This window comes from Serratia sp. (in: enterobacteria) (assembly GCF_051654945.1).
Taxonomy (GTDB): domain Bacteria; phylum Pseudomonadota; class Gammaproteobacteria; order Enterobacterales; family Enterobacteriaceae; genus Chania.
In genome coordinates, this window is sequence record NZ_JBOFZA010000076.1 from 1 (window position 1) to 115,343 (window position 115,343).

Below are 115,343 nucleotides of genomic sequence, written 5' to 3' on the forward strand. Positions count from 1 at the left end.
ATCGAAAATGCCTTCCTGCACCTAAAGCGCTGGCGGGGTATTGCAACGCGCTACGCAAAGAATACGGCCTCGTTTCTCGCCGCCGTCCAGATCAGATGCATCGCTCTTTGGGCTGCCATCTTATGACGACACCATCTAACCCTCTCCCAAAGGGAGAGGGGATCGATTGTGCCACAAATTAACCCCCAGCACCTCACCACAACTCCGCACTGGCTCCCTCGCCCTTTGGGTGAGGGCTGGGTGAGGGCTGGGTGAGGGGCTCCAGCAGTGCCCGAGAGATTTGACAAAAGTTGTTATTTATCATTTATTGGTTGCCGCTGGTATTGACAGAAACGTCGGTGAACCAGCCACACCCGCCGTTAAATCAGATATAAAAACTGATTAATATCGAGAAAGTAATTTTTTATTTCAGCAGGAAGGGAATATGCCGCTGCATTTACGCCATTTAGTATTGATACCGCTATTAACGTTGGTGGCTTGCCATCAACCCACCAGCCCAACGCACTCTCTCGTCGTCACGGCTAAAAGCTCACCGGAAGTGGTTAACAACGCCCGGCTGGAAATTTCGCACAGCGCGCTGGAATACAACACGCACAAAATTCAACAGTTGTTGGGCAATAAGGCCACGCTTTGCGCCATCCTGAAAGGGGATGCTTACGGGCACGATCTTTCGCTGGTCGCTCCGGTGATGATCGAAAATAGCGTGCCGTGTATTGGCGTGGCCAGTAACCAAGAGCTGCAAACCGTGCGCGAACTCGGCTTTAAAGGACGCCTGATGCGCGTGAGAAACGCCACCGAGGCGGAGATGCGCCAGGCTACCGACTATGACACCGAAGAGCTGATCGGTAATCTGGAAATGGCCCAGCGTTTGGATGCCATTGCCGCCCAGCAGGGCAAAACCCTGCGCTTCCACTTGGCGCTGAACTCTGGCGGCATGTCACGCAACGGGCTGGAAGTCAGCGATCGCGCCGGATTGTTAGAGGCCAAGGCGATCTCTGCATTGCCTCATCTGAAAATGGTCGGCATCATGTCCCACTATCCTGAGGAAGATGTAGCTGCGGTGCGTAAAGATCTGGCTCGCTTCAAGGTGCAATCCCAACAGGTGCTGGATATCACCGGGATCAAACGCAGCGACGTGACCTTACACGTTGCCAATACCTTCGCCACCCTCACCGTGCCGGAGTCCTGGCTGGATATGGTGCGCGTTGGCGGAGTGTTCTATGGCGATACCATTGCCAGTAACGACTATAAACGTGTGATGACCTTCAAGTCTTCTATTGCGGCACTCAACCATTATCCGAAAGGCAACACCGTCGGCTACGATCGTACTTACACGCTGAAACGTGACTCGGTGTTGGCCAATATCCCGGTGGGTTATGCAGACGGCTATCGCCGGGTATTCAGCAACGCGGGTCACGTGCTGATCCAGGGGCAGCGGGTGCCGGTGGTGGGTAAAACCTCGATGAATACCGTGATGGTGGATGTGACCGGGCTGAAAAACGTCAATCCTGGCGATGAAGTGGTGTTCTTTGGCAAGCAAGGCAACGCGGAAATCACCGCCACCGAAGTCGAAGACATTAGCGGTGCGCTGTTTACCGAGATGTCGATCCTCTGGGGGGCAACTAATAAGCGCGTATTGGTCGACTAGATAAAAAATTGGCAGTGGCTAACACCACTGCCAATCCCAAGGCTGATTATTGGTAGGTAAAACTCATCTGAACCACGCTGCGAAACGTACCTGGGCCAGTATTGCCGGTGCTGATCACCCGCCCAGCCAGCGCATAGGTTGCTTTGTGTAGCGCGTCGACGGCCACCGTCATTGAGCTACCGTCCCCTTGTACCAGACTTTTATTGGCTGCCTGCGCCATCTGCACCGCCGCGTTGATGGCGCTACCGGCATTGGCAAACAGTGTCGCATCCGTACTCACGCGCGTGCCGCTGAAGGTCACCTTCGCCGAGGTGGTACTCACCGGGCAATTGACCAGCTTGACCTCAAATGGCATCCAAGGGGATGCATTACCCGCAGTAGTCAGATCGGTGGCTCGCAACTGGCCGAAATCCACATCCTGACTTACCGAGCCGGTGTCTACCGTACAAGGGGTAGCGACTACAGTGCCGGTAAGATTCAGGTCCGTAGCCTGAACCGCGCTACTTGCCATTCCCACAGCAATGACAAACCACATCCGTTTCATCAGTTCGCTCATTCAGGCTCCTCTCCTCCTTACGAAAACAACAGGCTTAGTTATAGGTAAAGTTGGCTTGTACCAAGGCAACGATAGTGCCCGGAATCACATTACCGGTTGCAGTCACGGCGCGGGCACTCAACGGGAAGGTCACGGTTCCGCCTGCCTGCACTGGTCGGGTTACCGAGACGTTGTTACTCAAAATCGTACCGAGATCGCTAATGGAAAGCTCCACCGCCAGTGGCGTTGCTGCACCGGTATTCTTGTACATGGTGGTTTGTGGTGCCGCAGCCGCCGTGCCGGTAAAGGTTACCGTGACGTTGCTGGTCCCCAGCGGGCAGGCGGTGAGAGAAAGGTTAAACGGCGTTGGCGTAGTACCAGCGCCGGCCGTGGCCAAGGTGGTGGCCTGAATATTCGTCCCGAGGTCAACGTTAAGGTTGCTATTATTATTGTTCACCACACAAGGTGAGGCGACAACTTTACCGGTTATATTGATATTCACCGGATCTGCCATGGCAGCGTTGTAGCTAGAGGCCATTACCAGTAATGCTAATGTAGAATATTTAACCAACACCTTCATGATAATCCCTTTTCATTTATTTTCAGTTGCTGTCACTATGTTGCTCCCATTGAGCAACACTTATCATTTTGATAAAGTTTGTCTAATCTCTCATTGGTAAGTTAGATTCAACGTCGCAATAGCATTTGCAGAACCAGCCGTTACCGTAGCTTTTGTCTGATAATATCTCGCCGTGAACGGGAATGTTTCCTGCCCACCTGACGACGTTTTCAATACCATATTATTGTTCAACTGCATTGCAGTACCGTTATAAAGAATCTGAATACCTACACCTTTCGCGACACCAGCGCCACCTGCGTTAGTTAACTGTAAAACCCCCGAAGCACTGCTATCCGTATTTTGAGTGCCATTCAATTGAACATTAATACGGGCCCCCGCATTACATTGTAACGCCACGTTAAAGCTAGCGGGCTTAGCTATACTCCCTACTGATGTAAGACTACTGGCCATCACGTCATCCAAGGGAACTAGAATACTCGACGAATTGATGGTGCAAGCCGTAATTAGCAGATTCACGTTAGCACTTCCATTCCACATTATCGGTAAGTTCCATGACCCACTCTGACCGTTTAAAGCATATGCGACAGTGACTTGTGGTATATACGTAATAGGACCAGATGTTACCGCGGTAGCCAGTTTTACAAACTCTACAGAAGAACCAAACGACATGGCAGGTCGATTATTTGCAAGAATATGACACGTGTAGTTTCTCACCGAATTCACAATATGATCGTCAAACTGCACTGGACAAAATGAAGAACTGCCAGAGTTAATAGCAAAGTTATATCTAACACCCACACCTGGATTATTGGTTGGATACACATCGGTGTATCCTGGAACCGGAGAAGATGCGACACTCAACGTCAAATAAGCATCCCTATCCGCAGCACTATCACCCACACATGAAAACTGATAAGCACCTGTTACACCAAACTTACTACTCCCCCAACTGCCAATTGGTTGATCTCGTTGATAAGTTAAATTGCCTGAAGGGGACCAGTTGCCACCTGAAGAACTCGTGCAAGAAGCAGCCATAGACTGCTGCCCCCAAGATACTGCAATGAGAAGCAACATAAATTCCAAGTATCGAAAGAATTTGCTATTTAACATTTCATTATTACCTACATTGCCCGTTTAGAGTTTGAATACCTGTCTCTGTTTTCTGATTGACCAGGGAATAACTCACCTGACACTGTTGTGTAGCCCCGTTACCCCATTTGGCAATTAACTTGCCGCTGTCTGCCAGGCCAGTTAGATAAACTTGCCCACCATCACCGACGATAAAGCCCTGGGTAGTTTTCTGCGCAGGATCGGTCACGATAGCCCCGAATGGCAGCGGTGCTCCGTTTTGATCTAACAGGGTCATCATCGCCCGTTGACCCACGTTAGCTTCAAAGTTGGCCCGCACTACGGCGCCTCGAGTCGGCACCACATTCTGCGTTGTCAGTGCCAGTTCCACATTGTCCGGCAAGGTTTCGGTATTCAACTGCACCTGATTTTTCCGGTACGGTGAGGTGTAGGGCACAATCGCATAACCACGCCAGTCGGTTTTCACCCCGGTCTGATTACTTACACCCACACCAGAGGCTCCCGGGGCCTGAACCAATGCGATGGTTTCTCCCATCGGCTGGCCGAAGGTGACACCGTTGGCGTGCGCCACAATACCGCCCTGCAAGCCGTAATTCAGACGCTGGCTGTTGCTGTCATAGGCATAGCCAGCGCTCACTTCCCCGTAAGTACCGCGATAATCGGCATTCAGGTTGCCGCTATTGCCCACGCCTTGGCTGCCATACCCCTCCTGGGCACTCCAGCTCAGATTGTTATCCGTCAAGGCAGTGCCATTGAGGCCAACGTTGTTGGTCGTCCCACCTTTCTGGCTGCTGTTGACGTTGTAGGAAGCATAGGTATTGCCCAACCAGCGGCTCAGCGGCACGCTGACGTTAAAGGCAAACACCTGGTCACGGTCATAAATTCGACCGCTGGTGACACCGTTATTACTGCTCGCCGTCGCGTTCTCGTTATAGCTGTAGTTAAAGCCGTAGCTGATACCGTTCCAGCTGTTGTTGTAACCCGCGCCAATCGAACGCATGGTGCGATCGCTGTTCCAGTAATCCTCACTGATCCAGCTCACAGACAAGGCTCCCGCCCCCTCCCACAGGTTCTGACTCATCGTCAATTCGGTGCGGTTACGCTTGCGTTCATTAAGCGGCTGGCTATTTTGTTCCCGATAGGTATCCAGCACTTCTTGCAGGCTGTAATAACCGTCGGTTGAATAGCGGTAACCGGCAATGGCAAAGTTGGTCCCGGTCTGAATAATGTTCTTGCTGTAGCGGATGCGCCATGACTGACCGCTGTCTTTTGGCCGCTCCTGCATGGTGGACCATGCCTGAGTGACATCCGTTGAGATAGCACCAAAGTCACCGAGGTTTTTACCCAGCCCCAATGCCAGTGACTGATACTTGCTGGCAAACTGCCCACCGCCATAAGCCGTCAAACCACGTGGCAAACCGTAGATCGCCGTGCCCTGGCTGAACGAGGTTTTATCCACGCTACCGTCATAAGAACGATATTGCCCGCTGGTCACCGAGTACTTCAAGCGGCCTTCACGCTGCAACACTGGCAAGGAGGCGAAGGGCACCACCAACAGCTGTTCGCTGCCGTCCGCTTCCTTGATCGTGACAAACAAGTCACCGCTGCCCCCGGTCGGGAACATGTCGTTAATTTCGAATGCGCCTGGAGCCACATAGCTCTGATAAATCACATAGCCGTTCTGGCGAATAATCACCTGAGCATTAGTGCGCGCAATGCCTCGCACTACCGGCGCATAGCCTTTCAGGCTGTCCGGTATCATGTCATCGTCCGAGGCCAGCTGTGCACCACGGAACGGCACGCTATCGAACACGTCGCTCGGAGAGCTGCTATCGCCAAGTACCAACTGGCTTTTCAGCGCAATAATGCTGCGGGCCGCATAGGAGTAAACCGTGTCCCACTTATCCTGACCATTACTGTCACGGTTCCAGGTGGTGTAGTTGCGCAGCCGCCACGGCCCGATGTTGATACCTGGACGCAGGTTGGCATATTGGCTATTGCTGTCGTTACTGTCACCGTTACGGGCATAGCTGTTGGCACCGCTCAGGTTATAGTTGAGCAATAGCGCCGGAATACCCTCATCCCACTGGCTTTCGGGAACGTAGCCGCGCGCCTTCTGAGAGATGGCCGCCTGTGGAATACTCAGTAATAGCTGCTGCGCGCTGAAACGGAACTCGGCGCTGGCCTGCGGAATGCCACTCAGGTCGGCGCACTGCGCCTTGGCATCTCCCAATCCCGGGAACAGATCGGTCTTCACGCCCATCGCATTTAGCTGAGCCACGCTCAAACAGGGTTGCAAACTCTCCTTGCCATCCGCACCTTTAAGCATGCGAAACTCAACGTCACTGGTCCCCTGCTGCTCATTGTTGGTGTAAATATCAACCCGGTAGGTGCCCGGTGCCTGGTTGGCCCCATCTTCAAATACCGTCAGATCGGTACTACCCTGATGTGGGTTGTCGATTTCAAGCATCAACGGGTTAAAGTAGTCGCGAGCCTGCACCCCAAAAGAAGTGCCGCCCAACAAGGCCAACTGTGCGGCAATCAAATAGGCCAGCTTGCTGATACGCGAAGGCCGGGCATGTTTGCCCTGACTCGTGTGGTTATTCATCCATTTTACTCCGTTACCTACAGGGTGAGGTGACTACCCTGTGTCCTGTGCCCCACCGCCTGTGGGGAAACCTGCTGACTGCTGCTGACTTAGAACGAGCCCACGTGCTCATTACCCACGCCGCCATAATCACTGATGATTTTCCAGCTCACACTGCCGCTGCTCACACCGGCTGGCAGGGCAAAGCTCGCAGAACTCATCGGGGCGACGTAGGTGACTTCTTTCACTTCCTTGCCCGCGACTTTGATTTCCTGGAAATTCATGTAGAACGGTGTCGGGTTACTCACCTGCAGGCTATTGCCGCTACGATGCCAGGTGAGTTTTTCAGCCGACTCTTCGGGTACCCCTTTCAAGCCCTGCGGGCGATAAATCAGCTTGATGCGTGTCTTCACCGCAATCTGCAACGTGTTCTGATTGGACTCTTTCGATACCGACGGGATCGACTTGATGTTCATCCAGTACAGCGATTCTTTGTCTGACGGCAGGTTGCCGCCCGCACGCACCACGCGCAGTACGTTTTCCTGCCCACCGTCCAGACGGAACAGTGGCGGAGTGACCATAAAGGGGGCTTTCTCAGCGCCGCCACCGGTAGTCTCTACCCAGCTCTGAATGAGGTATGGCACTTTGTCCGGGTTGCTGACGCTCAGTGAAGACTCCTTCTTGCCGCCGTCATAAATCAGCCGCGTACCGCCAATCACCACACCGGCCTGAGCCACACCGGCAGTCACCAGCAATGCTGCCAGCAGCGTGGTAGGAATAAATTTCATATCAAGATCCATAAACAAAGGGGAAAAAGCCGGCAATTTATCGCCGGCCCGGATTAACCAAGTCATGCCCTATGGGCAGTGCGGAACTTAGTTGTAGTTAACGGTGAAGCTGGCCATTGAGTTAGCCGGGCCTGCCGTTACGGTGGCTGCGGTAGCAATATAACGAGCAACGAAATCCAGGTTGTTGGTTACGCTGCCTGACTGCAGAGGGTACGCCATAGATGCGGTGTACAATGGCAGTACGCTGTTTGAAGCATCAGCCAGTTGGATACCGACGCCAGTTGCCACGCCAGACTCTTGAGTCAGGGCCAACAGGGTGGTGTCGCCGTTCACTGAGGTACCGTCAAACTTCACGCTAGCGGTGCTAACGGTGGCTGGGCAGTTGGTCAGTTGCAGGGTGAATTTGGTGGCAGCAGCTGTAGAACCCGTACCGGTAAATGCAGTTTTGGCCACTTTGCCCAGCACCACGTCCAACGGGTTGCTTGGGCTATTAACGACCTGGCATGCAGCATCAATAATTTCACCGGTGAAATTCACCTGGCCATCAGCAGCAAACGCAGAAATAGCAAATGCAGAGGAAGCCAGTACAGCAACAGCGATCAGATTCTTTTTCATAACAATTTCCTTGAGTGTATTTAACTTGGCACCGGACAATACAAAGCCGCAGTTATCTTTATTAGAGATAACGGAATTTATAATGTCTGAATTTCCATGCCAATTTGGGTTTTTAGCTAATAATAGAAAATACCTAACCAAGAAAAATTTCTTTCTCAGCAAGGCTGCAACATTCAGGCTAATGGTGCAAAGCAGTTATTAATGACCTCACCCCGTTATCGCCTAAGAACATTCTCGGATAAATTTAAAATCTCCTCAAGGTGTTTTTGAGTGTAATTTTACACTCATAACAACCATTAAAATAAACACCACAGCACTTATCTCAGTAACTTTTATTTTATAAAAATCAGCACATTATCATTAACACTGTCAGAAGATAAAAATAGTTATCATTTAATGGGGAAAGCGACAACAGGGCGAGTAAGACTGACATAGATAGACCTGTGCGACGCTCGGATCGACACAGGTTTTGAAAGAAGAAATAGTTAACTCGGTTTTAATACTTAAGAGGTAAGTGGCAAACTTCCTTCAGAATACCATTTTCAAGTTTCACAACCCCCCCTTGCTTAAGCTGTGACAGGATTTTCATAATGCTGCTGCGCGACAAGCGCGTTTTTTGCTGAATATATTGTACGGCAGAAATGTTGTCTCTGAACTCTGTGGGTTCATCCATCAACTCCAACAGTTGAAAGCGCAGGATCTCATAGGCAGTCGGCGAATTGAGGTAGCTACTTAACATAAAAAACCGGTTGGTGACCCGGTAGATATGCCTGGATAACAGCTCCCACAGATTGAGACGAGCGATAATTTGCCTGATCTCATGAGTCGTGACGGTGGCTATCTCTGCTCTGGTGTGCGTTTGTAAAAATAACGCACGGTTAGCCGTTAAAACGCCACCTATCCCGATGATGCTAGGCACATACATGGTGTTAATCAAAATTTCATCAGGCCCATGATGAAGTTTACAAATGCCGCTGCGTATCAGATAACAGTACGGTCCTCCTTCTTTAAACAGGTAAAGGCGGTTTCCGGGCAGGACATCATCAAAAGTGGCATAGGGGCTCAGTTGTTCAAACAGTTCGACCGTTGCAGCAAAGTCATCGGTAGCATGGTGATCTTGTATGCTCATAAAACCTGTCAGCGTAGAATGTTAAGTATTGTGTTCTGCTTTTAATCTAGCATATCAACACCTGCTACGCGCAACCCACATCACATTGTCAAGTAACAACCTTGGCACGTTAAACCCAGCTGCCGAGATTTAAACATTCTTTGAATATATTGGGGATAATGAGCTGATTTTTTAACAAGTTGAGCAAAGACAGCAAGTCTTGATCGGTACCAAGATTAAACTTCTTCATAATAAGATATTTATGTGAACTCACCGTCTTGGTGCTGATCTTCAGCTTTCTGGCGATGGCGTGGGTTTCCTCCCCCAGATAAAAACGCGTAGCAACGCTGACCTGTTGTAACGTTAACGTTTGGTGATTACAAACCAGGCAGTTTTGTTTCGCGGGATTTTGCTGTTCTAGCAGGCAACGCTGTCGACCACGAAAAACCTGTTCAGCTATTGTAGCCCGAGAGTCCGACCGATTGATAAATACCGTATTGGAGAGACATAGGGGCAGCCCACCATTGGTAGAGATTGGACTACCATCATATACCCCAATCACCAGACAGCCCTGTTGACGCATTTTCATCAACGGTTGACAGAGAAAACGCTCACCGGCAGAGAAACTCTTGACGATGATGTTAGCTTGCATAACTGAGTGACTATCCATTACGCTAAAATGGAGCTTTTCACTCCCCCCGAATAACTCCGTCAGAAACCACTCCATACCGGCACGGTACAGAGTATAGCCATCATCAAAAACAACGTTCAATTTAAATATCCTTTAATGAACTCATCCAGTCAACTTAACTCAATATAGTTAAGTTTAAAAAAAACAATATTATAAAATAACGAGATTATTCTGATGTGGAATAGTTGGCTTCTTCAAGTTTTTTCTGGGTGTAATTTTACACCCTCAAACATCTTTTAAAATTAATTAAAATTAGCATAATTCTTCCTCTGAAAACTGTCTGCACTTTGCGGTGTAGGCGTGCGTGTACCACGGAAGGGGATTAAGGTGAATCACGAAATAAAACCTTGTATTACATATGATTGTGATATGACAAAGAAAAAGCCCTTGGCCGAAATCGAACTGCTCCTGCAGCATCTCACGCCACATGCCAACAGAGTCGAAACAAAAAATAGACAATCACTAAACTACATTGCCGGTGGGCAGCATCACTGCTTTTTGCTGCACAAAGGTAGCGTGACGCTGTATCGTAACGTTGATGGCATGGTATTAAATTCTGAGTCCGCACCGTACATTTTTGGCATCAGCACGCAGCTTTTAGAGTCTGACTATCTCTACATCCGTACCCAAGAGTCTTCAGAAATCAGCGTGTTGTCGATTGAAGAAGCCAACAAAATTATTGCCAGAGAAGATCTGTGGCAAAGTTTATCGACCCTGCTCATTTATACCGCAACCAGGGTGTATGACCACTGCACCAAGATTTCCTCACTCTCTTCCTATGAGATTATTTGCTATCAGCTGTATGAGTTAATGAATGAAACGGCAGAAGTCAGAAACAGCGTCAGTATCGTTTCCTATATCAAGAATAGGACCTTTCTCTCACGCAGTAGCATCATGAAAATCCTGGCACAGCTAAAGACCGGGAATTATATCGTGACGGAAAAAGGTTTATTGAAGGCGATAAATAACATTCCAGCAAGATATTGATCCTGCCAACTAAAAATATTGGATAACGATTAGGCATCACCGCAGAAAGAAACCTGAACGACAGTGCTCAATGGCTGAGGTTGGCGACAGAGACAATATCAGTAATGTTAGCAATGGCTTTAAAAATCGGTGCTTCATCGCTGAGATCGGTGACAATCAAATCAATTTTTTCCAATTCAGCGGCTTTGTGCAAATGCGTTAAGCCAAACTTGCTGTGGTCGGCCACGATAATCACCTGCTTGGCCTGCTGAATGACGGCTTTTTTAGTATAAGCATCGGCCTCATTGGGCAAGGTAATACCCAAATCCAGGTCGATACCTTCAGTACCGACGAAGGCAATATCAAACTGAAAATCTTTAACATATTCTATGGCTTGCGGCCCAAGAAAACCTTGGGAGAGTTCGCGATATCTACCCGGAATGGTGTGTAACGCGATGCCACTAAATTTTGATAGTGCATTTAAAGCCAGCAGCGAATTGGTATAAAAGGTGCAATTTTCCGTGCGGAAGATCTCTTTTGCCACCGCGAGCGTGGTGGTTCCGGTCTCAATAAACACTGAGCTACCGGGCTTGACCAACTGTTTACAATGAGTGGCAATGCGTTTTTTCCCATCGGTATTGGCTTCTTCTTTCAAAGCCATAGGGTACTCAGAAGTGCTCATTTCACAAGACATTGCCCCACCATAGGTCAACTGCACAGCTCCATTATCCGCCAAGGCTTTCAAGTCACGGGTAATGGTCATGGTGGAAACATTCAGCTTCTGGGCTAGATCCTTAGTCAGCACTTCGCCATTAACTCGAATATATTCAAGAATATATATTTGTCTTTTGGTTTGCTTCATCTAGCCGCCTCTAGTCAATATTATCCTGAGATGTTACTCACTAAACGTTGATATGACAACAGGTTACCCTGGTGCACCGAATTATTGGTGTTGATAAGAGAGCCAATTCTCATAATTTTGTGACACCTATCACACAATGTAACTTTCTCAACAATTTTTGTGATCCAGCTGCCATCCAAGACCAAAACTACAACACAGAATAACATTTTTATATTATTTTGTTGTTTAGTGATGTTTTGTGTTTTCAGGTAAACGCGATGGTTCAACAGCATTGGCCTGACAAACCCACTCATCAGCTTAAAAAACTACCGATCTGTTAGTTCGGCAGGGAGCAGTAAGATGAAAACAACAGGGTGCAGACAACCGCCCGCATAACTACATAGTCATCTCAGGTCTAAAAATTAATGCTGACTAGCTAATTTCATATAAAAATCAGAACTTTAATCATCAGGAAGGGTATTTTATGGGTAAATATTCAGAAATGTCCAGGCTGGCCGTAGAGTTTCTAGGTGGCGTTGAAAATATTATGCACGTAACGCATTGTGCCACCAGGCTACGCATCGATGTTGCCAAAAAGAGTAGCGTTAATGTCGAGGCATTGAAGCAATTACCAGACTGCGCCGGAATTGTTAACAAACAGAATCAAATCCAGATCATTATCGGTCCAAATGTTAACGATGCTTTTAATGATTTTATTGATGTTTCAAAATGGAAACCAAGTGGGAATGTCGAACATGCTATAGCCGAAGATAGCGATGAGCCGCATAATGCCAACTACTATCTGAACAAATTTGGTAACTTCGTCTCCCCTATTTTTATGCCAGTCGTACCGGCAATGATTGTTGGCGGCATGATCCTTGCTATACGTAACCTGTTGATGAACTACTTCGGTATGGACATTAATAGTGGCACTGCGAATATTTTGCTGGCCATTTTTCAGGCCGGTTTCACGTTTCTACCTATTTACATTGGTTACACCCTGGCATCCCAACTAAAAATGCAACCCATCATGGGAGCATTTCTGGGTGCCGTCTTGCTGACTGAGAGGATTAATGATGTTGCCGGCTTGAACTTCATCGGCATCAACATCCCACAGATATCTTATGGATCAACGATCCTGCCAGTGATCCTGGGTGTCTTCTTTATGTATTATGTCGATAAACTCCTGAAGAAAATCATTCCGGAATCGTTGATTTACTTTGTTAAACCACTGCTTACCATGGCTATCGTGGTGCCGGTTCAGCTCATTGTTTTAGGCCCGCTGGGTATGCATATGAGCGGTGCAATCGGCAACTTCTGCATTTGGCTAGGTGATACCGTTGGTTTCCTTTCTCAACCGATCCTCGCAGCCGTTTATCCTTATATGGTTATGCTAGGAATTGATAAGGCCATTTCACCAATTTCTATTCAGTTGATTTCTACCCTGGGTTATAACCCGGTAACGGGTACTATGGGCTTTATTTCCAACCTGTGTATTGGTGCGTCAGCACTGGCGGTAGCTACCAGTATCAAAGATAACAAAGCACAAAAAGGGATGATCGCTTCCTTTGGCATCACAGCTTTATGTGGTGTAACTGAACCCGCATTTTACGGCAGCCTGATTTCACGACCTAAGGTGTTGATTGGCACTGCGATTGGAGCGATGAGCGGCGGGCTCGTGGCCGGGCTGATGGGGTTGAGATCTTTCGTGGAAGGCGGTTGCCCCGGCCTGCTGACATTCCTGTTCTTCGTGGATAAAAGTGGCAGCCTGCATTATGTCATTATTGCCGCCATTGTTGCAGCAGTATCAATTGTGGTCTCATTTTTATCCGTACGACTTATTTTATCGATGGATGCAAAAAAATCCAAGCCAGTCGTGGCCAGTGCATATTGATGCCGGTTGTCCTCGCTATTTGATAACAACCTTCAGCGAATAATTTGCCAATTTCAGTCAACAAGGATTTCAAAATGAAAGTATTAGTAGGGCAATTCGTCACAGAATCCAATGCTAACATCCCGATTAAAAACAAGATCACGGACTTTGTTTTAGCCTTTGGTGAGGATTGCATCAAAAAAATGCATATTGCGGATGTCTTCAGCGCAGCAGGGATACAACTGATCCCGGCTATTTATGCTGATGCAGGCCCTTCAGGCGTGATAACCAAGGATGCTTTCAGCTATATCGAGTCCTGTTTTTTACGCACGGTTCAGGACCATGTTGATGAGATTGATGGGATTTTCCTGATGCTGCATGGCGCCAGTGAGGTTGAAGGCATCGGCTCTGGCGACCATCGCATCTTGCAAGGGATAAGGAACATCGTCGGCCCCTATATTCCAATTGCCGTAGCCTGCGATCCTCATGGCAATTTATGCCAGGAATATGTCCGTTCGACCTCCTTGATCCGTAGCTTCAGAGAGTCGCCACATACGGATAACCTGGACACGATTAAAAAAGTAGCCGGTATGCTCTGTGAACTACTCAAGAAACGCCAAAATATCCACTCGGTATACCGCAAGTTACCGTTGATTTTAGGTGGCGAACAAAGCGTTTCTGCCGATGAGCCGGTAAACAGTATTAACCGCTATTTGAACCAACTGGAGCAGGATCCGCGTATTTTGAGTGCCAGTTGGCATGTGGGATATATTCGTCATGATACCCCAGTGGCAGGCTGCGGGATTGTGGTCGTTCCCGCAACGGAACAAGATCAGTGCTATGCCGAAGAGGTGGCCGACCAATTAGCCGACTACGTTTGGCATAAACGCCATGAGTTTCACTATACCGGGCTGACTGCCAAACCTGAGCAAGCCCTGGAAATGGCACTTCAATGCGATGATAAACCAGTATTTATCACCGACTCGGGCGACAATACCACCTCAGGCGCTACCGGCTGGAATACCTATATCTTGCGGCAGGTGTTGGCTGTAAATCACCTGCAGAAAAGCGTGCTATTCGCCAACATTTGCGATCCACGCACTTATCGCCAACTGGAACAGCTTGCTATCGGCACTGAAGTTAACATCAGTTTAGGTATGAATCATGACGAGATGTCAAAAAGTGTTGAACTCACGGTTATTTTGCGGGCTAAAGGCGAGTTGCGGGGCTATATGTTACACCCACACGATGCATGCTATGGGCATAGCATCACCGTATCGGTGAAAGGCACTGCCATTGATATTTCAATCGCCAACACTCGACAAACCATGGCAGAACATCACCAGTTTGTTGGCGCAGGCTTAAATTGGGACGATTACGACATCATCGTGGTAAAACAAGGTTATATCTTCCCTGAGTTGAAGGAGAAGGGGAAACTCTCTGTTATGTCCCTGACGATGGGAGCAACGCCACAGGATACACGTTCAATTCCGTTTAAACGTATCATGCGTCCCATGTACCCAATCGATGACATTTAAAATGATACCACTCTATTCAGATAAGAATGTGCATAGCAACAGAGGTAAAAATGAATAACCATAAGATTATTTTAAAGAAAATCAGTCAGCCTGAGAAAGATTGTTCTGGGGTCCCCATCGGACTCACCAATGACACCATTGAGGAAAGAAAAAATAAGGTTCTGTGCCTCATGCAACAGCGTGGGCTTGAGCAACTGGTGATTTATGGTGATGTAGAACACTGTGGGAACTTTGAATACCTGGTTGGCTTCTTTACCCGTTTCGAAGAGGCATTATTAGTCATTAACGCCGATGGTGAAATGACATTGGTTTTGGGTAATGAAAACCTCAATAAGGCAGCGAAAGCCAGGATAAAAGCCAATGCGGTCCATCTGCCCCATTTTTCACTACCGAATCAACCAAATCGTACAGACAAGTCAATCAGCGAGTTACTGGTTGAGGCTGGGATACGAAAAAATGCCAGAACTGGCTTGGTGGGTTGGAAAATGTTTACCCGCGGCGGTGAAGTTAACAAGAAAATTTATGACCTCCCCAGCTACATTGTCGATGAAGTTCGCACCCTGGTTGGCTCGGAAGATTGTTTATCCAATGAAACGGACCTGTTTATCGGCGAAAATGGTAGCCGCACGGTCAATAATGCCAATGAAATCGCGCATTATGAATATGGCGCAGCGTTAGCCTCCGACTGCATTCTGGATGCCATGAATAAACTGGCCGTCGGCGTTGACGAGCAACAGCTAGGGGATTGTCTGGTTCGCGCTGGGCAGCATACCAATATCGTGACGATAGCAACCAGCGGTCCACGCTTTATTAACGGTAATTTATTCCCGACCGACAATACCGTTAAATATGGTGACACCCTATCTCTGACCGTAGGATATCGTGGCGGGGCCTCCAGCCGCGCGGGCTACGTTGTGCATGGCAACGATCTCTCATCAAAAGAGGCGGCGAACTATCTTGATGAGGTCGCTATCCCTTATTTCTCAGCCTATACACACTGGCTAGAGGCGATCGCCATTGGTATGCCAGGGGGGCAACTGTTTGAAGATATAGACCGCGTATTACCACGTAGTCAGTACCACTGGTCCTTGTGCCCTGGGCACCTGACTGCAGAAGAAGAATGGATGTCTTCACCCATTTATGAAGGCTCGCAAGAAAAGCTGTTAAGCGGCATGATCCTGCAAATTGATATCATTCCGTCAGTCCCAGGTTTTGGCGGTGTATCTGCCGAAAGCACCGTACTGCTGGCCGATGAACAGCTGAAGTCAGATATACAGATACAATACCCGGAACTCTGGCAGCGGATGCAACGGCGCAGAAGATACCTTATCGAAACGTTGGGAATAGCGCTATCGGCGGATATCCTGCCGATGTGTAGCAGCGTAGCCTATCTGCGACCTTACTTGTTGGATAAAGAGTATGCCCTGGCCTGCCATGATGGCGTGTAGGGGCGGACATGTTCTACCAAAGGGGTGCCACATTGCGCCCCTTTTGGTCACACGATTACTCGTCGAAGAACCAGTACCCCTGGTTAACCAAACCGGTTAACTCAGCAACAAACGCCGGATTTTGCAGCGCCTCACCCAGTTCTGCCTTACCGATAATGGTGTAACGGCACAGGGCATCGGCAGCCTTGGGGGCAACCGTATCCAGGCGTTCGCTGTTGATAAAGAAACTGCCGCCAACCTCCAGCACTCTTAACCCACTCAGGCGAGTCAGCACTGCACCGTCCAGCAGAGCTTCGATAACCTCATCCGGTTCGTAAGGCGGTTGGGCTGGAGCAATATCCAACTCATGGCGCGGCGTGGTGATGAAACGGCCAAACCACTGTTTAAAATCTTCCGGCTGATTAATCATGTCGGCCATCATGGTACGCAGGCGATCGAGTTCGTACTCTTCAACCCGGCCCGGGTGTTCCCGGCAGGTCAAATCGGGATCGCTGTAATGCTCACCCCCGAGATCGTTTTCCAGCGCATAGTCCGCAAAGCTGCTGATTAAATCCCGGCCGTTAGGGCCACGGAAGCCAACGGAGTAGTTAAGCGCGGTTTGGTGGGTAAAGCCGTCGTGCGGGAAGCCCGGCGGAATATACAAGATATCGCCCGGCTCCAGGTCTTCATCGATGATTGGCGTGAAAGGCTCCACGTGCAGCAGCGCCGGATGCGGGCAAAACTGCTTCAGCGGCAGTTTGTCACCCACGCGCCAGCGGCGGCTGCCCATCCCCTGGATGATAAACACATCGTACTGATCGATATGCGGCCCCACACCACCACCGGGTACCGAGAACGAGATCATCAGATCGTCTAAACGCCAGTCCGGCAGCACGCGGAACGGGCGTACCAGTTCGGCTGACGGGGCATGCCAGTGGTTAACCGCCTGGGCCAGCAACGACCAGCCGGTTTCCCCCAGGTTATCAAAATGCTCGAACGGCCCGTGGCTGGCCTGCCATTGGCCATTGGTTTGGCTGACCAGGCGGCTGTCTACCTCAACCTCCATCGCCAGACCGGCCAATTCGTCCGGCGTAATGGGATCGACGAAGTTCGGGAAGGCATTCTTTAATACAACAGGTTGTTTCTGCCAATATTTTTCTAAAAACTCGGGCCAGTTCAGATTCAGTTGATAAGCCATGGGTCCACACCAGTGAGAAGACAAACGGGCCTGATTATAAAGAAGCTGGCCCCCGTGCCGCTTTGTCATTGGTCAATGACTGGGCGTTCAATTGGGCAAAAATGACGCCCCTCACCCCAATCCTCTCCCGATTTACAGTCCGAGATCTCAAAAGCACTGGTGTGGGGAGAGGGAGCTAGTTCAGAGCCGCGGTTAGATGCAGGAGTTAATATGTAGCACATACAGCTCCCTCTCCCTGTGGGAGAGGGTTGGGGTGAGGGGAAACTTGGTAACTTCAAACACAAAAAGCAGGTTGCAGTGGGTTATTCCCCACCGCAACCTGCCTGGTGATTCAGTGCTTGATCGGATATCGATTAATGCACTTGCTTATCATCCACATAAATATGGTGCGCGGAGCGTGCACGTGGGTGGATAAAGAAATGCCCTTCAGGTGCAGAGTCAACGCTAACCGGTACCAGCTTGAGGTTGGTCGCCTTCAAGCGTTTATCATGCAGCGCATAGATAATGAACGGGATAGCCAATACCACCACGAAGCACACGACCAGCATAGTCACATACATATGGTTGGCTTCTAACCCTGCCAGACCAGAAGGTGGGAAGAACGACACCACAAAGGCAACCACAGAGGTGAGCAAACCAATCGAAGCCACGGCCAGTTTAACCATCTTGCCACCCGGAATATTGAACACGCGCTCGTTTTCCGGCTGTTTGCGTACCAGTTGGATATAGCCCAGGAACAGCAGGAAATAGCTGCACAGGTAGATCACCACGGTCAACGCCAGTGCAATCAGGAAGGACATGTTATTGCCGCCCCCGGTGTTGGTCAGGACAATCAACGCGATGGAAGTGATCACCAACTGAGAAATCACCAGTGCGACCGGCACGCCATTCTTGTTCATTTTGGCAAAGCGAGCAGGCAAAATCCCTTGCTGTGCGGTAACCAGCATGCCGCGAGAAGGCCCAACAATCCAGGCAGCGATTTCTGCCAGCACGCCCAACAGCAGCAGTGCAGCAATGACGCGAACAGCCCATTCAAACTGTGGCCCGAAGTGCGAGATCAATACGCTGAAGGTTTGCATCACCCCCGCAGACAGATTGATTTCACCACGAGGGATCACCGCTGCGATAGAAAGCCCACCGACGGAACTCAAACAAATAGCCGCCACCATCAGCAACAGCATGGCAAGCGGGTAGTCCCGGCCTGGGTTTTTCATTTCGTTGACATGAGTCGCCGAGGCTTCGACACCCATATAGCTCAGGATAAACGCTACAAACACCACCAGCGTGCCCATCTGGGTAAAGTCTGGGAAGAAGGTAGAGGCGTTCATTTCAATCGCCAACGGCGCACCGGAATGCAGATAGCTGAAGGCCAGGATCACCAGGATAGCGGCTGGCAACAGGATACCGGCAAAGAAACCTATCTTGGCAATGCGCGCGGTATTTTTGGTGCCACCGAACTGAGTGAATGCCAGCCCCCACAAGATAACCAATGCCGCGACGGTTTTAATCACCGGGTCTTGATTCAGTTCAGGCCACTTGAGGATATAAGACAGCGCCCCCAGCACAAAATACAGCATCGGGATAAAACCGATGGCAATTTGCAGATAGCCAAACGAGATGGCGGCAAAGCCCCATTTCTCGCCCAGGGTTTTAGATACCCAGGTAAAGACTCCGCCTTCCTGCCAACCTTTTACCGTCGCCATTTCTGCGGCACACAGGCCGACGGGAATAAACCACAGGAACCCGCCTAACAGCAGAAAGAAGATCAGAGAAAAACCCGAGGTTGCAAAGGTCGGGTATTCATAAACCGCCATCACCATTGATGCGGTAATAGCAAAAAAGCCTAGCAACGTTAATTGCTTTGGAGCGGCGCTTTTTTCGGTGCTCGCCATAACGATTCTCCTGCCGGAAGAGGTTGCTCTTCTTCAGCGAATATTGGTGGGGAAAAAAGCGGGGCTGGCATCAACGCCGCCCCGATAAGAAACCAGAGTGATTACCCGTGGTTGAATCCGCTGCCTTGCTGCGCAGAGACTGGGTTAACGACCGGATGATTCTCGAATTCAATCAGCGCACGTTTGATATCTTCGATCAGCAGGCAGCCAAGGTCGTAGCTCACGCCGTGGCGCACCAGGATGCGTTGGATCACCAGATCTTCACGGTGTGTCGGCATCGAATAGGCTGGCACCTGCCAACCACGAGCACGCAGTTTTTCCGCCAGATCGTAAAGGGTGTAGCCACCGATCGCCGCGCCGTCTTTCAGTTTCCACGCCAGCGCCGGAATGCCTTTATCGCTGTCACCATCAAACAGAATGTCAAACGGCCCCAGCTTGCCAATCTCTGCTGCCAAATGCTGAGCCGTGGCGTAGCAAGCGTTGTGGATTTTGGCGTAGCCTTCGCGGCCAAGGCGCAGGAAGTTATAATATTGCGCCACGATCTGGCCACCAGGGCGCGAGAAGTTCAGCGCGAAAGTCGGCATGTTGCCGCCAAGGTAGTTGACGTTGAAGATCAGCTCTTCTGGCAAATCCGCCGCTTCACGCCAGACAACCCAGCCTGCCCCCAACGGTGCCAGACCAAATTTATGCCCTGACGAGTTAATGGATTTCACCCGTGGCAGACGGAAATCCCACTCCAGTTCTGGCGAGCAGAAGGGAGCCAGGAAAGCACCGCTGGCACCATCGATATGCATCGGGATATCCAGGCCGGTTTCCTGTTGCAGACGATCCAGCGCATCACTTACCTCTTTCACCGGCTCGTACTGGCAGGTGAACGTCACGCCCAACGTGGGTACGACACCAATGGTATTTTCATCAACGCGCTTGAGCACTTCCTCCGCATTCATGATCAAACGATCGCCCTCTAGCGGGATTTCACGCAGTTCTACGTCGAAGTAGCGAGCAAACTTGTGCCAGCAGATCTGCACCGGGCCACAAATCAGGTTCGGCTTGTCGCTAGGCAGCCCCTGCTCAGCACGCTTTTTGCGCCACTGCCATTTCAGCGCCAGCCCGCCCAGCATGGCGGCTTCAGAGGAGCCGATGGTTGAACAGCCAAGGGTGGTTTCCGGCGTTGGTGAATTCCACAGGTCGGCCAACATTCTGACGCAACGGGCTTCAATTTCGGCGGTTTGCGGATATTCATCTTTATCGATCATGTTCTTGTCGATAGATAAATCCATCAGTTCGCGGATTTCATCATCCACCCAGGTCTGACAGAACGTAGCCAGGTTCTGACGTGAATTACCGTCCAGCATCAGCTCATCGCGGATGGCATTAAAGACGTTACGCGGATTGCGCTCGGCCATTGGGAAAGTGGATGTCGGTAATGCACCCGCCAAATCTACTGACCCGTAAATATCATCATTTTCATTATAAACTGGAGCGGTAGTGACCTTATTCATAATAATAACCCTTTAAGATAGTTCTATTAATCAAGAAATATATTTGCGATATCAGGCAGCATAAATAACGTTATTATTTATCCGTCATATTCCCGCAAAACTTGATAAGGATATTAGAACAGGCCTCATAACGAAGATATAAGAGCTATTGGTAAATACTGTAGGCGCAGGACTACACCTGTAGGATGAGATAAACAGGCGTAGCATGGTTTTGGAGATGACTAGGGGTGGGAAAATGCCTCAATGGCCGCATTCAGCCCCAGAAGCAGCTGTTCCAGGTCGCGCATGCCCTGTTCAATGATGGCCTCATGCTGCTGTTTCGCCAGCGCATTTTCCAGCGCTTCACTAAGCTGATGTAATGACGTTGCCCCCAGCAATTGAGCCGTTCCATTGATGCGATGTAAATGGCGTTGCAGAGTTGGCCAGTCCTGTAATTGGTGTGCCTGCCTGGCCACCAGCAGATCTTTGTCATTTTCCTGCCGGGCTTGCTCGAGCATCTGGCGCATCAGGGCGTTATCCCCCAGGCTAAGCGCCTGTAGCGTGGCCATATCGACAAACTCGCTGAGGGAGACGGCCGGCGAAGGTGCAGCAACACCTTGCAGCGCCGCTTCCAGCTGCGGTAAATCTACCGGTTTAAACAGGCAAAGGTTCATTCCCATCGCCAGGCAGCGTTCTTTCTCTTCAGCCTGGGCGTTAGCGGTTAGCCCCCAGATAATGATCTCCTGGTTGAATTCACGTACCCGGCAAGTCAGCGTCATGCCGTCCATATTCGGCATATTGAGATCGGTGATCAGCAAATCATACGGATTGGCCTCGATCATGGCCAGGGCCTCCACCCCATCAATAGCCTCATCGACCCGATAACCCAGCGTATCCAACTGACGACGGAGCAGTAAGCGGTTGGTGGGGTGATCGTCCGCAATCACAATCCTCAGCGCTTTTGAGCCACTGACGGGCGCTTTGGGCGTGAATGAAACGGCGGTAACCTTATCCAGATCCGCAACTGCGGTGATGAGCGTTACCGTCATGGTCGTTCCCCTGCCCGGCTGGCTTGCCATCTCTATGCTACCGGCCATACGTTCCACCAACTCACGGCAAATCGTCAGACCCAATCCCGATCCGGTCTGTTGTTTACCGCCTTCGGTCTGGCTAAAGGGCTTAAACAGGTGTTGTTGCTCCTGTGGGCCAATCCCTGCCCCGCTATCTTTCACGCTCAGCGTCAGGCGAGTTTGATCGGTGCCCTGCGAGTGCGTTTGCGCGATCACCTCAACCCCGCCCTCAACGGTAAATTTGATGGCGTTACTGAGCAGATTGGCAAGTATCTGCTTCACCGCCTGCGGATCGAGCCACAGCGCCTGCGTTGTTCCGAGGTGGTAGTCTACCGACAGCCGCAGATTTTTCAGCGTGGCCACCCCCTCAAAACTGCTGACCGTCGTGGCTAACAGCGAAGCCAGATCAACCCATTCTGGTGTCAGCTCAAAGTTGCCAGACTCAATTTTCTCCATATCCAGCACATCGCCAATCAGGCCAAGCAATGACTGCGCGGTGGCATAGGCAAGTTGGATCGACTCTTTCTCCTCTGCCGGGCTTTGGCTATGGGTGGTAAGCAATTCCAGGAACCCCATAATGGCACTCACCGGCGTACGAATTTCATGGCTCATGCTGGCCAGGAAGGTGCTTTTGGCCCGATTGGCATCAATGGCCTTGTCTTTCTCCACCTGCAACGCCTGCATCAATTGTCTGGATTCGGTAATGTCCTGCCAGCCGCAAATCAGCGTGGCTGTTGTGTTAGCTGGCAGTTGGCACAGCGTTAACCAGTGCAAAATCAGGCGTTCTTCCGTGCCATTATTCAGCACCAATTGATGAGGGATAACCTGGTTGGCTTGCAGCCCTTGCTGGATTACGGGCTGCACCGCAGCGAAAATGTCTGCCAGCGGATGGCGACGGTCAAACAACGAGTAATGCATCGCGGCATAAAGCTCGGGACTGAAGAAGTCACCAAAAGCGCTGTTGTAGCTTTCGACCTCTCCTTGCAAAGAGATAACGTACACCGGCACCGGGATCGAGTTGAATAAGGTCTGGCGGAAACCAAGCTGATACTCAAGCGCCGCCTGTGCCTTTTTGCTTTTACGGATGGCCCGCAGCAGATAAGCCCCCCATAGCAAGCTGCTGACCACCAGCAACGTTGCCAAAATGATCACCAGATAAAAAGGCCGGTTATAGAGATTCCAGGTGTCAATTTTCACTTCAGGGGTTTTTACCCACTTGCCAGCCAAATTCAACAGCTCTTTGGGAGGAATATCGTCCAGCGCCTTATTCATAATGCTTTGTAATTCTGGCGAACTGCGTGGCACGGCAAAAGAGATCTGGGCAGTGCGTTCATCAGGAATACGCGTGTAGGTCATCCGATCGGGATAATAGTGATCGATGATATAGCGCGCGGCGAGCTGCGTAGACACCACTGCGTCGATTTCCCCCTGATCCAGCATGCTCAGCGCCGCACTGGTGTTCTCTACCTCGATCCATTTCACGCCCGGATATTTGATTTTCAGCTTTTCCAATAACGTATGGTAGGCCGGAATAGCGACTTTCATGCCCGGCTGCAGCTCTATGCCCTGCTTGGCAGCAACGCGGGTAACCATCACAAAAGGGGTGGCTAAATACGGATGGGTAAAGGCAATTTGCTCTTCCCGATCGGGGCTGTAGGTAGCCGAGGGCAGGATATCCCAATCGCCCTTACGCATAATGCCGACCATCTGTTCATTGGAATTGGCGATCACTGGCTCAAAGGTCAAGCCGGTTTGTAGCTGGATCAGGTTAAGGATATCGCCAACCAGCCCACGCATTTCCTGATTTTCATCCACCATGCTGAATGGGGCGTAATAGGGATTAACCAACACACGCAATTTAGGATGCTTTTGCAGCCAACGAGTTTCCTGTGTGGTAAAAGTCAGCCTTTTGGATAAAAAGGCCAGATTGCCCATATCAATCCACGATTGGACAATCTGGCTGTGTAAAGGCTCGGTCAACGATCTGATAAAGCTATCTACGATGTTGACTAACTGTCGCTGGTTAGCGAGCGCAATAAATACGTTACCGCTCTGCGGCTCTCGCCAGAATTTCACCATATCCAGCGTCTGATAGTAATCGCGGGCGATAATAAAACTGGTGGTGAGGTTATTGCCGAAAAAATAGTCGCTCTGTTGGGCGGCAACCGAGGCCAACGCCTGATTTTCATGGGCAAAAGAAACGATGCTGGCGTTGGGAAATGACTGTTTGATAAATGATTCAGACGGAAAACCTTGCGTGATAGCCACCTTGATATTGCCGCTAATATCGTGAAACGGCTTCATCACTTCGGCCTGCCGCGTCACCAGGGTTGGATACCCTCGCACCAGCGGCAAGCTGGTAATAAAGGGAGCCTCTAGCTGGCTTACCCCGGATTGGGCGCTGAGAACGAGATCGACGCTGCCCGCTTGTAATGCAGCCAATGCCTGCGATTCATCGACATAAAGTTTGACGATCACATTGGTATTCAGAGCCTTTCCCAGCAGCGCAAGATAATCCGCATTCATTCCGCGATAACGACCAGTGGCGCTATTTATACTTAACGGTGGGGATTCAAGGCCATAAACGGCGACGGTAAGAGTGTGCTTTTGCGCCAGCCATGCCAGATCGCCGTAGCTGAGAGCGATAGTTGAGGGCGTGACTATGTGATTACTCGTCAGCACCAACGTTATCGGCTCGTTGCTCACCGCCCGTGCAGGCAGCATCATCCATAGCAAAACCAGCCAAAACACCACCACTCGCCTTAACATGCGCTCACCCAATTTTATTACGGTTGGCAAAGGCAAACAGGTCTGCCAACGAGCTACAACCGAGCTTCTCCATTAAACGGCTTTTATAGGTACTGACCGTTTTATTGCTGATAAACATCGCCGCCGCGATCTGCATATTATCCGCACCGCCAAGGATGGCGCGCATCACCTTGATCTCCTGGCTGGAGAGCGAAGCCAACATTTCCTGTTCCGAAGAAAGGCTGCCGACGAAACCGTTCAGTGAGAAAGGAAAATAGCTGTAGCCATTTTGGGCGGCATGCACCGCAGCAATGATATTGGTCATGCCCTCTTTTTTACTGATAAAGGCATTGGCCCCGGCATCTGCACTGCGCTTGCCGTAGAACAGATCGTTTTTGGCTGAGACTACGATAATAATTTGGCTGAACTGCTGCTTTCTGAGCTTTTCAACCACCTCAATGCCGCTCATGATGGGAATATCCACGTCGACAATCACTACGTCCGGCTGCTGCTGCGCTACCTGTAACAGCGCTTCGGCCCCGTCCCCCGCCTCGCCAATAACCTCAATCCCTTCACTTTCCAGCAGGTTCCTGATCGCCATACGGGCCAGAGGATGATCGTCAACAATTACAGCACTCAAAAATTTGGCTTCACCCATGGTTGTTTCCTGGTCATATAAAAAATACGGACAGTGTTGGGCAGCGATGTTGCTTCGCTCGCTCTCTATCTTAAGGATATCAAGCTATCTACGAGCTTATAGCATAACCGTGTTTATTGTTCTAATTCACAGAACTTCCTTCCCCCTTACTCTCCAAAGTGTGGGGCTTTCCCTGCAGTTGTCAGATAGGGACGTCAGTTTCCGGCGCGCCACTGGCAGACCTGGTTTAGCAAGGGACTACACGTGTAGGAGGCGGCCTGCAACAACTTCCGATGTCTCTGCTGTGTTACGGCCAGGCCCTGCATTATCATTATTACGAACTTTCAGCATTGCTGCTCGCCGATCCGGACGTTTCAAGCTGAAAATGATGACCAAGCCATTCTATTAATCAATTACGCTCTGCGCTTATTGCCACTGGCAGCGTGATGGCTTGCTATTGCTCCTAAACAGACCAGCAAGGGTTTTGCCAATGCCACAATTACCCCCCTCAGACAGTAACCAGGTGAAAACACCCTTAGAAAAAAGAAAGCATTGGCTGATCGTTTTTCTAGTGGTGATTGTTATTACAGCCATGGCCAGTGCCGCCTGGTGGTATTTCAATTCGCGCAATGTGCAAAGCACCGACGATGCCTATGTCATGGGCAATCAGGTCGCGATTTCTTCGCAGGTGAATGGCAGCGTGGTCAGCGTGAATTACACCAATACCGATTTAGTCCACCAAGGGGATGTGTTGGTCAATTTAGATGATACCGATGCCAACCTCAGCTTTAAAAAAGCCAAAAATAATCTGGCGGAAACGGTGAGAAAAACCAAGCAGATCTATATCGCCGACGAACAATATAGCGCCAATATTGCCCAGGCTAAAATCGCGTACCAACAGGCACAGGCCGATTTTAAACGTCGCACCCAGCTGATGGGCGCGGGGGCTTTTTCAAAAGAAGATCTGCAACATGCGCGCAATGCCGTTAGCAGCAGCAAGGCAGCGCTGGACGTCGCCATTCAGGAATATCGCGGTAATCGTGTTCTGATCCAGAACTCCACGCTTGAACAGCAGCCGGCAATCCTGTTGGCAGTAGAACAACTGCGTGAAGCCTGGCTGGCGCTACAACGTACCAAAATTCGCAGCCCGGTGACCGGCTATGTCGCGCAGCGCAATGTGCAGGTCGGTGAAACGCTGAGTGCAGGCCAGGCCTTATTATCTATCGTCCCCGCCGATCAGCTGTGGATTGACGCCAACTTCAAGGAAACCCAGCTCAGTGGTGTCCGCATTGGGCAGAAGGTGAGCGTGGTGAGCGATCTGTATGGCAGTGATGTGGTCTTCGACGGCGTGATTGAAGGGATCAATATGGGCACCGGCGGCGCGTTTTCAGTACTACCCGCGCAGAATGCCACCGGCAACTGGATCAAAGTGGTACAACGCCTTCCGGTGCGTATCACCCTGGATGCCGAGCAAGTCAAAGCGTACCCGCTGCGGATTGGCTTATCCACCACGGTGACCCTGCGCGAAAACAACACCAACGGGCCTGCGCTGTCTACCACCCAACGCCAGACTCCGGCTTACCAAAGCCAGGCGCTGGTGCTCGATACCGCGATTATCGACGGGGAAATCCTCAGCATCATCAAAGCCAATGCGATGTGATCTATGAGCAACAACCGCGCACTGCTGCCGCTCAAAGGCTGGTCATTGATCCTGGTGACGCTCTCGCTATCGATGGCGACCTTTATGCAGATGTTGGACTCCACCATTTCCAATGTCGCGATCCCAACCATTTCCGGCTTCCTGGGTGCCTCGACGGACGAAGGAACCTGGGTGATCACCTCGTTTGGCGTCGCCAATGCGATCGCCATCCCGATGACCGGGCGTCTGGCACAACGCTTCGGCGAGTGCCGGCTGTTTTTAGCTTCGGTGGCATTGTTTGCCCTGGCGTCGCTGTGCTGCGGGCTCTCCACCAATCTCGATATGCTGATCTTTTTCCGCGTCATTCAAGGATTGGTTGCAGGCCCGCTGATCCCGCTCTCGCAAAGTCTGTTGCTGCGTAACTACCCGCCGGAGAAGCGTAATATCGCGTTGGCGCTCTGGTCAATGACGGTGATTATCGCCCCGATATTTGGCCCGATTATTGGCGGCTATATTTGCGATAACTATGACTGGGGCTGGATATTTTTAATCAACGTGCCGTTCGGCATCGTGGTGGTTGCCATTACCGCGTGGAAGCTGAAAGGAAGAGAAACGCCTACCGAGCCGGTGAAAATCAATCTGTTTGCATTAAGCCTGCTGGTGCTCGGTGTAGGTTGCCTGCAAATCATGTTGGATAAGGGCAAAGACCTCGACTGGTTTAACTCCACCACCGTGATTGTGCTGGCCGTGATTGCCGTGGTGGCGCTGATTTTGCTGATTATCTGGGAAGCCACCGACGATAATCCGATCATCGATCTGAGCCTGTTCCGTTCGCGTAACTTCAGCATCGGCATCCTGTGCATCAGTTGCGCGTATCTGATTTATGCCGGAGCGATTGTGTTGATGCCGCAGCTGCTACAGATTGTCTTTGGCTACACCTCGGTGTGGGCGGGTCTGGCCTATGCCCCCATCGGGCTGATGCCACTGCTGATCGCCCCATTGATTGGCCGCTACGGCGATCGTGTCGATATGCGGGTGCTGGTGACCTTCAGCTTTATCGTGTATGCCGGTTGCTACTACTGGCGAGCGATGACGTTTAACCCGGCGATTGGCTTTAGTGCCGTGGTGCTGCCGCAGTTGATGCAAGGCTTCGCCGTGGCCTGCTTCTTCCTGCCGCTGACCACCATTTCGTTGTCAGGACTGGCACCAGAAAAATTTGCCGCAGCCACCAGCTTAAGCAACTTTTTCCGTACGTTATCTGGCTCGATCGGCACGTCACTCACCATGACTTTGTGGAGCCACCGGGAGTCGTTTCACCATGCGCAGTTGACGCAGTCGGTGACGCAATTCAACCCGGCCGCGATCAAGCTGGATCGGGAGTTGCAACATCTGGGGTTCGATCAACAACAAGCAGCGACCTATATCAACGATCAGATTACCCAGCAGAGCCTGCTGATGTCGGCCAATGATATTTTCTATCTCTCAGCGGGGGTGTTCCTGATGCTGACCCTGCTGGTATGGTTCGCCAAGCCGCCGTTTAATACGGCCAAGGCGGGTTGATTAACGGAGGAAATAGGGAGGCGCTGACACCGCCTCCTGATTTACTTAATCCGCTTACCGAGCTCATCCACGATCTTTTCGCCATCCTCTTTTGCCAATGCCCCCATTTGCGGATTGGGCAAGATATCCAGTACCACCTCAGACGGGCGACATAGACGAGTCCCCAGCGGCGTCACCACGATTGGGCGATTAATCAGGATCGGATGCTGCAACATAAAATCGATCAGCTGCGGGTCACTGAACCGCTCCTCTGCTAGCCCCAACTGCTCGTAAGGTTCCACATTTTTGCGCAGTAAGGCCCGGACGCTTATCCCCATATCGGCGATAAGCTTCATCAGTTCGTCGCGGCTTGGCGGTGTCTCAAGGTAATAGACGATCGTTGGCTCGGTGCCGCTGTTGCGGATGAATTCCAGCGTATTACGCGAGGTGCCGCAGGCCGGGTTATGGTAAATGGTGATCATGGGTGTTCCCCGCTACATAGTGATTGATAGGCGTAACGCCAAAGCCGTCAGTGTGACCAACAGCACTGGCAGAGTCATAATGATCCCGGTGCGGAAGTAGTAGCCCCAGGTAATACTCATGTTCTTTTGCGCTAACACATGCAACCAGAGCAAGGTCGCCAGGCTGCCAATTGGCGTGATTTTTGGCCCCAGATCGCAGCCAATGATATTGGCGTAAATCATGGCTTCCTTAACCACTCCCGACGCGGTACTGCCCTCTATGGACAGCGCACCAATCAGCACCGTGGGCATATTGTTCATTATGGATGACAGGAACGCAGTCAGGAAGCCGGTACCGAGCGTGGCAGACCACAAACCGTTATCTGCCAGCAGGTTCAGCACGCCGGAGAGGTATTCCGTCAGCCCAGCGTTGCGCAGGCCATAGACCACCAGATACATCCCCAGCGAGAAAATCACGATCTGCCAAGGTGCGCCGCGCAGCACCTTCCCGGTGTCAATAGCATGACCCCTTTTGGCCACCGTAAACAGGATCACCGCCCCTACCGCAGCAATAGCGCTAACCGGAATGCCGAGCGGCTCCAGCACAAAGAAACCAACCAACAGCAGGATTAATACCACCCAGCCAGTTTTGAACGTGGCCGGATCCTTAATGGCTTTCACCGGCTGTTTCAGTCGTGCAAGATCATAGGTTGGCGGAATATCTTTGCGAAAGAACAGATGCAGCATGACCAGCGTGGCGACGATCGCAGCAATATCGACTGGGACCATCACCGAGGCGTATTGCGTAAACCCCAAATTAAAGAAGTCTGCCGAGACAATATTAACCAGATTGGACACAATCAGCGGCAAGCTGGCGGTATCGGCAATAAACCCGGCAGCCATAACAAACGCCAGCGTAGTGCCTTTGCTGAACCCCAGCGCCAGCAGCATGGCGATCACGATAGGGGTCAGGATCAGCGCCGCGCCATCGTTGGCGAACAAGGCTGCCACAGCCGCGCCGAGTAATACGATATAGGTGAACAGCAGGCGTCCTCGTCCGTTACCCCAGCGGGAGACATGCAGTGCCGCCCATTCGAAAAAACCGGATTCATCGAGCAACAAACTGATGATAATCACGGCAATGAAGGTCGCCGTGGCATTCCAGACAATATGCCAAACCACCGGGATATCGGCGATCTGCACCACTCCGGTGATCAAGGCCAGCCCCGCGCCGAGTACGGCGCTCCACCCAATCCCCAATCCTTTGGGCTGCCAGATCACCAGCACAATGGTCAGAATAAATATCGCCCCAGCCAACAGCATAATTGTGTCCCTCAAATTTATATATGAATTTTCATATGTGTTAAGCGAAAAAATTTAGCTACACAGCGTCTTACCTTCGCGGGTACTGCTCGCCGCTGCCAGCTTCCGCGCCATTAACTGGACTTCATCCTGCTGGCTCAACCAGGCTTGTTCGACAACCAGGGCTGCCCATGCAGGGATATGGGGAGAAAGACGATAATGCACCCACTTCCCCTGCTTACGATCCAGTAGTAATCCACACTCTCTAAGCATCGCCAGATGGCGCGAAATCTTCGGTTGCGACTCATCCAGCCCGGTACAGAGATCGCAAACGCAAAGCTCTCCCAACGCTTTGAGCAACAACACGATACCCAGGCGGGTTTCGTCCGACAGGATTTTGAACAGTTGCAAGGAAGTCAGGGTCATCGCTTTCTCCACTCTCGGTAGTGGCTGAAATGATACCCTTAAGCGTTTTCAAGTCAACAACACATTCGAATTTTCGTATATGTTTTCACGCAGCGAAAACACATCATGTGGCAATATATTCACACCCCGGCAACAAATAATATTGCACTAAATAATGTGAGCCTGTTCAAGACGGAAAATGCCCAATAATGCTATTTATTCTGCATGGTTTTCTCTCACGTGGATCTGCGTAATCATGAACCATTTAGAACTGCAGGCGCTACGTCAGCTTTTTTTTATGACGGTCGAAGAAAGTTCGGCTTATATTTCCCATGACAACAATCCGGTTACATGGCTGCAATGGGAACGAGGCGAAGGGGAAATCCCATCGGAAGTTATTGAAACATTCATGCAAATGATTATAAAAAGAAAAACACACATCAATGCGATCATCGACAAGATCAATAGCCGTATTGGCAATAATACCATGCGTTTTTTTCCGGATTATGCCTCCTTCCTGGCGGTCTATCGCGAAGGGGACTATCTGCAATGGAAAATTTATCAATCTGTCGCCGCTCAGTTGTATGCTTATGATCTGGAACGGCTATGTTAAACATTATTAATCAGACTTAATGATTAGACCGATCCGTTTCATCCACAACGCGATCATGCTTTCTATAAGGGGCGCTTATTAACAGCCCTGCCGGTAATGTTACCTAACCCCATCCCCAACAACAGGTTAATACCTGTGAAAATTTCGGCTCCGCAGACCTCGCGGCGCGAATTGTTTATTACTGAACGCACTTTTGAGCAATAAAATATGGAAAACAAGTATGTACCCACGGCCCTGGGGCTGTATCTGAATTATCTGGTGCACGGTATGGGGGTGATATTAATCAGCTTGAATATGCCTTATCTGGCACAACAGTGGCACACCGATGCCGCTGGCATCTCGATCGTCATCTCGTCTTTAGGGATTGGCCGGCTGAGTGTTTTATTAGTCACCGGCATGTTATCCGACCGTTTTGGTCGCAGGCCCTTTATTTTCCTGGGGATAATTTGCTATCTGGGTTTCTTTTTCGGCATTCTTATTAGCCACACCATTATTGTCGCTTATGTATTTGGTTTTTTAGCCGGCGTCGCCAACAGTTTTCTCGACGCAGGCACCTATCCTACGCTGATGGAAGCGTTCCCCAAGTCACCAGGCACCGCCAATATCTTGATCAAAGCTTTTGTCTCTGGCGGCCAGTTTATGCTGCCTATGGTCATCAGCCTGCTGGTCTGGGCTGAGCTTTGGTTTGGCTGGTCGTTCCTGATCGCCGCTGGCATGATGCTGCTCAACGGTTTGTTCCTGCTGCGCTGTCCTTTCCCCGCTCATCCAGGGCGACGCGTGGCCGAACAGCCCGATCCTCAGGCGGGTATCAACCACAGTTGTTCCATTGTAGATCTGGTCAGCTATACGCTCTATGGCTATATCGCCATGGCCACCTTCTATCTGATCAGCCAGTGGTTGGCGCAGTATGGCCAGTTTGTGGCAGGTATGAGCTATACCCTGTCGATCAAGCTACTGAGCATCTACACCCTCGGTTCCTTGATGTGCGTATTCATCACCGCCGGGCTGGTAAAGAAAAGGTTTAGATCAAGCACTTTTCTGATGCTGTATACCTTCATCTCCTTTATTGCCTTACTCACCGTTTGTCTGTACCCCAATATGTACGTCGTGATGGTTTTTGCTTTCATCATCGGTTTCTCTGCCGCTGGGGGAGTCATGCAGCTTGGGCTGACGCTGATGGCTACCCGCCTTCCCCACGCGAAAGGCAAAGCCACCGGCATTTATTACAGCGCCGGCAGCCTGGCAACGTTCACCATTCCTTTGATTACCGCCAAAATTTCCGAAACCAGTATCGCCAACATAATGTGGTTCGATACCGGTATCGCAGCCTGTGGCTTCCTGTTGGCGCTGTTTATTGGCTATCGTAGTCATAAGGAGGCCAACAGTTCCCTTAAGATCGCCCAGATGGTGAGTTAATTTCGCTGTTGTATGCCCCCCTCTTGCTATATCTCCCTCTCCCCAACCCTCTCCCCAAGGAGAGGGAGCCGATCTGATGCCGTGGTCAGGTACGGTTTTTATTATTAATCATTGGCTCGATCGGTCCCTTCTACTTTTAGGAGAGAGGCATTATTTCAAAACAGAAATCTGGTTTTATTTCTCCCTCTGACAGCAGATACAACATTATTATGACCGCGTGCAATATGAGACAGAATTCCGCTAACCGCTGATACCTCAACAAAGTAAATAGCTTGTTAATAGCACTTGGCATTCATCACACCCAGTCGGCAAACCCCGGACAGCAGCCATCTGTGCATAATTTACCAGACAAAACAGCGACACAATTCAGCAACACCCACCAGCATTTTTCTCTGCAATAAAGTTTAAAACTAAAACGGCATATTACGTACTTATCCCTCCGAGCGTTATTTATACTCACTACACGTTTCAGGCTGCTTTAAATAACTTATTAACAAGAAAGGCCATCGAAAAAACATCCCCGGGATCCAGATAACGTAAAAAATTAGCGATAAGCGGAGAACAGCATGAGCCAGAGCAAGGCCTTCAAAGCGCCATTTTTGTTGGCGGTCATCAGTATCTATTTAAGTTATTTTCTCCACGGTGCCAGCGTCATCACGCTGGCTCAAAACATGACGCCACTGGCCGAGAAGTTCGGCACCGACAATGCGGGCATTGCCTATCTGATATCCGGTATTGGCCTGGGTCGGCTGGTCAGCATTCTGTTCTTTGGCGTGATATCGGATAAGTTTGGCCGTCGCGCCGCCATTTTGATCGGCGTCGCCCTGTATATTCTGTTCTTCTTTGGCATCCCGGCCAGCCCTAATCTGATCGTCGCTTTTGGCCTGGCAGTCTGCGTGGGCGTTGCCAACGCGGCGCTCGATACCGGCGGCTATCCGGCCCTGATGGAGTGCTACCCCAAAACCTCCGGCTCGGCGGTGATCTTGGTGAAAGCCATGGTCTCTTTCGGCCAGATGTTCTATCCAATGTTGGTCAGCTATTTGCTGGTCAGCCATATCTGGTACGGCTACGCGATGGTCATCCCGGGGATCCTGTTCGTCCTGATCACGCTATTGCTGCTTAGAAGCAAGTTTCCCAGCCAGTTGGTCGATGCTGCCGTGGCCAAAGACTTGCCACAAATGAACAGTAAACCGCTGGCCTGGCTGGAAGGCGTCTCCTCCGTCATCTTCGGCGTGGCCGCATTCTCTACCTTCTATGTGATCGTGGTCTGGATGCCGAAATACGCGATGGCATTTGCCGGTATGGCGGAGGCCGATGCGCTTAAGACCATCTCCTGGTACAGCTTTGGCTCACTGATGTGCGTATTTATCTTCGCCCTGCTGTTAAAAAGCACCGTGCGTCCGGTCTGGGCCAACGTGTTTAACGCCGGTGTCTCGGTGATCGCGGCAACCATTATTTATCTGTATCCCTCACCGTTGGTCTGCAACCTGGGTGCCTTTGCGATTGGTTTCTCTGCTGCCGGCGGGATATTGCAGCTTGGCGTCTCGGTAATGTCGGAGTTCTTCCCGAAAAGCAAAGCCAAGGTCACCAGCGTTTATATGATGATGGGAGGGTTAGCCAACTTCTTGATCCCATTGATTACCGGTTATCTCTCCACCGTCGGATTGCAATACATCATCCTGCTGGATATTGCCTTTGCCCTGCTGGCCTTTATCACCGCCATCATCGTCTTCATTCGCTATTACCGAGTATTCAAAGTCCCGCAAAGTGACCTGCGTTTGGGCGAGCGCTTTTTCCAATAACCCACGCGGGCTTGCGCCCCACACGATCATGGTTAGACAAGGAGTTTAGAATGGATGTTACTGCAAAATATGAGCTTATCGGGTTGATGGCCTATCCGATCAGACACAGTCTATCGCCAGAGATGCAAAATAAAGCGTTGGAAAAAGTCGGGCTGCCTTTTACCTATATGGCTTTCGAAGTCGACAACACCACCTTCGCCAGCGCGATTGAAGGGCTTAAAGCGTTAAAAATGCGCGGCACCGGCGTCTCAATGCCTAACAAACAGTTTGCCTGCCAATATGTTGATGAATTGACGCCGGCCGCCAAACTGGTCGGGGCCATCAACACCATTGTCAACGACGACGGCTATCTGCGCGGCTATAACACCGACGGTACCGGGCATATTCGTGCCATCAAGGAAACCGGTTTTGATATCAAGGGCAAAACCATGGTGCTGGTCGGCGCAGGTGGCGCTTCTACCGCTATCGGCGCGCAGGCGGCCGTTGAAGGCATCAAAGAGATCAAGCTGTTTAATCGTAAGGACGAGTTCTTTGATGAAGCCATCGCCTTTGCCAAACGCGTCAACGACAACACCTCATGCAAGGTGACCGTGACCGATCTGGCAGACCAGGAGGCCTTTGCCAGCGCCATCGCCAGCGCAGATATCCTGACCAACGGCACCAAAGTGGGGATGAAGCCGCTGGAGAATGAGAGCATCGTCAGCGACATTGCCCTGCTGCGCCCTGAGCTGCTGGTGACGGAGTGCGTCTATAACCCGCATATGACCAAATTGCTGCAAATGGCCCAACAGGCAGGTTGCCAAACGGTGGATGGTTACGGCATGTTGTTATGGCAGGGTGCCGAACAGTTCAAACTGTGGACTGGCAAAGATTTCCCACTGGAATACGTGAAGCAGGTGATGGGATTCGCGGCGTAATATTCCCGTAGAGCGTGGTGATAGATTTGAATCACCACCTTAATGATTCAGGTAACAGGTAAAAATGAAAACCATAACCGTAAAAAACATTGTGTTCGGCGAAGGCGCGCCAAAAATCATTGTTTCGCTGATGGCTAAAGATATCCCTGGCGTCATCGCCGAAGCGCAGGATTATCGTCACGCCGATTTCGATATTCTGGAATGGCGCGTCGATCATTTTGCAGATGTCGCCACGCTCAGCAACGTGATAGCCGCCGCGCGCCAGATCAAAGCGATCATTGCCGACAAACCGCTGCTGTTTACCTTCCGCAGTGCCCAGGAAGGGGGTGAGCAAGCGCTTCCCCCACAGGCCTATATCGCGCTCAATCTGGCGTTGGTGGACAGTGGCCTGGTCGATATGATCGATCTGGAACTGTATACCGGTGACGATCTGGTCAGGGATGCCGTGGCTCACGCCCACGCCAACAACGTCAAAGTCATCATGTCGAATCATGATTTCCACCAGACGCCGCCGCAGGCGGAAATCGTCAAGCGCCTGTGCAAAATGCAGGAACTGGGCGCCGATATTCCGAAAATCGCCCTGATGCCGCAAAGCAACGGCGACGTATTAACGCTGCTGGCCGCGACGTTGGAAATGCACGAGCAACATGCCCACGGCCCGATCATCACCATGTCGATGGCCAAAACCGGTATTATTTCCCGGTTAGCGGGCGAAACTTTTGGCTCGGCGGCCACCTTTGGCGCGGTCAAGAAAGCCTCCGCGCCCGGGCAAATCTCTGTCACAGATTTACGTGCCATATTAAACATACTGCATTAATTGCGTAGCGTACTGAAATAACTTTCGGCGGGAATAATATTATTCCCGCTTAAATAACAAAGAATACCCCTCACCCTAACCCTCTCCCACAGGGAGAGGGGATTGAACGTGCTATACATGAACTCCTGCACCTCTCCCACAGGGAGAGAGGATTGAACGTGCTATATATGAGCTCCTGCACCTAATTTCTGTGCTGGACTAGCTCCCTCTCCCTGTGGGAGAGGGATGGGGTGACGGGAAATACACATTAATAAATTAAATATCTTGGTCATCAACTGGAGTTATTATGGATCTGGTAAAACCGAAAAGAATCAATGGCAGAGTGCCGGTATTATCGGCACAAGAGGCCGTGAATTATATTCCTGACGAAGCCACCTTGTGCGTATTAGGTGCCGGCGGCGGTATTCTGGAGGCCACCACCTTAATTACCGCGCTGGCAGAAAAATATCAAACCACGCAAACCCCGCGCGATCTGTCATTAATCAGCCCGACAGGATTAGGCGACCGGGCCGATCGCGGCATCAGCCCGCTGGCACAGGTTGGGCTGGTGAAGTGGGCACTGTGCGGGCATTGGGGGCAATCTCCACGCATCTCCGATCTGGCCGAGCAGAATCTGATTGCCGCCTACAACTATCCTCAGGGCGTGTTAACCCAAACCCTGCGGGCCGCTGCGGCACATCAGCCGGGGATTTTAACCGATATCGGTATTGGTACCTTCGTCGACCCGCGTCAGCAAGGCGGCAAGCTCAATGAGGTGACCAAAGAAGATCTGATCAAGCTGGTCGAGATCGATAACCAGGAATACCTCTACTACAAGGCTATTGCGCCCAACGTTGCCTTTATTCGCGCCACCACCTGCGACAGCGAAGGCTATGCCTCATTCGAAGATGAGGTGATGTATCTGGATGCGCTGGTGATTGCTCAGGCGGTGCATAACAACGGCGGCATCGTGATGATGCAGGTGCAAAAGATGGTCAAGAAGGCCACGCTGCACCCTAAAGCGGTACGCATCCCTGGCTACCTGGTGGATATTGTCGTGGTCGATCCGCAGCAAACACAGCTGTACGGCGGTGCCCCGGTAAACCGCTTTATCTCCGGCGATTTCGTGCTTGATGACAGCACCCAAATCGCCCTGCCCCTCAACCAACGCAAACTGGTGGCACGCCGTGCGCTCTTTGAGATGCGCAAAGGGGCGGTGGGTAACGTCGGGGTGGGCATTGCCGACGGTATCGGCCTGGTAGCCCGTGAAGAAGGCTGTGCCGATGATTTCGTGCTGACGGTCGAGACCGGCCCCATCGGCGGCATTACCTCACAGGGCGTAGCCTTCGGCGCGAACGTCAACACCCGTGCCGTACTGGATATGACCTCTCAGTTCGATTTCTACCACGGCGGTGGCCTGGATGTCTGCTACCTGAGCTTTGCCGAGGTGGATCAACAGGGCAACGTCGGCGTGCATAAATTCAACGGCAAAATCATGGGCACCGGTGGTTTTATCGATATCAGCGCCACGTCGAAAAAGATCGTTTTCTGCGGCACCCTCACCGCCGGCAGCTTAAAGACCGCGATCAACGACGGCAAGCTGAATATTGTGCAGGAAGGCCGCGTCAAAAAATTCATCAAGCAATTACCCGAAATCACCTTTAGCGGCAAAATCGCGCTCGAGCGAGGATTGGACGTGCGTTATATCACCGAGCGCGCGGTCTTTACGCTCAAAGAAGATGGCCTGCATCTGATTGAAATTGCCCCCGGTGTCGATCTGGAAAAAGACATTTTGGCAAAAATGGATTTCGCCCCGGTTATTTCCCCGCAGCTAAAACTGATGGACGAAAGATTGTTTATCGACGGTGTAATGGGTTTCACTTTACCTGAATCAGTATATTAAAAGGAGTAAGGCTATGGATTTTTCTTTAACCGAAGAGCAGGAGCTGTTGCTGGCCAGTATTCGGGAACTGATCGGCAATAACTTTTCGGAGGAGTATTTCCGCACCTGCGATCAGACCTCAACCTATCCTCGCGAGTTTATGCGCGCACTGGCCGATAGCGGTATTTCCCTGTTGGGTGTGCCAGAAGAATTCGGCGGCATTCCGGCTGACTATGTCACCCAGATGCTGGCGTTGATGGAAGTCTCCAAATGCGGTGCACCGGCGTTCCTGATCACCAACGGCCAGTGTATTCACAGCATGCGCCGTTTCGGTTCTGCCGAACAGTTGCGCAAGACGGCTGAAAGCACGCTGGAGACCGGCGATCCGGCGTATGCGCTGGCCCTGACCGAACCGGGCGCAGGCTCGGACAACAGCGCCGCCACCACCACCTACACCCGTAAAAATGGCAAAGTGTATCTGAACGGGCAAAAAACCTTCATCACCGGTGCCAAAGAATACCCGTATATGCTGGTACTGGCGCGCGATCCCGAGCCGAAAGATCCGAAAAAGGCCTTCACCCTGTGGTGGATGGAATCCAACAAGCCGGGCATCAAGGTCAATCCGCTGCACAAGATCGGCTGGCATATGCTCAGCACCTGCGAAGTTTACCTCGATAACGTTGAGGTGGATGAGAGCGATATGGTCGGCGAAGAAGGCATGGGTTTCCTCAACGTGATGTACAACTTTGAGATGGAACGCCTGATCAATGCCGCACGCAGCGCCGGTTTCGCCGAGTGCGCATTTGAGGACGCCGCCCGTTACGCCAACCAGCGTATCGCCTTTGGCAAACCGATCGGCCATAACCAGATGATCCAGGAAAAGCTGGCACTGATGGCGATCAAAGTCGACAACATGCGCAATATGGTGATGAAAGTGGCTTGGCAAGCGGATCAGAAACAGTCACTACGTACCAGCGCCGCCCTGTGTAAGCTCCACTGCGCCCGTACGGCCATGGAAGTCATCGATGACGCCATTCAGATTATGGGTGGGCTGGGCTATACGGATGAGGCGCGGGTTTCCCGCTTCTGGCGCGACGTACGCTGCGAAAGGATTGGCGGCGGCACCGATGAAATCATGATTTACATTGCTGGCCGCCAGATCCTGAAAGACTACCAGAGCAAATAAGGCCATAAAGCGCCAGGATACGGCCTGCATCCTGGCGCAAGGCAAAGCCGATTTACCCCAGTAAATACTCTTGTTCCGCCAAGCTGTTGTTGAATTGCTTACGATAATCACTTGGGGAGCAACCCACATGGCGCATAAATAACTTGGCAAAATGATCGACGTTTTCGTACCCTACCCGCCAGGCAATCTCATTAAGGCTGTTATCGGTATTAGTCAGTGTAAATTTGGCCTCGGTAATGCGGCGCTGAATAACGTAGTTAATCGGCGAGATATGATATTCCCTGGCAAACTCATGACAGATATAACTGACGCTGGCGCGGAACTTTTTTGCTAATTGTTCAAGCGTGATCTTTTCATGATAGTTATTATTCAAATAGACCAACACATCTTTCACCAGCACGTCTTTTTTAATGTACCCCAGCTCCGAACGATAAGCGTTTTTAAAGTTCTCATAAAAAAGCGCAGTTAAGGTATAACCATAGGCATCATAAATTGATGAGGTCAGCTCATTTTTCTGCTGGGGTAATCTCACGCCCAACTCATGGAAAATGGTTTTTATCACCTCGACACCTTGCCCGACGGAAACCACCGGACAGGAGTGAGGCTGCAAAACCTGATTCTCTTCCCAGCCCGGAAACTTGAAGCCATGGATGGCACAGGTATAGGTAGTGGCCGGGGAGGCGCTGTCCGAAGCCACCGCGTGCAGGCGGCCGGGCTCAATAACCACGATATCACCGGCATGTGCCACATAGTAAGAGGAGTCGATGACCAGTCTGGCGACACCCTTTTTAACGTAAATCAGCTCACTTTCATTATGATGCACATGGTGCCCAGACTCCCAGTTAGGATCGTCACTGATGACAAACCGCGAGAGTTTTGGCGTCATTCCCTGCTCAAAAAGGGCGTCTTTTTTATTATCGAAACAGCGCTGAAACATGGCAACCTCCACACAAAACAGTTGGCTTTGGCAAAATGATCAGTGGCTAAAATAGAGCGACAGAAAACAATATACAATATGCCCTCAGGGGACTAAAACAAGATAGTTTGCCCAGCATGCAAGATGGCACGAAAATAAAGTCACTACGCTCGCGCCGTCGGCTTACCCTCGCTCACTGGCAGACCTTTTTCCCGCAAAACAATCCATCCGTTATTAGCGGTTTTTTTGCAAGATTGTTGGCAACGAAAACAGATTATCCAGTCGTAAATCCTCCTGCGCACTCGCAATATATTGTCATGCTTTTTTGTTCTTTCCGCTGACATAACGCTCTCTGCCGCCAGCGAGCGACCAACAGGAGATGCCATGAAAATAATAACCTGCTTTAAGCTGGTCCCCGAAGAGCAAGATATTGTGGTTACCGCACAACGTACGCTCAACTTCGATCACGCCGAAGCCAAAATCAGCCAGTTCGATTTGAATGCGATTGAGGCGGCGACCCAGTTGGCAACCGAGAACGATCAGATTACCGCGCTCAGCGTGGGCGGCTCGCTGCTGCAAAACTCCAAGGTGCGTAAAGACGTGCTGTCACGCGGCCCTCACGAACTTTATCTGGTTCAGGATGCGCAGTTGGAAAACGCGCTGCCGATGGATACCGCGCACGCGCTGGCCGCCGCCGCAGATAAGATCGGCTTTGACCTGATGCTGTTTGGCGAAGGTTCCGGGGATTTATACGCTCAGCAGGTGGGCCTGCTGGTCGGGGAGATCCTGCAACTCCCTACCGTGAACGCCGTCAGCAATATTCAATTTGCCGGTGACCATGTGCTGGTTGAGCGCACGCTTGAAGAAGAAGTTGAGGTCCTTGAACTGCCACTTCCTGCGGTTATCTGCGTAACCTCAGACATTAACGTTCCCCGTATACCATCGATGAAAGCGATCCTCGGCGCCGGGAAAAAACCGGTCAATCAATGGCAGGCCAATGATATTGCCTGGAGCCAGACGCCGCCGTTAGCCGAACTCATTGAGATCACCGTACCGCCGCAGAAACAACGCCAACGCATCATTCTGGAAAACGACTCGCCGGAAGCCATTAGCGAATTGGCAGACCATCTGAAAAAAGCGCTGAACTAACCCACGACTGGAGAAAATCATCATGAGTAAACTGACAAACGTATGGGTGTTCAGCGATAACGTTGAGCGCTACGGCGAACTGATGACCGGTGCACGCCAGTGGGGCGAACACGTCTACGCTATCGTGCAGGACAACGAACAGGTTGCCAGGCTCAAGTCTCTGGGCGCAGACGGCATCTACGTGCTGGAGAAAACCGCCGCCCTGCAACGTATCGAGAACTATGCCGAAACCCTGGCCGCCATCCTGAAAGAGGTGAACGGTGAACAAACTCCGGCCTTGGTGCTAATGGCAGCGACCAAGCGCGCTAAAGCACTGACCGCGCGCCTTGGCGTGCTGCTGAACGCAGCGGTGGTGAACGATGTGACTGCCGTACACGTCGATGGGGCTGACTTTATCGCCGAACACCGCATGTACGGCGGGCTGGCCTTCGGTAAAGAGAAAATCAATACCGCCACCGCCATCATCACCCTGGCTCCCGGCGTGATGGAGCCTGCCGCCGCCGACCCGGCGCATGACTGCCTGGTGACTCAGCTCAGCTACGTTGCTCCGCGCCAGGAAATTCTCTGCAAAGAGCGCCGTACCAAAGCGTTGAGTAGCGTCGACCTCAGCAAGGCCAAACGCGTGGTCGGTGTGGGACGCGGGCTGGCGGCGCAGGACGATCTGAAAATGGTTCATGATCTGGCTGCCTTACTCGGAGCGGAAGTTGGCTGTTCTCGTCCTATCGCCGAGGGCGAAAACTGGATGGAACGTGAGCGCTATATCGGTGTATCCGGCGTGCAGCTGAAATCCGATCTTTACCTGATGTTGGGCATTTCCGGGCAGATCCAGCATATGGTCGGCGGCAACGGCGCCAAGATCATTATCGCGGTGAATAAGGACAAGAATGCCCCGATCTTCAACTATGCCGATTACGGCCTGGTGGGCGACATTTATAAAGTGGTCCCAGCCCTGATCGACCAGTTAGGACGTTAACCCTTTGATTCACCGCACGCATCTCGCTGCATATCGGCGGCGAGATAGGGAGCATAAAGCATGTCGGATGATAAATTTGATGCCATCGTGGTCGGCGCTGGCGTTGCAGGCGCCGTAGCCAGCTACGTGATGGCGCAGGCCGGGTTGGATGTACTGGTCATCGAACGTGGCAACAGCGCGGGCAGTAAGAATATGACCGGGGGGCGTCTGTATGCCCATAGCCTGGAAAGCATCATGCCCGGGTTCGCGCAGGAAGCGCCGGTAGAGCGCAAAGTCACCCGCGAGAAGATCTCATTTATGACGGAGAAAAGCGCCGTCACGCTCGATTTTCATAGCGAGAAACCGGACGTTGCCGCCCAGGCGTCTTATACCGTGCTGCGCAATCGCTTCGATCCCTGGTTGATGGAGAAAGCCGAACAGGCCGGAGCGCAGTTGATCTCGGGTGTTCGGGTTGATGGACTGATACGTGAAGGTAATCAGGTCACTGGCGTGCAGGCGGGCGAGGATATCCTGAAGGCCGATGTGGTGATCCTGGCCGACGGCGTGAACTCCATGCTTGGCCGCTCGATTAACCTGGTGCCACCGTCATCGCCACATCACTATGCCGTCGGCGTCAAAGAGCTGATCGGCTTGTCCCCTGCGGTGATCGAAGACCGTTTTAATCTTTCGGGCAATGACGGTGCCGCCTGGCTGTTCGCCGGTTCCCCGTCTAACGGCCTGATGGGGGGCGGATTTCTCTACACCAATCGGGACTCTATCTCCCTCGGGCTGGTATGCGGCCTGGGGGAAATTGGCCATGCGGGGAAAAGCGTGCCCCAGATGCTTGAAGACTTTAAGCAACACCCTTCCATTCGCCCGCTGATCCAGGGCGGCAAGCTGCTGGAATACGGCGCACATCTGGTTCCTGAGGGCGGCAAGGCGATGGTGCCAACGCTGGCCGACGGCGGCGTGATGATCGTCGGCGATGCGGCAGGATTTTGCCTGAACCTGGGCTTTACCATCCGCGGCATGGATCTCGCCATTGCATCTGCCCAGGCCGCCGCCAAAACGGCCATCGCGGCCAGGCAGCGGCAGAACTTTTCCGCCAGCAGTCTGGGGGAATATAAGCACGCGCTGGAGCAGAACTGCGTGATGCATGAGCTGCACCACTTCCGCAAAATCCCGGCGCTGATGGAAAACCCACGCCTGTTTACACAATATCCGCGCATGGTCGCGGACATCATGGCTGATATGTTCATCATCGATGGCCGCCCCACTCAGCCGATGCGCAAGTCCCTGATGAAAAGGGTGAAACAGATTGGCTTGATGAATTTAGTGAAAGACGGCATCAAAGGGGCGACAGCGCTATGAGCAGCGAAAATCCGGTCAACGTAGACGTCAAGCTGGGCATCAACAAGTTTCATGTTAATGAGGGCCATCCGCACATCATTCTGGTGGATAACCCCGATATGGGGGAGTTCCGCAAGCTGGTGCTGGCCTGCCCTGCCGGGCTGTATAAACAAGACAGCGCGGGCAATATCCATTTCGATTCCGCCGGCTGTCTGGAGTGTGGCACCTGCCGCGTGCTGTGCGGCGATACCATTCTGGAGCAGTGGGAATATCCTCTGGGGACGTTTGGCGTCGAGTTCCGCTACGGGTGATCGCCCCTCACCCCAGCCCTCTCCCACAGGGAGAGGGAGCTGGTACGGTGATAGAGGCAGTTACTGCGATCTACCTGCAGTCCTCCGTAAAACGACTCGGTAGCCCAGGTCGATTTCGGCAACCCATAGCAAACTCGATCGGTCCCCTCTCCCTTTGGGAGAGGGTTAGGGTGAGGGGCAATTTTCACCGGACCAGAACATTTCAACATCCCCCAGAAATAATGAATAGAGATAAACCAATGAGTGTCACGATAAAACTCGATCCTGAACGCCGGGCCAAATACCGCCAGCAAGGCTTCTGGGGCGATGCCTCCCTGGCCGATTACTGGCATCAAACCAGGCAGGCCATGCCGGAAAAGATTGCCGTGATCGACAATCGGGGAACCTCCTACACCTATGCTGCCCTCGATCACGCGGCAAGTTGCCTGGCTGCGTGGTTAATTTCCCGTGGTATACAACCGGGCGACCGCGTCGCCTTTCAGCTCCCCGGCTGGTGCGAATTTACCGTGATCTACCTGGCCTGCCTGAAAGCCGGTGCCGTTTCCGTTCCGCTGCTCCCCTCTTGGCGAGAGTCAGAGCTGGTCTGGGTGCTGAACAAATGCCAGGCCAAGGTGCTGTTCGCACCGACCTCATTCAGGAATAGCCGCCCGATCGACCTTATTTTACCGCTGCGCGATCAACTGCCGGGTCTGCTGGAGGTCATTGCCGTCGATAAACTGTCGCCCGCCACCAATACGTTGGCCCTTAGCCAGTTGCTGCGCGACACTCCACCGCTAACCACTCCGGTCAGCACGCAGGGCGATGAACTGGCCGCCGTGCTGTTCACCTCCGGTACCGAGGGCAAACCCAAAGGCGTGATGCTGACGCACAACAATATCCTGGCCAGCGAGCGTGCCTACTGCGCACGGCTCAATCTGACCTGGCTCGATACCTTCCTGATGCCTGCTCCCTTGGGGCATGCCACCGGTTTTTTGCACGGCGTGACGGCCCCCTTTCTGATTGGCGCACGCAGCGTACTGCTGGATATATTTAATCCACTTGATTGCCTTGCCCTGCTGCAACAAGAGCGCTGTACTTGCGTGCTCGGAGCAACCCCCTTTGTCTATGATCTGTTATGCACCCTGCAACAGCAGCCGCACGACATTTCATCGCTGCGCTTCTTCCTGTGCGGTGGCACCACCATCCCGAAAAAAATTGCCCGGGATTGCCTGCAAATGGGCATCAAACTGCTCAGCGTTTATGGCTCGACGGAAAGCTCGCCCCACGCGGTGGTCAACCTGGACGATCCCCTTTCCCGCGTGCTCAACAGCGACGGTTTTGCCGCACCTGGGGTAGAGATCAAAGTGGTGGATGAAAATCGTGACCAACTCCCCAACGGCGAAGAAGGCGAAGAAGCCTCGCGTGGCCCCAACGTATTTATGGGCTATCTGGATGAACCCGAGCTGAGCGCCCGTGCGCTGGATGAGGATGGCTGGTATTACAGCGGCGATCTGTGCCGGATGGATGCTGATGGCTATATCAAAATTACCGGGCGCAAAAAGGATATTATCGTGCGCGGTGGCGAGAATATCAGCAGCCGCGAAGTGGAAGATATTCTGATGCAACACCCGCGCATCCATGATGCCGCAATTGTCGCCATGCCGGATGAGCGATTAGGGGAAAGATCCTGCGCCTACGTGGTGCTTAAGGCCGCATACGGCTCACTCACCCTAAAGGAGATCATTGCTTTCTTTGGCCGCAAACGGGTCGCCAAATACAAATACCCCGAACACCTGGTGGTGGTGGACAGCCTGCCGCGTAATGCCTCGGGCAAGATACAAAAATTCCTGTTACGCCAGGATATCATCCAGCGTCTCGGTGAAGAGGTGCTGTCTCATTGATTATCCAGATGGGCGCAGCAGGCTGCGCCTCAACGGCTTGACCGATCTTACTTTTTAGCGGGTTCGGCATGTATTTCTAGCAAATCGGTATAGGTCACCACCACGCTCTGATTCACCTTCAGATCTTTCAGGCGAGCCTGGATCGCAGGATCTTCAACGGCAATGACTTTCTGACGCCCCGCAGGCCCTTCAAAGGTCACCTGGTGCTTGTTAAGATCAATATGCGTGATCTTCAAGGTCACATTGACCTGATGTATCGCGTTGACGTTGGGATTAGGGTTGTTCTTGGTCGCGTTGCTTTCTTCTTTATAGCTGGTGATCGTCGGGGCCGCCTTACTCAGATCGGTATCAAGCTTAACAATACGTGAGCGAACCACCGTGGCCTGGATCGTATCCCCCGCCTTTAGGTTGGTTAAATCCTTTTCCTGATCGGTCAGTTTAAAACTGACGTTATGCCCTTCTGCACCAGCCAAAACCACGACGCGGTTTTGTTGGTCGACCGAGACCACTTTCGCGGCGAACTGATCCGTTTGCACCTCACCAGCCAAAGGAACAATGTCTGCGTAAGCTGAAGTGATGCTGATGGCAAGAAGGGAAAATGCAGTGGAGGCTTTAATCAACGAACGGATAACTTTCATTATACAACGATCCTTAATGATAAAGAGTCGGTCGGATAGAAATGCATATTTCAGGTAGCCATGGATAACTAGCCAACGTCATGATGCATTTAACCCACATGGCATTGAATCACCACGCTAACCATACCACAGTTGTCATATTCAAAACCTTTTCCACGGGCTGAAACGAGCCAAAAGGCACGTCATGCCCATTAGTCACAAAGCCGGTAACGGCAAATAAAATTGATAGGTTCCGACAGGAAGAATGAAAGGCTCTGGCAACAGGGCTCGAACCTGTGTCCAGTCGGTCCGAGAGCCGACTGCTCTACCACTGAGCTATACCAGAGTTAGGGCTATTATCTACAGCCTGCCAGCACGGTCAAGCAGGCTGACTGCCTTTACCGGAAAAATAGCCTGCCTTGCGGAGTATCAGGGCGATCTCGGGCCGCGCCACCACCACGCCATGAACCAGCTCCGGCGTTGGGACAAACGGCACCGCCTGCCGATTGTGACGTGGGCTGATCCAGCCCTTTTTATAAGGATCGACAGCAAACTGCGCACAGATCCGCTGCACATCGGCTTTGGTACAGCTTGCTGCGCCCGAAAACACCTCCCACGGAAACGGCAGATGCGCCCACACCTGCGTGTCCGGCTCCGGGCCACCGCCCGCCTGATAGTGCCAGGCAGCAACGTCCCCAGCCATCAGGCGTAGCACTTTGCCCAGGCACATCTGTTCAACCATCTGCTCCATACCCAGCACTTCGGCTAGCGCAAGCCACCCTTGTCTGGCACTGTTCCAGGCTCCGGCCAAGGCATTCCAGGTGGAGGAGTCATCACCACGTTTTACAACCATAGTGCGGCGATTGAACGTATTACGTTCCCAGATCAGCTTCAGTAAACCGGCCAACTCATTGAGCTGCGCCAGATAGTGCGTAAACAGGCTCAGCTTTTGCCGATCGTCGAGATGCTGGACGATCTCACGGTCCGGCATGATATGGGCAATGGCATACCACCCCGCCGATGTTGGCTGCTGCTGTACCCGAGCCAGCAGCATCTCGGCAATCTGGTCAAAGGCTCGATCCTGCGCCTGGTTGGTAAATACGCTGCGGCGGTTCATACGAGCGGAAAGCCAGGCAATAAAACAGGCAACATCTGGCGTGGAGGAAAAATCCTCATAGCGGATCAGAGTCGTCAGCCCGGATTTTGCCACCCGGGATGCCTGATACTTTTGCGTTTCCAACTGGTACGTCGCGAGTTTGCTCTCAAAGCGCTGCAAAAAGCGGAACAGCTTGTTATAGCGCCTTTTGGAGATCTCCATTCCCGCCTGCTGCCGCTCTGCGCGGCTCAAACGATCGGCGATAAAATGATTACTGCCCGGTATTTTCTGGATCTCCGCTGACAGTTGCTCAATCAACTGCCTGACCTGCTCAATATCGCTGCAATCAACGGCGTCCAGCGCTGGCGCACAGACAAACAGCTCCCGCGCTTTCGCCACCTGTTTTTGTGGGGCTATGGGTTGCTGGAAATCCTGCATCATCGAGGTCATCTGAACCAGCCCCGACTTCAGCGAACGAGCCGACGCCTGGCGCAATGGGGCTGCTTCAGCCACAGTCAGGGAATCTCCCAACTGCGTGAGGATCAATTCAGCCACATCTTCCGGGCGCAACCGGGTTTGCAGGGAGGAGAACAGCCGGGCAAGGTTATCCATCAGGGCTAATCCATTAAAAGGTTAAAGTCTTATAAGGTCGGCTGACGCGGGTATCAGCCAGTGCATCAAGCAAATGACATACCGTTGACTATATTGATAGAGGTCAATTGATCAACCAGTTTAATGGTGAAACGCTCCCCTCTGCCAAGTTAAACTCATCGCAATGGCCCTGCGCTATTCCTACCTGCGTTCACCGTGGAGCAAGAAATTGTTTAAATGCCTGATAAACCGGCTAACGCTGGTCGCTGTTCTCGCCCTGCCCGCCATGGCCCATGCGGCCCCTGACGTACAGGTGGGATTTTCGCCGGAAGGCTCGGCACGGGAACTGGTGCTGAAGGTCATTGGCAGCGCACATAAATCCATCCAGATGATTGGCTATTCCTTCCAGGCGCCAGATATCACTCAGGCGCTGGTAGCGGCACATCAGCGGGGGGTGGATGTGCGCGTAGTGGTCGATAAACGCCGCAATCAGGGCAAGGTCAGCCAGGCGGCGATTAACTATGCGGCGACTCACGGCGTACAGATGCGTATTGACGGGCATTATCATATCCAGCACGACAAAACGATTATCGTCGATGGCCAGACGGTAGAAACCGGCTCGTTTAACTATGCTCCCTCGGCAGAGACGCAAAACAGTGAAAACGTGGTAGTTCTACGCCATATGCCCGACGTTGCCAGGCAGTTCATCATGCACTGGCAAAGCCGCTGGGATTTGGGCATTCCTTACCCAGTGACGCTTTAGGCCACAAAACAGCCTGATTGATGAATTCCACTCATAGTGCCTATCCTGTCACGCGTGATTATCCCAGCGCCCAATCCTGCTACCGTCAGATATTCTGATCGAAGAAGCTATCAAGCCCGGCCATTGCCTGATCGACATAGCGAGGAACCCAGTAGGTTTCGATATGAGTGGCCCCATCGATAAGGATAAGCCGCTTGTTGTTCGTACCGGTGGCTTTCTTGAAGGCACTCTCTGTCATGTAAAGCGAGTCCGCCTTGCTGCCAGCCATCATCAGCAGCGGTTGATTGATGAGATCCATATTGCTTTGCGCATCAAAGCTCATCAAATCGAGCAGGCTGCTCAGGGTATAGCGGAAAGTGGAATTTGGGTGTGCATGGCTTTTGCCATAATACTCAAAGCCCTGGCGATACAGAGCAAAGGGCAGCTTGGCTATCTGCTCATCGGTCAGCTTGGCATCACCCGTATAGGTGATTTCACCCGTAGCGGCCTCTTTAGCGCGAGCCTCTGAGGCTTGTTTCAGGCGATCCTGGATCGTTGATAACTGGGAGTCCTGGTAGCCGTTACGGCGTACCAACCCAGAGTCAAACATGCTCAATGTCGCCAACGCTTTGAAACGCTTGTCCGTTTGAGCCGCTTTGAGTGAATAGCCGCCACCACCGCAGATGCCAAGCAGTCCGAGACGTTCGGCATCTACGCCAGGATACTGGCTGAGATAGTCGGCCATGCCGTGAATATCCTCAATGCGGTTGGCGGGTTTGTCCACGTTGCGAGGCATACCACCGCTCGCACCCTGATATGCCGCATCCGCGGTGATGGTGATGTATCCCTGTTCTGCCAGACGCTGGGCATACAGCCCGGCAACCTGCTCTTTAACCCCGCCGTTAGGATGCGCTACGACCACCGCAGGGTATTTTTTGGCAGGGTCGTAGTTAGCGGGCGTGTAAACATTGGCCGCGATCTGAATGCCGTGAAGATCGTATTTCACCGGATGAATATTGACCTTGCCCTGAACGTTCTCGGTAATGGCTCCTTCATACGTCAGGGTAAACGGGTTCTGTCGGTAATCGGCGGCATTAGCGCCAGCAGCAACACCAGCCATCGCCGTCAACAGCATGGCATTTAACAATGTGAATTTCATTTTCATCTCCCAATGGGTAAAGACGCACGGAATGGATTGCAGGCCCAGTTTAAGGAGATGTCGCTGACGCAATCATGACAGTTGGATAACAATGTTGTCATTTAACTGGCCAGGGTAACTGACAGAAATGTCAGGGAAATGTCAGCGAAACGAAGGCAATGCAGGGTTAATATCACTCGGCCCCCGGCAGAAAAAGGACACAATGAATGCGACTGTTATTAGTGGAAGATGAAGAGAAAACCTCGTCTTACCTTAGCCGAGCGCTTGGGGAATCAGGCTTTACCGTAGATATCTCCGCCAATGGTGCAGAAGGCCTGCATTACGCGCTGGAGTATGACTATGACGCCATCATCCTCGATGTCATGCTACCGGGGATGGACGGTTATCGGGTATTGGAAGGGCTGCGAGCCAGTAAACAAACGCCCGTGCTGATGCTGTCTGCCCGAGGTACGGTAGATGAGCGTGTCAAAGGACTGCGCCTGGGGGCTGACGATTACCTGCCCAAACCCTTCTCCCTCATTGAGCTGGTTGCCCGCATCCAGGCTTTGGTTCGCCGGCGAACGACCGATGGCGCGGATATTACGCAGTTGCAAATCCACGATCTGCATCTGGATCTGCTGGCTCGCCGGGTATTCCGTGGTGGGCTCCGGCTGGAGCTGACTGCCAAAGAGTTTTCCCTGCTAAGCCTACTGGCACGCCATCAAGGTGAAATTCTGTCGAAGATGATGATTGCCGAACAGGTCTGGGATATGAATTTCGACAGCGATGCCAACGTCGTCGAAGTCGCGGTCAAGCGCCTGCGCGCCAAGATCGATACTCCCTTCGAGGTCACATTGCTGCATACCGTACGTGGTATGGGCTATGTCCTCGAGGTCAGGCCATAGGGAAAAAACACATGTTCAAGCGCTCTATCTCCGGGCATCTGGCATTGATGTTTGCCTTGTGCGCCGTGCTGATGGTTTCCGCCATCGGCTTGCTGATGAGGAGTTCGCTACATGACTCTTTGCAAAAACAGATGCACAACGAGCTGCTGTTTCGCGAGTCACTCATGAGCCCCTGGATCAGTGCACGCAACTCTTCCGAGGGTTGGTCTACCCTCGCACGCAAGTTTACCGATCTGGCCAGTTCCGAAGGCGAGCGCGTTCGTTATTGGATCGTCAGTGACGATCCCCGCTTTAGCGTGGGAGGATCACCGCCAATGGGCGTCAACTGGTCCTCTCTTCGCGAAGGCTTCAATAAAATGCCGGGGGCGTCCGAAGGTGCCTGCTCCCTGTTCCTGCTGGTGAAAACCATTCCTGCCAATGGTGAAAGACCGGTATTGCGTTCTGTGGTTGCCATCGATTCGACGCCTTACATGGGCACCCTGGACGCATTTACCCACACGTTGCTGATCATCACTGCGTTGGGTGTGCTAATTGTTGCCTTGCTGGGCTATGCCATCTCAAGGATCGGTCTACGGCCGGTCGGCGCATTGAGCAGGCAGGCACAACATCTCGCTCCTGGAGATCATGCTCAGCGGCTGGATACAGGGTCATTGCCCAAAGAGCTGCAACAACTGGCCTCCTCGTTTAACGGCGTACTGGAACGTCAGGAAATCGCCTGGCGACAATTGGAGAGTTTCAACGCCGATGTGGCTCACGAGTTACGCACGCCGCTGACGAATCTGATTGGTCAGACACAGCTGGGGCTATCCCGCAGACGATCGCGCGAGGAGCTTGAAGAGCTGCTCGGTTCCAATCTGGAAGAACTCGAACGGATGACGTCCATCGTCAACGATATGCTGTTCCTGTCGCATGCTCATGCAGGGGTTCATGCTTCCCAACTCACGCAGGTCTCTTTGCATGAAGAAACGCTTAAAACGGCAGAATATGTTGAACCCTCATTCGCCGAAAAGCAGCTTTCATTGCAGGTGGCAGGCGACGTTATCGCTCTGATAGACCGGCGGCTGTTCCATCGCTCACTGGCCAACCTGCTTGAAAACAGTGCCAGACATTCACTGCCCCAAAGCACCATTACGGTCCACTTGAGCGAAAAGGATAACCTGGCCCGGGTTGCCGTTTCCAACCCCGGTGAGCCCATTGCGCCCGCACATTTACACCGTTTGTTCGAACGCTTTTATCGGGTGGATCCTTCGCGTACTAACAGCGATACCCACCACGGCCTGGGATTGTCGATCGTACGCGCAGTGGCAATCATGCATCAGGGGGACGTGTTCGCACATAGCGAGGGCGGCATCAATACCTTTGGGCTTACTTTTGCTTTGCCCGCCCCCCCTGGGTTCCGATGCTGTAACGTCGTTACCTATCGCATCTGACAACATTGTCAGGTGCGCGTCAGCCTGACGACATAGGGCTCTGGTTAGAATCAATGCGACAAAAAACGCATTTTTTAATCAAAAAGGACAGGTTCGCATGATGAGAAAAATCAGTTATCTCGGGTTATTACTGCCTCTGGTTAGCTACTCCGCTGTTGCACAACAATCCAGCGCTACAGTGCATATCGCCCCCGCCGGAAGCCAGAACGCGGTTTCTGGACCGGCGGAAAACTTTACCGGACGCGTTCGGGTTGATCCCTTATTCCGTGCCGATAAGGACATCAGCGTTTCCGCAGCTTATGTCACCTTTGAACCGGGAGCCCGTTCAGCCTGGCATACACACCCGGCAGGCCAGCGGCTTATCGTGACCTCCGGCCTGGGTTTGACCCAGCAGGAAGGCCAACCGGTACAAACTATTCGCCCAGGCGATGTGGTGTCATGCCCACCGGGCGTTAAACATTGGCATGGCGCAGCCCCCGGTAGTGCCATGACACATCTGGCGGTCACCGGGATCGTTGCCGGTAACAGCGTTCAGTGGATGGAGAAGGTGACGGAGGAACAATATCATGCACATTAAAACACTCACGGCAGCGGCTTTACTGATCTTGAGCGGTAGTTTCACCGCCAACGCTACATCTGTAACCTCAGGAGCTTCAGAAATGAGTCATCAATCCACTGTTTCCGATTCGTTGTCTGCACGCCAGCAGGCTATCCCCTTGATAGCCTCGTTTATGGCAAGCAGTAACATGGCAAAACTGAATACTGCGCTTAATCAGGGGCTGGATGCCGGCCTGACGGTGAACGAAACCAAGGAGATCCTGGTTCAGCTGTATGCCTACACCGGTTTCCCCCGCAGCCTCAACGCGTTGAATGAATTCATGAAGGTGGTTGAGGCACGTAAACAACGCGGCATCAACGATATTCAGGGTAAAGAGCCCGTCAGCCCGGTTCCCGTAGGGGAGGAACTCCGCCGTATAGGTACGGCTAACCAGACCAAAATCTCTGGTGCACCGGTTCAGGGCCCGCTTTTTGAGTTCGCCCCGGTGATTAACCAGTTCCTGCAAACTCATCTGTTTGGCGACATTTTTGCCCGCGACAATCTTGACTGGCAAAGCCGTGAACTGGCAACGGTCGGCGCATTGGCAGCCACTCCCGGCGTTGAAGCTCAACTACTCTCTCATATGCGGGCCAGCCTGCGCGTTGGGCTAAGTGCCGGGCAACTGCGCCAGCTCGTGCAGGTCTTGCGTGAGCATGGCGAAATTGATGCAGCAACGCGTGCAGAACATGCGCTGCAACAGGCGACACAGTAAAACTACCGACAAGGAGACAGCTTTGAAAAGATCGTTAAAAACTTTGGTGCTATGCGCACTGGCGAGCGGACTTATTGCTCAATCGGTACAGGCTGGGCCACTGGTTATTCAGGATCAAGGCAGCTTTGCGGCCGGTGGTGCCGTTGCTACAGCCCCTGGCACCTTTGATGCCAAACAACCGTTGGATCCTGCCGGCCAGACTTACCACGGCGATCACGCCCGTGTGTTCTATCAAATCCCGCAAAATCCGCATAAATATCCGCTAATCATGCTCCATGGTGCCGGGCAATCTGCTGCTACCTGGCAAACCACCCCGGATGGGCGTGAAGGGTTCCAGAACCTCTTCTTGCGTCGGGGCTTCTCGACCTATCTGGTCGATCAACCACGCAGGGGTAACGCGGGCCGTAGTATGGAGGAAGGCACCGTAACACCGAAACCGGATGAACAGCTGTGGTTCAATCAGTTCCGCCTGGGCGTGTGGCCGGACTATTTCAAGGAGGTACAGTTTTCACATGATAAGGCAGCACTGAACCAGTATTTCCGTCAGATGACGCCGAACACCGGGCCTTTTGATGTTGACGTCATTTCTGACGCCATGTCGGCGGTAGTGGATAAATCCGGCCCGGCCATTCTGTTCACCCATTCGCAGGGCGGCGGGCCAGGCTGGCATACGGCGATGAAAAACAGCAAGGTGAAAGCCATCGTGGCCTTTGAACCGGGCAGCGGCTTCGTGTTCCCCGAAAATCAACTGCCCAAACCGATGCCAAGCGCATTCGATACGCTGAAAGGTGAATCTGTTGCCATGGAACAATTCATGGCGCTGACCAAAATTCCGATCCTGATTATTTATGGCGATAACATTCCCGATCACCCCGTCGCCATGCCCGCACAGGACAGTTGGCGTGTCCGGCTGGCAATGGCCCGCCAGTGGCGTGACGTGGTCAATAAACACGGTGGTGATGTTACGGTGATCCATCTACCTGAGATAGGCATTAAAGGTAATACGCACTTCCCCTTCTCCGATCTGAACAACGTCCAGATTGCCGATCAGGTCAGTCTATTTCTGAAAACAAAAAACCTGCAGTAACGTAAAAGCTGGGTCCATGCGCAAATTAATGAACCCAGCTAATCAACCCTAGCTAATTACACCCTCTAATAGAATAAATCACTCTGCGTTATGCTTTTCATACACCACGTTTGAAGGATAGCGTTATGCAAACAGTAAAACTGAACAACGGTATTGCCATGCCCCTGTTGGGCTTTGGCGTCTTCCAGATGACGGATGCCGCAGAGTGTGAACGCGCCGTTATCGATGCCATTGAAACAGGCTACCGCCTGATTGATACCGCCGCTTCCTACCAGAATGAAACGCAGGTGGGAAATGCACTTAGGCAAAGCGGCATAGCGCGAGATGAACTGTTTATCACCACCAAATTATGGTTGCAGGACACCAGCTATGAAGGGGCGAAAGCGCAGTTTGAACGCTCTCTGAATCGTTTGCAGTTGGATTATGTCGATCTTTATCTGATCCACCAGCCCTACGGCGACGTCCACGGCGCATGGCGTGCGATGGAAGAATTACAACAGGCGGGGAAAATCCGCTCGATTGGCGTGAGCAACTTCCATCCGGACAGACTGGCCGACCTCATGGCATTCAACAAGATCGACCCTGCGGTCAATCAGGTGGAAGTTAACCCGTTCAATCAGCAGCTGCATGCGGTGCCGTGGATGCAGAGCCGTGGCATTCAGCCAGAGGCTTGGGCACCTTTTGCGGAAGGCAAAAATGGCCTGTTCCAACACCCGGTGTTAACCGCCATTGGCGACAAATACGGTAAAAGCGTGGGTCAGGTAGTCCTGCGGTGGATCTTCCAACGCGGCATTGTCTCGCTGGCAAAATCGGTGCGTAAAGCGCGTATGGAAGAAAACATTAACATTCTGGATTTCGAACTCAGTCAGAACGAAATGTTGCAAATTATTGCCCTCGATACCGCAACCAGCGCCTTTTTCTCGCATCGTGACCCAGCCATGGTCGAATGGCTGACCGGCCGCAAACTCGACGTTTAACGACATAAAAATAAGGAATACCCCAATGCAAAAACGTAATCTTGGTAATTCCGGGCTTGAGGTTTCGGCGCTGGGCTTGGGCTGTATGGGCCTCAGCTTCGGCTACGGCCCGGCAACGGATACTCGCCAAGCCGTCGAACTGATCCGCGCCGCCGTTGAGCGTGGTGTGACATTCTTCGATACCGCCGAAGTGTATGGCCCGTATCTGAATGAAGAAGTGGTCGGCGCAGCGTTAAAGCCCTTTCGCGATCGGGTGGTGATCGCCACAAAGTTTGGCTTCACCTTTGGTGCTGATAACAAACAGCAGATTTTAAACAGCCGCCCGGAGCATATCCGTACTGCGGTGGAAGGCTCACTGCGCAGGCTTAAAACCGACGTGATCGATCTGCTGTATCAACACCGCGTCGATCCCGATGTCCCGATTGAGGACGTTGCGGGCGCCGTGAAAGACCTGATTGCTGAAGGCAAGGTCAAACACTTCGGCCTGTCAGAGGCAGGCACGCAAACTATTCGCCGTGCCCATGCGGTCCAGCCGGTTGCTGCCCTGCAAAGCGAATACTCGATGCGGTGGCGTGAGCCTGAGCAGGAAATCCTGCCGGTGCTGGAAGAGTTAGGTATTGGGTTCGTGCCATTCAGTCCATTAGGCAAAGGCTTTTTGACCGGGGCGATCAAGGCCGATACGACGTTCGGTGAGGATGATTTCCGCAGCAAGGTGCCACGTTTTGCCGCAGAGGCGCTGGAAGCGAATGAACGGTTGATCGCCCTGCTGGCTATCCTTGCCGCTGAAAAAGGCGTGACGACGGCTCAAATTGCTCTGACCTGGCTGCTAGCACAAAAACCGTGGATTGTGCCTATCCCTGGAACTACCAAACTGCATCGTCTGGAAGAGAATCTTGGGGCTGCAGAACTCATTCTTGCACAGAGTGATTTGCATAAAATTACTCAGGCGCTGGAAACGGTAAAAATCGCGGGTGAACGTTATCCGGCCGCCTTACAGGCTCGCGTGGGTCGTTAAGGTTTAATCTGGCTTGTGGGCTTCGCAAGCCAGTTATTGTGCATAACGCAACGCGTCAATCAACAGTGCAAAAGCCGGAGGGTGCTGTTTTCTGCTTGGGTAGTAAAGGTAATAACCTGGAAATGAGGGGCACCAATCTGCCAGCACCTGAATAAGCTCACCAGACTTTACCAAGTCCTGGGCCATATCCTCCGGCACACAGGCAAGGCCAAATCCTGACAACACCGCGTCCATTCTTTCCGGCAACAGATTCAACGTCAGTTGCCCCTCGACCCTGACGCGCAGCGGTTTACCCTGTTTCTCAAACTCCCAATGATACAAACCGCCAGCAGTGGGTAAACGCATATTAATACACTGATGATTTTGCAATTCATGTGGCGTCTGCGGAATGCTGTTGGTGGCAAAATACGCTGGCGCGCCCACGACCACCATTCGCATTTCAGGCCCGATCTTCACGGCAACCATGTCCTTATCGACGCTTTCGCCAAGACGCACTCCGGCATCGAAACGTCCCTGCACAATGTCGACAAAACCGTTATCCACCACCAGTTCAACATTGATCTCCGGGTATTGCCGTAGAAACGGCTTTAGCTTTGGCCAGAGCAGGCTGCGCACCGCATGTTCCCCTGCCGAGAGCCGGATATTACCTGAGGCGGAACCGTTTAGTTGAAGGAGGGCTTCCAGCTCCTGTTCAAGATCGGCAATACGGGGTTCCAGACAGGCAATGATCCTTTCACCTGCCTCGGTGGGCGCGACGCTGCGGGTCGTTCTGGTTAGCAGACGGAGATTTAACCGTTCCTCCAATGCCTTTATCGCGTGGCTGAGTGCGGACTGCGACACACCCAGCTTACCCGCTGCTTTGGTAAAACTTCGCTCCCTCGCCACGACAAGAAACACCTGTAGCTCATTGAAGTTTTCTTTCAGCATGCGTATTCCCTTGGTTAACGTTACCCTTGCCAGTATGGGCATAACTTATCAAGCAGGCTCATAGACACTACCATTTTAGGCCCGCTACCGACAAAGGTTGATGATAATTCGCCAACAAAAATGTTCCCGTGCCGTCAGATTTTTTGGATGGTGCTATATTTTATGAACGGCCCCCACTCTTGCGAGAAAGCATATGAAAAGACATCTTTTTTCTGTTGCCGCAGGTGTTATATCTATCAACATGTCATTTCCGGCGTGTATTTCAAAAGTAGATGATAAATATTCTTGATTCATTGCCCATAGCAGTCAATGACAACTTACTCATACACGCCTAACAGACACGGTGGCGCAACCAGCAATGCGGTTACCTCATCCGTCAGGTTGGTTTGCTTAGTCGAGGTCACCATGTTTCTTAATTACTTTGCGTTGGGCGTGCTCATTGTTGTCTTCCTGGTCATTTTCTACGGGATCATCATTATTCATGATATTCCTTACCTGATTGCCAAATCACGCAATCATCCGCATGCGGACGCGATCCATGTCGCGGGATGGGTCAGCTTGTTTACTCTGCATGTGTTGTGGCCATTTTTATGGATATGGGCCACGCTGTACCGGCCAGAGCGAGGTTGGGGAATGCAAGGCCAGTCAGATTCATTTGCCCGCTTAGAGCAAAGGATAAGCGAACTGGAACAAAGCATCAGCGAAACCAAAACACCTTCCGCGGAGTAACCCCATGGACTTGCTCATTATTCTTACCTATGTTGCGCTGGCCTATGGCACATTCAAAATATTTAAAATCCCGGTAAACAAATGGACGGTTCCCACCGCAGCCCTAGGCGGGGTCTTTTTAGTGGGTGCCCTGATTTTATTAATGAATTATAACCACCCCTATACCTTTCAAGCACAAAAGGCCGTGATTTCTATTCCCATTACGCCGCAGGTTACTGGCATCGTTAGTGAGGTCACTGATAAACAGAATACTTTTATAAAAAAAGGCGACGTACTGTTTAAAATAGAACCCACCCGCTATCAGGCTCGTGTCGATAGGTTACAGGCAGATTTAATGACGGCAATCCACAGCATCCAGGTGCTTCAGGGGCAATTAGATGAAGCCGTCGCCCATACATCAGGGGTGATTGCCGAACGCGATCGTTTATATAAGGACTACCAGCGCTATATTAAAGGGAGCCAGGCCAAGGTCAATCCGTTCTCCGAGAGTGATATTGATAACGCCAGGCAAAACTTTCTGGCACAGGATGCGCTGGTGAAAAGTTCACTGGCTGAACAGTCACAGATAAAAAGCCAGTTAAACAGCGTAGTCAACGGAGAACAGTCGCAGATAGTCAGCCTGCGTGCCCAATTAACGGAGGCCAAATACAATCTCGAACAGACCGTGGTGCGAGCTCCCAGTAATGGCTATGTCACCCAGGTGCTTATCCGCCCAGGAACTTATGCTGCGGCGCTGCCACTGCGCCCGGTGATGGTATTTATCCCACAACAAAAACGGCAGCTCGTCGCACAATTCAGACAAAATTCGCTATTACGTCTGCAATCGGGCGATCAGGCCGAGATCGTCTTCAACGCGCTTCCTGGCCAGGTATTCCAGGGGAAACTGACCAGTATCCTTCCCGTCGTTCCCAGCGGAGCGTACCAGGCGCAGGGAACCCTGCAATCATTGAGCATGATACCGGGTTCCGATGGCGTGCTAGCGGTGATTGAATTAGAGCCGAATGCAGAGGTTGATGCCTTGCCTGATGGGATATTTGCCCAGGTGGCGGTGTATTCCGACCACTTTACCCATGTGGCTGTGATGCGTAAGGTGCTGTTACGCATGACCAGCTGGATGCACTATCTCTACCTGGATCATTGATCGTAAAGAAGTTGCGCATCAACCGAGGGGCGTGCTGCGCTGCGCCCCTGGACGGCAAGCCGGCAGGAGTGCCAACCTCTCTAACTAGATCACACTTTTCAGGCTGGTCTATTCCCTTGCAAATACTGTGTGTTACTATTGACTCGTAAAACCCTTTCAACTCATACCGAGGCTTTGATGCTGGAGAATGTAATCATCCGATAATCAGCTTCCCGACCTTTTCAGGCCGGACTGATTATCAATGCGCCGAAATCGAATGCGGACACCGCTGTGTGTTTGCACGTTTTGCATATGATGATTAACAGGTTTTTCAGCATGAATTTATCCCGTCAGGAACAACGTACCTTACACGTTCTCGCCAAAGGTGGACGTATTGCGCACGTCCGCGACTCATCCGGCCGCGTCACCTCCGTTGAATGCTATAGCCGTGAAGGGCTGTTGCTCAGCGACTGCACGCTCGCCGTGTTCAAAAAACTCAAAACCAAAAAACTGATCAAGTCCGTCAAGGGCCAACCGTACCGCATTAACACTAGCGGACTGAACAACGTTCGCGCCCAGTTGGACAACCGCTAAGGACACCGTCATGGATATCAACACGATTATTTCTGGCCCGTATCCCCTAAAACTATTGCCAGATGAAAGCAAAATCCCCTGGGATGATGCGGGCTTCAGCCAGCGAATGCTGGAGAATCATCTGTCGCAGGAGCACGACTGGGCCAGCCGCAAACTGCCGGTCATTGAACAACAGGTGACATGGATCACCAGCCAGCTCCATGCAGGTGCACGCATTCTCGATCTCGGCTGCGGTCCCGGCTTTTACACTCACATGCTTGCAGAGCGCGGCTTTCACTGTACTGGCGTAGATTTCTCTCCGGCATCAATCACCTATGCTCGTCAGCAAGCACAGACGGCAGGACTGGATATTGAGTATCTGCAACAGGACGTACGGGCGTACTCCCCGGCTCAGCAGTTTGATTTCATTATGATGACCTTTGGTGAGTTGAACGTCTTCAGCGCGCTGGATGCGCATGCCTTACTCAGCCACTGCGCACAGTGGTTGGTTTCTGGAGGAAAACTGCTCACAGAAGTACATACCTTCGATGAAATCAAACGTCAGGGTATGGCAGCACCTGCCTGGCAACGCTGCCCGCAGGGGCTGTTTCTCGCCAGACCCCACTTGCTATTGACGGAACATGGCTGGGATGAAGAGGCCCAAACCAGCTCAACGTTGTTCTGGGCCATCGATGAAAGTGGGAACGCCACTCGTTTTGGTAACCAAATGACGGCCTGGCACGATGAGGAATATCTCAGCCTTTTCAGTGATTGCGGTTTCACCTCGCTCCCCCGCCCGGCTAGTACCGCATGGCCAGTCAGCCAGACGTTCGATGGAAAACTGTTTGCCCTGTTGGCGGAAAAGCAATGATAGCGGCCTCTGAGGGAATCCCCCTTAAAACACAAATCAATGAAAGGAATTCTACATTGGATATCCCACGTATTTTTACTATTTGCGAAAGTGCTCACCGCATCCATAACCCTTTCACGCCAGAGAAGTTCGCGACTCTCGGCGCGGCGTTACGTATGGAACCTGGCAGGCGAGTGCTCGACCTCGGCAGCGGCTCGGGTGAGATGCTCTGCACCTGGGCCCGCGATTACGCCATTACCGGTACCGGCATCGACATGAGCCCGTTATTTACCCAACAGGCCAAACTGCGGGCTGACGAGCTTGGCGTCGCCGAACGCATCGAGTTTATTCATAACGATGCCTCCGGTTACGTAACTGAAGAAAAATGCGACGTAGCGGCCTGCGTCGGGGCCACCTGGATTGGAGGAGGCGTCGCTGGCACGATGGAACTGTTGAGCAAGAGCCTCAATTCAGGCGGGATCCTGCTTATCGGTGAGCCTTACTGGCGTCTGTTGCCACCAACGGAAAAGATCGCCATAGAGTGCGGAGCCACTGCCCTTTCCGACTTCCTCACCCTTCCTGAACTTGTCTCCTCATTCGGTACGCTCGGTTACGACGTGGTGGAAATGGTGCTGGCAGATCAGGAGGGCTGGGACAGATACGTAGCCGCTATGTGGCTGACTATGCGCCGGTGGCTAGAGTCCAACCCCGATGATGATATGGCAGAGGAAGTCCGGACGCAGTTAACGACAGCGCCTAAACGCCATGTGGCCTATACACGTGAGTACCTTGGCTGGGGAGTGTTTGCGTTGATGGCACGGTGATATGAGTCTGTCGGTATAGCCTGACAGGCTATACCGACACTTAACAATGAAGTTAAGGAAAGACATTCCAAAAAAACTTGGGGCTCAACTGCCTTTGTAGGTTGAATAGCCATATTGGCTCAACAGTAAAGGAATATGCAGTTTCTCGTTGGTCCGGCTCACCGTAAACAATACCGGAATTTCCGGGAAGAAAGACCCCAACTTTTGGGTGTTGAAATAATCGCCGGTTTTAAAGGTCACTTTATAAACGCCAGGCTGCATATCCTGCTCCTGCGGAAACAAGGATTTGATGCGGCCATCATCGTCGGTTTTACCGCTTGCCAACGTTGCCCAGCCGTCGCCCTGCTGTTTTTCCAGGATAACGGCAACCTGTGGCGAGGGAAGACCTGTTTGTTGATTTAATATATGAACGCTGAGCGTCCCCACGGGAGCACTGAATGCTGCCGGAACCACCGCAAGGGAAGATAAGAGGATGAGACCTGTGATTTTGTTCATTTTTCTGCCTATTGGTTAATGAAAAACAACAAAAATGTAGCATTGATTCTCCGAAAAAATGTTCAACTTTTCGTTATATTTGGCTTAACCCCAGCGTGATAAGGGGCCTAAAGCTAAAGATTTTTTGATGAATCCCCCTTAATCCCTGTTTGCTGCACGACAGCCAGAAACAACAAGGGCGCAGTATTTGCACACTGCGCCCTTGGGTAGCATTAACCAGACCTGGCTCTTAGCTACGAACCAAATCGTCGCCGTAGCCAATCCATTTATAAGTCGTCAGCGCGTCTAACCCCATTGGGCCGCGAGCATGCAGCTTCTGGGTGCTGACGGCCACTTCGGCCCCCAAACCAAACTGACCACCGTCAGTAAAGCGGGTGCTGGCATTGACGTACACCGCAGAGGAATCCACCGCGCGGACAAAATACTCGGCGTTGCTCAGCGAGCGCGTCAGAATAGCGTCGGAATGGCTGGTGCCGTGCGTGCGAATATGGTCGATAGCCTGATTGATATCATCCACCAGCGTCACGTTCAGATCTAACGATAACCATTCGTCATCGTAATCTTCTGCGGCAACCGCAACCACCTTCGCTGGCCCTTCCTGCAACAACGGCATGGCGTTATCGCTGGCGTGCAACGTTACACCAACGGCGGCCATACGCGCGCTCAGCGCCGGCAGGAAGCTGTTGGCAATAGTGCGGTTAACCAACAGGGTTTCAACCGAGTTGCAGGCACTTGGCCGCTGGATCTTGGCGTTCTCGATAACGGTCAGCGCCTTGTCGTAATCCACGCTGTCGTCGACATAGATATGGCACACGCCGATACCGCCGGTGATCACCGGAATGGTCGACTGCTCGCGGCACAGCTTATGCAGTCCGGCACCGCCCCGTGGGATCAGCATGTCGACATAGCGATCCATACGCAGTAGTTCATTGACCAACTCACGATCCGGGCTTTCGATCGCCTGCACCGCCGCCGCAGGCAGACCGCATTGTTCCAACGCCTGCTGGATCACTTTCACCGTCGCCTGATTGGTGTGGTGCGTCTCTTTACCACCGCGCAAGATCACCGCATTACCGGTTTTCAGGCACAGGCTGGCAACGTCGATGGTGACGTTGGGCCGCGCTTCATAAATCACGCCGATTACCCCGAGTGGCACCCGGCGACGCTCCAGCTTCAGGCCGCTATCCAGCAGGTTGCCGTCCAGCACGTGGCCAACCGGATCGTTCAGGCGGCAAACCTGACGCACATCGTTGGCGATCGCTGCCAAACGTGCAGGAGTTAGCAACAACCGATCCAACAGGGCCTCACTCATCCCGCTGGCACGCGCCTGCGCCATATCCTGCTCGTTCGCCTGTAGGATCTCTTCGCTGCGAGCTTCCAGCATATCGGCCATCACCGCCAACACCTGGTTCTTTTTCGCCGTGCTCAGTACCGCCAACTGCCAGGAAGCCTGCTTGGCGGCCTTCCCCATCTGCTCGAGCATGTTTACTCCTTAACTTACGATCATATCGTCGCGATGCACGGCCACCGGGCCATATTCATAGCCCAGGATCTCGCTGATTTGCTGCGAGTGGTGCCCGGCAATCATGCGCATGGCATCGCTGTTATAGCGGCTGACGCCATGAGCCAAATCGCGCCCTGCCAGATTGCGGATGCGGATCACCTCACCGCGTGAGAAATCGCCTTTGACATCGCGGACCCCCTTCGGCAACAGCGAGCTGCCACGGGCCATCATGGCTTCTACCGCGCCATCGTCAATGGTGATCTCACCCGCAGGCGGCGCACCAAAGATCCAGCGTTTACGGTTCTCCAACGGGGTTTCCAGCGCATGGAAGCGAGTGCCCACCGGGTTGCCTTCAATCACGTCGGCTACCACGCCCGGCTTGCTACCCGCAGCGATGATCACATCAATACCTGCGCGGCAGGCCACGTCGGCCGCCTGTAGCTTGGTGCCCATCCCACCGGTACCCAAACCGGAAACGCTGTCGCCCGCAATGGCACGCAGCGCATCGTCGACGCCATGCACTTCGCGGATCAATTCGGCTTCCGGGTTATTGCGCGGGTCGGCGGTATATAAGCCCTGCTGATCGGTCAGCAGCAGCAGCTTATCGGCCCCGGCCAGAATGGCGGCCAGTGCCGACAGGTTATCGTTGTCACCGACTTTGATTTCTGCCGTGGCAACAGCGTCGTTCTCATTAATTACCGGAACAATACGGTTATCCAGCAGCGCGGTCATGGTGTCACGCGCGTTAAGGAAGCGCTCTCGGTCTTCCAGATCGGCACGCGTCAGCAGCATCTGCCCGATATGAATGCCATATATCGAGAACAGCTGTTCCCACAGCTGGATCAACCGGCTCTGCCCCACCGCCGCCAGCAACTGCTTGGAAGCGATAGTTGCGGGCAGTTCAGGGTAGCCCAGGTGTTCACGCCCGGCAGCAATCGCCCCGGAGGTCACAATAACGATGCGGTGGCCCGCAGCATGTTGCTGGGCGCATTGGCGCACCAGTTCGACAATATGGGCACGGTTCAGACGCAGCGAACCGCCGGTCAACACGCTGGTGCCCAATTTCACAACCAATGTCTGGCTGCCGTTCATAATATTTCTGCCGTTGGAGTTAAAAGGAATGCATGACGTTGTAACAGGAGAGACGCGTTATGCCAACAGGCACAACGCGATTTCGGCGTAAATATGCGGGGGAAATGATCTAGGCGGAGAGTTTTATCGGTTGCTCAATGAAATCATCGGCGGGTTCCAGCGTCAGCTCCATGGTGGTCAGCAGTTCGCCCAGGCGGCGATGGAAGACGCGCAGCGTGGTTTCCAGCTTCTCTTTCACTTCAGCATCTTTAATCTTTTCCTCGTTCCAATGTCCTTCCTTGTCAAACAGACCAAAGTGGTAGCTGTAGGTGAAACGGGATTTATCGGCCTGCAGTTCAATCCACCAGCCCCAGAACTCGCGTTTTTCCGGCGCTGGCTTAACGTTGACGCAGACTGCCAGGCAGTCAAAGAAAAAGCGGTCATTCTCACATTGCCCTTCGCGCAGGTAAGGTCCCAGGCTGGCAAAACGTTTCATTAGTCGGCTTTTAGGGTGGCCACTCGGTAGCGTCATTTCTCAACCTCCACAATGTAGTCCCCCCTTTTTAACAAACTGTTAAAAATTAGCAACCAGTTAGCGCATTTTATCTCTTAGCCAATCACAAATTTGCAGTAAGGATTGATGGAAGCTCTGATAAACCGGCGTGCGTGGGATGGCTATCAGCTTGCCGTTGAGTGAAGAAGACGCAATCAGCTGCGACTCTTCTTTTGGGCTGAGCGGATCGCCATCCCAATAGGCAGCCAGCATCGGCGTTGGGCAACGGCGGCCCAATAGCCCCTGGGTTTTCAGTGAATAGCGGTTCAACTCGGTTTTCAGCACGCTGTCCGACGCGTTGGACATCCCCATACGGCTGGCCAGCACGTCCATATACATATCCGGCACGTGGTCCTGACATTTCACCTCACACAGCAGGCTATGTACCACTGGCCCAACGCAGGCCACCGCGCGTAAACGCTGCGATTCCAGATAGGCCAGACGCACCGCCACATTGGCACCAAAGCGGAAGCCGAAGGCGCTGACGCGCGTATGGTCAACCCAAGGCACGGAAGGCAGTTGCGCCAACACCTGCTGATGCAGGAAGCTGGAGTCTTGCGTCAGCTTCCACTTATAAGATGAACCGATAGACGGCATATCGATGGTCAACATCGCAATGCCGTGCGGAGCCAGATAATCACGGAACAGGCGGTGATAGTCGGTCTGTAAAGTGTCCAGACTGCCACACATCAGCACCGTCGGGAACGGTGCCTGGCCGTTATCTGGCATATGCAGGAAGCCGGTGATGGAACTGCCGCCCTCAATGGCAAACTCCAGCTCTTTAAGCTGATACGGCAGTAGCAATGCGGCCTCTTCGTAGGCGCGATTGGACAGTACCTCGGCCTGCTCTGCCAGCTCATCCCCTTTCAGATGCGGATAACCGGCAATGCTGTAGAGATTGGCGGCATTCAGCCAATACTGCCCGCCGACCAGCGGATCTTTCTGCTCCAATGCCCGCTGCTGCCATTGCATCCCCTGGCGCACCCACTCGTAGATCCAGTTGCCGTTACGGTAACCGACCACGGTATCCAGCAGGTGATCGTCGCTATGTTCCGCGTTGGAAGCCGCAATGCGCGCCAGCACTTCGCTGATCTCCAGCGGATCGGTGCCGCGCCAGGTCCACAGCAGATGATTGAGCATGCGATACCAGTTGCCGTCGGTGTCCCCTTCCAACGCGGAGTGCAGATCGGCACCGACCGCATGATGGGCGCGCGTGACTAGCGTCGAGGTCTCGACATGTTTAAATGAGGGTTTGAACAGTACTTCAGAAAGGTTGGCCTGTGCCATGGTAACAACAGCCTCCAGAGACTTACATCAAGGCTTGAATAGCCGGGATATCTAGGGCCATTGTACCTAACTCTGGGGATAGAAGGCGGGGAATTTACCGAATTTGACGAAACCGCTGCATAAACAACAACGCCCGGTGATGCCGGGCGTTTGAGGCTGGTGCTTAGCGGCCGCCGATCGGTGGCACGAAGGTCACGGCCATATCCCAAGGCTGTTCGATCCAGGTGTCCTGCGGGATATCAACCACGTAATCGTCAACCAGCGGGCGGCCAGCAGGCTTGGCGAAAATGGTCACGAAATGGGCTTTCGGGTACATGTCACGGATCGCTTTCGCGGTGCCGCCGGTATCCACTAAATCGTCAACCACGATAAAGCCTTCGCCATCTCCCTCGGCGCGCTTGAGCACCTTCATTTCGCGCTGGTTGTCATGGTCATAGCTGGAGATGCAGACGGTATCCACATAACGGATGCTCAGCTCACGTGCCAGCAGCGAAGCAGGCACCAGGCCGCCACGGCTTACGGCAATAATGCCTTTCCATTGATCGGCAGGCAGCAGGCGGTGAGCCAGTTTGCGCGCTTGCATTTGCAACATATCCCAGGTAACAACGTATTTTTCGCTCATAGAATGGTGTCCCAGCCAGCAATAGATGTGGCTTACTCAGTAGTTCAGGGGGAAAAAAGGTTGCGCGAGATTATAGAGACTGCGCGCGATGAATACCAGTTGAACCGAGGGAATGATGCGTTTTTCCTCTGATTTTCTATGTGGTGACTGAGATCGCGATTATCCGCAAGCGCCCGTAAGACGGGGAACCCAAGCCGATATACTGCGTCATACGAGACGCGCACCGGCCGGAATAAAATGATATTCTCTGGCTTACGTGCCTGAAGCACAGATAGCTACTCACCCTAACCGCACAGCATTCACTCCCTGCTGAAAATGCTGTCACAGGAGACTTATAGTGTCTGAATTGTCTCAACTTTCGCCACAGCCGCTGTGGGATATTTTCGCCAAGATCTGCTCGATCCCGCATCCTTCTTACCATGAAGAAGCGCTGGCGCAGCACATCCTCGACTGGGCGAAAGAAAAGAACCTGCATGCCGAGCGCGACCAGGTCGGCAATATTTTGCTGCGTAAGCCTGCCACCAAGGGCATGGAAAACCGTAAGCCGGTAGCGCTGCAAGCGCATCTGGATATGGTTCCGCAAAAAAACAACGATACGGTGCACGACTTCACCAAAGATCCGATCCAGCCTTATATCGACGGCGAGTGGATCAAGGCACGCGGTACCACGTTGGGTGCCGATAACGGTATCGGTATGGCGTCTGCGCTGGCGGTGCTGGCCGATGACAGCGTAGAGCACGGCCCGCTGGAAGTGCTGCTGACCATGACGGAAGAAGCCGGTATGGACGGTGCCTTCGGCCTACAGCCAAACTGGCTGCAAGCCGACATCCTGATCAACACCGACTCCGAAGAGGAAGGCGAAATCTACATGGGCTGCGCCGGGGGGATTGATTTCATCACCACCCTGCCGCTGCAACGTGAAGCTCTGCCAGCCGGTTATCAAACGCTGAAGCTGACCCTGAAAGGGTTGAAAGGCGGCCACTCTGGTGCCGATATCCATCATGGCCTGGGCAATGCCAACAAACTGCTGGCACGTTTCCTGTTCGCCCACACGCCAGAGCTGAACCTGCGCCTGCTGGAGCTGAACGGCGGTACGCTGCGTAATGCCATTCCGCGTGAAGCCTCTGCTGTAGTTGCTGTACCTGCTGCGCAGGTTGATGCGCTGAAAGCCCTGAGCCAGCAATTCCTGGCTACGCTGCAAAACGAGCTGTCTGCCAAAGAGAAGAACATTACCGTTCTGCTTGAGCCAGCCACCAGCGCTTTGCAGGCGCTCACCGCAGACTGCCAGAGCCGCTTTGTTGCGCTGCTCAACGGCACGCCAAACGGTGTGATCCGCATGAGCGACGAAGTGAAAGGCGTGGTAGAGACTTCGCTTAACGTTGGCGTGGTCACCACCAGCGAGCATGAAGCCGAGATCATCTGCCTTATCCGCTCCCTGATCGACAGCGGTAAAGACTATGTGGTGGAAATGCTGACCGCAGTAGGCCAACTGGCCAACGCCAAAGTGGCACCGAAAGGTGGCTACCCGGGCTGGCAGCCAGATGCTCACTCACCGGTGATGCAACTGGTACGTGAAACTTACCAGAAGCTGTTCAACAAGACGCCGAACATCATGGTGATCCACGCCGGGTTGGAGTGCGGTTTGTTCAAGAAACCTTACCCAAATATGGATATGGTGTCGATTGGGCCGACCATCACCGGACCACACTCGCCGGATGAACAGGTGCATATCGCCAGCGTGGGCCAATACTGGACGCTGTTGACCGCACTGCTGAAAGCTATCCCTGAGCGTGGATAATATTGACGGGCGCAGCATGATACTGCGCCCCTACAAGTAGCTTACTTTGTAGCGGCAGGCGTTGCGATATCGGTGTCTGTCGCCTGTTTAGTTGTTAAAATGACGCCAACTTCACTCAAACTTCACAAAGAACTGATAGCTTAATTGGATAACATTATGAAGTGGTATTTTTACGTTTGATTATTAAGGGGTGATTATGAAGTGGATAAAAATTTCCGTCATACTTTACATCTTATCAAACATCCCTTCGGCAGTTGCAGTAGATGGGATCCAAATTTGTAATTATGATAAATCAGATGAATTAATTAGTGTAATCCATGAGGATTTTTATAATCTTAGAATGCCTCGATGGAAACAGGATGCTGAAGTTTTAGGAACCGAAAAACCACAATTAATTTTTGATAAAAAAAATATTTCCGGCTCTGACGTGATCCTTGTGCCATTTATTGCTAAAGGCATAAAGTATAAAAAGGAATATTTTGCGCTCTATCGATGCCGTGATGGAAGCATAGAATATTCATCCGGAGATTTCACCCCTTTAAAATAAAGGGGGGGGAACAGATGTTACTATCTCTTACCATTATATTTTGCAGGAAGTTCACCAGGGATCCTAATTATATATGGTTTCCCGTTGATAGCCCGTAAAATCGTTGTTGCACTTTCACCTAATGAGCCTCGATGCGAACTAGGGTTTGCATCAAAGGTGTCATTATAAGCTCTGACAACCCCATTGTAATTCCAGGTGCCATTTTTCTGAATGGATAGAGTACCCTCGGTCTTCAACGTAATATTGCCAAGGTAGGCTGCTGGAATAATGCCATCCTTGGAGGTATCCCTCGTGAAGTTGGATGAGATTTTAAACACCCCGACTTGTCCACTGTTGATAACGCTCATTACTGGTGGGATATCGGTAACTTTCAGCTTAAGACCAATGTTTTCAATCTTAATCATTCTCTCCTCTCCATTGCCAAGAACATAATAAGCAAGGGCGGCAATAGGGGAAACGACTCCTCCTGTAAATTCCTTTACAGCGTCACGTTTATAATCAAATTGGCCAGGTGCTTGGCCAAATGGGAAGGGATAATGTGTTGAATCATAATAATTCCGCCATATACCATTGCTTAACTTTCCTGTCCACACCACTTGTTTTTCGGCATAAGCAGCATAGTTAAGAAGGGATCCAATTTTATTTGCGTCTTTATTAGCCAATGCGTTAATTAGGCTGATAAAAGCGGTATTAGTCCATTGCTCACTTTGAAAATATGGCTTCACCGCCATAGTTACCATTTGCTCATTTGATGGAATATTTGGTGAAGTTACGACTACGCCTAAACCAGCCATATTACCAGATGTTAAAGGTCTAGCTGTTACAACCATTAAATCAGACATATTTATACTCTCCGTATACGACCATCGAAAATTAATTTATCTTTCAAACCAACATTACATATAGCGATAGCTGTATGCATGAACAGTAGTTTAGTTTTATGAGCGTAACGTGTCGATGGGGGGAGTGTTGTGTGGCTCCTGATACAAAAATTTGCTCGTAATGGGACGAAAACTGTCGGGATAGGGATTTTGCTTTACAAGCGTTGGCCCCCTCAGACCACCTTATCACCGATCCTTGGACAAATAATTGCGCTGATTGCGAACCTGAGAGATTTCGATTGCAAGCCGTTACGTATATCGACCTTAATTATTGGATGTATGAGTAATGGGAAAATCAATAATTCATATTTCATAATTATGAGGTATGAATTGTGGTTTCTATAGGTTTTGGTACCTATGTTGGGTTAAAAGACCCCATCGATAACAACAACTAAACCATGACAATGCCAACCTATCCTTCGTAGCAGTTCTTTGAATGGCAACACGGAGAGTTTCTTTGCCACCGATTCGATTTCACGATCGGCGATCATGAGTTCTTGGTCATTTTCTCTCCCATAGTAGATTCAACTATGAAGGACATGGTAGCTTGGCGGATCCAAAAGCTTCGTTGCGCCGACTGTATCGCCGTTTGCTGCCATCCTCCTTCACCGAGGCCTCCGGACATTTGATCTACCCACCCCAACATTGTCGAGTCGGTACCAACACTGGAGCACAGCTGGTGGAGGTGGAACATAACGTCCTCGATGCCATTGATGTCGGCCGGGATAAATTGTGTGTCCATTGTGACACCTCCCTTGCCGTCACCCATGATCGATATTAAGTGGTTGAACACAATGGGCATGACGTTACTGTTACTTGAGTTCCGCGAGTTCTCTTCTGAGCTGCGCTTCAGCGATTGCCCTACGTTTCGTGTGTATGCCGCGGCGTTAATGGGGTCGAGAATGCGTCACTGTTGGCCAGATTACCGTTGATTTCATTCATCTGCGACTGTATCAACGCAGCACTCACTGGCGGCAGCAAGAAAGCAAACAGGATAATCAGCCAGGTTTTATACCTTGCCGTCTGCCCATGGCTTTCAATGATGGTACGTAGATTGTCGTTAAGCGTGGAAAAAATCACCGGCGTGAGAAGAGCGGTAACAAAAGCCGACCATCCCGCCCCTCTGGGCGTCAACAGCGTCGCCGATTGGGTGTAATTTCTGATCTCTCCGTGGATTTTTACCAACCAGTAGATATTGTAAAACGGGACCAAAAACAGCAGAAAAGTCACGGCAGGATCGCGGTATTTAACCGGCTGGGGTAGTGCTTGCCGCACTGGAGGCTCGCAATGAAATAAACCGGCCTTAAGCGGCAGCAGCAACAATGTCCCGATAATGACCGGCACCGATAGCAGGGTAAAGAAATACCCAGGGCTGGAGAATAGCCGCTCCATATCCAGCAGCCATCCGGATACCGCCATCATGGCGGAACCAAACACGGTTTTTAGTATCACCATCAGGCCAAATGACAGCACAAAGGCCTCTACGCTACCCACGGCACCTGCGATAAAGGCTGGCACGATCAGCATAATAGCCCCAAGCCCCATCCCTATCAGGACCTCTCCCGCCATAATCAAAAACGGATTGCTGGTATGAAAGCAGAACAAAAACAGGCCTGAAAAATACAGCCCGCTGAAGAGATACAGTAAAAAATAGCTTTTCATCCGGCTGGCCATCCAGGCCAACAATGCACCAAACAACATGCCGACCTGCTGTAAACCAACGGCGATCCCAATCATCGAGATCGGTAAATCTGCCGCTTGCCTGATATAGAGCGCCGAATAGGCGTTAAAAAGATATTGGCTAGCAACCACCGCGGTAAAATAAAAAACCAGCCCCCAAAAGCGATAGCTGCTTTGCAAATCGGCCCATGTCCATCTTTTGACCGGTTTTTGCAAAATCACGTCCATATTTAACACTTCCCATTGAATATCTTAATCCCAAAAAACAGGCAACGATTGTACCTACGGTGGTGCATTTAAACACACTCGTTTTTCACTTCACCACGTCAGTACCAACTGCCGCTCCAACTGGGGATCGAGCAGCGTTACATGCAGGCCAACCAGCCTGACGCCACGCCCTTCCCGCCGTTCCTGCCAGGCCTGACGGGCAACGTTGAGCAAATCTTCAATATTGAGCACCGGCCAAACGTGCTCCTGAGTGGTTTGCTGGAAATCCTGGAATTTGAGCTTCACCCCTTGCCGGGCAATGTGCAGATCCGGTTTAACCTTGCGCAAGCGCATTTCCAGTTCTGGGTAGAGTTTTTCGACGATCAGCGTTTCACAATCTTGCCAATCATGGATATCTTCGACCAGCGTCCGCTCAACGCCGACCGACTTACGTAAACGATCTGGGGACACCTCGCGCTCATCGATACCCTGGCAGCGTTCCCACAGCACCCGGCCAAATTTACCGAAACGCTTTAACAGGGCGGCCAGATTATAGTTCTGCACATCGGCACAGGTGATGAGCCCCACCTCTTCCAGCCGTTTGGCGGTGACCTTGCCGACGCCAGGAATTTTACTCAATGGCAGCTGCTGCAAGAAGGCTGGCACCTGCGCCGGTGTGATCACGTATTGACCATTGGGTTTGTTTAACTCGGAGGCAATCTTGGCCAGGAATTTGATGGGGGCGATGCCCGCAGACGCGGTCAGGTTCAACTCATCCGCAATCTCCTGGCGGATCTGTTGAGCGATCAGCGTGGCGGAGCCGTTGCACTGGGTGCTGTTGGTCACGTCCAGATAGGCTTCATCCAGCGAGAGCGGTTCTACCAACGAGGTATAACGGGCAAAAATTTCACGGATATGCTGCGAGGCTTCTTTATAGGCCGCCATGCGCCCCGGTAACAGCTTCAAATGAGGGCAAAGCTTGAGCGCAGTGGCGGTTGCCATAGCGCTGTGTACGCCATAGCGGCGCGCCGGATAGTTGGCGGTGCTGATCACACCACGCCGATCGGCACTGGCACCGATCGCCAACGGGATATCTCGCAGGCTGGGATCGTCGCGCATTTCTACCGCGGCGAAGAAGCAGTCCATATCGACATGAATGATTTTACGCATCGCGCCTCCAATAACACTGTATAAGTATACAGCCAATTATTAAAAGCTCAATATGGTGTTTGGACGGGCGCAGCATGCAGCTGCCCCTACGTAGGCAATTATGAGTGGCTAGAGAATACGATGCTTTTCCAGCATTTCGCGGCGTAGCGCTTCCTTGGCCATACGCTTTTTACGCGCATCGCAGGGTTCCGGGCAGTCACAGACTTTTTCCATCCCCAGCGCGGTAATACCGCCACAGCTGCCCTGCAAGGTTTTGCGCTTGAACACATAGCCCAGCGACATCCCGCCAACCACCAGCAGAAACAGCACAAAGGATGCAGCGAACATCGTCAACATAGCGGCCTCACAACGCTTTTTTCAGATAGGGTTTGAACGCGTCGGAATAACGTTCTTCAAACCCTTTGGTGGTTTTCACGATCATAAACACCGGGATCCCCAGCAGGTTGGCCAACGCCATACCGCGCTCCGGCCCCATCACGTTCAACCCGGTAGATAGCCCATCGGCAGTCATACACAGCGGGCTGATCACCGTGATCGACACCAGATGGTGGCGGATCGGTTTGCCCGTGAGCGGATCGATAGTATGAGAATAGCGCACTCCGTCCTGTTCGAAGTAATTACGGTAGTCTCCAGAGGTGGCCATCGCCATCTCGCCCGGTTCGATGACCAGTTGCGCCTGCTTCTCCACCCCGGTGGTTGGCCGTTCGATGGCAATGCGCCATGGCTTCTGCTCGCCGTTATGGCCACGGGTGCGAACTTCCCCGCCGATATCGACCATGTAGTTTTTGACGTGTTGCGACTGTAGGTAATGAGCGATGACATCAACGCCGTAACCTTTGGCAATGGCGGAGAGATCGACATACAGTTCAGGAATACGCTTCACCAACGCATTTCCCTCAACCGCCAGCTTGTCGATCCCCGTCCAGTTGCGGCGCTGCTCCAGCTCGGCGGCGTTCGGTACTTTGTCCGGCCGCCCTTCCGGGCCAAAACCCCACAGGTTCACCAGCGGCCCAACCGTCACATCCAGTGCGCCGTCGGTAACGCGGTTAATGCGCAGTGCCTCCAGCACCACTTCCGTGGTGGCAGCAGAAACCGGGAAAGGTTTATCCACTTCCCGGCTGGCGTTAAAGCGGCTCAGTTCGGAATCGGGTTGGTAGGTCGACATCTGATCGTTGACCTGCACCAGTTGCTTGTCGATCTCCTGTTGCAGCGTTGCCGCAGAAGGCGTCCCCTCCCCAGGGAGATAACCGATCGAATAGGAGGTCCCCATGGTCTTGCCACGCAGGTTTTCCTGCTGCGGTTTACAACCGGTCAGCAACACTGCGGCGGCCAGCGCCGCCGCCATCATCCATACCTTCATTCCATTGCCGCCTGCTGCTCGCATTTAACCGCCAAAGTCATCGAGCATGATGTTTTCATCTTCCACGCCCAGATCCTTCAGCATCTTGATCACCGCCGCATTCATCATCGGCGGCCCACACATATAGAATTCACAATCTTCCGGCGCTGGATGGTTGCGCAGATAATTTTCCAGCAGGACATTATGAATAAAGCCGGTGTAGCCCGTCCAGTTATCTTCTGGCTGCGGATCGGAAAGCGCCACGTGCCAGGTGAAGTTTTCATTCTCTTCTTGCAGATGGTTGAAATCGTCCTCGTAGAACATTTCGCGTAACGAGCGTGCACCGTACCAGAAGGTGATTTTGCGCTTCGACTTCAGGCGCTTCAACTGATCGAAGATGTGTGAACGCATCGGTGCCATCCCGGCCCCACCGCCGATGAAGATCATTTCGGCGTCGGTGTCTTTGGCAAAGAATTCGCCAAACGGCCCGGAGATCGTCACCTTATCCCCGGCTTTCAGCGACCAGATGTAGGAAGACATAATGCCCGGCGGCACGTCCGGATTGCTCGGCGGTGGCGTAGCGATACGCACGTTGAGCATGATGATGCCTTTCTCATCGGGATAGTTGGCCATCGAATAGGCGCGCACCGTCGGCTCTTTCACTACCGACCGGTAACGGAACAGGTTGAATTTATCCCAGTCGCCACGGTATTCATGCGGCACGTCGAAATCGGCATAGCTCACTTCGTGCGCGGGCGCTTCGATCTGGATAAAGCCCCCGGCGCGGAACGGCACGTCCTCACCGTCTGGAATACGCAGCTTCAGCTCTTTGATAAAGGTTGCTTTGTTATCATTGGAGATAACCTCGCAGTCCCATTTCTTCACGCCGAAGATCTCTTCCGGCAGCTCGATTTTCAGGTTTTGCTTCACGTTGACCTGGCAGGCCAGGCGGCAGCCCTCTTTGGCTTCACGCTTGCTGATATGGGAAAGCTCGGTCGGCAGAATATCACCGCCGCCCTCTTTGATCACCACCCGGCACTGGCCGCAAGAGCCGCCGCCGCCACAGGCCGAGGAGACGAAGATCCCCTGGCTGGAGAGCATATTGAGCAGCTTATCCCCCGCCGGAGCGGTAAAGCTTTTGTCTTGATCGCCGTTAACCTCAACGGCGATGTCACCGGTGTTCACCAGCTTGGATTTGGCAAACAGGATCAGTAACGCCAGCACCATCACGATGCAGGTAAACATGACCACGCCTAAAATAATTTCCATAAATGCTTCCTGCCTTTACAACTGGACGCCGGAGAACGACATAAAGCCCAATGCCATCAATCCGGTGGTAATAAAGGTAATGCCCAGGCCACGCAGTCCGGCTGGCACATCGGCATACTTCAGTTTTTCGCGGATCCCCGCCATGGCAACGATCGCCAGCATCCAGCCGGTGCCGGAGCCGAAGCCATACACCACGGATTCCATAAAGTTGTAATCACGCTGCACCATGAACGACACGCCGCCGAAGATGGCACAGTTCACCGTGATCAACGGCAGGAAGATCCCCAGCGCGTTGTAGAGCGCCGGGAAGAAGCGATCGAGGATCATCTCCAGGATCTGCACCAGTGCTGCAATCACACCGATAAAGGTGATGAAGTTGAGGAAGCTCAAATCGACGCCTTCCACCAGCGCCCCGTCACGCAGGATCAGGTTATAAACCAGATTGTTGACCGGTACCGAGATGCCAAGCACCAAGGTGACGGCAATCCCCAGGCCAAACGAAGTTGAGACCTTCTTCGACACCGCCAGGAAGGTACACATCCCCAGGAAGAACGCCAATGCCATGTTCTCAACGAACACCGCACGCACAAACAGGCTGATATAGTGAGCCATCGGCGGTTACTCCTTTTCTATCTGCGCTGGCTTGAGGGAACGTAATCCCCAAATCAGCAGGCCGATGATAAAGAACGCACTCGGCGCCAGCAGGAACAGGCCGTTAGGCTGATACCAGCCGCCGTTCTGTACCGTTTCCAGCACCGTAATGCCAAACAGCTTGCCCGAGCCCACCAGCTCACGCAGGAAGCCCACCAGGATCAGGATCACGCCGTAGCCCAGCCCGTTGCCGATACCGTCCATAAAGCTCTCAATCGGCGGTGACTTCATGGCGTACGCCTCGGCGCGGCCCATCACGATACAGTTGGTGATGATCAGCCCGACGAACACCGAAAGCTGTTTGGAGATTTCAAACGCATAGGCGCGCAGCAACTGATCGACCACGATCACCAGCGAGGCGATAATCGTCATCTGGACGATGATGCGCACGCTGTTGGGGATATGGTGGCGGATCAGCGAGATAAAGAAGCTGGAAAACGCGGTGACCAGGGTGACCGCAATGGTCATCACCACCGCCGTTTCCAGCTTGGTAGTCACCGCCAGGGCCGAACAGACGCCCAGCACCTGTAGCGCGATCGGGTTATTGTCAAACAGCGGCCCCAACAGGACCCGTTTAACCTCTTTGGAATCAGCCATTTTTCAGCGCTCCTTCACGAACTTTCTGCAGGAATGGGCCAAAACCGTGCTCGCCCAACCAGAAATTAAACGTATGCTGTACGCCGTTAGCGGTCAGCGTTGCGCCGGACAGGCCATCCACACCGTGGATATCCCCTTGCCGCGCTCCGCCCTTCACGATGCGGATGGCCGGGTTACCGTTGTCATCAAACAGCTGCTTGCCGATCCACTGCGCGCGCCAGCTGGCGTTCTGGATCTCGCCGCCCAGGCCAGGGGTTTCACCGTGCTGGTAAAAGCTCAGCCCGCGCACCGTATTACCGTCGGCATCCAGCGCTACAAAGGCGTACATCATCGACCAGAGGCCAGTGCCGTAGACCGGCAGCACAATCTTGCTCACCGCGCCGCTTTCATCGCGTACCAGGTAGATTTCAGCCTGATTGCTACGGCGGCGGATACCGGCCAGATCTTCCTCGGCGGTCAACGCCCGGCTCTTGGCATCGCTGCGTAATGCGGCGGCCAGATCGAAGGAAGCAGCATCACCAGGCACAAACTCACCGCTGTCCAGATCCAGCAAACGCGGTTCAATGCGTTTACCAAAGGTCGCTTTCACCTGTTCGCCGGTCATTCCCGGTTGCAGTAAACCAGCCACGTCCAGAATGTTGCGCTGCTTATCCAGCAGGCGTTGTTCCTGCTGTTTGGATTGCAGCCCGACGGCGGAGCCCGCAACCACCACAGAACACACCAGGCAAAGCAGCAGCACTACCAGCAGCGTTTTGCCAAAGCTGTCATTTTTAGATTCATTCGCCACGTGCTTTTCTCCGCTTGATGTTAGCCTGCACCACCAGATAATCGAACAGCGGTGCGAACAGGTTGGCGAACAGGATCGCCAGCATCATGCCTTCCGGATAGGCCGGGTTGACCACCCGGATCAGCACGCACATCACGCCGATCAGGATGCCGTACCACCACTTCCCTTTGTTGGTAAACGAAGCGGAAACCGGGTCGGTCGCCATAAAGACCATACCGAAGGCAAAACCACCCAGCACCAGATGCCAATACCAGGGCATGGCGAACATCGGGTTGGTGGCGGAGCCAATAGCGTTGAACAGATACGCCGTGGCGATCATGCCGATCATCACACCGGCCACGATGCGCCAGGAAGCGACACGGCCAAACAGGATAATCGCCCCGCCGATCAGGATCATCAGGGTGGAGACTTCACCGATCGAGCCAGGGATATTGCCGATAAACGCATCCATCCAACTGATGGATTGGCCGGTAGTGACGTTGGTCAGGCTATGTGCTCCGCCTACGCTCCACTGTGCCAACGGTGTCGCACCGGAAAAGCCGTCTGCCGCCGTCCACACCAGATCGCCAGAGATCTGCGCCGGGTAGGCAAAAAACAGGAAGGCACGCCCCGCCAAGGCCGGGTTGAGGAAGTTACGCCCGGTGCCGCCGAAGATCTCCTTGGCGACGACCACACCAAAGCTGATACCCAGTGCGGCCTGCCATAACGGCAGGGTTGGTGGCACGATCAGGGCAAACAGGATCGAGGTCACGAAGAAGCCTTCGTTGATCTCATGCTTGCGTACCATCGCAAACACCACTTCCCAAAAACCTCCTACTAGGAATACCACGGCGTAGATCGGGACGAAGTAGGTCGCACCGAGCACCATCTTGCTGATCCAGCCAGCATCGGCGCCGAGCGTGGCACCCAGCATCTGTGCCAGCCAGTAATGCCAATCCCCTGCCAGCACCTGTTGCAGTTGATCGCCGCTGTACAGGTGATGCAGCGCCGGGATAGTCTGCTGGCCAACGTTGTACATGCCCCAGAACATCGCCGGGAACACCGCCAACCACACCAGGATCATCATACGTTTCAGATCGATGGCATCACGCACGTGCGAGGCCCCGCGCGTTACCGTGCCGGGGGTATAGAACACCGTCGCCGTTGCTTCAAACAGCGGGTACCACTTTTCCAGCTTGCCGCCCGGCGTGAAGTGATGCTCAATCTTGTCAAAAAAATTCTTCAGGCCCATCGGTTATCCTTCCTGCTCAATCTTGGTCAGCACTTCGCGCAGCACCGGGCCATATTCATACTTGCCGGGGCAAACGAAGGTACACAACGCCAGATCTTCTTCATCCAGCTCCAGACAGCCCAGCGCCTGGGCACTGTCGGTATCGCCCGCCAGCAAATCGCGCAGCAGATGGGTCGGCAGGATATCCAGCGGCATCACCCGTTCGTAATTGCCGATCGGCACCATCGAACGCTCACCGCCGTTGGTGGTGGTGGAGAAGGCGAACAGCTTGTGTTTGAGGAAATGGCCCAGTGTGGTGCGGGTGATGGAGAATTTATCCGGCGCTGGCGTGATCCATCCCAGCAGCTCTTTCTCCCGCCCTTCCAACAACACTGAAACCTGGTGGTGGAAACGGCCCAGCCAGGCGCTCGGGCCGCTGGCATGAAAACCACTCAGTACCGAGCCGGAAATGACCCGGTTCTCACCGGCCTTCAGGCGGCCCGCCGTCAGTTCATCCAGGCTGGCCCCCAAACGGGTACGCAGCAGCACCGGTTGTTCCACCTGCGGCCCCGCCAGAGCAACGACGCGCCGGGTATCCAGCTTGCCGGTGGTAAACAGGGTACCGATGGCAATCACGTCCTGATAACCGATATGCCAAACGGTTTTCTTCAGGCTGACCGGCTCCAGGAAGTGAATATGCGTCCCCACTAGTCCCGCCGGGTGCGGGCCAGCAAACTCATTGTAATCAATCTGCGATCCGGCAGCCGTATCCAGCCGCGTACCTGCCGCATGACAGACATGGACCTTGCCTTCCGTCAGACGTGCCAATACCGTCAGGCCGGCGTTAAATGCCGCCAGTTGCTCGTTGATAATCACTAAGGGATCGGCCGCCAACGGCTGGGTATCGATAGCGCTGACGAATATCGCGCGCGGTGAGGTGCCTGGATGAGGGGTCTTGCTGAACGGGCGGGTGCGCAGTGCGGTCCACAGGCCGCTGGCGATCAGATCGCTTTCGACCTGTTGGCGCTCCAGCATCGGCAAATCAGCCTGCTGATAATAAGCCAGCTCTACCTGCTCTTCGCCATCGTTGTCGATGTCAATGACGACCGATTGCAACATGCGGCGTTCACCGCGATTGATAGCCGCGATCTGCCCGCTGGCCGGTGCCGTAAAGAATACCCCGGGGATCTTCTTGTCTTCAAACAGCGCCTGGCCTTTTTTAACGCGATCGCCAACCTGTACCAACATGGAGGGGCGCATACCAACATATTCCTGGCCGAGCAGCGCCACTTTGGTGATCGCTGGGCCATTCTGGATCGCCTGCGAAGGCGCCCCAGCTATTGGCAGATCCAACCCTTTTCTTATTTTGATCATAGGAGTTATACGATGTTTTAAATTTTTACACGTCCTACCGGCCCAGAGGCAGGCACAGAGCGTGCAGGATGATGAGGTGGCCTTGGCCCCCTCAGGATGAGCACGATGACCTCATGCCCAACTTGAATTATTCCCACTGACCGTTAACGCGCAGGCCGGTGATAAGCCAATACTGCAGAATGTTAAAACATTGCTATAAACGATGGCGGAATTGATGCTATTTCACACAATAGCCACGCACTGATTACCGATTAATAACGATGCAGCATGGCAAGATATTAACATTTTCGGCGGCATTTTTCCGTGCTATCTAGTGACCTGAGTCGAGGAAATGCAATTAAATAGTTGTTATCCTTTAACACTATTCGTAAAAATCTGCGGCTCATTTCACTTTTACCGATGATTGTAGTTTTTTTATACACTTCCGATATTGCTAAAAAACAACACGCTGGTAATCTGACGTGGTTTAATGTGGTAAATCGTCAGTGGCATGCTGGTTAGGTTAGTTTTCATCCCCTATGAATTTCAAGTTGCAGCTAGGCGACAAACTTGTTCATCCCCAGTCACTTACTTGTAGTAAGTGACTGGGGATGAACAAGTGCAGGTAACAACGCTGCAGCTTGAAAGGCGACGGGGATATATCAGCAAATAAATATAAGCAGGATAAATTAAGAATGAGCAAAATCGCGCTGTTGTTTGCGATGCTATTTTGTACGCCGCTGATCACGGCTTGCAGCGCCAGTGAGCCAGCCCCGGCTCCCCAGACGCCCCTGGTTGCACAGCAATTACTAGGTTCGCCGGTCTATATCCAGATATTCAAAGAAGAGCGCAAGCTGGAGCTGTACGCCAAGATGGGCAACGAATTCCGCCTGGTGAATAGCTTCTCGATCTGCAACTTCTCCGGTGGGCTTGGCCCGAAGCGCCGTGAAGGGGATTTCAAAAGCCCTGAAGGCTTTTATAGCGTCGATACCCGCCATCTGAAGCCAGACAGCAAATATTATCGCGCCATTAATATCGGTTTCCCGAATGATTACGATAAGTCGCAGGGATATTCCGGCGCCTATCTGATGATCCACGGGGAATGCAAATCGATCGGTTGCTACGCGATGACCAACGCCTATATGGACGATATCTATCGTTACGTTGAAGCGGCATTTGCTCACGGGCAAACCCGGGTGGATATCAGCATTTATCCGTTCCGCATGACCGAACAGAACCTGCAACGCCACCGTTCATCGACCTACATCAGCTTCTGGCGTCAGTTGAAACCAGGCTATGACTACTTCGTCAAAAACCGTCAGCCACCGCTGGTCAGCGTGGCCAACGGCCAATATGTGTTGGCACAGCCGGTAATTGGCAGCGGTCAGCCAACGCAATATGCCTCAACGATTGAGACTAACACCAACCCCTTCGCCCGCAGCAAGCCGCTCACCGAAGTGAAATAACGCAAACTCGCCTGGTGCAATCTTGTGCCAGGTTTCATTGCCCGTCAGCGGCTGGGTCGCAATGACCGTGACCACATCATCCGGCGTGGTCTGCCGCTGAAAATCAATCTCTACGTCCTGATCGAGCAGCGTAGCTTTACCAAAAGGCGCTCGCCGGGTGATCCAGTAAAGGTTGGTGGAGCAATAGGCCATCACAAAGCGCCCATCTGACAACAGCATATTGAACACCCCTTTCTGCCGCAGTTGGTCGGCCAATAACGCAATATAGCGGAACACGGCAGGCCAGTTGCTGGGGGTGCGCGGGTATTTTAGCGCCAGCTGATGTAACAGCCAGCAGAAGGCATATTCACTGTCGGTCTGCCCCACAGGGCGGAAGTTACCGGTCGCCAGTTGGCGATAGCCTTTCAATTGGCCATTGTGGGCATAAGTCCAATTGCGGCCCCACAGCTCACGGGTAAAGGGATGGGTATTTTCCAGCGCCACTTCACCGCGATTGGCCTGTCGAATGTGAGAGACCACGGCACAGGACTTGATCGGGTATTCCTGCACCAGACGGGCAATCGGTGAATTGAAGCTTGGCTGGGGATCTTTGAATGTGCGGCAACCGTTGCCTTCATAGAAGGTAATGCCCCAACCATCTTTATGTGGCCCGGTTCGGCCACCGCGCTGTACCAGCCCGGTAAAGCTAAAACAGATGTCGGTTGGTACGTTGGCGCTCATCCCGAGCAGTTCACACATCGATTGCCACCCCTTGAGGACTACTGACATTGGTATAAGGGCGCAGCCTGATGCCACGCCCTACATTATTGCTGAATAACGGTGTTTAATACCGCGACACTTCAAGCCCGAGACAGGTGGGGAGCATGCAGATAGCCGACCGTTGAGCGCAGGGATGCGCGATTGCGAGCCCCCACGGACGGGTTTACGGCGTGTCGGCGTTCTGCATGCTCCCCGCCTGTAGCACTATCAGGTGCAGCTATTTAGCTTACGCCTTCACCATCTCTTTTTCGATCAGTTGAATCAAGATGTGGATCGCTTTGATATGAATTTCCTGGATACGGTCGGCGTAGCCAAAGTGCGGCACGCGGATTTCCACATCGGCACTGCCGGCCATTTTGCCACCGTCTTTACCGGTCAGGGTGATCACTTTCATCCCTTTGGCGCGGGCTGCTTCAATGGCTTTAATGATGTTACCGGAGTTGCCGGAGGTGGAGATCCCCAACAAGACGTCGCCTTCACGACCCACGGCTTCCACGTAGCGGGAGAATACATAGTCATAGCCAAAATCGTTGCTGACGCAGGACAGATGGCTAACGTCAGAAATCGCGATGGCCGGATAACCCGGGCGATTCTCACGGTAGCGGCCAGTCAGCTCTTCCGCGAAGTGCATCGCATCACAATGCGAGCCACCGTTACCACAGGAGATCACTTTCCCACCGGCTTTAAAAGAGTCCGCCAACAGCACTGCCGCGCGTTGGATGTTATCAATGTTGGCATCATCGCTGAGGAATTTCGCCAGGGTATCAGCCGCTTCATTCAGTTCACTGCGAATTAAATCATGGTACATAGAGATCGCCTCTTGTTGTGCGGTGGCATCGTCAATCTTTCGTCTCGCAGTGTAACGGATTGCAGAAAAACCGAGAAGCATTGCGACACAAACAGCGCTAGTGTGAAGCGACCTGAACATTTTTTGACAATTGATGCTGTCAGTTTGTGACTTAAGTTGTAATTAAAGTGTAAATACATTGATAAAAAAAGTGGTATGGACTAAAACCATTAGATATACACAACAGGTCAGACCTCTTACTACTTCGGAGCTTCTTATGATGGTTCTTAGTATCGTTATCTTCCTCGCACTCATTGGTGTGGTGTTTTATCACCGAGTGAACCTGGCTCTCAGCAGTCTGCTGCTGCTGGCCTATACCGCAGCCATGGGCGCTATCGGCCTTTGGACTTACTGGATGCTGGTCCCGTTGGCAATCGTGCTGCTGCCGCTGAACGTCGTTTCACTGCGCCGCTCGCTGCTTTCTGCCCCGGCACTGCGCGCCTTCCGCAAAGTGATGCCACCAATGTCCACCACGGAAAAAGAAGCCATCGACGCCGGGACCACCTGGTGGGAAGGCGATCTGTTCCGCGGCAACCCGGATTGGAACAAGCTGCACAACTACCCGCAGCCTAAGCTGACAGAAGAAGAGCAAGCCTTTATCGACGGCCCGGTTGAAGAAGCCTGCCGCATGGCCGATGACTTCCAGATCACTCACGAGCTGGCCGATCTGCCGCCGGAACTGTGGGCCTATCTGAAACAGCACCGCTTCTTTGCGATGATCATCAAAAAAGAGTATGGCGGGCTGGAATTCTCCCCTTATGCTCAGGCGCGCGTCCTGCAAAAACTGGCGGGTGTCTCAGGTATTCTGGCGATCACCGTCGGCGTGCCTAACTCCCTCGGCCCGGGCGAACTGCTGCAACATTACGGCACTGAAGAACAGAAAGATCACTACCTGCCAGGTCTGGCACGTGGCGATGAAATTCCTTGCTTCGCACTGACCAGTCCGGAAGCGGGTTCCGACGCCGGGGCTATCCCGGACGTGGGTACCGTCTGCATGGGCGAATGGGAAGGCAAACAGGTGCTGGGTATGCGCCTGACCTGGAACAAGCGCTACATCACTCTGGCACCGATTGCCACCGTGCTGGGGCTGGCCTTCAAGCTGCATGACCCGAGCCGCCTGCTGAGCGATAACGAATCCCCAGGGATCACCTGTGCGTTGATCCCAACCAGCACCCCAGGGGTCGAGATTGGCAACCGTCACTTCCCGCTCAACGTGCCGTTCCAGAATGGCCCAACGCGTGGCAACGACGTATTCGTGCCGATCGATTACATCATTGGCGGGCCAAAAATGGCCGGTCAGGGCTGGCGGATGCTGGTTGAATGCCTGTCGGTTGGCCGTGGCATCACCCTGCCATCCAACTCGACCGGCAGCCTGAAGTCTGTCGCTCTGGCGACCGGTGCATACGCCCATATTCGTCGCCAGTTCAAAATCTCTATCGGTAAGATGGAGGGGATTGAAGAGCCGCTGGCGCGTATTGCCGGTAATACCTACGTGATGGATGCCGCCGCATCGCTGATCACCTATGCGTTGATGCAGGGCGAAAAACCCGCGGTGCTGTCTGCCATCGTCAAATACCATTGTACCCACCGTGGCCAGCAGGCCATCATCGATGCAATGGATATCACCGGCGGTAAAGGCATCATGCTGGGTAAAGCCAACTTCCTGGCCCGTGCCTATCAGGGCGCACCAATTGCCATCACGGTAGAAGGTGCCAATATTCTGACCCGTACCATGATGATCTTTGGCCAGGGGGCGATCCGCTGCCATCCTTACGTCCTGACCGAAATGGCGGCAGCCCAGAACAACGATCTGCACACCTTTGACCAAGCACTGTTCGGCCACCTCGGCCACGTCGGCAGCAGCAAGATGCGCAGCCTGTGGCTCGGCCTGACCAACGGCCGCACCAGCAGCACGCCAACCAAAGATGCCACGCGCCGCTACTATCAGCAGCTAAACCGCCTGAGCGCCAACCTGGCGTTGCTGTCTGACGTTTCCATGGGCGTGCTGGGCGGCAGCCTGAAACGCCGTGAACGTATCTCTGCCCGTCTGGGTGACGTGCTCAGCCAGATGTATCTGGCCTCGGCCACGCTGAAACGCTTTGAGGATGAAGGACGCCAGAAAGAAGATCTGCCACTGGTTCACTGGGGCGTGCAGGACAGCCTGAATCAGGCAGAGCAAGCGCTGGACGACCTGCTGCGCAACTTCCCGAACCGCTTTATCGCCGGGGCGATGCGTCTGGTGGTGTTCCCATTCGGCCGCGTGCATACCGCACCTTCGGATAAGCTGGATCACCAGTTGGCGAAGATTATTCAGCAGCCTTCAGCCACCCGTAGCCGCATTGGCCGTGGTCAATACCTGACGCCAAGCGAGCATAACCCGGTTGGCCTGCTGGAAGCCGCGTTGTTGGACGTGATCGCCGCAGAACCTATCCACCAGCGTCTGTGTAAACAAGCCGGTAAAAACCTGCCGTTTACCCGCCTCGATCGTCTGGCACAACGCGCGCTGGATGAAGGCAAAATCAGCACCGACGAAGCCAAGATCCTGGTGAAAGCGGAAGAAAGCCGTCTGCGTTCGATTAACGTCGATGACTTTGCGCCGGACGCGTTGGCGGCGCAACAGCCGGCAAAGCCAGTAAAGCTGGAGAAACGCCAGCAGCAGACTGAAGCCGCATAACGGTCACTGAACGTAAATGCCAAGGGGCGATACCGTAACGGATCGCCCCTTCTTCATTGCAGAGTTAGGCTCAGCCGTGTTGGCGGATACGCGCCAGCAAGGCATCAATATGTGCAATGTGCGGCGCATTGACGATCAGCGCACGGCCCAGATTGAGGGCACTGCGCTGGCACTCGGCACGCATTTCTGCATCGGTAATGCTGTCCAGATCGGCCACGTGAGCCAGCCCGATAGTGCGGCGGATCAGCTCCGTGCCACAGTAGCCCACCGCATCGGCCCAGACCTGTTGCAGGAACTGTTCGGCATAGCCCGGCAGCGCCAGCGTTGCATCGCGGCTATGTTGATGGCACAGCGCCAGAAAACGGTCGGCAAAAATCAGCCACAGCTCACGGATATCCTGCAACCGTTGTTCACGCCCGGCCGCCGCATCACGCGGGCCGAACAGCCCCGGTAAACCACAATAGTTCAGCAGCAGGTTGCCCATCGCGGTGCCAATATCAAAACCAATAGGGCCGTAGAAGCCAAACTCGGCATCGATCGCCTTTAGCTTACCTTCGGCAACAAAGATCGAGCCGCTGTGAATATCGCCGTGCAGCAACGCTTCGGCCTTACTCAGGAAACGGTGTTTCAGCCCAGCCACCGCTAACTTGAGCGCCGTGTCATTGCGAAGCTCAAGTACCTGCGGCAGCAACGCCTCGTCAAAGTGGTTACGTTCGTGATCCTGATAGGGATCGCTAAAGAACAGATCTTCGGTGATCTGACACAGTTCCGGGTTGGTGAAGCGGCTGACTTCCGCCTTTTTCAACTGCGCGGTCTGGTAAAAATCAGAGGTGTGGAACAGGGTTTGCGCCAGATACTCCGCCAGTTGGCCAGCCGCCAGCGGGTAGTAACGCCCTTTCACCAGCTCACTGCGCCAGATATGGTGGTCGGAGAGATCTTCCTGCACCATCACCGCCAGCTCAGGATCGTGATGCAGGATCTTCACCGTGTGGCGCGGGCATAGCGCCCCGTGGATCAGCAGCGTTTCCGCTTCGATACGCGCCCGATCCAGCGTCAGCGGCCAGGATTCTCCCACGCAACGTACGTACGGCAGCGCCTGCTTGACGATCACCCGGCTGACGCCGTCGCCATCACGAATTTTAAATACCAGGTTGAGATTACCATCACCGATCTCATCGGCACTCACCAGTGCCTGAGGTTCGGCCAGTTGCCCATATTGACGCGCATATTCAACGGCATCGGCAGCAGTAAACGTACGATATTGTGACATCCCCCAACCCCTCTGTTCTTTCCCGTAGCGATGATTTTTTTATTTTTAGACGCAAAAGCGTTTGGACGTCTATACATCCGGATGTCATGTTGGCAGAATGGGTTCACAGATGCAATAAGAAAGACACAAGGATTTAACTACCGATGCAAGCATTTAACACCACCAGCCTGGACCTGAAAGATAACCGCCTGTGGATCCTCGACCAGCAAGCCCTCCCGCAGGAAAAGTGTTGGCTGCCTTGCGATAGCGTGGACGAACTGGTTGGGCATATCCGTGCCCTGCGGGTGCGTGGCGCACCGTTGATCGGGCTGTCTGCCAGCCTGTTATTAGCCCTGCTGGCCGAGCGTGGTCTGTCACAGAGTGAGTTGGAACAGGCGTTGCAGACGCTGCGTGCTTCACGCCCTACAGCGGTGAACCTGATGAACAATCTGGATCGCATGAAGCAGGCTTTGGCACAGCCGGATTGGGTGAGCGCGATGACTGAGGAAGCCCTGCGGCTGGTAGAAGAAGATAAAACCTTGTGCGATCGCATCGCCGATAACGGCGCTGAGTGGGTGAAACCTGGTAGCCGCCTGCTCACCCATTGCAACACCGGTGGGCTGGCGACGGCGGGTGTGGGTACGGCAATTGGCGTTCTGCTGCGTGCACATCAGCAGGGCAAGATCACTCAGGTGTGGGTTGATGAAACTCGTCCGTTGCTGCAAGGAGGACGACTCACCGCCTGGGAACTCGGTGAGCTGGGCATTCCTTACCGTTTGATCTGCGATTCAATGGCCGCCAGCCTGATGGCTACGGGCCAGGTCGATGCCGTCTGGGTCGGCGCAGACCGTATTGCGGCCAACGGGGACGTGGCCAATAAGATCGGCACTTACAGCCTGGCGGTGCTGGCCCATTATCACCGCATTCCGTTTTACGTTGCTGCCCCACATACTACGCACGATCCCCACTGCCCGAACGGTGCAGCCATTCCGATCGAACAGCGGGCAGCGGAGGAAATCACCGGCGTCAGCGGCAGCTTTGGTTCCTGCCAGTGGGCACCGCTGAACGCGCCAACCTACAACCCGGCATTCGATGTCACTCCGGCGGCTTTGATCAGTGGTTGGGTGTTGGATAGCGGCGTCATCACGCCAGAGCAGGTTGCCGACGGTGTTTTTCAGCGGGCATTGGCATAACGATACCCTCACCCTAGCCCTGTGGGAGAGGGTTGGGGTGAGGGGCTGCATGGACTCAATCTAATGTTGGATAGGCTGCGGCAATCTTGTCACCGGTAAAATGAGCTACCCAGCCTTCCGGGTTATCGAATACGCGGATGGCGGTGAAACTGGGTGCCGACCCCATATCAAACCAGTGGCGGGTGTTGGCTGGCACCGAGATCAGATCGTTTTTCTCACACAGGATCTGGAAGATTTTCCCTTCCAGATGCAGGCAAAACAGCCCCGCCCCTTCCACAAAGAAGCGCACTTCATCCTCACCATGGGTATGTTCGGCCAGGAACTTTTCCCGCAGCACTTCACGCTGGGCGTTATCGGGACGCATGCTGATCACATCCCAGCTCTGATAGCCCTTTTCTGCCACCAACCGGTCGATTTCATGCTGATAGGCGGCGATCACCGCTTCCGGCTGCGGGTTGTCCCCCAGTTCGCGATCGGCCTGCCAACGCTCAAAACGCACGCCAATCTGCGCCAGTTGTTGCTGGATAGCCTGCGCATCCTGGCTCTGCCACAACGGCTGCTGCGGCTGTTGATCGCTAAAAATGGTCAATCCACTCATCAGACAAACTCCCCTAACTCAATGTGATCAAAACGGTTAACCTGCCGGTGCTGGCTGTGCGGATCGGCCTCATCACGGATCAGTTGGCAGGTATGCCAACCCGCTTGCCGGGCGGCATCCAGCTCCTGATGGATATCGGACAGGAACAGCAGTTCGGCTGGCTCCAGGCCAATGGCCTGCGCGATATTCTGGTAAGACAGGCTTTCACGCTTGGCCCCCACGTGCGTATCAAAGTAACCGCTGAACAGCGGTTGCAAATCTCCCGCATCGCTGTAGCCAAACAACAGCTTTTGCGCTTCAACCGAACCGGAAGAGTAGACGTACAGCGTCAACCCTTGCTGCTGCCAGGCGGCTAACTGTGCGGCCACTTCCGGGTAGAGATGCCCCTGAAAATCGCCATTATGGTAGCCACTACGCCAAATGATGCCCTGCAAGGCTTTCAGCGCGGTAGATTTGCGATCCTCATCCATAAAACGGTAAAGCGCAGTGATAAGCTGTTCATTATCCGCGTCCGGTTGGGCAATCTCTTCACGCAATGCTGCCAGCGGTGCCGCCACTTCAGCGTCGTTATAATGGCAGCGGATAAACTCCCCCAGTCGCTCACGGGCATAGGGGAACAGCACCTGATGCACAAAGCGGATATCGCTGGTGGTGCCTTCAATATCGGTGACGATGGCGCGGATCATTTGGCCTCCAGTAAACGGCGTTGTAGTTCACACTGGAACAGGAACTCCAGCCCTTCAAGATGGCGGCGTGCTTGCGCCACCTGATTGCCCCAGCAATACAAGCCATGGCCACGCACCAGGAAACCGTACTGCAACGGCGTTACTTCGGCAAAAGCCGCCACGCGCCCAGCCAGCGCTGGAATGTCCTGATCGTTATCAAAAATAGGGATGCTGACGCTGTCGAGGTGGCTCTTCTGGCCGCTGAGGGATTTTTGCATTTCATACCCTTGCAGGACCAACGCGTCACTCTTCTCCACGCGAGAAAGCACGGTGGCATTGACCGAATGGGTATGCAGGATGGCCCCGACTGCGGGATAGAGCCGATAGATCAGCGTATGCAGGCCGGTTTCTGCCGAAGGCGTGCGGCCACTGGGAACATGGTTGTTCGCCGTTTCCACCAGCAATAAATCCTGCTCGCTCATGCTGCCCTTGTCTTTACCGGATTCGGTCACCAGGCAGCGTTGCTCGTCAAGGCGCAGCGACATATTGCCGCCGGTTGCCGGACACCAGCCCTTCTCACCGATCCAATGGCAGGCCGCCAATAAGGCATGTAGTTGCGGGTTTTCCGTCATTCGGTCATTCTTCCTGATAGCCATCTAAACGTCTTGATTGCCAAACATTAACATCGTGCTATATTATTCGCAACATAAGCGCCAGGAGAATTAGCCTGAAATGAGCACCGAAGCCCCGATCCCAGCCAGCAAGTTACCTGAACTCGGTACCACCATCTTTACCCAGATGAGCGCTCTGGCGCAGCAGCATCAGGCGATCAACCTGTCACAAGGCTTTCCGGATTTTGATGGCCCGGAGTATCTAAAACAGCGTCTAAGCTGGCACGTCAGCCAGGGTGCGAACCAATACGCCCCGATGACCGGTGCTGCACCGTTGCGTGAAGCCATTGCGGAAAAAACCGCCCAGCTTTATGGCTGGCAGCCAGATGCCAATAGCGAAGTGACCGTCACCGCCGGTGCCACCGAAGCTTTGTTCGCCGCGATCAGCGCCCTGGTGCGCGCTGGTGATGAAGTCATTTGTTTCGATCCCAGTTACGACAGCTACGCCCCGGCGGTACAACTTTCCGGCGGCGTATTGAAACGCATCGCGCTGCAACCACCGGCCTTCAAGGTGGATTGGCAACACTTTGCCGAGCAGCTCTCACCGCGCACCCGGCTGGTGATCCTCAATACTCCGCAAAATCCCTCCGCCACAGCTTGGTCGGCTGAAGATATGCAGCAACTCTGGGCCGCAATCGCCGATCGGGAGATCTATATCCTGAGCGATGAGGTTTACGAACATATCTGCTTTGCCAAAGGAGGACATGCCAGCGTGCTGGCCCATCCGCAACTGCGTCTGCGGGCGATTGCCGTTTCCTCGTTTGGTAAAACCTTCCATATGACCGGCTGGAAAGTGGGTTACTGCGTGGCTCCAGAGGCGTTGAGCGCAGAGGTACGCAAGGTTCACCAGTATTTGACGTTCTCGGTCAATACCCCGGCACAGCTGGCACTGGCCGATATGCTGCGCAACGAGCCGGAACACTGGCAACAGTTACCGGCGTTTTATCGTGCCAAGCGCGATCGTTTCGTGCAGGCGCTGGCTAACAGCAGACTGGAAATTCTGCCCTGCGAAGGCACCTATTTCTTGCTGGCCGATTACAGCGCCATCTCCGATCTGGATGACGTTGCCTTCTGCCATTGGCTGACCGAGCACGCAGGCGTGGCAGCGATCCCGCTGTCCGTCTTCTGTGCCGATCCTTTCCCTCATAAACTGATCCGGCTGTGCTTCGCCAAGCAAGATGCCACGCTGGATGCCGCTGCGGAGCGCCTATGTCGACTCTAAAAATTACCCTGTTGCAGCAACCGCTGGTCTGGCGGCAAGGTGAAGCCAACCTGCGCCAGTTCGATGCCTTACTGCCTGCGATTACTGGCCGCGATCTGATCGTACTGCCAGAAATGTTTACCACCGGCTTTGCTATGGATGCTGGGGAAAGTGCGCTGCCAGAGCAGCAGGTCATCGACTGGCTGCATACCTGGGCGGTGAAAACCAACGCCTTGATTGGCGGCAGCGTGGCGTTGAAAACGCCTGAAGGTGCGGTTAACCGTTTCCTGCTGGTAGAGCCCGGCGGCAAAGTGCATGGCTATGATAAACGCCATCTGTTCCGTATGGCCGGCGAGCACCTGCATTATCAGGCAGGGAAGCAGCGCACTATTTTCGAATGGCGCGGCTGGCGTATCCTGCCGCAAATCTGTTATGACCTGCGCTTCCCGGTGTGGTCACGCTATCAGCAGGATTACGATCTGGCTCTGTACGTGGCCAACTGGCCCGCTGCGCGCAGCATGCATTGGCAAACGCTGCTGGCGGCGCGGGCGATTGAAAATCAGATTTACGTGGCGGGTTGCAACCGCGTGGGCGAGGACGGTAACGGCCTGAATTACAGCGGTGACAGTCTGATCGTCAGCCCGCAGGGGGAACGCTTGGCCAGCGCAGAACCGGGCCAGGCGGCAAGGCTGGATGCCGAGCTTTCGCTGGAAACGCTGCAAACCTACCGCACGGCGTTCCCCGCCTGGCGTGATGCGGATAGCTTCCTGCTGCATGATTGAGTTAACAAATCCCCTCACCCTAACCCTCTCCCAAAGGGGGAGGGAACCGAATGTGCTACCTGTTAACGCCTGCATCTGACCGTAGCTCCGGACTAGCCCCCTCTCCCTCAAACAAGTGTTCAGGTTGCCCAGTCCGTACAATGGGAGAGGGGGACCGAACGTGCTACCTGCTAACTCCTGCATCTGACCGTAGCTCCGGACTAGCCCTCTCTCCCTCAAACAAGTGTTCAGGTTGCCCAGTCCGTACAAGTGGGAGAGGGCTGGGGTGAGGGGTTATAATCAATCCGCTATAGCGACAACCTGGCAGTAAGCCTGGATCGCCAACGCTACGTCGCCCAGCGTTACCGCTTCATCGGGATGATGGCTGATGCCCCCAGCACAACGGACAAACAGCATCCCCACCGGCCAACGAGCGGCGATCGCCAGCCCATCATGCCCCGCACCGCTAGGCAACTTTAGGCAACTCCCTTGCACCTGCATCACCGCATCGATCCAACGCTGCTGCAACGCCTGGTCACAGGCGGTGGCCGCTATACGATAAAACTCCTCGCTGTCGAAACGGATCCCGCGACGTGCGCCAATGCTCTGCGCCTGCGCCAGCAATTCCGTTAGCAGCGTATCTAGCTGCTCGTCTTGCGGGCCACGTACATCGAGAGATAACCTCACCTGCCCAGGGATCACATTAACCGCTCCCGGCAAGCTTTCGATCTGACCGACCGTTGCGACGACATGTGGATCGCATTCCACGGTGAGCCGCTCAACCGCCACCATCCATTCAGCAGCGGCAGCCAGCGCATCCTGGCGCAGCCCCATCGGCACCGTGCCGGCATGGCCAGCATGCCCGATAAAGGTACAGTTGAGGCGGCGAGCCGCGTTTATCGCAGTGACCACTCCCAGCGCCAGATCGGCAGCCTCAAGACAAGGCCCCTGTTCGATATGCAGTTCGAGATAGGCACCAATCGAGTCCTGTGCTCGCTCGGCAGACCCCACCGCAGCAGGATCCAAGCCTGCGTCACGCATAGCCTCGGCGACACTGACGCCCCCGGCATCGGTGCATGCCAGCCAATCCGGCTCCCACTGCCCGGTAACCCCCTTGCTACCGAGCAAGGTAATGCCAAAACGCGTCCCTTCTTCATCGGCAAAACCGATCACTTCGATCGCCTGCGGCAAGCGCCGGTTGCGGCTATGCAGGAACGCAACAACTTCGAGCGCTGTCAACACGCCCAGCATGCCATCGTAGCGTCCCGCGTTACGTACCGTATCCAGATGAGAGCCAAGCAGCAGCACCGGTGCAGACGGTTGCATTCCTTCGTAACGTCCGCAGATGTTACCCACGCCGTCTTGCCAGACCTCCATCCCCAGTTCACGCATCCAACTGCCTACCAGCTGGTTGGCACGCAGATGTTCTGGGGAGAGGTAAACCCGCGTCAGTTGACCAGGCGAACTGCTGATGGCCGCCAGTTCGTCACAGCGAGCCATCACTCTGGCTGCGGCCTGCTCAGCCTCCTGAGCGATCATTCCTGGCGTTCAGCGTCGTAAATATTCCATGCTGCCTGCATCGCTTCCCCCTGCGAGCTGACAAAACCGAGACGGTTCAATACCGCTTCCAGCGCGGCCAGCGTTTGCAATACGCAGTCTTTGCGCGCGTTGTAGCCCATGGTGCCGATCCGCCAGATCTTGCCCTGCAACGGGCCAAACGAGGTGCCGATTTCAATGGCGAAGTCATTAAGCATCATCTGGCGTACCTGTTCGCCATGGATGCCCTGTGGGATCACCACACCCAGCACGTTGTTCATCTTGTAGGCGATATCGCCAAAGACCTCCAGGCCCATTCCCTGGATCCCGGCCAACATCGCCGCGCCGTGCAGTTTGTGGCGGGCAATGGTGTTATCCAACCCCTCTTCCAGGATCACCCGGGCGCATTCGCGGGCAGCAAACAGCATGCTGGTGGCTTCCGTATGGTGGTTCAGGCGCTCCGGCCCCCAGTAATCCATGATCATGCCGAGATCGAAATAGTTGGAATAGATCATCTCATCATCACCGTCGGCGTGATCGGCGGTACGGATCCCCTCTTCAACGCACTTACGGCGGCGCACGATCTCTTCAAACTGTGGGCTAAGGGTAATGGGAGAACTGCCGGAAGGGCCGCCCAGGCATTTTTGCAGCCCTGCGGACACCGCATCCAGACCCCAGGCATCGGTTTCCAATTCGTTACCGGCGAACGAGGCGGTGGCATCGGTATAGAACAAGACGCCGTGGCGCCGGCAGATATCGCCCAATTCCGCCAGCGGTTGCAGCATGGTGGTGGAGGTATCCCCTTGCACCGTCAGCAGCAGGCGTGGCCGCACTTTCTTGATCGCATCCTCAATCCGATCGGCACTGAACACCTCGCCCCAAGGCGCTTCGATGGTATGCACTTCGGCACGGCAGCGGCGGGCAATTTCACACAACAGATGACCAAAGCGGCCAAATACCGGCACCAACACTTTATCGCCAGGGCGGATAGCAGAAACCAGCATCGCCTCAATACCGGCGCGAGAGGTCCCGTCCACCAGCATCGTCCAGCGGTTCTGCGTGCGGAACAGCGCACGATACAGCTCCATCACCTGATTCATATAGCCGGTCATGGCCGGATCGTATTGACCGATCAGTTGGCTGGACATGGCACGCAGCACGCGCGGATCGGCATTGATCGGCCCTGGGCCCATCAGCAGGCGGTGCGGAGGATTGATTTGATCGAATTGGCTGATAGCTAGCATGTTCATTCCTTGTCAACTTAATAACTTGGTTTGGGAGAGGGCTACACCAGAAGCTGGTTGGTTTGAGATAGTGCTAGATTATCGCCAAGCGCGAGAGGATGAAACAAAAGATTCTTAAATTATTTTTTTGCAACTAAAGACTCATTCGGGACGCAACATGCAGCGCCCCTATTTAGCTGTTTGTCGTCGAAATTCAGCTACGCTGCTCCAATTCCTCCAGATCGCTGAACAGATCAGCCACCTGGTGAATACGCTGCCGCCCTTGCGACAGCCGATCATGCAGCAGAGCATTACTCAACAGGCTCGCCAGACTCATGGCGCTGGAGTAACTATCAAAAGCCGAAACGCTATCGAGCGGCGTCATCAAATGCCAGCTTGCCAGCGGGAGCAGCGCCTGGGCCTGCGGTTCGCAGATCAACAGCGTCGGCACCTGCTGGATCTGCAACTGTTGCAATACCTCTTGTACCAGGCGTGGACGACGGCGAAAGGCAACGACCACCACCATGTCTTGCGGCCCCAGATCCACCAGCTCTTCGGCCAGCGTCTGGCCCGGCTGGGGGATTAACAACACCTGCTCGCGCACCTGCATCAGTTGTTGGCGCAAATGCATCGCAACGGGATAGCTATTACGCATCCCCAACAACAGCAGCCGCCGGGATTGCCCCATAGCCGCAATCACCGCGCCAAACTGTGCCGCATCAATCTGCTTGACCCAGTGCGTCAGATTGGCCATTTCCTGTTGGTAATGGCGGGCCAGCAAGGTGTTGCCCTGCACCGCATCGCGGCTGTCGGTCAGTGGCATACCGCTTTGGCGCAGGGTACGCAGTTCATCACGCATCGCGCGATAGCTGGCATAACCCAGCCGCTTGAACAAACGGCTGACGGTGGCCTTGGACACCCCGCTCAGGCGTGCCAGTTCGGCGCTGTTATAGCTAATCAGGTCAGCGAAGTGATCGAAGATAAAGTCGGCTACCCGCTGCTCTTGCGGTGCCAATTGCGGATATTCGCTGCGCAGGCGTTCATCAATCTGTTTCATCGCTACTCCCGCTGTAACTTTCGTTGCAGCGGAACATAGCACAGCAGCCAAAGCGGCTGCCAGCGTCCAGAACAATTTCCAACTGTAGCACTATTAGATACAGCAATTTAACAGGCTCACTTAGCACCAATAAGCCATAAAATTGACCGTAGAACGATCCAGATCGCGTTCGCCGATCAGGTAACGACGCAGGGCTTTCACCACCGATGACTCTGCCGCCACCCAGGCATAGAAGGTTTTAGCCCCTTCGGCACGCTCCCACAGCAAATCCCCGCCCAAACTGTTTTCTGCCAGAGATTGCGCTGCGGTCCGTGCCGAGGCAGGAATGTTAACCCGCTGACGCACCGATTCCACCAGCAGTGTCCCATGCAGTTGCTGTTGTCCAACATCCCGTGGCAGCCAGTAAACCTCGGCAAACGAGAATTGCGCCATATCAAGGCAATCACCCGCCACCGGGACTTCGAAGAAAGCCTGCACACGCGGCGGGTTAGCCTGCTGCGCCAGCTGTTCGAGAATGCCCATCGCCGCTGGCAGCGCCGTTTCGTCGGCAATCAGCAACGCCTGCTGGGTGTGCGCCGGAGGAGCCCACTCATAACCGCCGCTATCCTCAGCAAAATCGGCATTTGGTGCCACGGCTTGGAGTTTATCCCCTGTAACGGCATGCGTCGCCCAAGCGGAGGCCGGGCCGTTGACGCCGTGGAGCACAAACTCTACGTCCATTTCATTTTCGGTAGCGCGCAACGCTCGCAGCGTGTAGGTACGCATCACAGGCCGCTGCTCTTTCGGTATCGCCATATAGTTACGATACCAATCTTCGCTATTCTCCAACGGCTGGCTTTGCCCTTCCGCTACCGGGAACAGCAGCTTGATACGCTGATCGGGAGCTTCCAGCTTCATATGCTGAACCTCTGGGCCGGTAAACACGCAGCGCAGCAGCGAAGGGGAAATGTTTTCCTTGTGCTTCAAGGTAAGATCAAAGATGCGATAGCTTGCGGACATATCACTGACTCTCCCGCGCAATGTCTGCCATTCGATGCTGGCACCATAGCCAGCTGCTAATGCCGCCCAGCAGGACGGCGGCTACCAGTGCCGCCGCAACCAGCTGCGACTCACCGTAAAATTTGCTCACCACCGGCACCATCAGCGCGCTCACGCCATAACCTAACGTATGGCTGGTGGCGATCGCTCCCGCACCTTTACCGGTAGATAATTTATCGTTCAACATCAGTTGATAGCCCGGTGTCGCCATCGCGGCACCAAACGAAGCCAACGCACAGCCGAGGTAAAACAGCGCCAACGGCGTGGTACACATCAGCCCCAAGCCCGCGATCATCAACACGGCGGCAACCATCAATAGCTGTGACGGTGTAAGCCGCTGTGGCCGCACCACCAGAAACTGAGCCAATAACGTGCAACCCGCCGCCACGCTGAGCAGTATCGCTACATGGTGACTGACGGTCGTCGCCGAATGGCTGTACAGCAGCTGTAAATGCGGAGCCAGCCCCAGTTGCATCAGGCTGACGCACCCTGCCAGCAACAACGCGCACAGCAGATAAGGCACCATCGTCAACCGCAGGCGATTTTGCTGGTGTGCCACCGCAGGCAATGGAGGATCGTTATGCTGGCGGCAAATCACCAGCAGCGCGATCAACGGAGCAATCGCCATCAGCCACAGCGGCGCCATCGGATGCAGGGACAACGCCAGGGCCGCACATAACGGACCAAGTAAACGGCCACAGCTCAGACCTGAACTGATAGTGGCTAACGCCGCCATACGTTGTTCATATCCGGCTCGTTGCAGTGCCCAGGTCTGGCTGGCTGGCACCATGCCCGACACCGTCAGGCCATAGATAATGCGCGCCACGATCAATCCACCCAGCCCAGCCATTTCCGGCAGCCAACCAGCAGCCAGCCCCCACACGGCCAAGGCCAGTAACGCAAAGCTGATTAAGTAGCCTGCCAGGGCCATAATCACCACGTACTTACAACCGCGGATTTCCGCCTGCCGTCCCCACCAGGGGGAACCCACCAGAAACAGCATCGACCCCAGCGTCAGCAATCCCGCCCACACCGACAGTGAGAGCTGAGTCAGGCTGACCAACACCGGTAATGCCACCAGCAAGCCATTTTGCCCAATACCCAATAGCCCGGCACAAAACGCCAGCGGCCAGTTTGAAGGAGAATCATTACCAATTGCAACGATTTTTGAAGCGGGAAATAAGCGCATTAGGTAAAATAACCGTTAAGAAAATGATGTTTTTATGTGTGATTAATTAAAAAATTGTATCATGCGACGATTGATAATAATAAGAACTATTGATATAAGAATCATTCTCAATCGCTCCAGAGTGGCAAGGGTCATGACCATCCAGTTAGCAAGCGCAGCAACCGATGTGGCTGCGCAATGTTTCCTCAACGCGTTAATGCGTGAAACCCGGGACTGGCACATCGTTCCGGCAACCGATAGCCAACAATCGCCGCAGTTACATCTCCCACTGGCAGATAGCCAATTTATTCGCATTCCGTTACGCCATACCTCACCGACCCAACATCACCAATACCAGTTCCCGGCTCGCCTGAATGGCAGCGGTGAAGCACTGAGTTTTGCGCAGTTGGTGACGCTGTTATTGGCCAAACCGGCGATAAAAGGTCAGCTGAGTGACGACGTTTTGGCGCGCTTTCGCCAGCGGGTGCTGGAAAGTCATGACAATACCCAACAGGCGATCGCTATCCGGCTGGACTGGCCAAGGCTTCGTGACCAGCCGCTGAATTTTGCCCAGGCGGAACAGGGGCTATTAGCTGGCCATGCCTTCCATCCGGCACCGAAATCCCATGAGCCTTTCGATCACCAGCAGGCACAGCGCTATCTGCCAGACTTTGCTGGCAGCTTCCCCCTGCGCTGGTTTGCGGTAGATAAGCGTAACCTGTGTGGCGATAGCCTGGATCTGACCTTACAGCAGCGCCTGCAACGCTTTGCCGCAGAAAGCGCACCGCAGTTGCTTGGCCATTTCACCGATGACGTCTGGCTGCTGCCGATGCACCCGTGGCAAGCCGATTACCTATTGGCACAAACCTGGTGCCGCGAGTTGGTCGCGCAGCACAAGCTGAGCGATCTGGGTGAGGCCGGTGAGCGCTGGCTGCCCACCAGTTCTTCACGTTCGCTGTACCAGGCGAATAGCCGTGACATGATCAAGTTCTCCCTCAGCGTAAGGTTGACCAACTCGGTGCGTACCCTGTCGGTGAAAGAAGTGAAACGCGGCATGCGTCTGGCCCGGCTGGCGAAAACCTCCCGCTGGCAGGAACTGCAAGCCCGTTACCCAACAATGCGCGTAATGCAGGAAGATGGCTGGGCCGGGCTCCGTTGCGCTGACGGCGTGATCCAGGAAGAGAGCCTGATGGCGCTGCGCGATAACCTGCTGTTCGGCCAGGCAGAGAGCCAAACCAACGTCCTGGTCACCCTGACACAAGCCGCGCCTGACGGCGGCGACAGCCTATTGGCAGCGGCAGTCCGTCGCCTGGCTGCTCGCCTGAACTTGCCGTTGCAACAGGCCGCCTATTGCTGGCTCGACGCTTACTGCCAGCAGGTGCTGTTACCGCTATTCAGCGCCGAAGCCGACTACGGCCTGGTATTACTGGCTCATCAGCAAAACATTCTGGTAGAAATGCAGCAAGACTTGCCGGTGGGTATGCTGTATCGCGATTGTCAGGGCAGCGGTTTTACCCGCGATGCCACGCCGTGGCTGGATGAGATTGGCGAAGCCGAGGCGGAAAACCGCTTCAACGAGCAGCAACTGTTGCGCTACTTCCCTTACTACCTGCTGGTGAATTCTACCCTGGCAGTGACCGCCGCGATGGCCGCAGCAGGGTTCGATAGTGAAGAGCACCTGATGATACGGGTACGGGATGCGTTAACCACGCTGCGTAACTCGGCGAAAAATACTCTGTGCCTGGACTATGTGATCGACAGCCCACATTGGAACTGCAAGGGCAACTTCTTCTGCTACCTGCACGATCACAATGAGAACACCATTGTCGATCCGGCGGTGATCTACTTTGATTTCATCAATCCGCTGCGCGTAGGGGTTGCTCAATGATGCCAGTAGCCAAGATTATTCACGCCACCAACGGCTTTCGTTGCGAGCTGCTGGGAAAAAATCTGTCCCTCAGCCTGGGACTGGACGGCAGCGCCGCGTTGCATTATCCGGGTTCAATTCCGGCGGGCTGGTTGATCCAGGCGTTGGACCAGTTGCTGATCGCCGCCCCGCAGTTAAGCGGCATTGCCCTGCCCTATGCCGAATGGCGCGAGGAGCCGCAGGCTTTGGCGCTGTTCTCCCTGGCTAATAGCGATTACCTGGCCCGCGTAACCTTCTACCAATTGCCGCTGTGGTTGGTTGCCGAACGTCATGCTGCTGCTGGCCAGATGCAATATGACGCCGAGCGCGAGCTGTGGTTCCCGCACCGCCCGGCACGGCCAAGCGGCGAGGTTTATCGCCGTTACGATCCGCAAATCAAACGTACCTTGAGTTTCCGCACGCCCGAAGTGGAACGTGATGCCGAGCAGTTCACCCGTTGGATGAACTCACCCCGTGTCGACGCTTTCTGGGAAATGAGTGGCCCGCTCGAGGTGCAGGCCGCCTATTTACAGCGCCAACTGAACTCCAGCTATTGCTACCCGCTGCTGGGCTGCTTTGACGACCAGCCCTTTGGCTATTTCGAGGTTTACTGGGCGCCAGAAGATCGCATTGGCCGCCATTATCGTTGGCAACCTTTCGATCGCGGCCTGCACATGTTAGTGGGTGAAGAGGACTGGCGCGGCGCGCAGTACATCCGCAGTTGGCTACGCGGCCTGACCCACTATTTATATCTGGATGAACCCCGCACGACTCGCGTCGTGGCCGAACCCCGCGCAGATAACCACCGGTTATTCCGCCATCTGCCTGGCGCGGGTTTTCACACGCTGAAAGAGTTCGATTTCCCGCACAAGCGTTCGCGTCTGATCGTAAACCAGCGTGAAGATTTCTTCCGGGAGGCACACGTATGAGCCGCCATGATTACGCCGACTGGCAACGCGTCAACCTACAGATGATCGCCAAAATCCTGGCGGAGCTGGAATATGAACGTACGCTGCAAGCCGAGGAGCACGGCGACCAATGGCAAATTGCCTTAGGTGACACCACCTATCGCTTCAGCGCCAAACGCGGGATCTGGGGTTGGTTGCACATCGACGCCAACAGCCTGAGCGGCGATCGCCAGCCGCTGGCCGCCGATCAAACGCTGCGGCAGTTGGCGCAGGTGCTGAAGATGGACGACGCACAAATCGCCGAACATCTGGAAGATCTGTACGCCACGCTGCGCGGCGACATGCAGTTGCTTGCCGCCCGCCACGGGATGCATGCCAGCGATCTGATTGCGCTGGATGCCGATGCGCTGCAATGCCTGCTGGCCGGCCACCCGAAATTCGTCTTCAACAAGGGCCGCCGTGGCTGGGGACTGACGGCACTGCAACACTATGCGCCGGAATATCAGGGACAGTTCCAACTGCACTGGGTGGCCGCCAAACGCAGTAGCTTTGTCTGGTGCATCGATGAAGACTTCCCGTTGGAAAGCCTGCTTGACAGCGCCATGGACAAGAACGAACGCCAGCGTTTTGATCGCCATTGGCGCGAGCTGAAGCTGAATAACGAGTGGGTGCCGCTACCGCTGCACCCTTGGCAGTGGCAACAAAAAATCGCACTGCACTTCTTGCCACAATTGGCCAGTGGTGAACTGATCGAACTGGGCGAGTTTGGCGATCGCTATCTGGCTCAGCAGTCGCTACGTACGCTGACCAATACCAGCCGTCGCGTGCCCTTCGATATCAAGCTGCCGCTGACTATTTACAACACTTCCTGCTATCGGGGCATTCCGGGCAAGTACATCAGCGCCGGGCCTGCGGCTTCACGTTGGTTGCAACAAATTTTCGCCAGCGACAGCACCTTGCAGGCCAGCGGTGCCCAAATACTGGGGGAACCGGCGGCGGGCTATCTGGCCCACCCAACCTATGCCGCGCTACCCAAGGCTCCCTATCGTTATCAGGAGATGCTCGGGGTGATCTGGCGTGAAAATCCGTCCTGTTATCTGCAAGCGAATGAACAGGCGATCCTGATGGCCACGCTGATGGAAACCGACAATCAGGGTGAACCACTGATCGCCGCCTACATCGCGCGTTCCGGCCTGAGCGCAGAGGCGTGGCTGGCGCAGATGTTCGAGGCGGTGGTGATCCCGATGTACCACCTGATGTGCTGCTACGGGGTGGCGCTGATCGCCCATGGCCAGAACATCACGCTGGTGATGAAGGACCATGTGCCGCAGCGCGTGCTGTTAAAAGACTTCCAGGGTGACATGCGTCTGGTGGATCAGGATTTCCCACAGGCCGCTTCACTGCCGCAGGTGGTGAAAGACGTGACGGTGCGCCTGCCGGCCGACTACCTGATCCATGATCTGCAAACCGGGCATTTCGTCACCGTCTTACGCTTTATTTCGCCGCTGATGAGCGGCTGCGGCATCAGCGAACCGCGTTTCTATCAAGTGCTGGCACAGGTGCTGGAGCGCTATATGGCGCAGCACCCGCAGCTGGCCGAACGCTTTGCCCTGTTCGACCTTTTCAAACCACAGATTATCCGTGTGGTCCTCAACCCGGTGAAACTCACCTATTCAGAACAGGATGGCGGCAGCCGCATGTTGCCGAACTATCTGCAAGATCTGGATAACCCTCTTTATTTGGTCTCCAAGGAGTTTGCCCAATGAGTCAGCCTCTCGATTTCATCGGCATCGGCGTCGGTCCATTCAATCTGAGTATTGCCGCTCTCGGCAGCGAAGTTAGCGGCTTTAACAGTAAGTTCTTCGAACGCAAACCGCACTTCTCCTGGCACCCCGGCATGATGGTGCCGGATTGCCATATGCAAACCAGTTTCCTCAAGGATCTGGTCAGCGCGGTTTCGCCAACCAACCCGTACAGCTTTCTCAACTATCTGGTGAAAAGGAAGAAGTTTTACCGCTTTCTGACCACCGAACAGCGTACGGTTTCCCGCGAAGAGTTTGCAGATTATCTCGACTGGGCCGCTAACGGGCTGGATACGCTGGAATTCAGCCAAGACATCCGCAGCGTGGATTTTGACGACCAGCAACGCCAATTTGTCGTCACCACCCAGCGCGATGTTTACCGCGCCCGCCATATCTGTTTAGGCATCGGCAAGCGCCCCAAACTGCCGGACTGCGTCAGCGAACAGAACGATCGCTGCTTCCACGCCAGCGAAATGAGCCTGCGCAACCCGGATCTGACCGGCAAGCGCGTCACCGTGATCGGCGGTGGTCAGAGCGGTGCCGACCTGTTCTTGAATATTTTCCGTGCCGAGTGGGGCCAGCCGCAGCAGTTGAACTGGATCTCGCGCCGCAACAATTACAACGCGCTGGACGAAGCCGCCTTCGCCAATGAGTACTTCACGCCGGAATATGTTGAAAGCTTCTACACCCTGAGCGACAGCGCCAAACAGCGCATGTTGACCGAGCAGAAGATGACCTCGGACGGCATCACCAGCGGATCGCTGCTGGCGATCTACCAGGCGATGTATCACCGCTTTGAAGTATTACGTGAAAAACCTTGGGCACACCTGCTGCCTAGCCGTTCATTGGCAGCGATGCACGCGGTCGGCAATGGCTATCAGTTGGTGACTCATCATCACCTCGATCAAGGCAAGGAAACCTTCGACTGCGACGTGGTGATCTTCGCCACCGGTTATCAACAGGATCGTCCAGCGTTTCTCGCTCCGCTGGCCAATCGCCTGCTGACCACGGCAAACGATGAGTATCGCATCACCCCGGATTTCACCCTGGAATGGCAGGGCCCGAGCGAAAACTGTCTGTTTGCCGTCAACGCCGGTATGCACAGTCATGGCATTGCCGAACCCCAGCTCAGCCTGATGGCCTGGCGTTCGGCCCGAATTCTCAACCGGGCATTAGGGCGCGATCGGTTCGACTTAACGTCCACCCCGGCTGTGATCCAATGGCGTAGCCAACAGGCGGCAGCAACCGCCCAGGCTGAACGCGCCATCTTTAACTACACCGAGTTTTAAACTCACCATGGGAAAAAAATGAAACGCAGACACCTCTGGGTACTAAATCCTTGCCTGTTGGCCATGCTGGCACCAACGGCCTGGGCAGAAGAACAAAAAAATGATGACCAACTGGTGGTTTCCGCCAGCCGCTCACACCGCAGCGTGGCGGAAATGGCACAGACCACCTGGGTGATCGAAGGCCAGGAGATTGAACAACAGGTGCAGGGCGGCAAAGAGATCAAGGATGTGCTGTCGCAACTGATCCCGGGCATGGACGTCAGCAGCCAGGGCCGTACCAACTACGGCATGAACCTGCGTGGCCGTTCGATGATGGTGATGATCGACGGCGTACGTCTGAACTCATCGCGCAGCGACAGCCGCCAGCTCGATTCGATCGATCCATTCAACATCGCCCACATTGAGGTGATATCGGGTGCAACCTCGCTGTACGGCGGCGGTAGCACCGGCGGCCTGGTCAACATCGTGACCAAGAAGGGCCAGGAAGAGAAACAGGTTGAGTTGCAGCTTGGCGGCAAGACCGGCTTCAACAGCAGCAGCGATCACGATGAAAACGTCGCGGCGGCGGTCAGCGGCGGCACCGACAAGGCTTCAGGCCGCCTGTCCGTGTCCTATCAGCGCTACGGCGGCTGGTATGACGGCAAAGGCGATGAGGTGCTGATCGACAACACCCAGACCGGCCTGCAATATTCCGATCGTATCGACCTGATGGGCACCGGCACCATCAATATCGACGATCACCAACAGCTGCAACTGACCACGCAATATTTCAACAGTGAGTCAGACGGCAAGCACGGCCTGTATCTGGGGCAAAACTTCTCGGCGGTGACCGGCAACGGCCAGGCCTATAACAGCGGTAATCTGGATTCGGATCGTGTCCCGGGCACCGAGCGTCATCTGATCAACCTGCAATACTCCAACACCGATTTCTGGGGCCAGGATCTGGTGGCGCAAGTGTATTATCGTGACGAATCGCTGACCTTCTATCCGTTCCCTACCCTGAGCGGCGGCAAGGTGACCAGCATTGGTGCCTCACAGCAGAAAACCGATTTCTACGGCGGCAAGCTGACACTGAACAGCAAGCCAATCGACAGCCTGACGCTGACCTACGGTTTCGACGCCGACCACGAAAGCTTCAACGCCAACCAGCAATTCTTTAACCTGGCGCTGGCCCAGCAGTCTGGCGGCATGACGCTGCAAAATGCCTACAACGTTGGCCGTTATCCAAGCTACACCACCACCAACCTGGCACCGTTCCTGCAAACCAGCTACGACATCGACCCGATGTTTACCCTGAGCGGCGGCGTGCGTTACCAGTACACCGAGAACAAGGTGGATGATTTTGTTGGCTACGCTCAGCAGCAAGGGATCGCCAACGGTCTGGCCACCTCTGCCGATGCAGTGCCGGGTGGTAAAACTGACTATAACAACGCGCTGTTCAACGCTGGCCTGCTGGCCCATCTGACTGAGCGCCAGCAAACCTGGTTCAACTTCTCACAAGGGTTTGAGATCCCGGATCTGGCCAAATATTACGGCTCCGGCACCTATAAACTGGTGAACGGCCACTATCAGTTGCAAAAAAGCGTCAACGTCAATGACTCCAAGCTGGACGGCATCAAGGTTGACTCTTACGAACTGGGTTGGCGCTACACCGGCGATAACCTGCGCACCCAGGTGGCTGCCTACTATTCTCTGTCAGACAAGACCATCACCATCAACAAGACCGATATGACTATCAACATGAACTCTGACAAGCGTCGGATTTATGGGATGGAAGGCGCGGTGGATTACTTCTTCGATGACAGCGAATGGAGCACTGGTGCCACCTTCAACCTGATCAAGTCGGAAACCAAAACCGATGGCAAATGGGAGAAGCTGACCGTCGATACCGCCAGCCCGTCGAAAGCGACCGCCTACGTCAACTGGGCGCCGGGTGACTGGACGGTGCGCGTGCAGTCGCAGCAAACCTTCGACGTTTCCGACAGCCAGGGCCGCAAGCTCGACGGCTATAACACCATCGATGTCCTCAGCAGCTACGCGCTGCCGGTAGGCAAAGTCAGCTTCAGCGTGGAAAACCTGTTGGACAAAGACTACACCACCGTTTGGGGGCAGCGTGCGCCAATCCTGTATAGCCCAACCTACGGCGCGCCGGAGTTGTACAGCTATAAAGGCCGTGGCCGCACCTTTGGTTTGAACTACTCGGTACTGTTCTGATTTTATCTAAGCAGGCCGGATCGCCTTGACCGGCCTGCAATTTATCCTCTTAAAGGGACGGTGATGTGCCGATATTAGAAAAAACTCATAAACTAAGCGACGTGGTAACTCGCCAATAAAACAACGCCTTTTTCATCGTCACTACCGTCACAACCGCCATTATCAAACTCATCTCTTTTTTACTTACAACAAGTTAACTTTCACTAACCGCCGTTGGCACTTAGGTTATTCCTATTTTTCACAATAAAAAATTCTTAGTGAGAATAAAAATGAACATATTTAATATCCACTTACAAGTATCGCTAATGAGATTATTCCGACTTCAATGAGAATAAGACTATAATACACTGCAACAATATACTGGGAATAATCCGAATTATCAAGATAGTAAAACACCCATTTATTGAACATTAACTTCATCAGCATGAGCACACAGAGTTAAAATCGATAAATAAAACTAAAATAAGCCATAAAAAAAGAGTTTTATGCTTATGAGTTAGCATTGCTACAGTAATGGAATTTAAGTTTAAGACAACCATAAAAACAGGGCAAATACAAAATAAAAAACCATAATATCAACATTGTATAGATTTAAATTCTTTTTTGGTTGAGTATTTTTTTAGTTTTCTGAATTGACATTAATTCCTCAGATAATAATATGTCTAAAATTCATATTTGGTGGTGGCGGTTCCGATATGTGAAATATATTTGGACAGTTTCAGCAGTGGATGCGACGGAGTTGATGATGGATAGCAAGAGGAAAATAAAATATGCGGCAACGCAGATCATCAATGTGGGTGAGAAAAACCTATCACTGTTTGGCTATATTATCGATGACCAGTATCAGGTAGATATCAAGTCGAGCTCAGTTATCAAGCTCTATAACACAATCGAATGTAGCCATCAACCCAACGGCGAATTCACTAACTATCTCAAACTGCGTGAAACCATGCTGAGGTTGCTGAACTATCTATTGGCACATGCCAGCGTCGGCTATGTTTCCAACCAAGAGTTGTTAGTGCAAGTTTGGGAAAATCATAACCTGTCCTCTTCAACCACCCGCTTAGCACAGGTTATTGCCGAGCTTAAGTCAAGGCTGGAAAAGATTGGACTGGCCAATGATTTTATCAAGACTTCGCGCGGCAAAGGATATACCTTGCGCGGTGCTTCTATTACGCCGCTGTATATAAAAATGACATAACCCAACGACTTGTTACTCTTACCAGCCAGGGATCAGCATTTTCACAGTCATAGTGAAATGACACCCTACGCCTATTAACCCAGTTGATAGGCCAGGGTTACTTTAAGTTAGTTAACAAGGATATATTTAAATGAAAAAAAGCACATTAGTATTGGCATTGTCTCTGACCCTGAGCGGCTTGACGGCAACTGCGGTTTCCGCCGCAACCGTAGCCGGCGGCAACATCAATTTCACCGGTGAGGTTATCGACCAAACCTGCTTGATTAACGGTCAAACACCAAATGGCGCTATTGATGTTGACGTCATTTTAGACACTGCCAACGTCAGTGATTTAAGTAATGCGGGTGCCACGGCAAAACCTAAAAACTTCAACATTACGTTAGGTGGTCCTAATGATCTCAACTGTACCAATGGTAAAGTTGCTTCCGTTAGTTTTGATCCAACCAGCCCAGCGATCGATAGTGTTACCGGCTGGCTGAAAAATACTGCGGCTAGCAATCCTGCAAGCAACGTTCAGATCCAGATTCTGAACGGCGATAACAACAATGCCATCAACCTGCTGTCCGGCAATAATAACCACGCGCCAAAAACCATCGCCAATAATACTGCCGTATATGAGTACATCGGTCAGTATATTGCAGTGGGCGCCCCGGCCACCGCAGGTCAAGTAGCCTCCACCGTTAAATACAATATTGTTTATCAATAAATTATTGCGGTAATTCTCTGGCCCTGTGATCGACAGGGCCATTTTTCGATGGCGATACTGACGAGATTGTTATGCCCTTCACTAAAAAATTTGGGTTGCTATTATCGGCGCTAGCCGCCGGTTTTTTTGCTTCATCTGCGTATGCCAGCATCGTTATTTCTGGTACCCGTGTTATCTACCCAGGCGATGCTAAAGAAGTGACGTTGAAGCTGCAAAATAAAAGCAATTTACCGCTGTTAGTTCAATCCTGGATGGATGCGGGCGATGCCGATGCTGCCCCCGAGAATAGCGACGTTCCCTTTATGATCATGCCGCCAGTCGCACGTATTGAACCGACCAAAGCGCAAACCTTACGCATCACAGCTACGCCCGTGGCAAACCGCGCTACCGACCGCGAGACGCTGTATTGGATCAACGTGCTTGAAGTTCCTCCCCAGTCGAAAACGGACAAGAACTATATCTCCATTGCCTATCGCAACCGCCTGAAGGTGTTTTACCGCCCTTCTGCATTGGCAGGATTGTCAGCGAAGAGCATGGAGCAGGTGAGCTGGCAGCTGCAAGGGGAGAAACTGATCGCTAAAAATCCGACCCCCTACCATATCAGCTACGCCTCGGTGCTGTTACCGGGCCGGGGAACAGCCAGCGTGGTGGGTAGCGATGGCGGCATGATTGCCCCCTTCTCTGAGCAAACCTTTCAGCTGAAACGCAGTAATAAAACGGTTAAAGGCTCGCCCAATAGCGTGGTCACCAATGCGATCAATGACTATGGCGCATTTATTGAAAAAATCTATCCGCTAAGCCGTTAGCGCAGCCCCTATTTCCAGGAAGTTGGATTATCTGAGTCGTCAAGGATGCTATGACTAGACGTAACAACACGGCGCTGAACTGGTTGCTTTACTGTGCCATGGTTTCGGCCACTTCTTCTTATGCAGCAGAAGGTCCAGAAGAAGTGACCTTCGATCCCAGTTTTTTCCCTGGCGGTAAGGTTGGGAAATTCGATCCCGCCCAATTTAGCCATAGCAACGTCATGATCCCTGGGATCTACACGATTTCGATCGAACTCAATACCCGGTTAATCGGCAGCGAGAAGATCCAATTCAAACAGCTACCAAACAGCACCAGCAAGACGACTCCCTGCTATCCGGGCAGCTTCTTTGCGCAGCTCAACTTGAGCGAAGGTAAGCTCTTGGCTCTCACCCCAGCGGTGCATTTGGAGCAGCTAGAACAGGAAGGCTATTGCGGTTCGCTCAGCGAGCTGTTGCCGGGAGCCAGCGCCAGCTTCGACGGTGGGGAGCAAAAGCTGACCTTGTCGATCCCACAGTTACTGATCAATCGTGTTCCACGTGGCTATGCCAATCCCAAACTGTGGGAAGACGGCCTGACCGCCATGATCGTCAACTACAATGCCAACGTTTATCAGTCAAAACAGCAGGATAATAGCCAGACTTATGGCTATCTCGGGCTGCGTAACGGCCTGAATGTCGGCCCTTGGCGCGCAAGAAATAGCGGCACGCTCAACTGGTCTTCGCAAGGAAACGGCGGGGATTACAAAAGTACCTCGACCTATATTGGCCGCGATATCACCATGCTGCGTTCCCAACTGATCCTCGGCGATGCCTTCACCAGTGGCGAGCTGTTTGACGGCGTGCGTTTCCGTGGGCTGCGGCTTTATTCCGATGATCGCATGCTGCCGGATTCCCTGCGTGGCTATGCCCCTGTGGTACGCGGCGTCGCCAACAGCAATGCCAGAGTGGTTATCACTCAAAATGGTTTTACCCTCTATACCACCACGGTGCCGCCAGGCCCCTTTGAGATCGGCGATCTTTATCCCACCAGCTATGGTGGCGAATTGATCGTGCGAGTGGAAGAAGCCAATGGGCAAATCCGATCCTTTACGGTTCCCTATGCGTCGGTGGCCCAAATGTTGCGGCCTGGCATCAGCCGCTACGAACTGGCAGCAGGTAAGGTTAATAGCTCGGGGCTCGAAAACAAGCCCACCTTTGGCAGCCTGACCTATCAGTTGGGCCTGAGTAATTTTATTACTGGCTACGTGGGTGCCATTGCCAGCGAAGGGTACGTTTCGGCCTTGGTGGGAGGAGCCATGAACACGCCCATCGGTGCACTGTCATTAGATGTCACCGAGGCGAGAACCCGCTTGCCCAACCAACCTACACGCTCGGGGCAAAGCTATCGTATTGGTTTCAGCCAGCTGTATCCCGCCACCCAAACCAGCCTCTCCGTGGCCGCTTACCGTTTTTCGACCGACGGCTACCTGAACCTGAACGACGCAGTACAGTTACGCGATCTGGCCTTGCGTAATGAACAAAGCGATCTCTATGGCCGCCAACGCAGCCTGTTTACGCTTTCGTTGAACCAGCCGCTGGGTGCAGGTTGGGGAAATCTGTACGCCACGGGCAGCCTGGCCACTTACTGGCAGCAAAGTGGATCACAGCAAAGCATGCAGATTGGCTATAGCAACTTCTGGCGCAATCTCAGCTACTCCCTTTCAGTCAACCGCACGCTGAGCAGCCGGAGCAATGAAAACTCAGGCAATACGACGGGGGATCGGCGGGAAACCCAGTATGCTCTGACACTTTCGCTCCCATTAGGCTCCAGCCCCCATGCGCCAACGCTCAGCATGACCGGCACTACCGACAGCAAAGGCAGCACGGGTCTTATCGGGGTATCGGGCAATGCGGGTGAACAGAGCCAGTTCAATTATGGCGTCAGTGGCAGCCGTAATACGGCAGGCAATAGTAACGTCTTTAGCAGTAACGTTGGCTACCACGCCTCCTTTGCCAACATGGGAGCCTCCTTCAGTTCCAGCCAAGGTAGTCAGCAGTTTTCTGGCAACCTGGATGGGGCAATTGTCGCCCATCGCGGTGGAGTTACGTTAGGGCAATCACTGGGTGAAACCGGCGGTTTGGTCCGGGCGCCGGGAGCCAAAGGTGCGCGGGTTACCAGCGCTCCCGGCGTTTACATCGACCGCTTCGGCTATGCGATTGTGCCTTACCTCCAGCCTTACCACCTCAATCAGGTGGATATCGACCCGAAAGGGAGTTCACAGAACGTGGAATTACTGTCCACCAGTAACCAGGTTGCCCCACGTGCGGGTGCCTTGGTGCTGCTTGATTATCAGACCAAGCAGAGCGTGGTGACCTACATCAAGGCCAAACGGCCAGACGGAACCCCACTCCCCTTTGCGGCCAGCGTCTTTGATGCACAAAACAATGCCGTCGGCATCGTCGGCCAGGCCAGTCTGGTGATTGCTGACAATCTTGCTCAGGCGGGCGTGTTACAGGTGCGATGGGGCAATTCCCAACCAGAACATTGCGACATCCACTATTCGCTGCCGCCTACCCTGCCTGAAGAAAGCAAACAGGTGATCCAGGGCGTCTGTCAGTAACCGAGTATCAACGTAAATGAGAATCCAAATGGCACCAAGAATAGCCTCAGGAACCGCAACAGCGCTGATGTTATGCTGCGGGATCTATGCGCAAAATACCCTCGCCGCAGCGACGGGTTGCGGGTGGGATAGCAGCTCGGCGATCAATTCTCCACTGGATACCCGTTTGACCATCGGGGGGTATATTACCGTGGGAGAAGATCTTCCCATCGGCAGTGTGATCTATTCCCAGCGTATCCAAACCAGTGGCAACGGTGCCAAGCTGTTATGTCATGCGGGCCCATACGATCTGGTTAGTACCTTAACCAGCGCTCCGCATGGCCAATCCAGCTACCGTGATGCCACCTTCCCGATGGTGTTCAATACCAATATTTCCGGCGTTGGGGTGGCACTATGGCAAGGAACTCCCGATGGCAGCGACGGTTCCCGCCTGTCCAGCCCTGGCAGACTCAACGGATACCTGAACAACATTAGCGACGTCATTTTCAACCTGACCGACCAAGACGATGCCACGGTCAGTTTTAACGTGGCTTTTATCAAGACCGCCGCCAACATCGGCAGCGGTTCCATTGGTAATAGTGACCTGCCCAGATTCCAAACTTCCTTCGACGGTAATGGCGAGAGTTTTGTCTATCAACGCACCTCCATCGTTGGCAACCTGACGGCAATCCCGGCCACCTGCAACGTGGGCAGTAATTATTACCTGCCGCTCGGGGAACACTTCCCCGACGAGTTCAACGGTATTGGCAGCACGGCAGGCCGTGCCGAGACTCGGATTGTGCTATCGGGTTGCCCCGCGTTCTACGGTTCAACCTCTTACGGCGTGTTCAAACCCAACGTTATCAGCCTCAGGCTGACGCCACGCAATGGATTTATCGATGCCGAACAAGGGATTTCGAAACTCAATACCGAAGCCGGTGATGCCGCCTCTGGAGTCGGTGTGCAACTGAGTTTGCAGCAGGAGAACGGCAACTACCAGTCGGCCAGATTCAACCAGGATATCAATCTGGCCAATTACATCAGCTTCTTTGAGGATCGCGGTGGTGATTACAGCCTGGGCGTCAAGGCGACCTATGTACAAACCTCTGCCCCGATCCGGGCAGGCAAGGCCGATGCTCAAATTGAATTTATGATCACCTACCAATGACCGGGAGCGAAGCATGAAGATAACCAATACGCTAGGCCTGTGCTCTCTGCTAATGCTAAGCGGCAGCGGGCAACACGCAGAGGCCGCTTCTACTGGCGTGTTGAACGTGACTGGATCCATCAAGATCGCGACCTGTTATTTCGATAGCGTCGAGGGACAAGACCATAAGGACTACGATTGGGTGATGCCAAAGGTATCCGTGGGAGGGTTGCATGCTGCGGGGATGACCCAAGGCCGCTCACAAGGCAGTATCGCCATTGGCGGAGTACATTGTACCAATGGATATACCCCTTATATCACGCTGGCCAACGGGTCGACGATCAGTGCCGATAGCGGCAATCTGCTCAATACGCTGAGCGGCGAGGCCGAAAACGTCGAAATCAGGCTGCTGATGAATGACAGCCCGCTGGATTTACGCACCAGTCCGCGCGTTGGCTGTGCGGTTATTGTCAATAACCAGAGCCAATGTGATATCAGCTACGAGTATTATGCGACAGGACGCGCAACGCCCGGCAAAGTAAAAAGCGCAATACGGTTTGATGTCACCTATGACTAAGCGCATAAAGCCACTTAGCAAAATCCGCTGCCAGCCCTCGTCGGAAAGAGGCTGGCGTGCCCCCCCTCCTACAGCTTCTGCGGGATATTCTTGCCAGAGTATATTTCCCGCATCTCTTTACACAACAGATGGGTGATCCATTGCTGCTTTGCCTCGCTGAAGGCTTCCGGCCTGGCGTTGAACAGGTAGTTATTCAAATCAAACGCGTTCATTAACATCTTGGTATGAAAGATATTTTCCTGATAAACGTTGATATCCACCAGGTGGTACAACGACTTTATCTCCTCCGAGATGAAGTTCTGGATCGAATTGATGTCATGATCGATGTAATGCTTAACGCCAAACACATCCCGGGTAAAACCTCTGACCAGGTAATCTATCGTGACAATATCGGACTCTAACTGATGGATCAGGTAGTCAAGGGCCTTCAGCGGCGAAATCACCCCACAGGTCGAGACTGCGATATCGGCACGAAAGGTACAAACCCCACAGCCAGGATGGCTTTCCGGGTAGGTATGTACACAGATATGGCTTTTGTCCAAATGCGCCACGACGGAGTCTGACAGTGGTGTTGTAACGCGACTTTGCTCCACGGGTTCCTCACTGGCGAGGATCGTGACGCTGGCGCCTTGGGGGTCATAGTCCTGATGAGCAATATTCAGCACATTGGCACCAATCAGCGCACAGGTTTCGACCAAGAGTTCGGTCAGGCGATTGGCATTATATTGTTCGTCTATATAGGCGATATAGCTGTCACGCTCTGCCACCGTTTCAGCGTAACAAATATCGTAGATACAAAAACTCAGGCTTTTGGTCAGATTATTGAATCCATGCAGCTTTAACCCAGGCAATTTACTCTACCTCCCTTATCCCTTTACCTGCGCAATGGCATACGGGCAACACATTCAGGCAGCCCTGCCTTAATCATCGTTTCATCATTTTTAACGGTAATAAACAGGCTCTGTTTATCTTCATCAAATGCCAGGCTGTTGGGATGGGGAGCCATGGCTATGGTCTGAACCAGGCAGTAACCAGCAGTATCAAATACCGTTAGCGTCCCCTCGCCTTTAGCTACGCGAATGCCCCTGCGATTGGCGACGTACAGCCTTTGCTGCTCGCTATCCCACACCAGGCCGATCGGCACTTCATCCGTAGCCATACGCGCGATAACCTCTCCATTATCCGCATTCAGAACGAAAACCTGATGACCCGCGCTACGGGCAATATAATCACGCTCCAGGTGATTGTTGCGCCAATCACTGCGGTCAATGCCCTGATCGACACCAAAGATGCGGTTTTGCCCCGGGTCGTAGACCATATTA

Annotated in this window: 102 protein-coding genes, 1 tRNA gene and 1 pseudogene (1 of these 104 running past the window's edge); 51 read left to right on the forward strand and 53 right to left on the reverse strand. The window is 53.3% G+C overall.

Annotated elements, in window-relative coordinates:
• Positions 1 to 126, forward strand: a pseudogene (locus ACRDCA_RS15330) (IS5/IS1182 family transposase); the annotation flags it as partial.
• A gap of 298 nt (positions 127 to 424) precedes the next feature.
• A complete protein-coding gene (gene alr, locus ACRDCA_RS15335) occupies positions 425 to 1,648 on the forward strand; it encodes an alanine racemase (protein WP_438690302.1) in 1,224 nt (407 codons plus the stop codon).
• A gap of 46 nt (positions 1,649 to 1,694) precedes the next feature.
• On the opposite strand, the gene ACRDCA_RS15340 is transcribed toward alr, so the two are convergent.
• The 8 genes from ACRDCA_RS15340 to ACRDCA_RS15375 form a co-directional block, all read right to left on the reverse strand.
• Positions 1,695 to 2,204, reverse strand: coding sequence for a fimbrial protein (locus ACRDCA_RS15340; protein ID WP_438690303.1), 510 nt, complete (start codon positions 2,202 to 2,204; stop codon positions 1,695 to 1,697).
• Between the two features lie 34 nt (positions 2,205 to 2,238).
• On the reverse strand, positions 2,239 to 2,763 hold the full coding sequence (locus ACRDCA_RS15345; protein WP_438690304.1) for a fimbrial protein: 525 nt from the start codon (positions 2,761 to 2,763) through the stop codon (positions 2,239 to 2,241).
• 90 nt (positions 2,764 to 2,853) lie between these two features.
• Complete coding sequence (locus tag ACRDCA_RS15350; protein ID WP_438690305.1) at positions 2,854 to 3,873, reverse strand: fimbrial protein; 1,020 nt, start codon at positions 3,871 to 3,873, stop codon at positions 2,854 to 2,856.
• A 7-nt stretch (positions 3,874 to 3,880) separates the two neighbouring features.
• Positions 3,881 to 6,460: a fimbria/pilus outer membrane usher protein gene (locus ACRDCA_RS15355; RefSeq protein WP_438690306.1), complete on the reverse strand. Its 2,580-nt coding sequence runs from the start codon at positions 6,458 to 6,460 to the stop codon at positions 3,881 to 3,883.
• A gap of 89 nt (positions 6,461 to 6,549) precedes the next feature.
• Entirely contained in the window at positions 6,550 to 7,227 is a 678-nt protein-coding gene (locus ACRDCA_RS15360) for a fimbrial biogenesis chaperone (RefSeq protein ID WP_438690307.1), read from the reverse strand.
• A gap of 87 nt (positions 7,228 to 7,314) precedes the next feature.
• Positions 7,315 to 7,842 (reverse strand): fimbrial protein, encoded by a 528-nt coding sequence (locus ACRDCA_RS15365; protein ID WP_438690308.1) that lies wholly within the window; start codon positions 7,840 to 7,842, stop codon positions 7,315 to 7,317.
• A gap of 496 nt (positions 7,843 to 8,338) precedes the next feature.
• Positions 8,339 to 8,971, reverse strand: coding sequence for a helix-turn-helix domain-containing protein (locus ACRDCA_RS15370; RefSeq protein ID WP_438690309.1), 633 nt, complete (start codon positions 8,969 to 8,971; stop codon positions 8,339 to 8,341).
• Positions 8,972 to 9,080: 109 nt separating this feature from the next.
• Positions 9,081 to 9,722, reverse strand: coding sequence for a helix-turn-helix transcriptional regulator (locus ACRDCA_RS15375; RefSeq protein ID WP_438690310.1), 642 nt, complete (start codon positions 9,720 to 9,722; stop codon positions 9,081 to 9,083).
• A 288-nt stretch (positions 9,723 to 10,010) separates the two neighbouring features.
• Between ACRDCA_RS15375 and ACRDCA_RS15380 the strand changes: the two genes are divergently transcribed.
• Positions 10,011 to 10,628 carry a helix-turn-helix domain-containing protein gene (locus tag ACRDCA_RS15380; protein ID WP_438690311.1) on the forward strand — a complete coding sequence of 206 codons (618 nt, stop codon included), beginning with the start codon at positions 10,011 to 10,013 and terminating at the stop codon, positions 10,626 to 10,628.
• A 67-nt stretch (positions 10,629 to 10,695) separates the two neighbouring features.
• On the opposite strand, the gene ACRDCA_RS15385 is transcribed toward ACRDCA_RS15380, so the two are convergent.
• A complete protein-coding gene (locus ACRDCA_RS15385; protein ID WP_438690312.1) occupies positions 10,696 to 11,469 on the reverse strand; it encodes a DeoR/GlpR family DNA-binding transcription regulator in 774 nt (257 codons plus the stop codon).
• Between the two features lie 463 nt (positions 11,470 to 11,932).
• Between ACRDCA_RS15385 and ACRDCA_RS15390 the strand changes: the two genes are divergently transcribed.
• The 3 genes from ACRDCA_RS15390 (at position 11,933) to ACRDCA_RS15400 (ending at position 16,307) form a co-directional block, all read left to right on the forward strand.
• Complete coding sequence (locus tag ACRDCA_RS15390) at positions 11,933 to 13,342, forward strand: PTS transporter subunit EIIC (RefSeq protein WP_438690313.1); 1,410 nt, start codon at positions 11,933 to 11,935, stop codon at positions 13,340 to 13,342.
• A 74-nt stretch (positions 13,343 to 13,416) separates the two neighbouring features.
• The gene (locus ACRDCA_RS15395; RefSeq protein ID WP_438690314.1) at positions 13,417 to 14,859 is read left to right on the forward strand and encodes a M81 family metallopeptidase; all 1,443 of its coding nucleotides are present in this window, start codon (positions 13,417 to 13,419) and stop codon (positions 14,857 to 14,859) included.
• A 50-nt stretch (positions 14,860 to 14,909) separates the two neighbouring features.
• The gene (locus tag ACRDCA_RS15400) at positions 14,910 to 16,307 is read left to right on the forward strand and encodes a M24 family metallopeptidase (RefSeq protein WP_438690315.1); all 1,398 of its coding nucleotides are present in this window, start codon (positions 14,910 to 14,912) and stop codon (positions 16,305 to 16,307) included.
• 55 nt (positions 16,308 to 16,362) lie between these two features.
• On the opposite strand, the gene ACRDCA_RS15405 is transcribed toward ACRDCA_RS15400, so the two are convergent.
• The 5 genes from ACRDCA_RS15405 to evgA form a co-directional block, all read right to left on the reverse strand.
• Positions 16,363 to 17,484 carry a ribosomal protein uL16 3-hydroxylase gene (locus ACRDCA_RS15405; RefSeq protein ID WP_438690316.1) on the reverse strand — a complete coding sequence of 374 codons (1,122 nt, stop codon included), beginning with the start codon at positions 17,482 to 17,484 and terminating at the stop codon, positions 16,363 to 16,365.
• A 353-nt stretch (positions 17,485 to 17,837) separates the two neighbouring features.
• The gene (gadC, locus tag ACRDCA_RS15410) at positions 17,838 to 19,376 is read right to left on the reverse strand and encodes a glutamate:gamma-aminobutyrate antiporter (protein WP_438690317.1); all 1,539 of its coding nucleotides are present in this window, start codon (positions 19,374 to 19,376) and stop codon (positions 17,838 to 17,840) included.
• 101 nt (positions 19,377 to 19,477) lie between these two features.
• Positions 19,478 to 20,878 carry a glutamate decarboxylase gene (locus ACRDCA_RS15415; RefSeq protein ID WP_438690318.1) on the reverse strand — a complete coding sequence of 467 codons (1,401 nt, stop codon included), beginning with the start codon at positions 20,876 to 20,878 and terminating at the stop codon, positions 19,478 to 19,480.
• A gap of 221 nt (positions 20,879 to 21,099) precedes the next feature.
• Complete coding sequence (locus ACRDCA_RS15420) at positions 21,100 to 24,678, reverse strand: transporter substrate-binding domain-containing protein (RefSeq protein ID WP_438690319.1); 3,579 nt, start codon at positions 24,676 to 24,678, stop codon at positions 21,100 to 21,102.
• 22 nt (positions 24,679 to 24,700) lie between these two features.
• On the reverse strand, positions 24,701 to 25,315 hold the full coding sequence (evgA, locus tag ACRDCA_RS15425) for an acid-sensing system DNA-binding response regulator EvgA (RefSeq protein WP_438690413.1): 615 nt from the start codon (positions 25,313 to 25,315) through the stop codon (positions 24,701 to 24,703).
• A 487-nt stretch (positions 25,316 to 25,802) separates the two neighbouring features.
• On the opposite strand from evgA, the gene ACRDCA_RS15430 reads away from it, so the two are divergent.
• The gene (locus ACRDCA_RS15430; RefSeq protein WP_438690320.1) at positions 25,803 to 26,972 is read left to right on the forward strand and encodes an EmrA/EmrK family multidrug efflux transporter periplasmic adaptor subunit; all 1,170 of its coding nucleotides are present in this window, start codon (positions 25,803 to 25,805) and stop codon (positions 26,970 to 26,972) included.
• Positions 26,973 to 26,975: 3 nt separating this feature from the next.
• Complete coding sequence (locus ACRDCA_RS15435; protein ID WP_438690321.1) at positions 26,976 to 28,511, forward strand: DHA2 family efflux MFS transporter permease subunit; 1,536 nt, start codon at positions 26,976 to 26,978, stop codon at positions 28,509 to 28,511.
• 41 nt (positions 28,512 to 28,552) lie between these two features.
• Here ACRDCA_RS15435 and arsC read toward each other — a convergent pair whose 3' ends face one another.
• From arsC to ACRDCA_RS15450, 3 genes are read right to left on the reverse strand one after another with little or no spacing between them, the layout of a single operon-like run.
• The gene (gene arsC, locus ACRDCA_RS15440) at positions 28,553 to 28,972 is read right to left on the reverse strand and encodes a glutaredoxin-dependent arsenate reductase (protein ID WP_438690322.1); all 420 of its coding nucleotides are present in this window, start codon (positions 28,970 to 28,972) and stop codon (positions 28,553 to 28,555) included.
• Positions 28,973 to 28,984: 12 nt separating this feature from the next.
• A complete protein-coding gene (locus ACRDCA_RS15445) occupies positions 28,985 to 30,274 on the reverse strand; it encodes an arsenic transporter (protein ID WP_438690323.1) in 1,290 nt (429 codons plus the stop codon).
• 54 nt (positions 30,275 to 30,328) lie between these two features.
• Positions 30,329 to 30,679 (reverse strand): transcriptional regulator, encoded by a 351-nt coding sequence (locus ACRDCA_RS15450; protein ID WP_438690324.1) that lies wholly within the window; start codon positions 30,677 to 30,679, stop codon positions 30,329 to 30,331.
• A gap of 235 nt (positions 30,680 to 30,914) precedes the next feature.
• Here ACRDCA_RS15450 and ACRDCA_RS15455 point away from each other — a divergent pair, with 235 nt between their 5' ends.
• The 7 genes from ACRDCA_RS15455 (at position 30,915) to ACRDCA_RS15485 (ending at position 39,270) form a co-directional block, all read left to right on the forward strand.
• On the forward strand, positions 30,915 to 31,271 hold the full coding sequence (locus ACRDCA_RS15455) for a YdiL family protein (protein ID WP_438690325.1): 357 nt from the start codon (positions 30,915 to 30,917) through the stop codon (positions 31,269 to 31,271).
• A 207-nt stretch (positions 31,272 to 31,478) separates the two neighbouring features.
• A complete protein-coding gene (locus tag ACRDCA_RS15460; RefSeq protein WP_438690326.1) occupies positions 31,479 to 32,687 on the forward strand; it encodes an MFS transporter in 1,209 nt (402 codons plus the stop codon).
• Between the two features lie 566 nt (positions 32,688 to 33,253).
• Complete coding sequence (locus ACRDCA_RS15465; RefSeq protein ID WP_438690327.1) at positions 33,254 to 34,489, forward strand: MFS transporter; 1,236 nt, start codon at positions 33,254 to 33,256, stop codon at positions 34,487 to 34,489.
• A 50-nt stretch (positions 34,490 to 34,539) separates the two neighbouring features.
• Complete coding sequence (gene ydiB, locus ACRDCA_RS15470; RefSeq protein WP_438690328.1) at positions 34,540 to 35,406, forward strand: quinate/shikimate dehydrogenase; 867 nt, start codon at positions 34,540 to 34,542, stop codon at positions 35,404 to 35,406.
• 64 nt (positions 35,407 to 35,470) lie between these two features.
• Positions 35,471 to 36,223 carry a type I 3-dehydroquinate dehydratase gene (aroD, locus tag ACRDCA_RS15475; RefSeq protein ID WP_438690329.1) on the forward strand — a complete coding sequence of 251 codons (753 nt, stop codon included), beginning with the start codon at positions 35,471 to 35,473 and terminating at the stop codon, positions 36,221 to 36,223.
• A gap of 286 nt (positions 36,224 to 36,509) precedes the next feature.
• Positions 36,510 to 38,105: an acyl CoA:acetate/3-ketoacid CoA transferase gene (locus tag ACRDCA_RS15480; RefSeq protein WP_438690330.1), complete on the forward strand. Its 1,596-nt coding sequence runs from the start codon at positions 36,510 to 36,512 to the stop codon at positions 38,103 to 38,105.
• A gap of 13 nt (positions 38,106 to 38,118) precedes the next feature.
• A complete protein-coding gene (locus tag ACRDCA_RS15485; protein ID WP_438690331.1) occupies positions 38,119 to 39,270 on the forward strand; it encodes an acyl-CoA dehydrogenase in 1,152 nt (383 codons plus the stop codon).
• Between the two features lie 52 nt (positions 39,271 to 39,322).
• Here ACRDCA_RS15485 and ACRDCA_RS15490 read toward each other — a convergent pair whose 3' ends face one another.
• Positions 39,323 to 40,207 carry an AraC family transcriptional regulator gene (locus ACRDCA_RS15490; protein WP_438690332.1) on the reverse strand — a complete coding sequence of 295 codons (885 nt, stop codon included), beginning with the start codon at positions 40,205 to 40,207 and terminating at the stop codon, positions 39,323 to 39,325.
• 363 nt (positions 40,208 to 40,570) lie between these two features.
• Between ACRDCA_RS15490 and ACRDCA_RS15495 the strand changes: the two genes are divergently transcribed.
• From ACRDCA_RS15495 to fadK, 5 genes are all read left to right on the forward strand, one after another.
• Positions 40,571 to 41,335 carry an electron transfer flavoprotein gene (locus tag ACRDCA_RS15495; protein WP_438690333.1) on the forward strand — a complete coding sequence of 255 codons (765 nt, stop codon included), beginning with the start codon at positions 40,571 to 40,573 and terminating at the stop codon, positions 41,333 to 41,335.
• Between the two features lie 22 nt (positions 41,336 to 41,357).
• On the forward strand, positions 41,358 to 42,308 hold the full coding sequence (locus tag ACRDCA_RS15500; protein WP_438690334.1) for an electron transfer flavoprotein subunit alpha: 951 nt from the start codon (positions 41,358 to 41,360) through the stop codon (positions 42,306 to 42,308).
• Between the two features lie 60 nt (positions 42,309 to 42,368).
• Positions 42,369 to 43,658: an FAD-dependent oxidoreductase gene (locus ACRDCA_RS15505; protein WP_438690335.1), complete on the forward strand. Its 1,290-nt coding sequence runs from the start codon at positions 42,369 to 42,371 to the stop codon at positions 43,656 to 43,658.
• A complete protein-coding gene (locus ACRDCA_RS15510) occupies positions 43,655 to 43,948 on the forward strand; it encodes a ferredoxin family protein (protein ID WP_438690336.1) in 294 nt (97 codons plus the stop codon). Before ACRDCA_RS15505 ends, ACRDCA_RS15510 begins: the two co-directional genes overlap by 4 nt.
• A gap of 239 nt (positions 43,949 to 44,187) precedes the next feature.
• Positions 44,188 to 45,828 (forward strand): medium-chain fatty-acid--CoA ligase, encoded by a 1,641-nt coding sequence (gene fadK, locus ACRDCA_RS15515; protein ID WP_438690337.1) that lies wholly within the window; start codon positions 44,188 to 44,190, stop codon positions 45,826 to 45,828.
• A 47-nt stretch (positions 45,829 to 45,875) separates the two neighbouring features.
• Here the strand turns inward: fadK and ACRDCA_RS15520 are convergent, their stop codons facing one another.
• The 3 genes from ACRDCA_RS15520 to ACRDCA_RS15530 form a co-directional block, all read right to left on the reverse strand.
• Entirely contained in the window at positions 45,876 to 46,466 is a 591-nt protein-coding gene (locus ACRDCA_RS15520) for a hypothetical protein (protein WP_438690338.1), read from the reverse strand.
• 252 nt (positions 46,467 to 46,718) lie between these two features.
• Positions 46,719 to 46,791 (reverse strand) — tRNA-Glu (locus ACRDCA_RS15525).
• A 33-nt stretch (positions 46,792 to 46,824) separates the two neighbouring features.
• Positions 46,825 to 48,153 carry a hypothetical protein gene (locus ACRDCA_RS15530; protein ID WP_438690339.1) on the reverse strand — a complete coding sequence of 443 codons (1,329 nt, stop codon included), beginning with the start codon at positions 48,151 to 48,153 and terminating at the stop codon, positions 46,825 to 46,827.
• Between the two features lie 265 nt (positions 48,154 to 48,418).
• Here ACRDCA_RS15530 and ACRDCA_RS15535 point away from each other — a divergent pair, with 265 nt between their 5' ends.
• Positions 48,419 to 48,895 (forward strand): phospholipase D family protein, encoded by a 477-nt coding sequence (locus tag ACRDCA_RS15535; protein WP_438690414.1) that lies wholly within the window; start codon positions 48,419 to 48,421, stop codon positions 48,893 to 48,895.
• A gap of 85 nt (positions 48,896 to 48,980) precedes the next feature.
• Here ACRDCA_RS15535 and ACRDCA_RS15540 read toward each other — a convergent pair whose 3' ends face one another.
• Entirely contained in the window at positions 48,981 to 50,033 is a 1,053-nt protein-coding gene (locus ACRDCA_RS15540; protein WP_438690340.1) for an alpha/beta hydrolase, read from the reverse strand.
• Positions 50,034 to 50,239: 206 nt separating this feature from the next.
• Between ACRDCA_RS15540 and ACRDCA_RS15545 the strand changes: the two genes are divergently transcribed.
• From ACRDCA_RS15545 to ACRDCA_RS15575, 7 genes are all read left to right on the forward strand, one after another.
• Entirely contained in the window at positions 50,240 to 50,917 is a 678-nt protein-coding gene (locus ACRDCA_RS15545) for a heavy metal response regulator transcription factor (protein WP_438690341.1), read from the forward strand.
• An 11-nt stretch (positions 50,918 to 50,928) separates the two neighbouring features.
• Entirely contained in the window at positions 50,929 to 52,347 is a 1,419-nt protein-coding gene (locus ACRDCA_RS15550; protein ID WP_438690342.1) for a heavy metal sensor histidine kinase, read from the forward strand.
• A gap of 97 nt (positions 52,348 to 52,444) precedes the next feature.
• Positions 52,445 to 52,924, forward strand: a complete 480-nt coding sequence (locus tag ACRDCA_RS15555) for a (R)-mandelonitrile lyase (RefSeq protein WP_438690343.1) — start codon at positions 52,445 to 52,447, stop codon at positions 52,922 to 52,924.
• The gene (locus tag ACRDCA_RS15560) at positions 52,914 to 53,657 is read left to right on the forward strand and encodes a carboxymuconolactone decarboxylase family protein (protein ID WP_438690344.1); all 744 of its coding nucleotides are present in this window, start codon (positions 52,914 to 52,916) and stop codon (positions 53,655 to 53,657) included. Before ACRDCA_RS15555 ends, ACRDCA_RS15560 begins: the two co-directional genes overlap by 11 nt.
• Before the next feature lie 22 nt (positions 53,658 to 53,679).
• Complete coding sequence (locus ACRDCA_RS15565; protein WP_438690345.1) at positions 53,680 to 54,744, forward strand: alpha/beta hydrolase; 1,065 nt, start codon at positions 53,680 to 53,682, stop codon at positions 54,742 to 54,744.
• A 125-nt stretch (positions 54,745 to 54,869) separates the two neighbouring features.
• Positions 54,870 to 55,721: an aldo/keto reductase gene (locus ACRDCA_RS15570; protein WP_438690346.1), complete on the forward strand. Its 852-nt coding sequence runs from the start codon at positions 54,870 to 54,872 to the stop codon at positions 55,719 to 55,721.
• A gap of 25 nt (positions 55,722 to 55,746) precedes the next feature.
• On the forward strand, positions 55,747 to 56,736 hold the full coding sequence (locus tag ACRDCA_RS15575) for an aldo/keto reductase (RefSeq protein ID WP_438690347.1): 990 nt from the start codon (positions 55,747 to 55,749) through the stop codon (positions 56,734 to 56,736).
• A 33-nt stretch (positions 56,737 to 56,769) separates the two neighbouring features.
• Here ACRDCA_RS15575 and ACRDCA_RS15580 read toward each other — a convergent pair whose 3' ends face one another.
• Entirely contained in the window at positions 56,770 to 57,663 is an 894-nt protein-coding gene (locus tag ACRDCA_RS15580; RefSeq protein WP_438690348.1) for a LysR family transcriptional regulator, read from the reverse strand.
• A gap of 405 nt (positions 57,664 to 58,068) precedes the next feature.
• On the opposite strand from ACRDCA_RS15580, the gene ACRDCA_RS15585 reads away from it, so the two are divergent.
• The 5 genes from ACRDCA_RS15585 (at position 58,069) to ACRDCA_RS15605 (ending at position 61,759) form a co-directional block, all read left to right on the forward strand.
• The gene (locus ACRDCA_RS15585; RefSeq protein ID WP_438690415.1) at positions 58,069 to 58,392 is read left to right on the forward strand and encodes a DUF3302 domain-containing protein; all 324 of its coding nucleotides are present in this window, start codon (positions 58,069 to 58,071) and stop codon (positions 58,390 to 58,392) included.
• 4 nt (positions 58,393 to 58,396) lie between these two features.
• Positions 58,397 to 59,533, forward strand: a complete 1,137-nt coding sequence (locus ACRDCA_RS15590; protein WP_438690349.1) for an HlyD family secretion protein — start codon at positions 58,397 to 58,399, stop codon at positions 59,531 to 59,533.
• Positions 59,534 to 59,848: 315 nt separating this feature from the next.
• Positions 59,849 to 60,106, forward strand: a complete 258-nt coding sequence (locus ACRDCA_RS15595; protein ID WP_025122450.1) for a YjhX family toxin — start codon at positions 59,849 to 59,851, stop codon at positions 60,104 to 60,106.
• Positions 60,107 to 60,116: 10 nt separating this feature from the next.
• Positions 60,117 to 60,956: a class I SAM-dependent methyltransferase gene (locus ACRDCA_RS15600; protein ID WP_438690350.1), complete on the forward strand. Its 840-nt coding sequence runs from the start codon at positions 60,117 to 60,119 to the stop codon at positions 60,954 to 60,956.
• Between the two features lie 56 nt (positions 60,957 to 61,012).
• Positions 61,013 to 61,759, forward strand: a complete 747-nt coding sequence (locus tag ACRDCA_RS15605; RefSeq protein ID WP_438690351.1) for an SAM-dependent methyltransferase — start codon at positions 61,013 to 61,015, stop codon at positions 61,757 to 61,759.
• Positions 61,760 to 61,843: 84 nt separating this feature from the next.
• Here ACRDCA_RS15605 and uraH read toward each other — a convergent pair whose 3' ends face one another.
• The 6 genes from uraH to gpt form a co-directional block, all read right to left on the reverse strand.
• Positions 61,844 to 62,254: a hydroxyisourate hydrolase gene (gene uraH / locus ACRDCA_RS15610; protein WP_438690352.1), complete on the reverse strand. Its 411-nt coding sequence runs from the start codon at positions 62,252 to 62,254 to the stop codon at positions 61,844 to 61,846.
• 229 nt (positions 62,255 to 62,483) lie between these two features.
• Positions 62,484 to 63,737, reverse strand: coding sequence for a glutamate-5-semialdehyde dehydrogenase (proA, locus tag ACRDCA_RS15615; RefSeq protein WP_438690353.1), 1,254 nt, complete (start codon positions 63,735 to 63,737; stop codon positions 62,484 to 62,486).
• Positions 63,738 to 63,746: 9 nt separating this feature from the next.
• On the reverse strand, positions 63,747 to 64,850 hold the full coding sequence (gene proB / locus ACRDCA_RS15620) for a glutamate 5-kinase (RefSeq protein ID WP_438690354.1): 1,104 nt from the start codon (positions 64,848 to 64,850) through the stop codon (positions 63,747 to 63,749).
• Between the two features lie 109 nt (positions 64,851 to 64,959).
• Positions 64,960 to 65,361 carry a sigma factor-binding protein Crl gene (gene crl / locus ACRDCA_RS15625; protein ID WP_438690355.1) on the reverse strand — a complete coding sequence of 134 codons (402 nt, stop codon included), beginning with the start codon at positions 65,359 to 65,361 and terminating at the stop codon, positions 64,960 to 64,962.
• Positions 65,362 to 65,421: 60 nt separating this feature from the next.
• Positions 65,422 to 66,669, reverse strand: a complete 1,248-nt coding sequence (gene frsA / locus ACRDCA_RS15630; RefSeq protein ID WP_438690356.1) for an esterase FrsA — start codon at positions 66,667 to 66,669, stop codon at positions 65,422 to 65,424.
• Between the two features lie 163 nt (positions 66,670 to 66,832).
• The gene (gene gpt / locus ACRDCA_RS15635; RefSeq protein ID WP_021805588.1) at positions 66,833 to 67,291 is read right to left on the reverse strand and encodes a xanthine phosphoribosyltransferase; all 459 of its coding nucleotides are present in this window, start codon (positions 67,289 to 67,291) and stop codon (positions 66,833 to 66,835) included.
• Positions 67,292 to 67,628: 337 nt separating this feature from the next.
• On the opposite strand from gpt, the gene pepD reads away from it, so the two are divergent.
• Together pepD and ACRDCA_RS15645 are read left to right on the forward strand one after the other, a co-directional pair.
• Entirely contained in the window at positions 67,629 to 69,089 is a 1,461-nt protein-coding gene (pepD, locus tag ACRDCA_RS15640) for a beta-Ala-His dipeptidase (RefSeq protein ID WP_438690357.1), read from the forward strand.
• Positions 69,090 to 69,285: 196 nt separating this feature from the next.
• Complete coding sequence (locus ACRDCA_RS15645; RefSeq protein ID WP_438690358.1) at positions 69,286 to 69,636, forward strand: YebF family protein; 351 nt, start codon at positions 69,286 to 69,288, stop codon at positions 69,634 to 69,636.
• A 20-nt stretch (positions 69,637 to 69,656) separates the two neighbouring features.
• Here ACRDCA_RS15645 and ACRDCA_RS15650 read toward each other — a convergent pair whose 3' ends face one another.
• The 11 genes from ACRDCA_RS15650 to ACRDCA_RS15700 all read right to left on the reverse strand — a co-directional run bounded on the left by ACRDCA_RS15650 (position 69,657) and on the right by ACRDCA_RS15700 (position 80,801).
• Positions 69,657 to 70,478 carry a lipid II-degrading bacteriocin gene (locus ACRDCA_RS15650; RefSeq protein ID WP_438690359.1) on the reverse strand — a complete coding sequence of 274 codons (822 nt, stop codon included), beginning with the start codon at positions 70,476 to 70,478 and terminating at the stop codon, positions 69,657 to 69,659.
• Positions 70,479 to 71,378: 900 nt separating this feature from the next.
• Positions 71,379 to 72,425 (reverse strand): hypothetical protein, encoded by a 1,047-nt coding sequence (locus tag ACRDCA_RS15655; protein WP_438690360.1) that lies wholly within the window; start codon positions 72,423 to 72,425, stop codon positions 71,379 to 71,381.
• Between the two features lie 90 nt (positions 72,426 to 72,515).
• On the reverse strand, positions 72,516 to 73,574 hold the full coding sequence (dinB, locus tag ACRDCA_RS15660) for a DNA polymerase IV (protein ID WP_438690361.1): 1,059 nt from the start codon (positions 73,572 to 73,574) through the stop codon (positions 72,516 to 72,518).
• A gap of 108 nt (positions 73,575 to 73,682) precedes the next feature.
• Entirely contained in the window at positions 73,683 to 73,910 is a 228-nt protein-coding gene (nqrM, locus tag ACRDCA_RS15665) for a (Na+)-NQR maturation NqrM (protein ID WP_024483649.1), read from the reverse strand.
• Between the two features lie 7 nt (positions 73,911 to 73,917).
• A complete protein-coding gene (locus ACRDCA_RS15670; RefSeq protein ID WP_438690362.1) occupies positions 73,918 to 74,934 on the reverse strand; it encodes an FAD:protein FMN transferase in 1,017 nt (338 codons plus the stop codon).
• A gap of 24 nt (positions 74,935 to 74,958) precedes the next feature.
• On the reverse strand, positions 74,959 to 76,182 hold the full coding sequence (nqrF, locus tag ACRDCA_RS15675) for an NADH:ubiquinone reductase (Na(+)-transporting) subunit F (protein WP_438690363.1): 1,224 nt from the start codon (positions 76,180 to 76,182) through the stop codon (positions 74,959 to 74,961).
• Positions 76,183 to 76,197: 15 nt separating this feature from the next.
• A complete protein-coding gene (nqrE, locus tag ACRDCA_RS15680; RefSeq protein WP_021181925.1) occupies positions 76,198 to 76,794 on the reverse strand; it encodes an NADH:ubiquinone reductase (Na(+)-transporting) subunit E in 597 nt (198 codons plus the stop codon).
• 6 nt (positions 76,795 to 76,800) lie between these two features.
• Positions 76,801 to 77,430 carry an NADH:ubiquinone reductase (Na(+)-transporting) subunit D gene (locus ACRDCA_RS15685; protein ID WP_021181926.1) on the reverse strand — a complete coding sequence of 210 codons (630 nt, stop codon included), beginning with the start codon at positions 77,428 to 77,430 and terminating at the stop codon, positions 76,801 to 76,803.
• The gene (locus tag ACRDCA_RS15690) at positions 77,423 to 78,217 is read right to left on the reverse strand and encodes a Na(+)-translocating NADH-quinone reductase subunit C (protein ID WP_438690364.1); all 795 of its coding nucleotides are present in this window, start codon (positions 78,215 to 78,217) and stop codon (positions 77,423 to 77,425) included. The genes ACRDCA_RS15685 and ACRDCA_RS15690 overlap by 8 nt, the downstream gene beginning before the upstream one ends.
• Positions 78,207 to 79,448, reverse strand: coding sequence for an NADH:ubiquinone reductase (Na(+)-transporting) subunit B (locus ACRDCA_RS15695; RefSeq protein ID WP_438690365.1), 1,242 nt, complete (start codon positions 79,446 to 79,448; stop codon positions 78,207 to 78,209). Before ACRDCA_RS15695 ends, ACRDCA_RS15690 begins: the two co-directional genes overlap by 11 nt.
• Positions 79,449 to 79,451: 3 nt before the next feature.
• Positions 79,452 to 80,801, reverse strand: a complete 1,350-nt coding sequence (locus tag ACRDCA_RS15700; protein ID WP_438690366.1) for a Na(+)-translocating NADH-quinone reductase subunit A — start codon at positions 80,799 to 80,801, stop codon at positions 79,452 to 79,454.
• A 674-nt stretch (positions 80,802 to 81,475) separates the two neighbouring features.
• Between ACRDCA_RS15700 and dpaA the strand changes: the two genes are divergently transcribed.
• Positions 81,476 to 82,246, forward strand: coding sequence for a peptidoglycan meso-diaminopimelic acid protein amidase (gene dpaA, locus ACRDCA_RS15705; RefSeq protein WP_438690367.1), 771 nt, complete (start codon positions 81,476 to 81,478; stop codon positions 82,244 to 82,246).
• Here dpaA and ACRDCA_RS15710 read toward each other — a convergent pair.
• Both ACRDCA_RS15710 and lpcA read right to left on the reverse strand, forming a co-directional pair.
• The gene (locus ACRDCA_RS15710; RefSeq protein WP_438690368.1) at positions 82,184 to 82,984 is read right to left on the reverse strand and encodes a class II glutamine amidotransferase; all 801 of its coding nucleotides are present in this window, start codon (positions 82,982 to 82,984) and stop codon (positions 82,184 to 82,186) included. The two genes, dpaA and ACRDCA_RS15710, sit on opposite strands and share 63 nt — an antisense overlap.
• A 247-nt stretch (positions 82,985 to 83,231) precedes the next feature.
• Entirely contained in the window at positions 83,232 to 83,813 is a 582-nt protein-coding gene (lpcA, locus tag ACRDCA_RS15715) for a D-sedoheptulose 7-phosphate isomerase (RefSeq protein WP_025121790.1), read from the reverse strand.
• A gap of 256 nt (positions 83,814 to 84,069) precedes the next feature.
• Between lpcA and fadE the strand changes: the two genes are divergently transcribed.
• A complete protein-coding gene (gene fadE / locus ACRDCA_RS15720; protein ID WP_438690369.1) occupies positions 84,070 to 86,526 on the forward strand; it encodes an acyl-CoA dehydrogenase FadE in 2,457 nt (818 codons plus the stop codon).
• Positions 86,527 to 86,596: 70 nt separating this feature from the next.
• On the opposite strand, the gene mtnK is transcribed toward fadE, so the two are convergent.
• Entirely contained in the window at positions 86,597 to 87,796 is a 1,200-nt protein-coding gene (mtnK, locus tag ACRDCA_RS15725) for an S-methyl-5-thioribose kinase (RefSeq protein WP_438690370.1), read from the reverse strand.
• A 143-nt stretch (positions 87,797 to 87,939) separates the two neighbouring features.
• Here mtnK and mtnA point away from each other — a divergent pair, with 143 nt between their 5' ends.
• Positions 87,940 to 88,968, forward strand: a complete 1,029-nt coding sequence (gene mtnA / locus ACRDCA_RS15730) for an S-methyl-5-thioribose-1-phosphate isomerase (RefSeq protein ID WP_438690371.1) — start codon at positions 87,940 to 87,942, stop codon at positions 88,966 to 88,968.
• 55 nt (positions 88,969 to 89,023) lie between these two features.
• On the opposite strand, the gene ACRDCA_RS15735 is transcribed toward mtnA, so the two are convergent.
• Genes ACRDCA_RS15735 through ACRDCA_RS15745 form a run of 3 tightly spaced genes read right to left on the reverse strand, consistent with a single transcriptional unit; the run spans position 89,024 to position 90,863 of the window.
• On the reverse strand, positions 89,024 to 89,566 hold the full coding sequence (locus ACRDCA_RS15735; protein WP_438690372.1) for a 1,2-dihydroxy-3-keto-5-methylthiopentene dioxygenase: 543 nt from the start codon (positions 89,564 to 89,566) through the stop codon (positions 89,024 to 89,026).
• A complete protein-coding gene (gene mtnC / locus ACRDCA_RS15740) occupies positions 89,566 to 90,252 on the reverse strand; it encodes an acireductone synthase (protein ID WP_438690373.1) in 687 nt (228 codons plus the stop codon). Before mtnC ends, ACRDCA_RS15735 begins: the two co-directional genes overlap by 1 nt.
• Complete coding sequence (locus ACRDCA_RS15745; protein ID WP_438690374.1) at positions 90,249 to 90,863, reverse strand: methylthioribulose 1-phosphate dehydratase; 615 nt, start codon at positions 90,861 to 90,863, stop codon at positions 90,249 to 90,251. Before ACRDCA_RS15745 ends, mtnC begins: the two co-directional genes overlap by 4 nt.
• A 100-nt stretch (positions 90,864 to 90,963) precedes the next feature.
• On the opposite strand from ACRDCA_RS15745, the gene ACRDCA_RS15750 reads away from it, so the two are divergent.
• Complete coding sequence (locus tag ACRDCA_RS15750; protein ID WP_438690375.1) at positions 90,964 to 92,124, forward strand: pyridoxal phosphate-dependent aminotransferase; 1,161 nt, start codon at positions 90,964 to 90,966, stop codon at positions 92,122 to 92,124.
• Positions 92,112 to 92,885, forward strand: coding sequence for an amidohydrolase (locus tag ACRDCA_RS15755; RefSeq protein WP_438690376.1), 774 nt, complete (start codon positions 92,112 to 92,114; stop codon positions 92,883 to 92,885). Before ACRDCA_RS15750 ends, ACRDCA_RS15755 begins: the two co-directional genes overlap by 13 nt.
• 279 nt (positions 92,886 to 93,164) lie before the next feature.
• On the opposite strand, the gene hpxK is transcribed toward ACRDCA_RS15755, so the two are convergent.
• From hpxK to ACRDCA_RS15780, 5 genes are all read right to left on the reverse strand, one after another.
• Entirely contained in the window at positions 93,165 to 94,403 is a 1,239-nt protein-coding gene (gene hpxK, locus ACRDCA_RS15760) for an allantoate amidohydrolase (protein ID WP_438690377.1), read from the reverse strand.
• A complete protein-coding gene (locus ACRDCA_RS15765; protein WP_438690378.1) occupies positions 94,400 to 95,644 on the reverse strand; it encodes a pyridoxal-phosphate-dependent aminotransferase family protein in 1,245 nt (414 codons plus the stop codon). Before ACRDCA_RS15765 ends, hpxK begins: the two co-directional genes overlap by 4 nt.
• A gap of 193 nt (positions 95,645 to 95,837) precedes the next feature.
• Positions 95,838 to 96,680, reverse strand: a complete 843-nt coding sequence (locus ACRDCA_RS15770; protein WP_438690379.1) for a MurR/RpiR family transcriptional regulator — start codon at positions 96,678 to 96,680, stop codon at positions 95,838 to 95,840.
• Positions 96,681 to 96,800: 120 nt separating this feature from the next.
• Positions 96,801 to 97,679, reverse strand: coding sequence for a siderophore-interacting protein (locus ACRDCA_RS15775; protein WP_438690380.1), 879 nt, complete (start codon positions 97,677 to 97,679; stop codon positions 96,801 to 96,803).
• A gap of 1 nt (position 97,680) precedes the next feature.
• Complete coding sequence (locus ACRDCA_RS15780; protein WP_438690381.1) at positions 97,681 to 98,907, reverse strand: MFS transporter; 1,227 nt, start codon at positions 98,905 to 98,907, stop codon at positions 97,681 to 97,683.
• 133 nt (positions 98,908 to 99,040) lie between these two features.
• On the opposite strand from ACRDCA_RS15780, the gene ACRDCA_RS15785 reads away from it, so the two are divergent.
• The 11 genes from ACRDCA_RS15785 to ACRDCA_RS15835 all read left to right on the forward strand — a co-directional run bounded on the left by ACRDCA_RS15785 (position 99,041) and on the right by ACRDCA_RS15835 (position 114,021).
• Positions 99,041 to 100,774 (forward strand): IucA/IucC family protein, encoded by a 1,734-nt coding sequence (locus ACRDCA_RS15785; RefSeq protein ID WP_438690382.1) that lies wholly within the window; start codon positions 99,041 to 99,043, stop codon positions 100,772 to 100,774.
• Positions 100,771 to 101,721 carry a GNAT family N-acetyltransferase gene (locus ACRDCA_RS15790; protein ID WP_438690383.1) on the forward strand — a complete coding sequence of 317 codons (951 nt, stop codon included), beginning with the start codon at positions 100,771 to 100,773 and terminating at the stop codon, positions 101,719 to 101,721. Before ACRDCA_RS15785 ends, ACRDCA_RS15790 begins: the two co-directional genes overlap by 4 nt.
• Positions 101,718 to 103,466, forward strand: coding sequence for an aerobactin synthase IucC (gene iucC, locus ACRDCA_RS15795; RefSeq protein ID WP_438690384.1), 1,749 nt, complete (start codon positions 101,718 to 101,720; stop codon positions 103,464 to 103,466). The genes ACRDCA_RS15790 and iucC overlap by 4 nt, the downstream gene beginning before the upstream one ends.
• Entirely contained in the window at positions 103,463 to 104,791 is a 1,329-nt protein-coding gene (locus ACRDCA_RS15800) for a lysine N(6)-hydroxylase/L-ornithine N(5)-oxygenase family protein (RefSeq protein ID WP_438690385.1), read from the forward strand. The genes iucC and ACRDCA_RS15800 overlap by 4 nt, the downstream gene beginning before the upstream one ends.
• An 18-nt stretch (positions 104,792 to 104,809) precedes the next feature.
• Positions 104,810 to 107,005, forward strand: coding sequence for a TonB-dependent siderophore receptor (locus ACRDCA_RS15805; RefSeq protein WP_438690386.1), 2,196 nt, complete (start codon positions 104,810 to 104,812; stop codon positions 107,003 to 107,005).
• A 658-nt stretch (positions 107,006 to 107,663) separates the two neighbouring features.
• Entirely contained in the window at positions 107,664 to 108,206 is a 543-nt protein-coding gene (locus ACRDCA_RS15810) for a winged helix-turn-helix domain-containing protein (RefSeq protein ID WP_438690387.1), read from the forward strand.
• 130 nt (positions 108,207 to 108,336) lie between these two features.
• Positions 108,337 to 108,912, forward strand: coding sequence for a fimbrial protein (locus ACRDCA_RS15815; RefSeq protein ID WP_438690388.1), 576 nt, complete (start codon positions 108,337 to 108,339; stop codon positions 108,910 to 108,912).
• Between the two features lie 71 nt (positions 108,913 to 108,983).
• Entirely contained in the window at positions 108,984 to 109,718 is a 735-nt protein-coding gene (locus ACRDCA_RS15820) for a fimbrial biogenesis chaperone (protein ID WP_438690389.1), read from the forward strand.
• A gap of 50 nt (positions 109,719 to 109,768) precedes the next feature.
• A complete protein-coding gene (locus ACRDCA_RS15825) occupies positions 109,769 to 112,318 on the forward strand; it encodes a fimbria/pilus outer membrane usher protein (protein ID WP_438690390.1) in 2,550 nt (849 codons plus the stop codon).
• Between the two features lie 28 nt (positions 112,319 to 112,346).
• On the forward strand, positions 112,347 to 113,465 hold the full coding sequence (locus ACRDCA_RS15830; protein WP_438690391.1) for a fimbrial protein: 1,119 nt from the start codon (positions 112,347 to 112,349) through the stop codon (positions 113,463 to 113,465).
• A 13-nt stretch (positions 113,466 to 113,478) separates the two neighbouring features.
• The gene (locus tag ACRDCA_RS15835) at positions 113,479 to 114,021 is read left to right on the forward strand and encodes a fimbrial protein (RefSeq protein ID WP_438690392.1); all 543 of its coding nucleotides are present in this window, start codon (positions 113,479 to 113,481) and stop codon (positions 114,019 to 114,021) included.
• Between the two features lie 68 nt (positions 114,022 to 114,089).
• Here ACRDCA_RS15835 and speD read toward each other — a convergent pair whose 3' ends face one another.
• Positions 114,090 to 114,872, reverse strand: a complete 783-nt coding sequence (gene speD, locus ACRDCA_RS15840) for an adenosylmethionine decarboxylase (protein WP_438690393.1) — start codon at positions 114,870 to 114,872, stop codon at positions 114,090 to 114,092.
• Between the two features lie 23 nt (positions 114,873 to 114,895).
• Positions 114,896 to 115,343, reverse strand: the end of a protein-coding gene (locus ACRDCA_RS15845; protein ID WP_438690394.1) for a YncE family protein. Its footprint extends 695 nt past the window's final position; only the last 448 of its 1,143 coding nucleotides appear in the window; its start codon lies off the right edge, out of view — the gene reads right to left on this strand; it ends in the stop codon at positions 114,896 to 114,898.

Coding starts and splice junctions, on each gene's coding strand:
- ACRDCA_RS15575 (WP_438690347.1), top strand. CDS start 55,747: ATGCAAAAACGTAATCTTGGTAATTCCGGGCTTGAGGTTTCGGCGCTG.
- ACRDCA_RS15530 (WP_438690339.1), bottom strand. CDS start 48,153: ATGGATAACCTTGCCCGGCTGTTCTCCTCCCTGCAAACCCGGTTGCGC.
- dpaA (WP_438690367.1), top strand. CDS start 81,476: ATGAGCAAAATCGCGCTGTTGTTTGCGATGCTATTTTGTACGCCGCTG.
- mtnK (WP_438690370.1), bottom strand. CDS start 87,796: ATGTCACAATATCGTACGTTTACTGCTGCCGATGCCGTTGAATATGCG.
- ACRDCA_RS15350 (WP_438690305.1), bottom strand. CDS start 3,873: ATGTTAAATAGCAAATTCTTTCGATACTTGGAATTTATGTTGCTTCTC.
- ACRDCA_RS15430 (WP_438690320.1), top strand. CDS start 25,803: ATGCCACAATTACCCCCCTCAGACAGTAACCAGGTGAAAACACCCTTA.
- lpcA (WP_025121790.1), bottom strand. CDS start 83,813: ATGTACCATGATTTAATTCGCAGTGAACTGAATGAAGCGGCTGATACC.
- iucC (WP_438690384.1), top strand. CDS start 101,718: ATGAGCCGCCATGATTACGCCGACTGGCAACGCGTCAACCTACAGATG.
- ACRDCA_RS15460 (WP_438690326.1), top strand. CDS start 31,479: ATGGAAAACAAGTATGTACCCACGGCCCTGGGGCTGTATCTGAATTAT.
- ACRDCA_RS15765 (WP_438690378.1), bottom strand. CDS start 95,644: ATGCTAGCTATCAGCCAATTCGATCAAATCAATCCTCCGCACCGCCTG.
- ACRDCA_RS15360 (WP_438690307.1), bottom strand. CDS start 7,227: ATGAAATTTATTCCTACCACGCTGCTGGCAGCATTGCTGGTGACTGCC.
- nqrM (WP_024483649.1), bottom strand. CDS start 73,910: ATGTTGACGATGTTCGCTGCATCCTTTGTGCTGTTTCTGCTGGTGGTT.
- ACRDCA_RS15810 (WP_438690387.1), top strand. CDS start 107,664: ATGTCTAAAATTCATATTTGGTGGTGGCGGTTCCGATATGTGAAATAT.
- ACRDCA_RS15365 (WP_438690308.1), bottom strand. CDS start 7,842: ATGAAAAAGAATCTGATCGCTGTTGCTGTACTGGCTTCCTCTGCATTT.
- gadC (WP_438690317.1), bottom strand. CDS start 19,376: ATGGCGAGCACCGAAAAAAGCGCCGCTCCAAAGCAATTAACGTTGCTA.
- ACRDCA_RS15555 (WP_438690343.1), top strand. CDS start 52,445: ATGATGAGAAAAATCAGTTATCTCGGGTTATTACTGCCTCTGGTTAGC.
- ACRDCA_RS15585 (WP_438690415.1), top strand. CDS start 58,069: ATGTTTCTTAATTACTTTGCGTTGGGCGTGCTCATTGTTGTCTTCCTG.
- ACRDCA_RS15785 (WP_438690382.1), top strand. CDS start 99,041: ATGACCATCCAGTTAGCAAGCGCAGCAACCGATGTGGCTGCGCAATGT.
- ACRDCA_RS15355 (WP_438690306.1), bottom strand. CDS start 6,460: ATGAATAACCACACGAGTCAGGGCAAACATGCCCGGCCTTCGCGTATC.
- ACRDCA_RS15550 (WP_438690342.1), top strand. CDS start 50,929: ATGTTCAAGCGCTCTATCTCCGGGCATCTGGCATTGATGTTTGCCTTG.
- ACRDCA_RS15415 (WP_438690318.1), bottom strand. CDS start 20,878: ATGAATAAGGTCACTACCGCTCCAGTTTATAATGAAAATGATGATATT.
- alr (WP_438690302.1), top strand. CDS start 425: ATGCCGCTGCATTTACGCCATTTAGTATTGATACCGCTATTAACGTTG.
- ACRDCA_RS15395 (WP_438690314.1), top strand. CDS start 13,417: ATGAAAGTATTAGTAGGGCAATTCGTCACAGAATCCAATGCTAACATC.
- ACRDCA_RS15450 (WP_438690324.1), bottom strand. CDS start 30,679: ATGACCCTGACTTCCTTGCAACTGTTCAAAATCCTGTCGGACGAAACC.
- nqrF (WP_438690363.1), bottom strand. CDS start 76,182: ATGGAAATTATTTTAGGCGTGGTCATGTTTACCTGCATCGTGATGGTG.
- ACRDCA_RS15340 (WP_438690303.1), bottom strand. CDS start 2,204: ATGAGCGAACTGATGAAACGGATGTGGTTTGTCATTGCTGTGGGAATG.
- ACRDCA_RS15700 (WP_438690366.1), bottom strand. CDS start 80,801: ATGATCAAAATAAGAAAAGGGTTGGATCTGCCAATAGCTGGGGCGCCT.
- fadK (WP_438690337.1), top strand. CDS start 44,188: ATGAGTGTCACGATAAAACTCGATCCTGAACGCCGGGCCAAATACCGC.
- ydiB (WP_438690328.1), top strand. CDS start 34,540: ATGGATGTTACTGCAAAATATGAGCTTATCGGGTTGATGGCCTATCCG.
- ACRDCA_RS15805 (WP_438690386.1), top strand. CDS start 104,810: ATGAAACGCAGACACCTCTGGGTACTAAATCCTTGCCTGTTGGCCATG.
- ACRDCA_RS15380 (WP_438690311.1), top strand. CDS start 10,011: ATGACAAAGAAAAAGCCCTTGGCCGAAATCGAACTGCTCCTGCAGCAT.
- ACRDCA_RS15595 (WP_025122450.1), top strand. CDS start 59,849: ATGAATTTATCCCGTCAGGAACAACGTACCTTACACGTTCTCGCCAAA.
- ACRDCA_RS15780 (WP_438690381.1), bottom strand. CDS start 98,907: ATGCGCTTATTTCCCGCTTCAAAAATCGTTGCAATTGGTAATGATTCT.
- ACRDCA_RS15500 (WP_438690334.1), top strand. CDS start 41,358: ATGAGTAAACTGACAAACGTATGGGTGTTCAGCGATAACGTTGAGCGC.
- ACRDCA_RS15600 (WP_438690350.1), top strand. CDS start 60,117: ATGGATATCAACACGATTATTTCTGGCCCGTATCCCCTAAAACTATTG.
- ACRDCA_RS15835 (WP_438690392.1), top strand. CDS start 113,479: ATGAAGATAACCAATACGCTAGGCCTGTGCTCTCTGCTAATGCTAAGC.
- hpxK (WP_438690377.1), bottom strand. CDS start 94,403: ATGATCGCTCAGGAGGCTGAGCAGGCCGCAGCCAGAGTGATGGCTCGC.
- dinB (WP_438690361.1), bottom strand. CDS start 73,574: ATGCGTAAAATCATTCATGTCGATATGGACTGCTTCTTCGCCGCGGTA.
- ACRDCA_RS15405 (WP_438690316.1), bottom strand. CDS start 17,484: ATGGCTTATCAACTGAATCTGAACTGGCCCGAGTTTTTAGAAAAATAT.
- ACRDCA_RS15670 (WP_438690362.1), bottom strand. CDS start 74,934: ATGAAGGTATGGATGATGGCGGCGGCGCTGGCCGCCGCAGTGTTGCTG.
- ACRDCA_RS15790 (WP_438690383.1), top strand. CDS start 100,771: ATGATGCCAGTAGCCAAGATTATTCACGCCACCAACGGCTTTCGTTGC.
- ACRDCA_RS15480 (WP_438690330.1), top strand. CDS start 36,510: ATGGATCTGGTAAAACCGAAAAGAATCAATGGCAGAGTGCCGGTATTA.
- aroD (WP_438690329.1), top strand. CDS start 35,471: ATGAAAACCATAACCGTAAAAAACATTGTGTTCGGCGAAGGCGCGCCA.
- ACRDCA_RS15775 (WP_438690380.1), bottom strand. CDS start 97,679: ATGTCCGCAAGCTATCGCATCTTTGATCTTACCTTGAAGCACAAGGAA.
- ACRDCA_RS15545 (WP_438690341.1), top strand. CDS start 50,240: ATGCGACTGTTATTAGTGGAAGATGAAGAGAAAACCTCGTCTTACCTT.
- gpt (WP_021805588.1), bottom strand. CDS start 67,291: ATGAGCGAAAAATACGTTGTTACCTGGGATATGTTGCAAATGCAAGCG.
- ACRDCA_RS15645 (WP_438690358.1), top strand. CDS start 69,286: ATGAAGTGGATAAAAATTTCCGTCATACTTTACATCTTATCAAACATC.
- ACRDCA_RS15485 (WP_438690331.1), top strand. CDS start 38,119: ATGGATTTTTCTTTAACCGAAGAGCAGGAGCTGTTGCTGGCCAGTATT.
- ACRDCA_RS15825 (WP_438690390.1), top strand. CDS start 109,769: ATGACTAGACGTAACAACACGGCGCTGAACTGGTTGCTTTACTGTGCC.
- ACRDCA_RS15345 (WP_438690304.1), bottom strand. CDS start 2,763: ATGAAGGTGTTGGTTAAATATTCTACATTAGCATTACTGGTAATGGCC.
- frsA (WP_438690356.1), bottom strand. CDS start 66,669: ATGGCACAGGCCAACCTTTCTGAAGTACTGTTCAAACCCTCATTTAAA.
- uraH (WP_438690352.1), bottom strand. CDS start 62,254: ATGAACAAAATCACAGGTCTCATCCTCTTATCTTCCCTTGCGGTGGTT.
- proA (WP_438690353.1), bottom strand. CDS start 63,737: ATGCTCGAGCAGATGGGGAAGGCCGCCAAGCAGGCTTCCTGGCAGTTG.
- ACRDCA_RS15745 (WP_438690374.1), bottom strand. CDS start 90,863: ATGACGGAAAACCCGCAACTACATGCCTTATTGGCGGCCTGCCATTGG.
- ACRDCA_RS15520 (WP_438690338.1), bottom strand. CDS start 46,466: ATGAAAGTTATCCGTTCGTTGATTAAAGCCTCCACTGCATTTTCCCTT.
- ACRDCA_RS15755 (WP_438690376.1), top strand. CDS start 92,112: ATGTCGACTCTAAAAATTACCCTGTTGCAGCAACCGCTGGTCTGGCGG.
- ACRDCA_RS15830 (WP_438690391.1), top strand. CDS start 112,347: ATGGCACCAAGAATAGCCTCAGGAACCGCAACAGCGCTGATGTTATGC.
- ACRDCA_RS15455 (WP_438690325.1), top strand. CDS start 30,915: ATGAACCATTTAGAACTGCAGGCGCTACGTCAGCTTTTTTTTATGACG.
- ACRDCA_RS15465 (WP_438690327.1), top strand. CDS start 33,254: ATGAGCCAGAGCAAGGCCTTCAAAGCGCCATTTTTGTTGGCGGTCATC.
- mtnC (WP_438690373.1), bottom strand. CDS start 90,252: ATGATCCGCGCCATCGTCACCGATATTGAAGGCACCACCAGCGATATC.
- ACRDCA_RS15655 (WP_438690360.1), bottom strand. CDS start 72,425: ATGGACGTGATTTTGCAAAAACCGGTCAAAAGATGGACATGGGCCGAT.
- crl (WP_438690355.1), bottom strand. CDS start 65,361: ATGACGCTACCGAGTGGCCACCCTAAAAGCCGACTAATGAAACGTTTT.
- ACRDCA_RS15590 (WP_438690349.1), top strand. CDS start 58,397: ATGGACTTGCTCATTATTCTTACCTATGTTGCGCTGGCCTATGGCACA.
- ACRDCA_RS15540 (WP_438690340.1), bottom strand. CDS start 50,033: ATGAAATTCACATTGTTAAATGCCATGCTGTTGACGGCGATGGCTGGT.
- ACRDCA_RS15435 (WP_438690321.1), top strand. CDS start 26,976: ATGAGCAACAACCGCGCACTGCTGCCGCTCAAAGGCTGGTCATTGATC.
- ACRDCA_RS15710 (WP_438690368.1), bottom strand. CDS start 82,984: ATGTGTGAACTGCTCGGGATGAGCGCCAACGTACCAACCGACATCTGT.
- ACRDCA_RS15650 (WP_438690359.1), bottom strand. CDS start 70,478: ATGTCTGATTTAATGGTTGTAACAGCTAGACCTTTAACATCTGGTAAT.
- ACRDCA_RS15570 (WP_438690346.1), top strand. CDS start 54,870: ATGCAAACAGTAAAACTGAACAACGGTATTGCCATGCCCCTGTTGGGC.
- ACRDCA_RS15735 (WP_438690372.1), bottom strand. CDS start 89,566: ATGAGTGGATTGACCATTTTTAGCGATCAACAGCCGCAGCAGCCGTTG.
- proB (WP_438690354.1), bottom strand. CDS start 64,850: ATGAACGGCAGCCAGACATTGGTTGTGAAATTGGGCACCAGCGTGTTG.
- ACRDCA_RS15800 (WP_438690385.1), top strand. CDS start 103,463: ATGAGTCAGCCTCTCGATTTCATCGGCATCGGCGTCGGTCCATTCAAT.
- ACRDCA_RS15490 (WP_438690332.1), bottom strand. CDS start 40,207: ATGTTTCAGCGCTGTTTCGATAATAAAAAAGACGCCCTTTTTGAGCAG.
- ACRDCA_RS15510 (WP_438690336.1), top strand. CDS start 43,655: ATGAGCAGCGAAAATCCGGTCAACGTAGACGTCAAGCTGGGCATCAAC.
- nqrE (WP_021181925.1), bottom strand. CDS start 76,794: ATGGCTCACTATATCAGCCTGTTTGTGCGTGCGGTGTTCGTTGAGAAC.
- ACRDCA_RS15815 (WP_438690388.1), top strand. CDS start 108,337: ATGAAAAAAAGCACATTAGTATTGGCATTGTCTCTGACCCTGAGCGGC.
- mtnA (WP_438690371.1), top strand. CDS start 87,940: ATGCAAGCATTTAACACCACCAGCCTGGACCTGAAAGATAACCGCCTG.
- fadE (WP_438690369.1), top strand. CDS start 84,070: ATGATGGTTCTTAGTATCGTTATCTTCCTCGCACTCATTGGTGTGGTG.
- arsC (WP_438690322.1), bottom strand. CDS start 28,972: ATGATCACCATTTACCATAACCCGGCCTGCGGCACCTCGCGTAATACG.
- ACRDCA_RS15820 (WP_438690389.1), top strand. CDS start 108,984: ATGCCCTTCACTAAAAAATTTGGGTTGCTATTATCGGCGCTAGCCGCC.
- ACRDCA_RS15770 (WP_438690379.1), bottom strand. CDS start 96,680: ATGAAACAGATTGATGAACGCCTGCGCAGCGAATATCCGCAATTGGCA.
- ACRDCA_RS15390 (WP_438690313.1), top strand. CDS start 11,933: ATGGGTAAATATTCAGAAATGTCCAGGCTGGCCGTAGAGTTTCTAGGT.
- ACRDCA_RS15385 (WP_438690312.1), bottom strand. CDS start 11,469: ATGAAGCAAACCAAAAGACAAATATATATTCTTGAATATATTCGAGTT.
- ACRDCA_RS15560 (WP_438690344.1), top strand. CDS start 52,914: ATGCACATTAAAACACTCACGGCAGCGGCTTTACTGATCTTGAGCGGT.
- ACRDCA_RS15505 (WP_438690335.1), top strand. CDS start 42,369: ATGTCGGATGATAAATTTGATGCCATCGTGGTCGGCGCTGGCGTTGCA.
- ACRDCA_RS15580 (WP_438690348.1), bottom strand. CDS start 57,663: ATGCTGAAAGAAAACTTCAATGAGCTACAGGTGTTTCTTGTCGTGGCG.
- ACRDCA_RS15685 (WP_021181926.1), bottom strand. CDS start 77,430: ATGGCTGATTCCAAAGAGGTTAAACGGGTCCTGTTGGGGCCGCTGTTT.
- ACRDCA_RS15495 (WP_438690333.1), top strand. CDS start 40,571: ATGAAAATAATAACCTGCTTTAAGCTGGTCCCCGAAGAGCAAGATATT.
- ACRDCA_RS15370 (WP_438690309.1), bottom strand. CDS start 8,971: ATGAGCATACAAGATCACCATGCTACCGATGACTTTGCTGCAACGGTC.
- ACRDCA_RS15400 (WP_438690315.1), top strand. CDS start 14,910: ATGAATAACCATAAGATTATTTTAAAGAAAATCAGTCAGCCTGAGAAA.
- ACRDCA_RS15750 (WP_438690375.1), top strand. CDS start 90,964: ATGAGCACCGAAGCCCCGATCCCAGCCAGCAAGTTACCTGAACTCGGT.
- ACRDCA_RS15535 (WP_438690414.1), top strand. CDS start 48,419: ATGGCCCATGCGGCCCCTGACGTACAGGTGGGATTTTCGCCGGAAGGC.
- ACRDCA_RS15695 (WP_438690365.1), bottom strand. CDS start 79,448: ATGGGCCTGAAGAATTTTTTTGACAAGATTGAGCATCACTTCACGCCG.
- ACRDCA_RS15445 (WP_438690323.1), bottom strand. CDS start 30,274: ATGCTGTTGGCTGGGGCGATATTTATTCTGACCATTGTGCTGGTGATC.